This is a genomic window from Novosphingobium aquae (assembly GCF_037572715.1).
GTDB lineage: Bacteria > Pseudomonadota > Alphaproteobacteria > Sphingomonadales > Sphingomonadaceae > Novosphingobium > Novosphingobium aquae.
This window is the reverse complement of the sequence record NZ_JBBHJY010000001.1, coordinates 273600-385810: the sequence shown is the minus strand read 5'-3', so window position 1 is coordinate 385810 and position 112211 is coordinate 273600. Positions and strand designations below refer to the sequence as shown.

General features: G+C 63.7%; 117 protein-coding genes, 4 tRNA genes and 1 other RNA gene (2 of these 122 cut by a window edge). 72 read left to right on the top strand and 50 right to left on the bottom strand.

From position 1 onward, the window contains the following. The 8 genes from rseP to rpsB form a co-directional block, all read right to left on the bottom strand. A protein-coding gene (rseP, locus tag WG900_RS02110) for an RIP metalloprotease RseP (protein WP_339964317.1) crosses the window boundary here: on the bottom strand, positions 1 to 694 show its 5' portion. The gene continues 689 nt to the left of window position 1, outside the view; the window shows 694 of its 1383 coding nt (coding positions 1-694); it begins with the start codon at positions 692 to 694; its stop codon lies off the left edge, out of view. 1 nt (position 695) lies between these two features. Further along, entirely contained in the window at positions 696 to 1850 is a 1155-nt protein-coding gene (locus WG900_RS02105; RefSeq protein ID WP_339964316.1) for a 1-deoxy-D-xylulose-5-phosphate reductoisomerase, read from the bottom strand. Continuing rightward, positions 1850 to 2551 (bottom strand): phosphatidate cytidylyltransferase, encoded by a 702-nt coding sequence (locus WG900_RS02100; protein ID WP_339964314.1) that lies wholly within the window; start codon positions 2549 to 2551, stop codon positions 1850 to 1852. Before WG900_RS02100 ends, WG900_RS02105 begins: the two co-directional genes overlap by 1 nt. Then, positions 2538 to 3212, bottom strand: a complete 675-nt coding sequence (gene uppS / locus WG900_RS02095; RefSeq protein ID WP_339964313.1) for a polyprenyl diphosphate synthase — start codon at positions 3210 to 3212, stop codon at positions 2538 to 2540. The genes WG900_RS02100 and uppS overlap by 14 nt, the downstream gene beginning before the upstream one ends. Before the next feature lie 37 nt (positions 3213 to 3249). Next, positions 3250 to 3807 carry a ribosome recycling factor gene (gene frr, locus WG900_RS02090; protein ID WP_339964312.1) on the bottom strand — a complete coding sequence of 186 codons (558 nt, stop codon included), beginning with the start codon at positions 3805 to 3807 and terminating at the stop codon, positions 3250 to 3252. 4 nt (positions 3808 to 3811) lie between these two features. Further along, the gene (gene pyrH, locus WG900_RS02085) at positions 3812 to 4531 is read right to left on the bottom strand and encodes a UMP kinase (RefSeq protein WP_339964311.1); all 720 of its coding nucleotides are present in this window, start codon (positions 4529 to 4531) and stop codon (positions 3812 to 3814) included. A 124-nt stretch (positions 4532 to 4655) separates the two neighbouring features. Further along, positions 4656 to 5579 (bottom strand): translation elongation factor Ts, encoded by a 924-nt coding sequence (gene tsf, locus WG900_RS02080; protein WP_339964309.1) that lies wholly within the window; start codon positions 5577 to 5579, stop codon positions 4656 to 4658. A 104-nt stretch (positions 5580 to 5683) separates the two neighbouring features. After that, the gene (gene rpsB / locus WG900_RS02075; RefSeq protein ID WP_339964307.1) at positions 5684 to 6502 is read right to left on the bottom strand and encodes a 30S ribosomal protein S2; all 819 of its coding nucleotides are present in this window, start codon (positions 6500 to 6502) and stop codon (positions 5684 to 5686) included. A 377-nt stretch (positions 6503 to 6879) separates the two neighbouring features. Here rpsB and WG900_RS02070 point away from each other — a divergent pair, with 377 nt between their 5' ends. Together WG900_RS02070 and WG900_RS02065 are read left to right on the top strand one after the other, a co-directional pair. After that, on the top strand, positions 6880 to 7155 hold the full coding sequence (locus WG900_RS02070; RefSeq protein ID WP_339964305.1) for a hypothetical protein: 276 nt from the start codon (positions 6880 to 6882) through the stop codon (positions 7153 to 7155). A 198-nt stretch (positions 7156 to 7353) separates the two neighbouring features. Beyond that, the gene (locus tag WG900_RS02065) at positions 7354 to 7614 is read left to right on the top strand and encodes a hypothetical protein (RefSeq protein ID WP_339964303.1); all 261 of its coding nucleotides are present in this window, start codon (positions 7354 to 7356) and stop codon (positions 7612 to 7614) included. Here WG900_RS02065 and WG900_RS02060 read toward each other — a convergent pair. The 3 genes from WG900_RS02060 to WG900_RS02050 form a co-directional block, all read right to left on the bottom strand. After that, the gene (locus WG900_RS02060) at positions 7562 to 8365 is read right to left on the bottom strand and encodes a CDP-alcohol phosphatidyltransferase family protein (RefSeq protein WP_339964302.1); all 804 of its coding nucleotides are present in this window, start codon (positions 8363 to 8365) and stop codon (positions 7562 to 7564) included. The genes WG900_RS02065 and WG900_RS02060 overlap by 53 nt on opposite strands. Next, the gene (locus tag WG900_RS02055; protein ID WP_339964301.1) at positions 8362 to 9108 is read right to left on the bottom strand and encodes a phosphatidylserine decarboxylase; all 747 of its coding nucleotides are present in this window, start codon (positions 9106 to 9108) and stop codon (positions 8362 to 8364) included. The genes WG900_RS02060 and WG900_RS02055 overlap by 4 nt, the downstream gene beginning before the upstream one ends. Positions 9109 to 9448: 340 nt before the next feature. Further along, positions 9449 to 11881 (bottom strand): outer membrane protein assembly factor BamB family protein, encoded by a 2433-nt coding sequence (locus WG900_RS02050; RefSeq protein WP_417596706.1) that lies wholly within the window; start codon positions 11879 to 11881, stop codon positions 9449 to 9451. A gap of 1120 nt (positions 11882 to 13001) precedes the next feature. On the opposite strand from WG900_RS02050, the gene WG900_RS02045 reads away from it, so the two are divergent. After that, complete coding sequence (locus WG900_RS02045; protein WP_339964299.1) at positions 13002 to 15914, top strand: class I SAM-dependent DNA methyltransferase; 2913 nt, start codon at positions 13002 to 13004, stop codon at positions 15912 to 15914. A 74-nt stretch (positions 15915 to 15988) separates the two neighbouring features. Here WG900_RS02045 and WG900_RS02040 read toward each other — a convergent pair whose 3' ends face one another. From WG900_RS02040 to WG900_RS02030, 3 genes are all read right to left on the bottom strand, one after another. Further along, positions 15989 to 16819 (bottom strand): DNA adenine methylase, encoded by an 831-nt coding sequence (locus WG900_RS02040; RefSeq protein WP_339964298.1) that lies wholly within the window; start codon positions 16817 to 16819, stop codon positions 15989 to 15991. 153 nt (positions 16820 to 16972) lie between these two features. Then, positions 16973 to 18016: a phage portal protein gene (locus WG900_RS02035; RefSeq protein WP_339964297.1), complete on the bottom strand. Its 1044-nt coding sequence runs from the start codon at positions 18014 to 18016 to the stop codon at positions 16973 to 16975. After that, positions 18013 to 19869 carry a terminase large subunit domain-containing protein gene (locus WG900_RS02030; RefSeq protein ID WP_339964296.1) on the bottom strand — a complete coding sequence of 619 codons (1857 nt, stop codon included), beginning with the start codon at positions 19867 to 19869 and terminating at the stop codon, positions 18013 to 18015. The genes WG900_RS02035 and WG900_RS02030 overlap by 4 nt, the downstream gene beginning before the upstream one ends. 155 nt (positions 19870 to 20024) lie before the next feature. Between WG900_RS02030 and WG900_RS02025 the strand changes: the two genes are divergently transcribed. From WG900_RS02025 to WG900_RS01895, 27 genes are all read left to right on the top strand, one after another. After that, on the top strand, positions 20025 to 20849 hold the full coding sequence (locus WG900_RS02025; protein WP_339964295.1) for a GPO family capsid scaffolding protein: 825 nt from the start codon (positions 20025 to 20027) through the stop codon (positions 20847 to 20849). Positions 20850 to 20897: 48 nt separating this feature from the next. Further along, complete coding sequence (locus WG900_RS02020) at positions 20898 to 22028, top strand: phage major capsid protein, P2 family (protein WP_339964294.1); 1131 nt, start codon at positions 20898 to 20900, stop codon at positions 22026 to 22028. A 170-nt stretch (positions 22029 to 22198) separates the two neighbouring features. Beyond that, entirely contained in the window at positions 22199 to 22984 is a 786-nt protein-coding gene (gene gpM / locus WG900_RS02015) for a phage terminase small subunit (protein ID WP_339964293.1), read from the top strand. 124 nt (positions 22985 to 23108) lie between these two features. Then, a complete protein-coding gene (locus WG900_RS02010) occupies positions 23109 to 23588 on the top strand; it encodes a head completion/stabilization protein (RefSeq protein WP_339964292.1) in 480 nt (159 codons plus the stop codon). Then, the gene (locus tag WG900_RS02005) at positions 23585 to 23794 is read left to right on the top strand and encodes a tail protein X (RefSeq protein WP_339964291.1); all 210 of its coding nucleotides are present in this window, start codon (positions 23585 to 23587) and stop codon (positions 23792 to 23794) included. The genes WG900_RS02010 and WG900_RS02005 overlap by 4 nt, the downstream gene beginning before the upstream one ends. A gap of 2 nt (positions 23795 to 23796) precedes the next feature. After that, a complete protein-coding gene (locus WG900_RS02000) occupies positions 23797 to 23994 on the top strand; it encodes a hypothetical protein (protein WP_339964290.1) in 198 nt (65 codons plus the stop codon). 157 nt (positions 23995 to 24151) lie between these two features. Further along, positions 24152 to 24694, top strand: a complete 543-nt coding sequence (locus WG900_RS01995) for a TIGR02594 family protein (RefSeq protein WP_339964289.1) — start codon at positions 24152 to 24154, stop codon at positions 24692 to 24694. Between the two features lie 10 nt (positions 24695 to 24704). Next, positions 24705 to 24890: a hypothetical protein gene (locus WG900_RS01990; protein WP_339964288.1), complete on the top strand. Its 186-nt coding sequence runs from the start codon at positions 24705 to 24707 to the stop codon at positions 24888 to 24890. Beyond that, complete coding sequence (locus WG900_RS01985) at positions 24887 to 25459, top strand: hypothetical protein (protein WP_339964287.1); 573 nt, start codon at positions 24887 to 24889, stop codon at positions 25457 to 25459. Before WG900_RS01990 ends, WG900_RS01985 begins: the two co-directional genes overlap by 4 nt. After that, positions 25443 to 25955: a phage tail protein gene (locus WG900_RS01980; protein ID WP_339964286.1), complete on the top strand. Its 513-nt coding sequence runs from the start codon at positions 25443 to 25445 to the stop codon at positions 25953 to 25955. The genes WG900_RS01985 and WG900_RS01980 overlap by 17 nt, the downstream gene beginning before the upstream one ends. Further along, positions 25955 to 26410 (top strand): phage virion morphogenesis protein, encoded by a 456-nt coding sequence (locus tag WG900_RS01975; protein ID WP_339964285.1) that lies wholly within the window; start codon positions 25955 to 25957, stop codon positions 26408 to 26410. Before WG900_RS01980 ends, WG900_RS01975 begins: the two co-directional genes overlap by 1 nt. 60 nt (positions 26411 to 26470) lie before the next feature. Continuing rightward, entirely contained in the window at positions 26471 to 27172 is a 702-nt protein-coding gene (locus WG900_RS01970; protein WP_339964284.1) for a hypothetical protein, read from the top strand. 78 nt (positions 27173 to 27250) lie between these two features. Next, positions 27251 to 28159 (top strand): baseplate assembly protein, encoded by a 909-nt coding sequence (locus tag WG900_RS01965; protein ID WP_339964283.1) that lies wholly within the window; start codon positions 27251 to 27253, stop codon positions 28157 to 28159. Further along, a complete protein-coding gene (locus tag WG900_RS01960; RefSeq protein ID WP_339964281.1) occupies positions 28152 to 28685 on the top strand; it encodes a phage tail protein I in 534 nt (177 codons plus the stop codon). Before WG900_RS01965 ends, WG900_RS01960 begins: the two co-directional genes overlap by 8 nt. After that, positions 28685 to 30736: a phage tail-collar fiber domain-containing protein gene (locus tag WG900_RS01955; protein WP_339964280.1), complete on the top strand. Its 2052-nt coding sequence runs from the start codon at positions 28685 to 28687 to the stop codon at positions 30734 to 30736. The genes WG900_RS01960 and WG900_RS01955 overlap by 1 nt, the downstream gene beginning before the upstream one ends. 2 nt (positions 30737 to 30738) lie before the next feature. Continuing rightward, positions 30739 to 31317, top strand: coding sequence for a DUF4376 domain-containing protein (locus tag WG900_RS01950; protein WP_339964278.1), 579 nt, complete (start codon positions 30739 to 30741; stop codon positions 31315 to 31317). Continuing rightward, complete coding sequence (locus WG900_RS01945) at positions 31314 to 31718, top strand: DUF1353 domain-containing protein (protein ID WP_339964277.1); 405 nt, start codon at positions 31314 to 31316, stop codon at positions 31716 to 31718. Before WG900_RS01950 ends, WG900_RS01945 begins: the two co-directional genes overlap by 4 nt. Positions 31719 to 31778: 60 nt before the next feature. After that, positions 31779 to 32330 (top strand): phage baseplate assembly protein V, encoded by a 552-nt coding sequence (locus tag WG900_RS01940; protein WP_339964276.1) that lies wholly within the window; start codon positions 31779 to 31781, stop codon positions 32328 to 32330. Continuing rightward, on the top strand, positions 32327 to 32704 hold the full coding sequence (locus WG900_RS01935; RefSeq protein ID WP_339964274.1) for a GPW/gp25 family protein: 378 nt from the start codon (positions 32327 to 32329) through the stop codon (positions 32702 to 32704). Before WG900_RS01940 ends, WG900_RS01935 begins: the two co-directional genes overlap by 4 nt. Before the next feature lie 24 nt (positions 32705 to 32728). Continuing rightward, positions 32729 to 33853, top strand: a complete 1125-nt coding sequence (locus WG900_RS01930) for a phage tail sheath subtilisin-like domain-containing protein (protein ID WP_339964272.1) — start codon at positions 32729 to 32731, stop codon at positions 33851 to 33853. Between the two features lie 54 nt (positions 33854 to 33907). Next, complete coding sequence (locus WG900_RS01925) at positions 33908 to 34414, top strand: phage major tail tube protein (protein WP_339964271.1); 507 nt, start codon at positions 33908 to 33910, stop codon at positions 34412 to 34414. Positions 34415 to 34503: 89 nt separating this feature from the next. Next, complete coding sequence (locus WG900_RS01920) at positions 34504 to 34908, top strand: phage tail assembly protein (protein WP_339964270.1); 405 nt, start codon at positions 34504 to 34506, stop codon at positions 34906 to 34908. Beyond that, on the top strand, positions 34905 to 35039 hold the full coding sequence (locus WG900_RS01915) for a GpE family phage tail protein (RefSeq protein WP_339965305.1): 135 nt from the start codon (positions 34905 to 34907) through the stop codon (positions 35037 to 35039). The genes WG900_RS01920 and WG900_RS01915 overlap by 4 nt, the downstream gene beginning before the upstream one ends. A gap of 2 nt (positions 35040 to 35041) precedes the next feature. After that, positions 35042 to 38839 carry a phage tail tape measure protein gene (locus WG900_RS01910; RefSeq protein WP_339964269.1) on the top strand — a complete coding sequence of 1266 codons (3798 nt, stop codon included), beginning with the start codon at positions 35042 to 35044 and terminating at the stop codon, positions 38837 to 38839. After that, positions 38832 to 39218, top strand: a complete 387-nt coding sequence (locus tag WG900_RS01905) for a phage tail protein (protein WP_339964268.1) — start codon at positions 38832 to 38834, stop codon at positions 39216 to 39218. Before WG900_RS01910 ends, WG900_RS01905 begins: the two co-directional genes overlap by 8 nt. Then, entirely contained in the window at positions 39215 to 40216 is a 1002-nt protein-coding gene (locus WG900_RS01900; protein WP_339964267.1) for a contractile injection system protein, VgrG/Pvc8 family, read from the top strand. The genes WG900_RS01905 and WG900_RS01900 overlap by 4 nt, the downstream gene beginning before the upstream one ends. A 79-nt stretch (positions 40217 to 40295) precedes the next feature. Continuing rightward, a complete protein-coding gene (locus WG900_RS01895; RefSeq protein ID WP_339964265.1) occupies positions 40296 to 41105 on the top strand; it encodes an IS1595 family transposase in 810 nt (269 codons plus the stop codon). 22 nt (positions 41106 to 41127) lie between these two features. Here the strand turns inward: WG900_RS01895 and WG900_RS01890 are convergent, their stop codons facing one another. From WG900_RS01890 to WG900_RS01860, 7 genes are all read right to left on the bottom strand, one after another. Then, positions 41128 to 41298 (bottom strand): hypothetical protein, encoded by a 171-nt coding sequence (locus WG900_RS01890; RefSeq protein ID WP_339964264.1) that lies wholly within the window; start codon positions 41296 to 41298, stop codon positions 41128 to 41130. Then, complete coding sequence (locus tag WG900_RS01885; protein WP_339964263.1) at positions 41295 to 41714, bottom strand: hypothetical protein; 420 nt, start codon at positions 41712 to 41714, stop codon at positions 41295 to 41297. The genes WG900_RS01890 and WG900_RS01885 overlap by 4 nt, the downstream gene beginning before the upstream one ends. Further along, the gene (locus WG900_RS01880) at positions 41707 to 42003 is read right to left on the bottom strand and encodes a hypothetical protein (protein WP_339964262.1); all 297 of its coding nucleotides are present in this window, start codon (positions 42001 to 42003) and stop codon (positions 41707 to 41709) included. The genes WG900_RS01885 and WG900_RS01880 overlap by 8 nt, the downstream gene beginning before the upstream one ends. 130 nt (positions 42004 to 42133) lie before the next feature. Next, a complete protein-coding gene (locus tag WG900_RS01875; RefSeq protein ID WP_339964261.1) occupies positions 42134 to 42613 on the bottom strand; it encodes a hypothetical protein in 480 nt (159 codons plus the stop codon). After that, positions 42613 to 42954, bottom strand: a complete 342-nt coding sequence (locus tag WG900_RS01870; RefSeq protein ID WP_339964260.1) for a TM2 domain-containing protein — start codon at positions 42952 to 42954, stop codon at positions 42613 to 42615. The genes WG900_RS01875 and WG900_RS01870 overlap by 1 nt, the downstream gene beginning before the upstream one ends. Before the next feature lie 11 nt (positions 42955 to 42965). Next, complete coding sequence (locus WG900_RS01865; RefSeq protein ID WP_339964258.1) at positions 42966 to 43343, bottom strand: HIRAN domain-containing protein; 378 nt, start codon at positions 43341 to 43343, stop codon at positions 42966 to 42968. A 29-nt stretch (positions 43344 to 43372) separates the two neighbouring features. Then, entirely contained in the window at positions 43373 to 44137 is a 765-nt protein-coding gene (locus tag WG900_RS01860) for an XRE family transcriptional regulator (protein WP_339964257.1), read from the bottom strand. On the opposite strand from WG900_RS01860, the gene WG900_RS01855 reads away from it, so the two are divergent. The 15 genes from WG900_RS01855 to WG900_RS01785 all read left to right on the top strand — a co-directional run bounded on the left by WG900_RS01855 (position 44136) and on the right by WG900_RS01785 (position 52265). After that, positions 44136 to 44411: a transcriptional regulator gene (locus WG900_RS01855; protein ID WP_339964256.1), complete on the top strand. Its 276-nt coding sequence runs from the start codon at positions 44136 to 44138 to the stop codon at positions 44409 to 44411. The genes WG900_RS01860 and WG900_RS01855 overlap by 2 nt on opposite strands. A 166-nt stretch (positions 44412 to 44577) precedes the next feature. Continuing rightward, a complete protein-coding gene (locus WG900_RS01850; protein ID WP_339964255.1) occupies positions 44578 to 45027 on the top strand; it encodes a hypothetical protein in 450 nt (149 codons plus the stop codon). Between the two features lie 3 nt (positions 45028 to 45030). Next, complete coding sequence (locus tag WG900_RS01845) at positions 45031 to 45429, top strand: Ogr/Delta-like zinc finger protein (RefSeq protein ID WP_339964254.1); 399 nt, start codon at positions 45031 to 45033, stop codon at positions 45427 to 45429. A 94-nt stretch (positions 45430 to 45523) separates the two neighbouring features. Beyond that, entirely contained in the window at positions 45524 to 48235 is a 2712-nt protein-coding gene (locus tag WG900_RS01840; RefSeq protein WP_339964253.1) for a toprim domain-containing protein, read from the top strand. 13 nt (positions 48236 to 48248) lie between these two features. Then, complete coding sequence (locus WG900_RS01835; protein WP_339964252.1) at positions 48249 to 48464, top strand: hypothetical protein; 216 nt, start codon at positions 48249 to 48251, stop codon at positions 48462 to 48464. 27 nt (positions 48465 to 48491) lie between these two features. Continuing rightward, positions 48492 to 48701, top strand: a complete 210-nt coding sequence (locus WG900_RS01830) for a hypothetical protein (protein WP_339964251.1) — start codon at positions 48492 to 48494, stop codon at positions 48699 to 48701. Beyond that, positions 48698 to 49144, top strand: coding sequence for a hypothetical protein (locus WG900_RS01825; RefSeq protein WP_339964250.1), 447 nt, complete (start codon positions 48698 to 48700; stop codon positions 49142 to 49144). Before WG900_RS01830 ends, WG900_RS01825 begins: the two co-directional genes overlap by 4 nt. After that, positions 49141 to 49284: a hypothetical protein gene (locus WG900_RS01820; RefSeq protein WP_339964249.1), complete on the top strand. Its 144-nt coding sequence runs from the start codon at positions 49141 to 49143 to the stop codon at positions 49282 to 49284. The genes WG900_RS01825 and WG900_RS01820 overlap by 4 nt, the downstream gene beginning before the upstream one ends. Beyond that, on the top strand, positions 49284 to 49526 hold the full coding sequence (locus tag WG900_RS01815) for a hypothetical protein (RefSeq protein WP_339964248.1): 243 nt from the start codon (positions 49284 to 49286) through the stop codon (positions 49524 to 49526). Before WG900_RS01820 ends, WG900_RS01815 begins: the two co-directional genes overlap by 1 nt. After that, positions 49523 to 49789 carry a hypothetical protein gene (locus WG900_RS01810; RefSeq protein WP_339964247.1) on the top strand — a complete coding sequence of 89 codons (267 nt, stop codon included), beginning with the start codon at positions 49523 to 49525 and terminating at the stop codon, positions 49787 to 49789. Before WG900_RS01815 ends, WG900_RS01810 begins: the two co-directional genes overlap by 4 nt. Next, the gene (locus tag WG900_RS01805) at positions 49786 to 50052 is read left to right on the top strand and encodes an acyl carrier protein (RefSeq protein WP_339964246.1); all 267 of its coding nucleotides are present in this window, start codon (positions 49786 to 49788) and stop codon (positions 50050 to 50052) included. The genes WG900_RS01810 and WG900_RS01805 overlap by 4 nt, the downstream gene beginning before the upstream one ends. After that, positions 50049 to 50234 carry a hypothetical protein gene (locus WG900_RS01800; protein ID WP_339964244.1) on the top strand — a complete coding sequence of 62 codons (186 nt, stop codon included), beginning with the start codon at positions 50049 to 50051 and terminating at the stop codon, positions 50232 to 50234. The genes WG900_RS01805 and WG900_RS01800 overlap by 4 nt, the downstream gene beginning before the upstream one ends. After that, the gene (locus tag WG900_RS01795; RefSeq protein WP_339964242.1) at positions 50234 to 50977 is read left to right on the top strand and encodes a hypothetical protein; all 744 of its coding nucleotides are present in this window, start codon (positions 50234 to 50236) and stop codon (positions 50975 to 50977) included. The genes WG900_RS01800 and WG900_RS01795 overlap by 1 nt, the downstream gene beginning before the upstream one ends. After that, entirely contained in the window at positions 50977 to 51171 is a 195-nt protein-coding gene (locus tag WG900_RS01790; RefSeq protein WP_339964240.1) for a hypothetical protein, read from the top strand. Before WG900_RS01795 ends, WG900_RS01790 begins: the two co-directional genes overlap by 1 nt. Positions 51172 to 51344: 173 nt before the next feature. Next, entirely contained in the window at positions 51345 to 52265 is a 921-nt protein-coding gene (locus WG900_RS01785; RefSeq protein ID WP_339964239.1) for a tyrosine-type recombinase/integrase, read from the top strand. Positions 52266 to 52297: 32 nt separating this feature from the next. On the opposite strand, the gene WG900_RS01780 is transcribed toward WG900_RS01785, so the two are convergent. After that, positions 52298 to 52383, bottom strand: a tRNA-Tyr gene (locus WG900_RS01780). Between the two features lie 118 nt (positions 52384 to 52501). Here WG900_RS01780 and WG900_RS01775 point away from each other — a divergent pair. Both WG900_RS01775 and WG900_RS01770 read left to right on the top strand, forming a co-directional pair. Beyond that, entirely contained in the window at positions 52502 to 53350 is an 849-nt protein-coding gene (locus tag WG900_RS01775; protein ID WP_339964238.1) for a TrmH family RNA methyltransferase, read from the top strand. 31 nt (positions 53351 to 53381) lie between these two features. Continuing rightward, positions 53382 to 54323: a hypothetical protein gene (locus tag WG900_RS01770; protein ID WP_339965303.1), complete on the top strand. Its 942-nt coding sequence runs from the start codon at positions 53382 to 53384 to the stop codon at positions 54321 to 54323. Between the two features lie 155 nt (positions 54324 to 54478). Here WG900_RS01770 and WG900_RS01765 read toward each other — a convergent pair whose 3' ends face one another. The 9 genes from WG900_RS01765 to sciP all read right to left on the bottom strand — a co-directional run bounded on the left by WG900_RS01765 (position 54479) and on the right by sciP (position 63503). Next, complete coding sequence (locus WG900_RS01765; protein WP_264416353.1) at positions 54479 to 54751, bottom strand: HU family DNA-binding protein; 273 nt, start codon at positions 54749 to 54751, stop codon at positions 54479 to 54481. Positions 54752 to 55006: 255 nt separating this feature from the next. Further along, positions 55007 to 57400 (bottom strand): endopeptidase La, encoded by a 2394-nt coding sequence (lon, locus tag WG900_RS01760; RefSeq protein WP_417596689.1) that lies wholly within the window; start codon positions 57398 to 57400, stop codon positions 55007 to 55009. 111 nt (positions 57401 to 57511) lie between these two features. Continuing rightward, entirely contained in the window at positions 57512 to 57679 is a 168-nt protein-coding gene (locus tag WG900_RS01755) for a hypothetical protein (protein ID WP_339964235.1), read from the bottom strand. A gap of 213 nt (positions 57680 to 57892) precedes the next feature. Then, positions 57893 to 58234 carry a YbaB/EbfC family nucleoid-associated protein gene (locus WG900_RS01750; protein ID WP_339964233.1) on the bottom strand — a complete coding sequence of 114 codons (342 nt, stop codon included), beginning with the start codon at positions 58232 to 58234 and terminating at the stop codon, positions 57893 to 57895. Then, positions 58231 to 60036: a DNA polymerase III subunit gamma/tau gene (locus WG900_RS01745; RefSeq protein ID WP_339964232.1), complete on the bottom strand. Its 1806-nt coding sequence runs from the start codon at positions 60034 to 60036 to the stop codon at positions 58231 to 58233. Before WG900_RS01745 ends, WG900_RS01750 begins: the two co-directional genes overlap by 4 nt. 52 nt (positions 60037 to 60088) lie before the next feature. After that, an RNA gene (gene ffs / locus WG900_RS01740) (signal recognition particle sRNA small type) lies at positions 60089 to 60183 on the bottom strand. 45 nt (positions 60184 to 60228) lie between these two features. After that, positions 60229 to 60507: an ETC complex I subunit gene (locus WG900_RS01735; protein WP_339964231.1), complete on the bottom strand. Its 279-nt coding sequence runs from the start codon at positions 60505 to 60507 to the stop codon at positions 60229 to 60231. Positions 60508 to 60538: 31 nt separating this feature from the next. Beyond that, entirely contained in the window at positions 60539 to 63040 is a 2502-nt protein-coding gene (gene hrpB, locus WG900_RS01730; RefSeq protein WP_339964229.1) for an ATP-dependent helicase HrpB, read from the bottom strand. Between the two features lie 130 nt (positions 63041 to 63170). Next, positions 63171 to 63503 carry a CtrA inhibitor SciP gene (sciP, locus tag WG900_RS01725; RefSeq protein ID WP_339964228.1) on the bottom strand — a complete coding sequence of 111 codons (333 nt, stop codon included), beginning with the start codon at positions 63501 to 63503 and terminating at the stop codon, positions 63171 to 63173. A gap of 221 nt (positions 63504 to 63724) precedes the next feature. Between sciP and WG900_RS01720 the strand changes: the two genes are divergently transcribed. Then, positions 63725 to 64312: a hypothetical protein gene (locus tag WG900_RS01720; RefSeq protein WP_339964227.1), complete on the top strand. Its 588-nt coding sequence runs from the start codon at positions 63725 to 63727 to the stop codon at positions 64310 to 64312. A 3-nt stretch (positions 64313 to 64315) separates the two neighbouring features. Here the strand turns inward: WG900_RS01720 and WG900_RS01715 are convergent, their stop codons facing one another. Continuing rightward, positions 64316 to 65332 carry a polyprenyl synthetase family protein gene (locus WG900_RS01715; protein WP_339964226.1) on the bottom strand — a complete coding sequence of 339 codons (1017 nt, stop codon included), beginning with the start codon at positions 65330 to 65332 and terminating at the stop codon, positions 64316 to 64318. An 85-nt stretch (positions 65333 to 65417) separates the two neighbouring features. Here WG900_RS01715 and WG900_RS01710 point away from each other — a divergent pair, with 85 nt between their 5' ends. Beyond that, positions 65418 to 65726: a chorismate mutase gene (locus WG900_RS01710; protein WP_339964225.1), complete on the top strand. Its 309-nt coding sequence runs from the start codon at positions 65418 to 65420 to the stop codon at positions 65724 to 65726. Here the strand turns inward: WG900_RS01710 and WG900_RS01705 are convergent. From WG900_RS01705 to WG900_RS01685, 5 genes are all read right to left on the bottom strand, one after another. Beyond that, the gene (locus WG900_RS01705; RefSeq protein WP_339964223.1) at positions 65723 to 67075 is read right to left on the bottom strand and encodes a sensor histidine kinase; all 1353 of its coding nucleotides are present in this window, start codon (positions 67073 to 67075) and stop codon (positions 65723 to 65725) included. The two genes, WG900_RS01710 and WG900_RS01705, sit on opposite strands and share 4 nt — an antisense overlap. A 61-nt stretch (positions 67076 to 67136) precedes the next feature. Further along, the gene (locus WG900_RS01700; RefSeq protein WP_339964222.1) at positions 67137 to 67814 is read right to left on the bottom strand and encodes a response regulator transcription factor; all 678 of its coding nucleotides are present in this window, start codon (positions 67812 to 67814) and stop codon (positions 67137 to 67139) included. A 70-nt stretch (positions 67815 to 67884) separates the two neighbouring features. Further along, entirely contained in the window at positions 67885 to 68178 is a 294-nt protein-coding gene (locus tag WG900_RS01695; protein WP_339964221.1) for a PepSY domain-containing protein, read from the bottom strand. Between the two features lie 58 nt (positions 68179 to 68236). Then, on the bottom strand, positions 68237 to 68941 hold the full coding sequence (locus tag WG900_RS01690; protein WP_339964220.1) for an SIMPL domain-containing protein: 705 nt from the start codon (positions 68939 to 68941) through the stop codon (positions 68237 to 68239). Between the two features lie 60 nt (positions 68942 to 69001). After that, positions 69002 to 69844: an aminotransferase class IV gene (locus WG900_RS01685; protein ID WP_339964219.1), complete on the bottom strand. Its 843-nt coding sequence runs from the start codon at positions 69842 to 69844 to the stop codon at positions 69002 to 69004. 105 nt (positions 69845 to 69949) lie between these two features. Here WG900_RS01685 and WG900_RS01680 point away from each other — a divergent pair, with 105 nt between their 5' ends. Continuing rightward, positions 69950 to 71734 (top strand): ABC-F family ATP-binding cassette domain-containing protein, encoded by a 1785-nt coding sequence (locus WG900_RS01680; protein WP_339964218.1) that lies wholly within the window; start codon positions 69950 to 69952, stop codon positions 71732 to 71734. A 151-nt stretch (positions 71735 to 71885) separates the two neighbouring features. Here the strand turns inward: WG900_RS01680 and WG900_RS01675 are convergent, their stop codons facing one another. Next, positions 71886 to 74258, bottom strand: a complete 2373-nt coding sequence (locus tag WG900_RS01675; RefSeq protein ID WP_339964217.1) for a DUF885 family protein — start codon at positions 74256 to 74258, stop codon at positions 71886 to 71888. Positions 74259 to 74353: 95 nt separating this feature from the next. Between WG900_RS01675 and WG900_RS01670 the strand changes: the two genes are divergently transcribed. After that, on the top strand, positions 74354 to 74926 hold the full coding sequence (locus WG900_RS01670) for a helix-turn-helix domain-containing protein (protein ID WP_339964216.1): 573 nt from the start codon (positions 74354 to 74356) through the stop codon (positions 74924 to 74926). Next, on the top strand, positions 74923 to 76116 hold the full coding sequence (locus WG900_RS01665; protein WP_339964215.1) for a glycosyltransferase: 1194 nt from the start codon (positions 74923 to 74925) through the stop codon (positions 76114 to 76116). The genes WG900_RS01670 and WG900_RS01665 overlap by 4 nt, the downstream gene beginning before the upstream one ends. Here WG900_RS01665 and secF read toward each other — a convergent pair. The 3 genes from secF to yajC are packed head-to-tail and all read right to left on the bottom strand — an operon-like array spanning position 76113 to position 79051. Beyond that, complete coding sequence (gene secF / locus WG900_RS01660; protein ID WP_339964214.1) at positions 76113 to 77090, bottom strand: protein translocase subunit SecF; 978 nt, start codon at positions 77088 to 77090, stop codon at positions 76113 to 76115. The two genes, WG900_RS01665 and secF, sit on opposite strands and share 4 nt — an antisense overlap. Before the next feature lie 12 nt (positions 77091 to 77102). After that, on the bottom strand, positions 77103 to 78704 hold the full coding sequence (gene secD / locus WG900_RS01655) for a protein translocase subunit SecD (protein ID WP_339964213.1): 1602 nt from the start codon (positions 78702 to 78704) through the stop codon (positions 77103 to 77105). 17 nt (positions 78705 to 78721) lie between these two features. Further along, on the bottom strand, positions 78722 to 79051 hold the full coding sequence (gene yajC / locus WG900_RS01650) for a preprotein translocase subunit YajC (protein WP_339964212.1): 330 nt from the start codon (positions 79049 to 79051) through the stop codon (positions 78722 to 78724). Between the two features lie 278 nt (positions 79052 to 79329). On the opposite strand from yajC, the gene WG900_RS01645 reads away from it, so the two are divergent. Further along, positions 79330 to 79406: transfer RNA gene (locus WG900_RS01645), tRNA-Pro, on the top strand. Between the two features lie 23 nt (positions 79407 to 79429). Here WG900_RS01645 and WG900_RS01640 read toward each other — a convergent pair. Continuing rightward, positions 79430 to 81151 (bottom strand): hypothetical protein, encoded by a 1722-nt coding sequence (locus WG900_RS01640; protein WP_339964210.1) that lies wholly within the window; start codon positions 81149 to 81151, stop codon positions 79430 to 79432. 87 nt (positions 81152 to 81238) lie between these two features. Between WG900_RS01640 and WG900_RS01635 the strand changes: the two genes are divergently transcribed. The 4 genes from WG900_RS01635 (at position 81239) to accC (ending at position 83999) form a co-directional block, all read left to right on the top strand. Beyond that, on the top strand, positions 81239 to 81652 hold the full coding sequence (locus WG900_RS01635; RefSeq protein WP_339964209.1) for a holin family protein: 414 nt from the start codon (positions 81239 to 81241) through the stop codon (positions 81650 to 81652). A 74-nt stretch (positions 81653 to 81726) separates the two neighbouring features. After that, positions 81727 to 82032, top strand: a complete 306-nt coding sequence (locus tag WG900_RS01630; RefSeq protein WP_339964207.1) for a hypothetical protein — start codon at positions 81727 to 81729, stop codon at positions 82030 to 82032. Between the two features lie 117 nt (positions 82033 to 82149). Next, positions 82150 to 82635: an acetyl-CoA carboxylase biotin carboxyl carrier protein gene (gene accB, locus WG900_RS01625; protein WP_339964205.1), complete on the top strand. Its 486-nt coding sequence runs from the start codon at positions 82150 to 82152 to the stop codon at positions 82633 to 82635. 14 nt (positions 82636 to 82649) lie between these two features. After that, positions 82650 to 83999, top strand: coding sequence for an acetyl-CoA carboxylase biotin carboxylase subunit (gene accC, locus WG900_RS01620; protein ID WP_339964203.1), 1350 nt, complete (start codon positions 82650 to 82652; stop codon positions 83997 to 83999). Between the two features lie 140 nt (positions 84000 to 84139). On the opposite strand, the gene WG900_RS01615 is transcribed toward accC, so the two are convergent. Next, entirely contained in the window at positions 84140 to 85528 is a 1389-nt protein-coding gene (locus WG900_RS01615) for an MFS transporter (protein ID WP_339964201.1), read from the bottom strand. Here WG900_RS01615 and WG900_RS01610 point away from each other — a divergent pair. Further along, positions 85495 to 85980, top strand: coding sequence for a PilZ domain-containing protein (locus WG900_RS01610; RefSeq protein ID WP_339964200.1), 486 nt, complete (start codon positions 85495 to 85497; stop codon positions 85978 to 85980). The genes WG900_RS01615 and WG900_RS01610 overlap by 34 nt on opposite strands. Positions 85981 to 86002: 22 nt before the next feature. Here WG900_RS01610 and WG900_RS01605 read toward each other — a convergent pair whose 3' ends face one another. Next, on the bottom strand, positions 86003 to 86467 hold the full coding sequence (locus tag WG900_RS01605; protein ID WP_310530629.1) for an Lrp/AsnC family transcriptional regulator: 465 nt from the start codon (positions 86465 to 86467) through the stop codon (positions 86003 to 86005). 226 nt (positions 86468 to 86693) lie between these two features. On the opposite strand from WG900_RS01605, the gene WG900_RS01600 reads away from it, so the two are divergent. The 4 genes from WG900_RS01600 (at position 86694) to WG900_RS01585 (ending at position 89628) form a co-directional block, all read left to right on the top strand. Beyond that, positions 86694 to 88346 carry a histidine kinase dimerization/phospho-acceptor domain-containing protein gene (locus WG900_RS01600; RefSeq protein ID WP_339964197.1) on the top strand — a complete coding sequence of 551 codons (1653 nt, stop codon included), beginning with the start codon at positions 86694 to 86696 and terminating at the stop codon, positions 88344 to 88346. Between the two features lie 63 nt (positions 88347 to 88409). Beyond that, positions 88410 to 89414: a polysaccharide deacetylase family protein gene (locus tag WG900_RS01595; RefSeq protein ID WP_417596680.1), complete on the top strand. Its 1005-nt coding sequence runs from the start codon at positions 88410 to 88412 to the stop codon at positions 89412 to 89414. A 36-nt stretch (positions 89415 to 89450) separates the two neighbouring features. After that, positions 89451 to 89527, top strand: a tRNA-Ile gene (locus tag WG900_RS01590). Positions 89528 to 89551: 24 nt separating this feature from the next. Then, positions 89552 to 89628, top strand: a tRNA-Pro gene (locus WG900_RS01585). Between the two features lie 55 nt (positions 89629 to 89683). Here WG900_RS01585 and WG900_RS01580 read toward each other — a convergent pair. The 3 genes from WG900_RS01580 to WG900_RS01570 form a co-directional block, all read right to left on the bottom strand. Then, entirely contained in the window at positions 89684 to 91039 is a 1356-nt protein-coding gene (locus WG900_RS01580) for a Ppx/GppA phosphatase family protein (RefSeq protein WP_339965301.1), read from the bottom strand. Positions 91040 to 91155: 116 nt separating this feature from the next. Further along, positions 91156 to 93306 (bottom strand): RNA degradosome polyphosphate kinase, encoded by a 2151-nt coding sequence (locus tag WG900_RS01575; RefSeq protein WP_339965299.1) that lies wholly within the window; start codon positions 93304 to 93306, stop codon positions 91156 to 91158. Between the two features lie 105 nt (positions 93307 to 93411). Continuing rightward, the gene (locus WG900_RS01570; RefSeq protein WP_339964195.1) at positions 93412 to 94755 is read right to left on the bottom strand and encodes a M28 family peptidase; all 1344 of its coding nucleotides are present in this window, start codon (positions 94753 to 94755) and stop codon (positions 93412 to 93414) included. Positions 94756 to 94888: 133 nt separating this feature from the next. Here WG900_RS01570 and WG900_RS01565 point away from each other — a divergent pair, with 133 nt between their 5' ends. The 8 genes from WG900_RS01565 to WG900_RS01530 all read left to right on the top strand — a co-directional run bounded on the left by WG900_RS01565 (position 94889) and on the right by WG900_RS01530 (position 106376). Continuing rightward, complete coding sequence (locus tag WG900_RS01565; RefSeq protein WP_339964194.1) at positions 94889 to 96337, top strand: DUF1800 domain-containing protein; 1449 nt, start codon at positions 94889 to 94891, stop codon at positions 96335 to 96337. 4 nt (positions 96338 to 96341) lie between these two features. Beyond that, entirely contained in the window at positions 96342 to 97490 is a 1149-nt protein-coding gene (locus tag WG900_RS01560; RefSeq protein WP_339964193.1) for a DUF1501 domain-containing protein, read from the top strand. A 38-nt stretch (positions 97491 to 97528) separates the two neighbouring features. Next, positions 97529 to 98569: a hypothetical protein gene (locus WG900_RS01555; RefSeq protein WP_339964192.1), complete on the top strand. Its 1041-nt coding sequence runs from the start codon at positions 97529 to 97531 to the stop codon at positions 98567 to 98569. Between the two features lie 41 nt (positions 98570 to 98610). Next, positions 98611 to 100284 (top strand): energy-dependent translational throttle protein EttA, encoded by a 1674-nt coding sequence (ettA, locus tag WG900_RS01550; RefSeq protein ID WP_339964191.1) that lies wholly within the window; start codon positions 98611 to 98613, stop codon positions 100282 to 100284. Positions 100285 to 100939: 655 nt separating this feature from the next. Beyond that, positions 100940 to 101989 carry an RcnB family protein gene (locus WG900_RS01545; protein ID WP_339964190.1) on the top strand — a complete coding sequence of 350 codons (1050 nt, stop codon included), beginning with the start codon at positions 100940 to 100942 and terminating at the stop codon, positions 101987 to 101989. A gap of 150 nt (positions 101990 to 102139) precedes the next feature. Further along, positions 102140 to 102826, top strand: coding sequence for a prolyl hydroxylase family protein (locus WG900_RS01540; protein WP_339964188.1), 687 nt, complete (start codon positions 102140 to 102142; stop codon positions 102824 to 102826). Next, positions 102817 to 104643, top strand: a complete 1827-nt coding sequence (locus tag WG900_RS01535) for a DUF885 domain-containing protein (RefSeq protein ID WP_339964187.1) — start codon at positions 102817 to 102819, stop codon at positions 104641 to 104643. The genes WG900_RS01540 and WG900_RS01535 overlap by 10 nt, the downstream gene beginning before the upstream one ends. Before the next feature lie 89 nt (positions 104644 to 104732). After that, complete coding sequence (locus tag WG900_RS01530; RefSeq protein ID WP_339964185.1) at positions 104733 to 106376, top strand: hypothetical protein; 1644 nt, start codon at positions 104733 to 104735, stop codon at positions 106374 to 106376. Positions 106377 to 106389: 13 nt separating this feature from the next. Here WG900_RS01530 and WG900_RS01525 read toward each other — a convergent pair whose 3' ends face one another. Then, the gene (locus tag WG900_RS01525) at positions 106390 to 107985 is read right to left on the bottom strand and encodes a lysine--tRNA ligase (RefSeq protein ID WP_339964183.1); all 1596 of its coding nucleotides are present in this window, start codon (positions 107983 to 107985) and stop codon (positions 106390 to 106392) included. A 136-nt stretch (positions 107986 to 108121) separates the two neighbouring features. Between WG900_RS01525 and WG900_RS01520 the strand changes: the two genes are divergently transcribed. Both WG900_RS01520 and WG900_RS01515 read left to right on the top strand, forming a co-directional pair. Further along, a complete protein-coding gene (locus WG900_RS01520; RefSeq protein WP_339964181.1) occupies positions 108122 to 110833 on the top strand; it encodes an ATP-dependent DNA helicase in 2712 nt (903 codons plus the stop codon). Between the two features lie 24 nt (positions 110834 to 110857). After that, entirely contained in the window at positions 110858 to 111406 is a 549-nt protein-coding gene (locus WG900_RS01515) for a SixA phosphatase family protein (protein WP_339964179.1), read from the top strand. Positions 111407 to 111586: 180 nt separating this feature from the next. Here WG900_RS01515 and WG900_RS01510 read toward each other — a convergent pair whose 3' ends face one another. Together WG900_RS01510 and WG900_RS01505 are read right to left on the bottom strand one after the other, a co-directional pair. Then, on the bottom strand, positions 111587 to 111982 hold the full coding sequence (locus WG900_RS01510) for a MerR family transcriptional regulator (protein ID WP_339964178.1): 396 nt from the start codon (positions 111980 to 111982) through the stop codon (positions 111587 to 111589). After that, a protein-coding gene (locus WG900_RS01505; protein ID WP_310534706.1) for an integration host factor subunit alpha crosses the window boundary here: on the bottom strand, positions 111982 to 112211 show its 3' portion. The gene runs 64 nt beyond the window's last position; the window shows 230 of its 294 coding nt (coding positions 65-294); the start codon falls outside the window, past its right edge; its stop codon occupies positions 111982 to 111984. Before WG900_RS01505 ends, WG900_RS01510 begins: the two co-directional genes overlap by 1 nt.

The window sequence follows — 112211 nt, the reverse complement described above, 5'->3', positions numbered from 1 at the left end:
TGGCAAAATCGAGTCCCAGGTCGGCGATGCGACCTTCGTTGCCGAATTGGTCCTTAACGGTCTGCGAGGCGAGCTTGACGGGAACCGTCAGCGTGCGGCCTTCGCGCTCGATACCCAGTTCAACCGTCCGCCCAGGATAGGGCAGCACGTGTTCGGCAATTTCCGTGGCCGATACGATTTCATTGCCATCGACCGACACGATGCGGTCGCGCAGCTGAACGCCGGCATTTCGCGCGTCGGACTTCGCCGCAAAGCCCGTCACTTCGGGCACCTCGACTGCCTTGCCCTGGATCGCATTGAAGGCGAAGAATATGGCAAAGGCGACGATCAGGTTGGCCACCGGCCCGGCCAGCACGATCAGCGAGCGCTTCCAGATCGGCTGCGTGGCAAAGGCGTGATCGCGCTCCTCAACCGACATATGCGCGATCTTGTCGTCATCGGCCTGGCTGACCGCATTTCCGTCGCCGGCAAACTGGACATAGCCGCCCAGCGGCACGGCGGCGATCCGCCAATGGGTGCCGCGCTTGTCAGTGCGGCCCCAGATTTCCTTGCCGAAGCCGATCGAAAAAACATCGCTCTTCACGCCCAGCCAGCGGGCTACGAGGTAGTGCCCAAGCTCGTGCAGGACGACCAACGGACCGATGAGGAGCAGGAAACCAAGGATGGCCTGCAGAAAAGTGGGTAATCCGAACAAGTCAGGCAGGCTCCAGCAGCTGCGTGGCGAGCGCCCGCGCCTCGGCATCTACGGCAATCACATCCGCAAGGGAAGCAGGCGCAGGTGGGGCGAAGCGGTCCATCAGCTTCTCCACCTCTACGGCGATGCGGGTGAACGGCAGCTTACCGGAAAGGAAAGCGGCCACGGCCACTTCATTCGCGGCGTTAAACACGGCCGGCATGGCCCCGCCCGCCTCTGCCGTCTGCCGGGCGAGCCGGGTGGCGGGAAACCGGACCTCGTCGGGCGCGCGGAAGGTCAGTTCGCCAATCGCAGCAAGGTCGAGCGGCTCGCAGGGCGTGTCCATCCGCGACGGCCAGGCAAGGCATGAGGCAATCGGCACGCGCATATCGGATGGACCCAGCTGCGCCAGCGTCGAGCCATCGCGGTATTCAACCATCGAATGGATGATCGACTGCGGATGGACGATGATCCGCATCCTATCCAGCCCGACCGGGAACAGGTGATGCGCCTCGATCAGCTCGAGGCCCTTGTTGAACATGGTCGCGCTGTCGACGCTGATCTTCGCGCCCATGTCCCAGTTGGGGTGCTTGACCGCCTGCGCCGGCGTGGCGGTGGACAATTGTTCAAGCGTCCAGTCGCGGAACGGCCCACCGCTCGCGGTCAGCGTGATGACGCGCACTTGCGCCGGATCGTTACCGGCAAGGCACTGGAAGATCGCATTGTGCTCGCTGTCCATCGGCAGCAGCGTGGTGCCGTGGCGTGCAACGGCGCTCATCATCACGTCGCCAGCGGAAACGAGCGCTTCCTTGTTGGCGAGCGCGACCGTGCGTCCCTGTTCAATCGCGGCCATAGTCGGGGCAAGCCCTGCGCAGCCGACGATCGCAGCAACGGTCATATCCGCCGGGCGGCTGACAGCCTCAATTAAGGCCCCTGCCCCACCCGCCGCTTCAATGCCACTGTCAGACAGGGCGTCGCGTAGTTCGGGCAGGCAGCTCTCATCGGCGACAACTGCGATCTTTGCGCCAAATTCCAGCGCCAGCCGCGCCAGTTCTGCCGCCTGGCAATTGGCGGTCAGCGCAACGACCTGCCACTTCTCCCGATCACGCCGGATGAGATCGAGCGTCGATGCGCCGATCGAGCCAGTCGCCCCGAGGATGGAGATCGTGCGAGTCATCAATTGAGCCCGAGAAGTCCGGCACCAGCAACAAGGATGCCGCCGACGAAAACGACCGCCAGCAGGCCATCCACCCGGTCGAACAGGCCGCCGTGGCCGGGGATCAATTTGCCCGAATCCTTTACCCCGGCGCGGCGTTTCATCCAGCTTTCGAAGAAGTCACCGGCTTGGGCGACCACGGCAGTGAAGCAGCCAAAGAATACAGCCTCGCTCCACGCAGGCTGAGGGCCAGCCCCTGAGGCCTCGTACTGGAAGGCCATCAGCCCGGCAAAAGCCAAGGTCGCGCCGACCATGCCACCCAGCAGGCCGGCCCATGTCTTGGAAGGGCTGATCGACGGCGCAATCTTTGGTCCGCCAATCGTGCGCCCAGCGAAATAGGCGCCGACATCGGTGGCGATAACGGCAAGGATGACCGAAACCGAGGCGATCATCGGAAAGAACTCGCTGCGCAGGAACAGCAGCATGGCCGTGGCAAAGCCAATATAGACGATGCCGCTGATGTTCCACAGCGTCTGCTGCATCGGCGTGGCAGCAAAACCCCTCACCAACCCGCGCCATTCCCACAGTACGCCGCTGGCGATAGCGCCAACGAACAGAGCCCAGAGCCAGCCGCCGAGCCACAGCGCCAAGCCGGCAACGGTGACCATGACCACGGCCGAGGCGGTACGGACCGGAAGGTCGCTATTTTTACCGTCCGCCATAACGCCGCTCCCTGTCAGCAAATTTCTCCAGCGCATCGGCGAGATGCGCCGGCGTGAAATCGGGCCACAGCGTGTCCACGAACATCATTTCGGCATAGGCCGCCTGCCACAGCAGGAAGTTCGACAGGCGCACTTCGCCAGACGTGCGGATCAGCAGGTCGAGTGGCGGCATTCCGGACGTATCAAGCTCAACCTCAATCGCCTCGGGCGTGATCGCGCCTTTAGCGGCCGCCTTGGTCGCCGCGCGGGCAATTTCGTCCTGCGCGCCATAGTTCAGCGCAACGGCGAGCGTGGTGCCAGTGTTTTCCGCCGTGCGCGCCAGCGCTTTCTCAATTAGTTCGACAACATCCGCAGGAAATGCCTTGTAATCGCCGATGATTTTCAGCCGGACATTGTTCGCGCCGAATTCATCGAGGTCGGCGATGATGAAGGCCTTCATCAGCCCCATCAAAGCGCCGATCTCGTCCTCGGACCTTTTCCAGTTCTCGGTCGAAAAGGCATAAAGCGTCAGCGCCTCGAGACCGAGGTCCTTCGCGGCGCGTACGATCTTACGCACGGCCTCGACGCCCTTCTTGTGGCCCATGGCGCGCGGCAACATGCGCTTTTTCGCCCAGCGCCCGTTGCCGTCCATGATGATCGCGACGTGTTTCGCGGCGGTCATTGCGCCGATCCCTGCCCAGCTCCAGCCAGCCGGCGGATCACTTGCCGAGGATTTCCTTTTCCTTCGCCGCAGCGGCCTCGTCGGCTGCCTTGATCGCTTCGTCGGTAATCTTCTGGACTTCGGTTTCCGAACGCTTGCGATCGTCTTCCGAGATTTCCTTCTTGGCTTCGTCCGCCTTCAGGTTTTCCATGCCATCACGGCGCACGTTGCGGATCGCGATGCGGGCCTTTTCGGCATATTGCCCGGCAAGCTTGGCCAGTTCCTTGCGGCGATCCTCGGTCAGGTCGGGTATCGGCAGGCGCAGCGTGTTGCCGTCATTGATCGGGTTAAGACCGAGCCCGGCCGAACGGATCGCCTTCTCAACGGGAGTGACGTTCGACTTGTCCCACACCTGCACTGTCAGCATGCGCGGCTCGGGCGCCGAGACCGAAGCCACCTGGTTGAGCGGCATCTGGCTGCCATAGACGTCGACCGTGATCGGATCGAGCAGCGTGGTGTTGGCGCGGCCCGTGCGCAGGCCGGCGAGATCGTGCTTGAGCGATTCCACCGCACCGGTCATGCGGCGTTCGAGGTCTGCCTTGTCATATTTAGCCATGGAATCAGCCCTTTCTTACGATGGTTTGCGTGCCTTCACCGGCGAGAACCTTGGCAAGGTTGCCCTTCTCGCGGATCGAAAAGACGACGATGGGAATGCTATTGTCACGGCACAGCGCAACGGCGCTGGCATCCATGACCTTGAGATTATGTGCCAGAACCGTGTCGTAATCGACTGAATCATAACGAATTGCGTCGGGATTCGTCTTTGGATCGCTGTCATAAATGCCGTCGACCGAAGTGCCCTTGAACAGGGCGTCGCACTGCATTTCCGCCGCACGCAGGGCCGCGCCGCTGTCCGTGGTGAAATAGGGAGCACCAACGCCGGCTGCGAAGATCACCACACGGCCCTTTTCAAGGTGGCGTTCGGCGCGGCGGCGGATCACCGGTTCGCAGACCTTGTCCATCTCGATCGCGGACTGCACGCGGGTCTGCACACCGATCTGTTCCAGTGCGTTCTGCATGGCGAGCGCGTTCATCACCGTTGCCAGCATGCCCATGTAGTCAGCCTGAGCCCGGTCCATGCCCTTGGCAGCGCCAGCCATGCCGCGAAAGATGTTGCCGCCGCCGATGACGAGGCAGATCTCCAGCCCGGTTTCCTTGGCCGCCTTCACTTCCTTCGCCAGTTCGGCGACGAATTCAGGATCGATGCCGAACTGCTGGTTGCCCATCAGCACCTCACCCGAAAGCTTCAGCAGGACGCGCTTATATTTGCCATTGGCCATGCGATGGTGATTCCGGTTCCGAACGAGTGGGGCGGCGTTACCGCCTAGGCAGGGGAAGGTAAATAGCAACGGGGCCCGGAGCACAACGCCCCGAGCCCCGTCAAATTGCCGATAGGCAGTGTAATTAAAGGCCAGCCGCCGCCGCGACTTCCGCGGCGAAATCGCTGACTTCCTTTTCGATGCCTTCGCCGAGCTGGAAGCGGACATAGTCCTTCAGCACGATCTTGGTGCCAGCAGCCTTGCCGGCAGCTTCGACAACCTGGGCAACCGGGGTCTTGTTGTCCATCACAAAGACCTGGCTGAGCAGGGCGTTTTCCTTGGCATACTTGGAAACTGCGCCATCGACCATCTTGGCCTGCACTTCAGCGGGCTTGCCCGATTCAGCGGCCTTTTCGGCAGCGATCTTGCGTTCGCGGGCGATCAGTTCAGGATCAAGGTCGTCTGCGTTCAGCGCCAGCGGGAAAGCCGCGGCGATGTGCATGGCGATCTGCTTGCCAAGCGGCTCGAGAACGTCGGCACCGGCTTCCGATTCGAGCGCAACGAGCACGCCGATCTTGCCGAGCAGCGGCGCCGCAGCATTGTGCATATAGGGCACGACAACGCCGTTCGAAACCGAAACGGTCTTCATGCGGCGCACCTGCTGGTTTTCACCGATGGTGGCAACGTTGTTGGTCAGCGTGTCGGATACCGTGCCGCCGCCCGGATAGGCAGCAGACTTGAGCGCTTCGACGTCGTCCGATGCAGCGCCGAGCGCGACTTCGGTGGTCTTGCGCACGAAGTCCTGGAACTGTTCGTTCTTGGCAACGAAGTCGGTTTCCGAGTTCACTTCAACGGCAACGCCCTTGGTGCCCGAAACGGCGACGCCGACAAGGCCCTCGGCCGCGGTGCGGCTGGACTTCTTGGCAACGGCGGCAAGGCCCTTGGCGCGCAGCAGGTCAACTGCGGCTTCCATGTCACCCGACGTATCGTCGAGTGCCTTCTTGCAATCCATCATGCCGGCGCCAGTGCGCTCGCGCAGGTTCTTCACGTCAGTGGCGGTATAGGCCATGTGACTAGTCCTCTTGAAATTGGAACGCGGCGGCCGGGCCCTTAAGCCCGGCGCGCTACAATTTGATGTCTAAACCGATCGCCCTTTGATCAGACTTCGGGCGATCAGGCGTCGGCTGCGGGTGCTTCCACAGCCGCTGCTTCCTCAGCCACGGCTTCGTCAGCCGGAACCGAAACCACGGCTTCTTCAACCGGAGCCACTTCCAGCGCGCCGATGTCGACGCCCGAATCGACAACCGCTTCGCGGTTGCCCTTCTTGGCAGCGGCAGCAACGGCTTCGCAGTAGAGGCGGATTGCGCGGCTGGCGTCGTCGTTCGCCGGGATCGGGAACGCAATGCCATCGGGCGAGACGTTCGAATCGAGGATGGCGACGACCGGGATACCCAGAACGTTGGCTTCCTTGATGGCGAGCTCTTCCTTGTTGGCGTCGATCACGAACATGACGTCCGGAATGCCGCCCATGTCGCGGATGCCGCCGAGCGAAAGCTCAAGCTTGTCGCGCAGACGGGTCATCTGCAGGACTTCCTTCTTGGTGAAGCCCGAGGTGTCGCCCGAAAGCTGCTCTTCCATCGACTTCAGGCGCTTGATCGAGCCCGAGATGGTCTTCCAGTTGGTGAGCATGCCGCCCAGCCAACGGTGGTTGACGAAGTGCTGACCCGAAGCGCGTGCGGCCTGGGCGATCGGCTCCTGCGCCTGGCGCTTGGTGCCGACGAACAGGACCTTGCCGCCTGCGCGGACAGTGCCATCGATGAAGTCGAGCGCGCGGGCCATGAGCGGCACGGTCTGCGACAGGTCGAGAATGTGAACACCGTTGCGGGCGCCGAAGATGTACGGCTTCATCCGCGGGTTCCAGCGGTGGGTCTGGTGGCCGAAGTGTGCGCCGGCCTCAATCAATTGCTGCATGGAGACGACAGGTGCCGCCATAGGGAATTCCTTTCCGGTTCAACCTCCAGGATGCTGGAACCTGGCGGAAGTCCGAAGACCTGTCCCGCCACGGCACCGGTATGTGTGCATCCCGTGTGGATTTGTCTCAACGCCCCCGGCACCGTGCCGGAATCGTGCGACGCCGGGCCCCTAGACCGGTTTGCCGCAGAAATCCACCCTCAATTCACCGCGATGCGTGAACGGCCTGACGTTAAACCGCCCTGAAAAGAAGGTAACCCGGGAACTCCCGGATTTCTTGGGGTTTGATTAGGCATACGATGGCCAGCGACTCGCCGACGAGGCGGGAAAACTGGAGGCAAATTGGAACTGATATAGCGGGGGCTGAAATAGCGGGGGCGCAATGCGAGGACGCAATAATGACTGTGCTGCCCACCCTGATCGCCCTGTGCCTGATCGTCACCTGCACCCTGTTCATTGCCGTCACGGTGCAACGCGCCCTTACCTGCACCGCCATCTTGCGCCGTGACCTGCGAGCAGGTGGCCCATTCCATGTGATCCGTTATTCGATCAGCGAGCCCGGATGGCCGCTGCCCTCGCCGCTGCCCAATCTGCGCAAGGGTGCAGAGCGTGCGCCGCGCCCGGTAACCAAGCGTAACGCCCCACCTCAACACGACAGCGCCGAAGCAGCGTGACTTTAAAATGATACGTAAAGCCTGAGCAGCTGCCATCGCGAGCGGCTACGCACTTTTCCCTTGACGATTAGAACAAATCATGAACATATGATCACAACACACGGAAAACCGCCGATCTCGAAACTCTGAATTGAAGGTTATCCACACGGTTTCAACAGTCTCGTCACAGGGTGACACACAGGCAAGAGGGGAAGTCAAATGACCATGCAACTGATGATCACCGCGCTGTTTTCGATCGCTGAAATCTTTGCACTGGGCGTCATTACCGCCAGCCTGCGCAGCGTGCTGCCGCGGCTGAGCGAACTGCGTCACGCGGCAGAGCATGGCTCGCCGCAGCATGTCATCAACTGGCGGGTGATAACGATCGACGTGATCCGCGCACCGGCGCAGGTCAGCGTACTGCCAGTCAGGGCAAAGGCGCTGCCGGCTCGTTCGCCTGCATGGCGCGCCGCCGCTTGACGCGGGCATAGGCGAAGACGCCATAAGGCAGGGTTGCGAGGTAAATCACGCAGATCCCGATCAGGGTCCACCAAGGCTCGGTCAGCAGAGCCACTCCGGCAAGGCCGAAGACCAGCACCAGCCACAGGCGGATGCCGCGGCGCGGACGCAGTTTGCTCCAGCTGAGCGTGGCGACACTGGAAATCAGCAGGAAGGCCACGGCGACAAGCCACAGGCCAACAAATACGGGCGCACGCAGTTCTTCCCAGCCGGTGACGAACCAGACGAACATCGGCAGCATGGCCAGCCCGGCCCCGACAGGCGCAGGCACGCCGGTCAGGAAGCCGGCAGACTTGTGCGGCTGATCCTCAACATCGATGCGGGCGTTGAAACGGGCGAGCCGCAAAGCGCAGCTGATTGCGAAGACAAGGCTGGCGAACCAACCAAGGCGCGGCAGATCCTGCAGCGACCAGAGGAAAAGAATGAATGCAGGAGCGACGCCGAACGAGACATTGTCCGCTAGGCTGTCCAGCTCGGCCCCAAAACGCGACTGACCCTTGAGCAGCCGCGCCACGCGGCCGTCAATGCCGTCAAGGAAGCCGGCCAGCAAAATGGTCAAGGCCGCCTTTTCGAACTCCCCGGTGGTGGCGAAACGGATGCCGGTCAGTCCGAAGCCCAGTGCCGATACGGTAATTGCATTGGGAATCAGGGTTCGCACGGTCAGGCCCTGGGGCAAGCGCACAAGCTTGTCCCGGCCGTGCGGCGCGTTCACTGGCGGCGACCTTCGATAAGCGGCTGGTCGCCAAGCTGCGCGAGAACGGTTTCACCGGCGATGGTCTTCTGGCCGATCAGCACGACCGGTTCCGTACCTTCAGGCAGGAACACATCCACGCGGCTGCCAAAGCGGATCAGGCCGACTCGTCCGCCCGAAACCACCGGATCGCCCGGCTTGAGGAACGGAACGATACGGCGGGCGACAAGGCCAGCGATCTGCGTGAAACCGATCGCCACGCCGTCACCGCGCTCAACCAGCCAGTGCTGTCGCTCGTTCTCGTCACTGGCCTTGTCGAGGTCGGCATTGAGGAAGCGGCCGGGAATATAGGCTACGCGGCGCACCGTGCCGCTGATCGGCGAGCGGTTGATGTGAACGTCGAACACGCTCATGAAAATTGAAATCCGGGTCAGCGGTGCATCGCCCAGACCCGGCGAGGTGCCATCGCCGTTGGCCAGTTCGGCTGGCGGTGCCACCTTCTTGATCAGGGTGATCAGGCCATCTGCCGGCGCAACGATCAGATTGTCGCCCTGCGGCGTCACGCGCGGTGGATCGCGGAAGAAGGCAAGGATGCCGAGCACCAAAACGGCAAGCGGCCAGGCGATGGTTTCCCAGGCCATCAGTGCCGCACCAAGCGAGGCGGCGCCGGCGATCAGCGCGAATTTGCGCCCTTCAGGGTGAACGCTGGGCCATTGCCAAGATGCTTCGCCGCGGCCGCGATTGTCAGTCAGATTTGCAGGCATAGCAGAGCATCTAGGCGCTGGCGGCCCGCCTGCCAAGGTCTAGCCATCTATTCGCCCCGCAAAAAGGCCGCGGGGGGCATCGAGCAATCCGGCCGGGCAACAGGTGCCCGGATCACAAGCCGTCATGATTCCCCCCGCGCCAAGTCGCTGCAGCATCCCCCAAAAAGGTTTGGGAAAGGACGTTGCTGCCTGTCGGCAGGCCGGGCCGCAATGGCCGTACCATCAGCTCTTTGCTTCTGGTACCCCGCCCTCATAGCCAAGTTAAATGACGTTAAAAATCGCATAAATGCGGGGACTTCAATTTCGAACCTCAGGCCCGGACTGGGCACGGAAAACCGGCTTAACGTGTGCCCGAAACCGGGAACGTGCCAAAAGCGCCATTGGTATTATCGCCCGTCATCTGCCCATCCCGCACGGTTACGTCATAGGTTACCGCGATCGGGAACGGCAGCGAGGCGCGCCCTTCCAGTTTGGCGCGGCCATTCTCCACCTTGCCTGTCAGGTCGACTGATCCTTGCGAAGCCGTGGCCTTGCCGGTGAGCGCATTGCCATTGGCAGCGATGTCGAGAACGGCTTCCTGCGGCCCCGCGGAGGTCTGGATGACGATCTTCCACTTGCCGACGAAGTCCGCTGGCTTGGCCGCAGAGGCCGCCTGCGCCTTTGCCCGGTCGGCCAGCGCTTTGCGCTCCGCGGGCACCTGAAGGGCGCGGGTGCGCAGGAAGAAGCGGATGGTTTCGAGGTCATCGTCGCTCACTTGCGGGAACGGCGGCATGCCATTGAGCTTGAGCGCCCCGCCCTTGACCACGGCCTTGAACGTTGCCGCATCGGTGATGACCGGCGAATGGCGCAGATCCGGCGCTGCGCCGGAAGCAACCGCGTTCCAGCCATGGCAGACGAGGCAGGCATTCATGCCGAACTTCATCGCTCCCGCCTGCGCAAGCGCCGCATTTGGCTTGTAATCGGGATCTGCGGGCGGCTGCGGTTCGGTATAGGCGAACGGCGGAATGGCATCCGTGCCGCCGATTGCAAAGGTCAGCACCCGGCGCGGCAGGCGGTAATCGGTGCGCAGCGCGGCATTGCCGAGCGACTGCATGCCCGCCCCCTGCCCGCCAGCACCAGTGATCACCGTGATGTATTGCTTGCCATTCATGCGGTAGGAAATCGGCGCGCCGACAATCGGGCTTTCGGTCTGGAAAGACCAGACTTCCTTGCCGGTCATGGCGTCATAAGCCACGAACTTGCCGTCCATCCGACCCTGGAAAACTAGGCCGCCCGAGGTTGTCATCACGCCTGCTGGCCATGAACCGGGCAGATCGACCCGCCACCGTTCCTTCTGAGCGACCGGATCCCAAGCCTTGAGGTAGCTCTTGTGGCCGCCGGGCAAGTCAACTTCGGGAATCAGCGTCGTACCCATCCCACCGCCAAGTTCGCCACCGCCGGCCTGTCCCTCACCGATCATGGCGCCCATGTCCTGCACCGGAACATAGACCAGTCCGGTCTTCGGGCTGTAGGCCTGCGGCATCCAGCTATGCGCGCCGGTTGGCCCGGGCCACATCTCGAACAAGCCGGGCTTGCCGTTATAGCGGATGCCGGGGCTTTCGACCGGACGGCCGGTGGCGAAATCGATCTTTTCGGCCCAGGTCACCTTGGCGATTTTGCCCGGCTCGTTGATCAGCTTGCCAGTCTGCCGGTCGATCACATAGAAAAAGCCGTTCTTCGGCGCCTGCATCAGCACCTTGCGCGGGCTTCCATCAACCGGGATGGTCGCCAGCGTCATGTCAGTCGTTGCCGTGCAGTCCCACTGTTCGGCAGGGCAGAGCTGATAATGCCAGACATATTCGCCGGTATCGGCCTTCACTGCGACGATCGAGGAGAGGAACAGGTTGTCCCCGCCCTCAGGATTGCGCAGCTTCTGGTTATAGGGGAATCCGTTGCCGAGACCGAGGTAGATCAGCCCAAGTTCGCTGTCATAGGAAAAGGCGTTCCACGCCGTACCGCCGCCGCCGCGACGGCTGCCGTCGGGCTTTTTCCAACCGCCCGGCCACGACTTCGCCATGAGATCGTTGGCCTTGGCGCCGCCCGCGTTCGGCTCATCACCCGGAACCGAATAGAAGCGCCAGATCTGCTTGCCGGTCTTCTCGTCATAGGCCGTGACAAAGCCGCGCGCGGCGCTGATATCCGCCCCGCCAAAGCCGACAATCACTTTGCCGCCGAAGACGCGCGGGGTGCCGTTGTACTGGCGCGGCGCTCCATCTGCAGGCGCGTCCTGCACCTTCCACGCTTCCTTGCCGGTCGCCGCATCCAGCGAAACGACGAAACCGTCGGTGGTCACGAGGAAAACGTGGCCGTTCGAATAGGCAATGCCCTTGCTGCCCCAGCCCAGCCCCATCGAACTGGTCGCGCGTTCGCGCGTGCCGCCATCATATTCCCACAATAGCTTACCGGAAACGGCATCAAGCGCGCGGATGTGCGAGTGGCCGGTGGTGAGGAATACTTTCCCTTCGGCCATCAACGGTGTGCTCGCCGAGTAGCCGGATTCAAGGTCATAATGCCAGGCGAGCTTCAGATCGGCAACATTGCCGGTGTCGATCTCGTCGAGCGGGGAATAATGCGCCTCGCTGCCCGTGCGGCCCCAGCTGGGCCACTCATCCGGGTTAGCGATCATCATGTCTTCGATCGGGTTGGCCGGCTTGCTGCACCCGGAAAGGGTGGCAATGGCTAGGGCAACCGGCGCCAGCAGCGCCCCGAAACGGCCGATTTTCACGATTTTCATTCCTTCCCTCGAACCCCCGCGCGCACCTGCCGGTCGCGCTTATCGTGCGTACGGGCAGACTTATGGTTCACCATGGCGCATATCGCAAACGACGAATCGCAGCGAACATACTCCATCGCCGCGACGGAGATGGGTCATCGTGCCCCAAAAGGGCGGTGTCATGCATGCATGAATGAAAGGCGGTGGGTGGACAGGGCTGGATTGAACTGCGCTTCGCTGCGGTCGTCTCCGCACCTACAGAGCTCCGACTCCAAACCAGCTTCGGACCTGCGGCCCGATACGCTGGTTCACCTCGGTCAGCGCTAACGATGGGTCCCGGGGTGCCATTGAAGGCGGCTCGGTGGTGGACAGGGCTGGACTACTCATCTCTCAGCGATTCAAAACCTTGGCTGTGGCGAACCCGTGAATCTGTTTCACGGAGTTCTGCGCTTCTCCGAGCCAGTTGGCGAACCTTTTCCACCCCCATCGATCACCGTCGCCCTCCCCCTGACCGGCCGGGGAGATCAAAGCCGGCTGCCTAGACAGCTGCCCACCCCATTCATGCGCGCTTGCGCTCGCAAAGGACCACCGTTTTCAAGGGACAGGCATAGTGCGAAAAGCGCATTACCTTTATTACATTGGCGGATTTCTGCGGGTTTCGAGCATTACCTTTTCATTACCTCGGCATTACCATGTTATGTCTTAGTAAGATGAATTGTTCATTTTATAAAACCTATATAATTCAAAGAGGTAATGTGGGGCGCTCAAAAAGGTAATGCCGGGTAATGTCGGAGACATTACATTTTTATATCATTATTTCAGGTGGTTAAACGACATATCGCACCGATGTAATAAAGGTAATGCCATTCCGCACACTGCCCCCCCCCGCCAGCCTGTAGGCTCACGGGAAACCGCGCCTCTCGCCCACTATGTCAACCGCGCACGGTGCTGCGCTAAACGGCAGCCTTTAGCGGCATGCCGGCACACCTAGGTGCTGGGCACCTGACCGCCCGCACAGCCGGCCACCGATCTGCGCAAAATATAGGTATGAAAGCCGAGGGCGTGGCGTGGGGGACAGCGCGGCGCGCAGGGCATAGATAAACACTTCCCCCCAGAGCCTACCCACCTCTATGCTGTCGATATGACCCCGCATGAATTCGTCGCCAAATGGCGCCAGGTTGACGTTAAGGAGCGGACAGGCTCTCACAGCCACTTCCTTGATCTTTGCCGTCTTCTGGAGATCGATGAACCTACCGCCGCTGATCCCAAGGGCGAATGGTTTACCTTCGAAAAGGGCGTCAAGAAGACCGGCGGCGGGGACGGCTGGGCCGACGTATGGCGTAAGGGCTGCTTCGCGTGGGAATACAAAGGGCCGCGCAAGGACCTCGACAAGGCGTTCTCCCAGCTCCTGCAATACTCCGGTGCGCTAGATAGCCCGCCGCTGCTGATCGTGTCCGATATGGATCGCATCCGTATCCACACGAACTGGACTAACACGGTTCAGGAGGTGCACGAGTTCACCCTAGAAGACCTGCTCGACGGGCAATCGCGCGAAAAGCTGAAGCGCGCCTTTACTGACCCTGAGGATTTCAAGCCGACCAAGACCCGGCAAGCGCTGACCGAGGAGACCGCGCGCGAATTTGCCGGCCTTGCCCAGCGCCTTCGCGATCGTGGGCACGAGGCCCACCAGGTTGCCCACTTCGTCAACCAGCTGGTCTTCTGTATGTTCGCCGAAGACGTTGGCCTGCTGCCCGATAACCTGTTCACAAAGATGCTGGACCTGTGCCGCAGCGACCCGGCAAGCTTTGCCGAGCATTGCGGCACGCTTTTCGGGGCGATGTCGCAGCCGCACGGCAAGGTGGGCTTCCAGCGGATTGACTGGTTCAACGGCGGGCTGTTTCAGGACGACCATGCCCTGCCCGTCACGCGCGACGATGTGGAAGACCTTTTCCGCGCCGCCCAGCGTGACTGGTCGCAGATTGATCCTTCAATCCTTGGCACCCTGTTTGAACGCGGGCTGGACCCGGCCAAGCGCAGCCAGCTTGGCGCGCACTATACCGACCGCGAGAAGATCATGATGATCGTCCAGCCGGTTATCATCGACCCGCTCGAGGCCGAATGGGCCGAAACAAAAGCTCTGATTGAAGTCCAAATGGCAAAGGTTGAAGTGGCCCGCGCGCGGACACCTGAAAAGCAGAGTGAAGCAAAAAAGGTCTATGCGGCCGCGCGCAGGGCCGAAGAGACGGCCTATAAGGAAGCACAACGCCTCAGGAACCAATTCCTTGTGAGGCTTAAGGAGTTCCGCGTTCTCGATCCGGCATGTGGGTCGGGAAATTTCCTGTATGTTGCACTCAAGGCGCTGAAGGACATTGAGCACAAGGCAAACATTGATGCCGAAACACTAGGACTGGACAAGGCCAGCCCAGCAGTTGGCCCGGAATGCGTGCTGGGGATCGAACTGAACCCCTATGCCGCCGAACTGGCGCGGGTTTCTGTGTGGATCGGCGAAATCCAGTGGATGCGCCGCAATGGCTTTGATGCGGCGAAGAACCCGATTTTGCGGAATCTCGATACGATTGAGAACCGAGACGCTGTGCTGGACGAAGCGACCGGCGAGCGCGCGAAATGGCCCCAGGCGGACGTCGTAGTTGGGAACCCGCCGTTTCTCGGCAACAAGAAGATGATTACCGAACTGGGCGAGGACTACACAAAGGCGCTCCGCAAAGCGTGGCCGCAAGTGCCGGGTGGGGTGGATTTGGTCTGCTATTGGTTTGCTGGAGCATGGGACCGGATGTTGGCTGGAAAGTTGCGCGGCGCCGGTCTGGTTTCTACTAACTCTATCCGGGGAGGCGCTAACCGCGAAGTGCTTAAACCGATCGTAGAGCACGGCCGAATTTTCGAAGCATGGAGCGATGAGGGCTGGACAGTTGATGGTGCAGCTGTGCGGGTTTCTTTGGTTTGCTTTGATATGAAGCGCGGCGGACATGTCATTTTAAATGGTAGCGAGATCACACAAATCCCGCCGGACTTGGCAAATCATAAGTCCGGTGTCGATTTGACCTACGCGATGGGCCTCAGGTCCAATCAATCCCTATCATTTATGGGTGTAACTAAATCTGGCCCTTTCGATATTTCGGGCGACGAAGCGCGTTCATTGTTATGTCGTCGGGGGAATCCGAACGGCCGGCCAAACAGTGATGTTGTCAAGCGGTCTGCTAACGGAATTGAAGTTGTGCGCCGGCCAACAGATCGATGGATTTTGGACTTTGGTCCAAACTCGGATTTGCAAACCGCATCCCTGTATGAAGGCCCGTTCGAGCTTGCGCTTGAGCAGGTTTACCCCGCGCGCCAACAAAGCAAAACTGAGAAAAATCGAGAATGGTGGTGGCGTTATGAGCGTCCGCGACCCGAGATGTATGCAGCACTGGAGCCGATTGATCGCTACGTTGGAACCGCGATGGTCGCCAAGCATCGGATATTCATCTGGCTTCACAAACAGATTCTTCCAGAGAATTTGGTCATTGTAATCGCCCGCGATGATGACACTACCTTCGGCATCCTCCATTCGCGCTTCCACGAACTGTGGTCTCTGCGCATGGGCACCTCGCTGGAAGATCGCCCCCGCTACACACCCTCCACCACCTTCGAAACCTTTCCCTTCCCCGAGGGCCTGACCCCGAACATCCCCGCCGCCGACTATGCCGGCGATACTCGTGCGCAAGCCATCGCCGTTGCCGCCGCGCGGCTGAACGAGCTGCGCGAGAACTGGCTCAACCCGGCGGACCTTGTCGTGCGCGAGCCCGAGGTCGTCCCCGGCTATCCCGTCCGCATCCTCCCCAAGGACGAAGCGGCGGCAAAGGAACTGGCCAAGCGCACCCTCACCAACCTCTACAACGCCCGCCCCGCATGGCTGGACCACGCCCACCGCGCGCTCGATGAAGCGGTGGCCGAAGCCTACGGCTGGGGCGACGATTTCCGTGCCGGATTGTTGACCGACGACGAAATTCTCGCCCGTCTGTTCCGGCTCAACCAGGAGCGGGCCATAAACGATTGAGCGTTGTGTTTCGCGGTTGCCCACCGGACGGCACAACGCCCTCGTCACTCTACGAGCGACACTAGATTACCGGATTATCGCGCTCCCTCTGTGATGATCAGCTCGGCTGCGACCTTGGCTTTGTCTGTGCCGCCAACGGTGTAGAGCACCTCTGCCTCGTGCTGGGTGAAGCCCGCGAAAATCCTTCGCACATCCGGGTGGTCATTGAGCGACAGGATGAAGCGCCCGGCGATGCTGCGCAGCTGCTCGGCCAAGGCCTCGAACTCGCCGCGATCAAACATGCCCGGCCCATAGTCCCGCTCGCAGCCGTAGTATGGCGGATCGAGGTAGAACAGCGTCCCCGCCCTGTCATAGCGGGCGATGAACTCGCTCCACGGCAGCCGCTCGATCACCACCCCGGCCAGCCGTTCGTGCACCGCCTCGATCATCGGCGCGAGCTTGGTGATATCAAATCGCGCGGGCGCAGCAGCATTCACACCGAAGTGCCGGCCATTCACCTTCCCGCCAAAGGCCAGACGCTGGAGGTAAAGGAACCGCGCCGACCGCTGCAAATCGGTGAGGGTCGATGGATCCTGTCGCACCAGCTTCTCGAACCCGGCCCGGCTCGAAACCTGAAACCGCACCATGTCGAGGAACGCCACGTAATGGTGCTGCATCACCCGGAAAAAGGTGGAGACATCCTCCGACCAGTCATTGATCACTTCGGCAGTAGGCTTGTGATCGCGGCGAAAGAACACGCCGCCCATGCCAACGAAGACCTCGGCATAGGTCCGGTGCGGCACCTCGCCGATCATGCCGACCAGGCGCTTGGCCAGCATGCGCTTTCCACCGATGTACGGCGCAAGAGGCCGCACCGTGGCAACGGGCTCAAGCGAGAAACTGCTGTTATTGGGATTCGACAACATCGCATTTGTTCCATAAATGTTCCGGCGCCGAGTCGGCAGGCGGATTGGCCCCATGGCGGGACCGGTTGGGACAAGATGAGCGCTGTTCATCGGGGCCGGGCGTTGCCGCGCCCGGTCCCCCGCCTTACCCGGCGGGGGCTGGGTCTCGGTCGATCAGGCCGCGCCCGCGCCCAGCATCGGCACATAGGGCCGGTACTGAACCACGGGCAGGCCGGCATGCTGGTTGATCTGCAACATGCGCGACTGGATCGGCTCGATTTCGTTTTGGAAGAAGACATCGTTGGCACTGCGGATGTCGCCGAAGCCGCCGTTGTTCTGGGGGATGATGCCCAGCAGCTGGGGCGGCGTCCGGTGCGCGGCAAGGAGGTCATCGCGGGTCACGTTCTTGATCCCGGCGAATTCGTCTTTCGCCGCCACTTCGGCGATCGGCATGATCTGCACCCCGTCCTTCTTGCCGTTCGGGGCATGGATGAACAGGTTCTTGAAGTTCCCCACGCCTTTGGCTGCAGCCAGCTTGTCGCGGATCGCCTTGGCATCGGTTTCGTTGATCGAGCCTTCGGAAAGGTAGAAAACGAAGCCGGCGTGCGCGCCGTTGATGTAATAGCGGCGGCGGAAAAGGGTGGCGCTCTCGTTCAGCAGGCCTGAATTCAGCGCCGCCAGCCATGCGGGCACGCCGTAAATCTCCTGCTCGACGTCCGGTTCCATCACGTGGCACATCGTCCCGGCTGCGAATTCGTGCTGCCCGGTGATCGATCCGCCAAACACGTCCGGCCGCACCCAGAAATAGCGGCCTGCCGTCACCCCCACGCGCGTGTGCAGTGCCGGACTGTGGCGATAGCGCAGCACCCGCCCGCCCATGTTCGGTACCGCTTCGGCAAAGAAATTACCCATCTGCATGAAGTCCAGCGCCAGCCGGTCATGAGTATCGGCATCCAGCCACCGCGAAGGCACGAAATGGCGGCGTAGCAGGTTCAATTTGAACCGGATTGCGCTGGCATGGTGCGCACTCATCCGGAAAGACTTGGCCAGGCCGACGAAGGAAACCGGCGGCTCGTACCAGTCGGCATTGCGCCAGATCCCTTCGAAGTATCCCCAGGCCGAACGGCCATCGATCACGCTGACGTCATCGCCAAAGGCAAAGACCTCGATCGAGGATCCTGCATCGTTGCTCGCCACTGCCGGCACCGTCTCACTCATTCGAAGAACTCCACGCTGGATGTCGACTGGCCCGCCTCGCTGGCGTCCAGGGGTTCGTTGATCAGGGCGTTAAGCAGCGCCCAGGCAATATCGGCATGGCCGTGCGCGGCGGTCCGACCAGAGGCGTAAGTCACCTGCCGCCCGCCCTTGGTCAGGCCGGGCCGGATCGCCATCAGCGCGCTGGAAACGTCATGCCACCCGGCATCGTATTCGAAGCGGCCCCGGCGCATCACGTTCTGGCCCTTCATGACCAGCGCCGCCTTGGTCGAAACGCTGTAATCGATCCGGCGCGCGGCCATGAACCACTTGCAGACCAGCTCCCACACCGCCTGCCCTGCACCGCTGGTGTCGATGCCGATGTCCGCGACGTTGTATTTGGTGGTCTGCCGCTTGATCGCATCGGCCTGCGCCTCGAAGTCCATGCCTTTCAGGCCGATCTTCTCGAGCAGGCGGAACTTGCCGCCCACCTTTTCCGGTGGGGCGACGATCGCCAGCGCCGCACCGTCACGCCCGCCCTTGTCCGGATCGTAACCGATCCACACCGGCTTGCTGCCGAACGGGCGCTGCTCGGCCGGCTTGAAATCTTTCCAGCGATAGAAGCTGTCGACCCGGCAGGGATTGAGCATGGCAAACGGAAAGCAGCTCGCCGTGTCGTCGATTTCCTCGCACTCGAACAGGTTGCGGAATTCGTCCTCGCTGTACTGCTGGCGCAGCTCGGCTTCGTCGAGAAACTTGCCCATACCGCCGGCGATCGCCTGCTGGATGGTGACCATGTGCTGCCAGCTGCCGTCCGGCATATACCGGCCCTTCGCCAGGGCGGCGGCAGAAACGTCGAAATCGCGCTGGTCTTCGCGCTTGCGGCCTTCGTTCCACTCATCACCATTCCAGAACGGGAAGGCTTCATGCGTGACCGTGCTGGCCGATGAGAAATAGGTGCGCTTGTAGATCGTGTGCGTGGCCATGGCGCTGGCCACCCGCTTCAGGTCGCGGAACCCCGGGATCCAGAAGAATTCGTCGCAATAGAAATCGCCATGCTCGCCCTGCGCGGTGGCCTTGCTGGTCGAAAGGAAGTGTAGCTCGATCGGCTCGTGGCCCTCGCCCATGTCGATCAGCATGGGGGCATCCTGAAGCCCGCCGACAAGGTTTACGCCGGTGATCTTGCGCACCCAGGCAACGATGTAGCGGCGGAAGATCAGCGCCTGCCGCTTCGATGCCGAAAGGAAGATCTGGTTGCGCGGCTCGCCGGCAAGGCTGCTCTCCCGGCCCTTCATCATCGCTTCGCGGGCGAAGTACCAGGTGGCACCGATCTGGCGCGATTTCTTGATCTTGCGCTGGCGGTCCTCGCGGTGTTCCCACCACAGCTTCTGGTGATCGAACAGGTTGTCGTGGAAGTCCTTTTCCAGCGCCTCCCACTGTTCCTCGGTCAAGAAATTCCGGCGCTTTTCCTTCACCGTCGCAGCGCGTTTTTCCTTGGCCTCATCGGAATTCCGGTTGCGCAGATTGGGGTTCAGATCGCTCTCCGATCCACCTCCGCGATAGCGTTCCACCCGCGCCGTCTTCTCCAGCTGCCGGCCCAGCAGATCGATTTCCTTGAAGTCCTTGCCGGTCTTGTCGTCCTTGGCGATCAGCATGCACAGCCGCGCCTCGATAGCATCGTTGACCTTCACGTGGCTGGGCGCCGCATCCCATTTTCCGCGGTTCTTCCAGCTGGCCACGGTGTTCGGGCTCAGCCCCAGCTCCTCGGCAATCTGGGTGACAGACCATCCCCGCCAGTACAGCGAGCGCGCCGCGCGCCGTGCCTCGAACGGCACGGGCGGCGAAACTGCGCTGCTGTTGACGGTGGGCGTGGCCATGGCCTGCGAATGTCACAGACCCCGGCCTCCCGGATGGCCCCTGCTCCGTTGCCGCGCCGGTTACGGTGCGCGCGCCTTGTCAGAGGCCGGTCTGATGGGGCGTTTCGGGCACAACAGCCCATCCGGTTTTGCCCGGTCCTGTCCTGGAGATCACGATGAAGACCAAGCCCTTCCTGCTCGCCACCGCCGGCACCACTGTCGATGGCCGCTCGATCGATGACAAGATGCTGCAGGAAATGGCCTCCAGCTACAACCCGAAGACCTATGGTGCCCGGCTCAATATCGAGCACATCCGTGGGATCTCCGGCGACAAGCCGTTCCGCGCCTATGGCGACGTGCTCGAACTCTCCACCGCTGAAGTCGAGGTTGATTTCAACGGCAAGAAGGAAAAGCGCCTCGGTCTGTACGGTGTCTTCGATGTCACCGATGATGCGAAGAAGCTGAATGAGGCCAAGCAGAAGGTCTATCCCTCGATCGAGATCGAGGCAAACTTCGCGGGCAAGGGCTACGCCTACCTCATGGGCTGCGCGCTGACTGACAGCCCCGCCTCGGTCGCCACCGATCGCCTGGCCTTCAACCGCGTCCTGCCCGGCACCATCGCCCTCACCGGCAGCGAAGCGGCAGAGCTGGAGCCGGAGGCCGAAGAACCAACGGTCGAAGCCGCCGCCACCGAAGTGAAGGGCTTCTTCTCGAAGCTCACCGAACTGCTCACTGGCGTGACGCCCAAGGTCGAAACCCCGCCAGCCCACCCGGCGGGCAATACCGATCTGGCCGCTTTCGCAGTCGAATTCGGCAAGGTCGGCGATGTCCTCGCCAAGGCGCTTGAAGACCAGTCCGCCGCCTTCACCGCTCAGCTCGGCAAGGTCACTGCCGATTTCAAGGCGCTGAACGACAAGGTCGAAGCCACCACCAACCCCAATCACCACAGCCGTCCGCCGGCCGATGGCCAGACCGGCCAGAACACACGCGCGGAATTCTGACCCCAGCCTTTAGCCGCGCGCCGTCCAACATCGCCAAGGATCAAACCCATGCATCCCAAGACAAGCCTGCTCTTCACCACCTATCTGAGCACCATCGCGCAGCTCAACGGGGTGGCGAACACCACCCGAACCTTCGCGGTCGCGCCGGTGATCGAACAGAAGCTCGAAGAGAAGCTCAAGGAATCGATCGAGTTCCTTGGCCAGATCAGCATCCAGAACGTCACCCAGCAGAGCGGGCAGACCCTCGGCATTGAATCGTCGCGTCCCATTGCGAGCCGCACGAACACTTCGGGCAATGTCCGCCGCCACCCGACCGATCCGACCGACAACGGCGAGACCAACTCCTACAATTGCCTCCAGACCAATTTCGACTGGTCGCGCCGCTACGACAAGCTCGATGCATGGCGGCACAAGCCGGACTTCGAGCGCCTGGTCGCCATGGCGATCCTCAAGCAGCAGGGCCGTGACATGATTATGGCGGGCTTCAACGGCGTCGAACGCGCGGCAGAAACGGACATCGAAGACAACCCGATGCTCGAAGACCTTGCCGAAGGCTGGCTGTTCAAGATCCGAGATACTGCCCCGGCGCAGGTGATGAACGACGGCGGCCTCACGGTGAAGACCAACGGTACTAATAACGCCGCGCTCAAGGCAATCTACGTCAAGGCCGGCGTCGAACTGTTCGATGGCGCTGCCGCCCACGATGCCGTCGGCGGTTCGGCCCATGCCGTGGCCGATTACTCCTCGCTCGATGCCCTCGTGCTCGATGCCAAGCGGCTCCTGCCCGAATGGCACCGCAACCGCACCGATCTGGTGGTCATCGTCGGTGCCGATCTGGTCGATGACAAGATCTTCTCGATTGCCCAGACCACCGGCACCACCGCCACCGAAGTCGAGGCCACCGATCGCATCCTGCGTTCGACCAAGACCCTTGGCGGTCTGCCCGCGGTGCAGGTGTCGTTCTTCCCGGCCAATGGCCTGCTGATCACCACGCTCAAGAACCTGGCGATCTACCTGCAGGAAGGCACCCGCCGCCGCCGTCTGGTCGATGAACCGGAATACGATCGCGTGGCCAACTACGAATCCGTGAACATGGATTACGTGGTCGAGGATTACGAACTGGTGACCCTGGTCGAAAACATCGTCATCGGCGGCGCGCCTGCCCGCGTAGCACCATAACCCCCGAGAGGCTTTGACGGCGGGACCTGCCATCCGGGGCGGCACCGCAAGAGCCAGATGCAGAGCCGAGCGGCCGGGGATCAGGGTGAGGACATACCTCATCCCCCCGGCCAGAGTCGGCCCCCGCCGCCGGATAGAGCGGGGTTCACTTCACAGAGGAAACCGCACCCATGGCATTCAGCCCCGCCCTCGCCCACCGCCAGCGCGTACTCGCCAGCCAGTCGACCCGTGCCATGCTGGCTGAACATGCCGCCCGCGCCGGTGCCGCGCCGCCGATGCCGTCAGAAGGCCCGGTCGCCAGCGAATACCAGTCGCTGCTCGCACGTCTCCATGAAGACCTCCGCCGTCTCCACGACATCCAGTCGACCGATGCCAAGGTCGCGCTCAAGCGCGATCTGATCAAGGGTTACATGCCGTGGATCGAAGGTGTCCTCACCTCCACGATCGAAGGCGCTGCACCGCAGGACGAAATCGTCGTCACCTGCTTCATCTGGTCGCTCGACATTCGCGAATGGACGCTGGGCCTTGATCTGTTCAACCACATCAACACCCACGGCCTGCAGCTGCCCGAACGCTTCCACCGTAGCCCGCGCGGCGTGCTGCTCAGTGAAATGTCCGATGCTGCCCTGGCCGATCCCGGCTCGGTCCCGCACGATACCCTGCTCGCCATCCGCCCCGGTCCCGACCCGGTGCCTGATGTGAAGGATGAAACCATGGCCCGCGTCCAGCGCGCCATCGGTGAAAGCTGGTCGCTTCAAGCAGATAGCTTCGATCCTTCGACCGAAAGCGCAGCTGCCGGCGGCAAGGCCATGCTGGTCGATGCCGCGCTCGCTGCCCTGCGTGAGGCTATCCGCCTCGATCCGAAAGTTGGCGTGAAAAAGCAGATCGAACAGCTTGAACGCGAAGCAAAAAAGCTGGTGCCTGAAGATCAGCAGAAACCAGCTGTAACCGAATAAGGCTCGCCCCACGGCGCTCGGGGGGGCGGCAAGATGAAGGCGGTTCAGCCCCGTCCCACCTTCATCGAACCTCACCCCCCCGTAAAAATTCAGGGGCAAGAAAGGCAGATCAGGACCGGACGAAATGACAGACCTGATCTCCACCCCTCCCGCTCCCGCTTCCCCGGATGACAGCACGGTCACCACCGGCGCGTGGTGGCCCGATATCGACGTCAACGCCGTCCGCGCCCAGATCCGGCTGGGCGGCACCACCATTCCGCACGATCGTCTTGTTGCCGCCATCGCCTTTGCGGTTGTCGAAGTGACGCAGGAACTCAGCCCATGGCAGACCGTGCAGGCCGATGCCGGCAAGGCCAGCCTCGCCGCCGTCGCCCCGGACCGCGTGGTGAACGGCGATCCCGAACTGGTTGTCCTGTTCCTGCGCGCAGTCACCATGAATGCCGCCGCCGAACTGGCCGATCGCCATCTGGATCTGACTGCCACCGCCACCGGCACCGATCGCGCCGAGGCCCGCGCCGACATGGCCGATGATTTCCGCTGCTCCGCCGTCCGCGCCATCCGCGCGATCACCGGCGGCACCGGCACCATGGTCGACCTGGTATGAATACGGCCACCACCCGCGATGGCGACACTGTCGATCAGGTGCTGTGGCGCAACCTTGGCCGCACTGCCGCGCTCACCGAAGCCACACTGGAATTGAACCCCGGCCTTGCCGCGCGCGGGGCTGTCCTGCCCGCCGGCGTCGTCATCACCCTGCCCGCCGTAACCACCGCCGCGCCGGTTCGCGAAACCGTGAAGCTCTGGAGCTGACCTTGGAAGCCTCAATCCTCTCGCAGATCATCACCGGTTTCGGCCCGGCAGGTGCTTTCGTCGGCTACCTGATCTGGCAGCAGATGCGCCGCGACAAGATCGATACCGAGCGCGTCCAGACCGATGTCAAACTGGCCACGGCGCTCGAGCGCCTCACCGCCACGATCGAGCAGAACCGCACGCGCCGGGGTGACCAGTGATGTGCGCGCGTTCCGAAAGCAGCAAACGGCTGGATGCCGTTGTCGCCAGCTTGAGCGCTGCCGTGGATCGTCTGCAGGCCGAACCCGGCAGCGGGGGTTTTTCCCCACGCCGGGAAAAACCTCCGCTGCCCGTAAGCCCGAAAAAGGAAGCCGCCGCATGATCGACGTCCCCCAAACTTATCGCTGGCTGCTCGCCATCACCCTGCCGCGCACCATCGAATGCGCGCTCGCTCTGCTGGGTGTGCAGGAAGTCGTCGGCAAGGGCAGCAACCGCACCATCATCGGCTGGCGCGATGAACTCAACGCCGCCGGCGTCCCGATCACCGGCTATGCCGATGACGATATCCCGTGGTGCGGCCTGTTCGCCGCGATCGTCTGTCACCGCGCTGGCAAGCCCGTGGTCAAGGCCCCGCTCTGGGCGCGCAACTGGGCCAGCTTCGGCAGCAAGGCCGACAAGGCCTCGCTCGGCGATGTGCTGGTCTTCGTGCGCAACGGCGGAGGCCATGTCGGTTTCTACGTGGGCGAGGATGCCACCTGCTACCATGTGCTGGGCGGCAACCAGTCTAACCGCGTCTCGATCACCCGCATCGAAAAGGCGCGCTGCATTGCCGCGCGCCGCCCGCCCTACACCAATCAGCCCGCCAGCGTCCTGCCCTTCCGGCTCGCGGCCACGGGCACCGTCTCGTCCAACGAAGCCTAGGAGAACTGCCGTGTCCGGATTCAAGACCTATGCCATGTGCGCCCTCGCCATTGCCATTGCCGCTGCCGAGCTCGCCGGGTGGGATGTCGTCCCCAACATCGATGCCACCAACGCCATGAATGCCATCTGGGCCGCGATCACCGCCGCATTCCTGCGCAGCGGTTCCAAGGCCGACGCGGCGAGCGTCCTGAAATGAACAAATGGCTGGCGGGCGGCGCGGCAGTCCTGCTGATCGGCTTTGCGCTGTGGCTGGGCATCACCCGCTTCGGCGATGCCCGCTATGCGGAAGGCCGCGCCTCACTCGCCAGCCAGGTTGCTGCCGCCAGTGCCGAGGCGGAGCGCCGCGCCGCCGACGAATTCGAACTCGGCTTTGCGCGCGGGCAGGAAGCCAGTCTCGGCTTCATCCAGTGGCGCGAAGGCCCGCTGCGCACCATCCGAGAGGAAACCACCCGTGAAATCGTCCGTTATGGCCAAAGCCCTGCCGGCGCTGCTGTCTGTTTTGATGCTGATGGCCTGCGCACCGTCAATCAAGGTGTCGCCGCCGCCGCCAGCACAGCGTTTCCCGCCGATCCCGGCGCAGGCGCTGCTCCCCTGCCGCGCGCCGGTGCCGATCCAGCCCTCGCCGGATGGCACGGCGGGCCGGGCGGCAGTCAGCGCAGCACTGGTGGAAAACGCACTGGCCCTCGCCGAATGCGAGATGATCCGCCAGCTGCTGGTCAAGGCGTGGCCGAAGACCGGGAACTGATCCATGCTCAAACCCGATAGCCTGCGCGCCCGCCTGACAGAGGCATTCCCCGATGCCTTCGCCCGCGATGCCACCAACCTCTCCATGTGGGTCGACCAGGGCCACGTGCGCTGTCACGCCGGGCCGGATAACCTGAACTTCACGGTCGAATACAAGCTCTGCGTTTCGATCACCGGATGGACCCTGCCCTCGATCATGATCTGGGTCACGCTGATCGACTGGCTCCGCGCCCAGCAGCCCGATCTGCTCAGCCCCGCCAACAGCGCCGCCGCCATCCCTTTCGAGGTTGACCTGGTCAGCGCCGATGAAGTCGATCTCGGCTTCGACCTCGCCCTTACTGAGCCGGTGCGCGTCACCCGGCGCGAGGATGGCGGGTTCGATATGCGCGTGGCGGCAGAGCCCGATCCCCTGTTCCCCGATGCCGCGCCGCTGCTGCCCTCCGGCCCGCTGCTGAAATCAATCTGGGCACCGGGCCTCAATCCGGTGCAGATCGTGCCCGACGAACCCGAAGCCTGATGCCCGCTGCCCCCGGCCTCGAAGCGATTGAGCCCTTCCTACGCGAGATCATGGACGCGGTGGAGCCGCGCGAACGCAAGAACCTGGTCGATAAGCTGATGCGCTTCGCCCGCCGCGCCAATGCCCAGCGCATCGCCGCCAACGCCACTCCCGAAGGCGGCAAGATGGCCGCGCGGAAGACCGGCCGGGCAAAACGCGGCAAGATGTTCCGCCGCATCGGCAAGGCTTCCAGCCTGAAGATCCGCACCACGCCCGATATGGGCGAACTCCGCTTCTCCAATCCGCTGGTCGAAAGTACGGCTGCCGTCCACCACCACGGGCTGGAAGGCTTCGTCGGCAAGACGCCCTCGGGCCGCGTCATCCGCACCAAGTATCAGGCCCGCGAATTGCTCGGCTTCGGCAAGGAGCAGGAGCTGTTTGTCGATGAAGTGCTGAAGCACCTTGCCGGCGATTGAGCATCAACTGGACCGATGGGTGTCGCTGGCCTAAACTCCGAGCAGGAACGGGGCAGGCTCATGGAAATTGAAGATCAACGGTCACGGCAGATGGCCAAGCGACTGACGAGGTTCGGCCTCTATGGGACTTTAGTTTACATTGTCGTTTTGGTGGGATTCGCTGGCGCAGCTTGGGATCCGCTTTGGGACATGCAACCTTATGAGTTCGCAGCTGTCATGGGAGGCATTTTCAGCCCTCTTGCATTTTTGTGGCTGGTTTTAGGCTATTTCCAACAGGGATCCGAACTCCGGTTGCAGATCAAAGAGCTTCAGAAGACCGTTAGGCATCATGGCCAATTGGTGGACATCGCGAAAAAGGACGTCGCCCTTCAGGCGAATATTGCTCAGAGTCATGAGGACCGAGAAGCGCTTAAATCAGCCGCTCGTTTTTCCGTCTCAAGTGGAGTGTTCGTCGATAATGCGGACGGTCGCGTGTTCGTTTTGGAGTTGGTCAATCGCGGTCAACCAGCCCACTTTCTAACCCTCAAGACTTTTACAAACATGAGCACGCATCACAACTTCATCGACCATGAACGGGATGCGACTATGATAATACCTGAGGGCAATCTTAAAAATGGAGAAGATAACTACGTAATTGCAGAATTTACTAATCTTCTCAGCGATCGCTTCAATCAGATGATTATCCTCATGCCCATCGGCAGCTCAGATGGTCGACCTTCGTTTCATGCAACTATTGGACCTGTAACTCGGCAGCGCGCCTAAAGCACCTCACCCCGTAACCACCACGGCAACGGCGCGCCGGGCTGGCTTCGCGCGCGGGGGTGACCATTTGCTGTCGCCATGCCCGGCACCTCCGCCATTTCGACGCTGGATCTTTCCCAGCTTCCCGCGCCCGATGTTGTCGAAGCGCTCGACTTCGAGACCATCTTTGCCGCGATGCTGGCCGATCTGCGCGCCCGCGATGCCACCTTCGATGCGCTGGTGGAAAGCGATCCGGCTTACAAGATCCTCGAAGTCGCCGCTTACCGCGAACTGCTGATCCGCGCCCGGGTCAACGATGCCGCCCGCGCGGTGATGCTCGCCTTCGCCACCGGCACCGATCTCGATCACATCGGCGCAACGCGCGGCGTTGTCCGCCTGACGCTGGATCCCGGCGATGTCGAGGCCCTGCCCCCTGTGCTGCCGACTTACGAAAGCGATGCCAATTTCCGCCAGCGGATCCAGCTCGCACCCGAAGGCTACACAACCGCCGGCAGCGAAGGCAGCTACATCTTCCACGGCCTTGGCGCATCGGCGCTGGTCAAGGATATCCAGGCTGTTAGCCCCGATCCGGGTGAGGTGACCGTTTACGTCCTGTCGCGCGAAGGCGACGGCTCGGCGGACGGTGACCTGATCGACGTGGTCACCGCCGCGCTTTCCGCCGAAACCGTCCGCCCGCTCACCGATAACGTCACGGTGCTCACCGCCGATGTCACCACCTATTCCATCGTCGCCGAACTGGTGATGTACCCCGGCCCCGATGCCGAAGTTGTGCGCGCCGCCGCTGAAGCTGCCGCCGCTGCCTATGCCGCCGCAGTGCACCGCATCGGCTATGACGTTACCCTGTCCGGACTCTATGCCGCACTGCACCAACCCGGTGTCCAGAAGGTCAACCTGACCGCGCCCGTTGCCGATATCGTCGCCACCGATGGTGAGGCCAGCTTTGCCGACGCGATCACCGTGACGCTGGCCGGCGCTACCGATGTCTGATCTCCTCCCTCCAAACGCCACGCCGCAGGAGCGCGCCCTGTCGCTGGCGCTCGAAGGCGATATTGCCGTTCCGATCGACCGGCTGTGGAACCCGGAAACTTGTCCGGCATCCGCCCTGCCGTGGCTGGCCTGGGCGTTCTCGGTCGATGAATGGGACGCCAGCTGGACCGAGGAACGCAAGCGCGCCGTCCTCGCCGCAAGCCGGGCCGTGCATGAGCAGAAAGGCACGATCGGTGCGCTGAAGGCAGCGCTTGAACCGCTCGGGCTGGAAATCTCGATCACCGAATGGTGGCAGGAAGATCCGCCGGCAGATCCCTACACCTTCCGAGGCCTGATCACCGTCGATCAGGAGCCGATCCCCAGCGAAGCCGCCTTCGATCAGGTGGTCTCGATCGCCAATGGCGCAAAGAACCTGCGCAGCCACATCACCGGCGTCGACATCCTCGCCAAGAGCTACGCGGACGAATTCATCGGCGCTGCCGTCTGGAGCGGGGAAGTCGTCACCATCACAGCGGAGCCCGCATAATGCCGTTCATGATGAAGCTCACCGTTTCCGGTGCAACGAAGATCGCTGCGGCACAGGCTGGCGGTGCCGCCGTCACGCTCACCGAATTCGCGGTGGGCGACGGCGATGGTGCGGCGGTGGCAGCGCCGACCGGGGCTGAAACCGAACTGGTGAACGAATGCTGGCGCGGCGATATCAGCTCGCTCGCGGTCAAGCCCGGCGCGCCCACTGTCGTCATTGCCGAAGCCGTACTGCCCTCCGATGTCGGGGGCTGGATGGTCCACGAGCTGGGCATCTTCGATGATGATGGCGATCTCTTCGCTTACGGAAATTTCCCGGCGACCTTCAAGCCGCTCGCCGTCGATGGCTCAACCCGCGAAATGATCGTCAATGCCGAACTGCGTGTGAGCAGCGCGGCAAACGTGACGCTGGTGATCGATCCGTCGCTGGTACTGGCCACGCGCGCATGGTGCCTTTCCACCTTCCTGCGCATCGATCAGAACCTTGCCGATGTCGCCGATGCCGCCACCGCCCGCAACAATCTGGGCGCCGCTCCCATCGATTCCCCGGCCTTCACCGGCAACCCGATCGCCCCGACGCCCGCCCCGGGCGACAATGATACCTCGATTGCCACCACGGCCTTCGTCGCCGCTGCGCTCGCCGCCCTGGTCGATAGCTCGCCCGCGGCGCTCGACACGCTTAATGAGCTGGCAGCCGCGCTGGGCGACGATGCGAACTTCGCCGCCACGGTAACGGCTGCACTGGCGCTTAAGTCCCCGCTGGCCAGCCCGGCTTTCACCGGGAACCCCACAGCGCCGACGCCCGCACCGGGTGACAATGATACCTCGATTGCAACGACCGCATTTGTCAGGGCGATAACCGACGCCCTGATTGCCCCTCCCATCGGCAGCGTGTTGGCGATCTCCGGCGCGCCCGGATCGAACTGGATCAAGTGCGACGGTGCCAGCTATCTGCAAAGCGCGTACCCCGCGCTCTATGCAAAACTGGGCCTGCTGCCGCGCCTGACATGGACCGCCCGGACAAATCCCGGGGCCAGCGTCAACATGCTCCGCTACGTCAACGGAAACTGGGTCACCCTGGGCTCTGGAGCGAGCGCCGGCAGCTACTATTCGAGCAACAGCGGCGCCACCTGGTCAGCGGCTACGGTCAACCAGACCGGCGTCACGCGCGATATGTGCTGGACCGGCACGAAATATGTCAGCGTCGGCGATGGCAATACCGTGACCAATTCCGTTGCCCTGGGAACCGCCTTCACCGCCCGTACCTCGGTATTCACGGCAGGGGTGCGGATAAACAGCGTGGCCAGCGACGGCGCCGGCAAGGTTGTCGCAATCGGCTATTACAGCAGCCAGATTCGCGCCCAGCTTTCCACGAACAACGGTGACACCTGGGCGCTGTGCACCCTGCCGACGCCCGGAAACTGGTACGCTGGCAACATCGTCTACGCTGCCGGCAGATGGGTCTTTGCCTGTTACGATCCGACCGCAAGTCTCAGTTACATCTACACCTCGACCGATGGCGTGACATGGACGCTTGCTGCCTCGGCCCTCAAGGGGGACTATCCCTTCGTCGCCTTGTGCGACGGCGCATTTTATGCGGTCTGCAACCATGCGCTTGGCTATGGTGACATCGCCAAGTCCACGAACGGAACCACCTGGACCGTTGTTCAGCCGGCCTCCTATCCGCTGGGCACGGGGAACGGTGCGGCGGGCATCGGCATAAGCTCGCCCGATACCATCAGGGCAGCTGTACTGCCGTCCGGCATCGTAACCATGGCAGCGATGTCGAATCATCCGACACCGCTGACCTATCTCCACTCGGACATGCGGCTGATGATGCAGCTGCGCGGGCCAAATGAGGCGGGCAGCAACACGCTCAACGGATCCAGCATCGCTTACGGCGGCGGCGTGATCATGATCGTCAATCCGACATACAGCGTCTGCCACACGACGCCGGTCTACGATTATACCACCGGCACCGAATTCATCGTGCCGGATATTGGCCCGCTCCCCGGCACCAGCAACTCTCCACACTACGTTAGGGCATCCTGAACATGAGCGATCCATCTGACGCACCCGTCCATCCGCTCGAAATCTTCGAACTCGGGCCGGACAATTACTGGACTGGCACCTCCCGCCTGATCGAGGTCGATGGCGGCTGCCCGCAGGGCTGGACAAGAACACAGCCACCACCGCTGGAAGACGGGCAATTCGCGATCTACGATGCGCCGCAATGGCTGATCACATCAGAGGCATGGTCCGCCCCGGCTCCCTCTCTGGACGATTTGAAAACCGCCCAACTCAAAGCGCTGGCCGACATTCGCTGGAAACATGAAGTGGGCGGAACGATGGTCGGCGGCGCACCGGTCCCGACCGATCGCGAAAGCCAGGCCAAGCTCACTTCAGCTTATGTTCTCGCCGCCGCCAATCCGGCATTCTCGCTGCGCTGGAAGATCGCTCTGGGCCTGTTTGTCACCTTCGACGCCGCGACGATCATCAACATCGGCGATGCCGTAGGTGCCTATGTCCGGGCCTGCTTCGACCGGGAGGATGAACTCACCACTGAAATCCTCACTGCCCCCGATGCCGAAGCCCTTGCCGAAATCGATCTGGAAGACGGCTGGCCGGAATGAGCAGCTTCACCGCCCAGCTCATCCTGGTTGCGGAGCCGGAAGAACGGGGCGGACGCGGCGTGTTTCGCGTGCACCAGGCTTTCACATATGAGGTGGGACATCTCGGCTCGGGCGATGTCGTCACCGTGCCGGCCGGCTTCCGCACGGACCTTTGCTCGATCCCTGCCATCGCCCGTCCGTTCGTGCCGATCGCCGGACGGATGGCGAAACCCGGCCTGATCCATGACTGGCTGCTTGAGATTGGCGATCCCCGCGCCCATGACATCTTCGACGAAGCGCTCGGCGTCGCAGGAGTGCCGCGCTTCACCCGCACCGCCATGGTGCTGGCTGTTTGCCTTTGGGCCCGCTGGCGTGAATTCCGCAAACTGCGCCCTGATCCTGCGCCACTCTCCGCACCGTAACCGCCCCGGCAACGGAGCCGCGCGCTCGCATCCGCGCGCAGGTTCGGCATGGCATGCGTCATGGCTGTTTCCGATCCGGACGTTGTGGGCGATGTGGCGCAGGTTCTGCGCCTCGGTCGCTGCGCGTCGGTTGATCTCGCAGCCCGCACCTGCACGGTGGCCTACGGCGATCCGGACGGGGAAGACGTCATCAGCGCCGATATCCCGTGGGGCGGCTTCCGTGCCGGCCGTATGCGAGTCTGGTCGCCGCCGACCGAGGGCGAGCAGGGCATGCTCTTCGCGCCGGGCGGTGATATTGCCCAGGCCGTCTTTGTCCCCGGCATGTACTCCACTGCCTTTCCTGCTCCCGGCGATGCCGCACGCCATTTCTTCACCTTCGATGACGGTGCCGAATTCGGTTACGATCCCGATGCCAGCGAAGCGGATGTCACCCTTCCCGCTGGCGGCAAGCTGACCATCGTGGCCGATGGCGGAGTGACGATCACCGGCGACGTCGAAGTCACCGGCACGATCACCGCCAGCACCGATGTGATCGCAGACGGAATCAGCCTCAAGAACCACACCCATCCCGGCGTCCAGGCCGGCGCGGCCCATACGGGAGCGCCAGAATGAACGGCATGGACCGCACCACCGGCAAGGCGCTCAGCGGCAATGCCCACCTCGCGCAGTCGATCGGCGATATCCTCTCCACGCCGATCGGCAGCCGGGTGATGCGCCGCGATTACGGATCGTTCCTTGCGGACCTGATCGACCAGCCCCTCAACGCTGCGACGCGCGTCCTGATCTACGCCGCCAGCGCGCTCGCCATTCGCCGCTGGGAGCCGCGCCTACGCATCCTGCGCGTGGCGCTGGACATGCAGGACGGTGCCACGGGCACCGCCGCCATAACCATCGACGGGGAACGCGCCGACCTTCCCCAGCCCAACAGCCGCGTCACCCTGTCCATTCCCATCCGCAACGGCGGCGTTTCGCCCGCCGCTGCCTGATTTCAAGCCCAAGGAGTCCTTCCAATGCACGGCATCAAGGTCAACGAACTCACCACCGGAACCCGCGCGCTCAAGGCGGCGTCGACGTCGATCATCGGCCTTGTCGCCACCGCCGGCGCCGCAGTTGGCGCGCCCACCGTGGCGCTCGACGCAGCTTTCCCGGTTGGCGCGCTCACGCTCATCACCAACATCCGCGCCGCCATCGAAACGGCAGGAACCACCGGCACGCTCAAGGCAGCGCTCGAGGCCATTGCCGATCAGGGCAGCCCTGTCGTCGTGGTCAGCCGCGTCGCGGTCGATGTCGATCCGGAAGATCAGGCCGTCCTGGTCGAGGCCGGTGTTGAAGCCCTGCTCGGCGCGCAGTCGCAACTCGGCGTCACTCCTCGCATCCTCGGTGCCCCGGCGCTCGATGTGCAGGCCGTCGCAACCGCGCTTGCCGCCACCGCCCGCAAGCTGCGCGGCATGGCCTATGCAGCCGCGATCGGTGCCGATGTCGCCGCCGCGACCGACTACCGCGAGAACTTCGGCGCCCGCGAACTGATGCTGCTCTGGCCCGCCACCGATGCCGCATTCGCTGGCGATGCTGTTGCCCGCGCTCTCGGCCTGCGCTCGCGCATCGATACCGACATGGGCTGGCACAAGACCCTGTCCAACGTCGCGGTCGATGGCATCACCGGCCTCGATGTCCCGATCTTCTTCGACATCAACAGCGACGATAACGACGCTGCCCTGCTCAATGCCGGCGATGTGACCACGATCATCCGGCAGGACGGCTTCCGCTTCTGGGGCAACCGCACCTGCAGTGATGAGCCGCTGTTCGCTTTCGAAAGCGCGGTCCGCACCGCACAGGTGCTGCAGGATGAAATGGCCAGCGGCCTGCTCTGGGCAATCGACAAGCCGCTGACTGCCGTGCTGATCCGCGACATCATCGAAACGATCAACGCCAACTTCCGCCGCCTCATCGGTCAGGGTCGCCTGATCGGCGCGAAGGCCTGGTACGATTCCGCGCTCAACACCGAAGCCGATCTGGCAGCGGGCAAGCTGGTCATCGATTACGATTTCACCCCCTGCTCGCCGCTGGAAAGCCTCTCGCTCAACCAGCGCATCACCGATCGCTACTACGCCAGCTTCGCCGATCTGGTGGGCTGATCGCCAGCCCGGTCCCAACCCGTCCTGCCCTGATTTCACGAAAGGCCCGCTGCCATGTTCCCTCGCAAGCTCAAGGATTTCCGCCTCTTCAACGATGCCAACAGCTATCTCGGCATCGCCAAGGAACTCACCCTGCCCAAGATCGCCCACTCCATGGAGGATTGGCGCGGTGCAGGCATGCTCGGTCCGGTCAAGATCGACAACGGTCTGGAGGCCATCGAATTCGAATGGTCGCTCGGTGGCCACGATTCGATCGTTGTCCGGCAGGCCGGGCTGGTCACCCACGATGGAGCCATGCTCCGCTTCATCGGTGCCTATCAGTCCGACGCCGATGGCGCGGTCTCCACGATCGAGGCCGTGGTTCGCGGCCGTCATCAGGAAATCGACTTCGGCAAGGCCAAGACCGGCGACGATACCGAACTGAAGATCAAGACGGTCTGCAGCTATTACACCCTCACCGCCGATGGCGAGGAGCTGTTCGCCATCGATCTGGTCGGCGGTGTCTACCGTGCTGGCGGCATCGACCGCTGGGCCGACATCCGCGCCGCCCTCGGCAGCTAGCGCTGTTCTCAACTTCGTCTGGCCGGGTTTACGCGGTTCCCGGCCAGGCGGAGACCAGAACAACCGCGCGCCCTGAGGAAAAACCGCAAATGAAATCCGCAACCGATTCTGCCGAAGCGCCCGCCGATCTGGCCGCTCCTGCTTCAGCACCCAGCCCTGCGCCAACCGGCCCGAAGCTGGAAGAAATCCCGCTCGAAACCCCGATCCAGCGTGGCAGCACCACGATCAGCACCGTCCACCTGCGCAAGCCGGGTGCCGGTGAAATGCGCGGCCTGCAGCTGCAGGCGCTGCAACAGGGTGACGTCAACAACATCCTCGCCCTGCTGCCCCGCATCACCGTGCCACCGCTCAGCCAGCAGGAATGCGAAAAGCTCGAACCGGTTGATCTCGGAGCGATGACCGGCACGATCCAGAGTTTTTTTATGTCGCAGATGGACCGGGCTCTGCTGGCCAAGGTCATGGGCGCAATCGATTCGGAGACGTCGACCAGCTGATCGCCACCATCGCCTTCATATTCCACTGGCCGCTGTCGGAAATCTCCGCACTGTCATTCGAGGAGCTGGCGATCTGGCACGAACTGGCGGTCGATCGATGGAACAAGGCCTACGCGGCTGAGGAAGACTGACGATGGACCGCAAGCTCGCCCTGACAATCCAGTTCGCTGCGATGGACAAGCTGTCCGGCACAATGCGCAAGATCGTGGGCCTGGGTGACAGTGGCACCCAGGCCCTCGCCAAGATGAAGCGCGAGGCGCGTGAACTCGACGGCACGCTCAAGGATGTTCGCAGTCGCCTCGCGGCCGGTTCTATGCAGGGTGGTCTGCTCATGGCCGAACGCGAACTGGTCAAGGCGATCGAAGCTAACAACCGCGCGATCGAGCAACGCCAGCGCCTGATCGCCATTGATAACCGCGTGGGCAAGATGCACGCGAAAGCCGACTCCTATAAGTCGGCAGGGCAGGAAAACATGGTTGCGGGCGCTGGCATGGCCGCGCCAATCATCCTCGCCGGTAAAGCCGCAATGGATTTCTCCTCCGGCATGGTCGACATCCAGCAGAAGGCGGCAATGACCAACGCCGAAACGGCGAAGATGGCTGCCGGGATCATCGCCGCTGCCCGTGCCACGAACCAGATGCCAGAGGATATGCGCGCCTCTGTTGATGTCCTGTCCGGCTTCGGCATGGATCCACGGCAGGCGGCACAGCTCGCCCAGCCGATCGGTCGCCTCGGCACCGCCTTCAAGGTCGATCTCGCCGATGGCGCTGCGGCTGCCTACGCCAACGTCAACAATCTCAAGCTGTCGCTTGCCGATACTGGCAAGGCCTTCGATATTATGGCCGCTGGTGGGCTCGCCGGTGCTTTCGAAGTCAAGGACATGGCCAAACAGTTCCCGGCGCTCACGGCCCGGATGCAGGCGCTGGGCCAGACTGGCGTTCCCGCTGTGGCGGACCTGACTGCCGCACTGCAGGTGGCAATGAACACCGCTGGCAATGCCGATGAGGCCGGCAACAACATCCAGAACCTGTTGGCCAAGATCAACGCGCCATCGGTGATCAAGGCCTTCCAGAAAAACTTCGAAGTCGATCTCCCCGCCGCGATGAAGAAGTTTCAGGCGCAGGGCATGACGTCGATGGAGGCCTTTGCCATGGTCGCCAACAAGGCCACCGGCGGCGACACCAAGAAGCTGGCCTTCCTGGTTGAAGATCAACAGGCGCAGATGGCTCTGCTCGCGCTGATCCAGAACATGGACAAGTACCGGCAGATCCGGAGCGACATCTCCAATGCCGGCGGCACTGTCGATCGCGCCTTCAGTCAGCGCCAGATGAACGATGCCAGCGTTGCCTGGTCTAGTTTCAAGGGTCAGCTGCAGGGCACCGCCATCGTGCTCGGCACCAACGTCCTGCCCGCTGCCACCCAGTTCCTCGGAACCATCAATGGCATGATCGGCGGCTTCGGCGCGTGGGCGCAGGCAAACCCCCGCCTCGCCAGCGGCCTCATGACCTTTGTCGCAACGCTGGCCATGGCCCGCATCGGCTTTGGCGCCTTGCAATTCGCTTTCGGAGCGATCCTCGGGCCAATGGCCACGGCATGGGGCTGGTTCCAGAAGTATCGTGCCCTTGGCTCGATCGCCTCGGCGTTTCCGAAACTGGCGCAGGGCTTCGGGATGGTGCGTACTGCCTCAATCTTCATGGCGCAGGGCGTGATGCGCGCCGGGGCAATGATGCTGGCCAATCCGATGGTACTGGCAGTGGTCGCCATCGGTGCCGTGCTGGTCGGGGCGGGCCACCTGATCTATCGCAACTGGGACAAGATCAACGCTGCCTTCAGCGCCGGGGTCGCCTGGGTGGGTGAAAAATGGCAGGCGTTCAAGGGCGCGATTTCGAATGGCTGGTCTTCGGTCAAGGGAGCCGTTTCCAGCGGCATCTCCGCCGTATCGGATCGCTTCAAGAGCCTGCCCCCGTGGGCGCAGTGGGCGCTCGCCGCGCTCAATCCGGTGACGATGGTGGCCATGGTCGCCACCCACTGGAATCAGGTGAAAGGTGCCGTCGCCGCTGGAGGTGCCAAGATCGCGGCGGGATGGGCAGCCGTCAAAGGCGCCTTCGCCATCGGCCTCGGCTGGATCCAGCAAGGCTGGGCACTGATCCGAAGCGGGTTCAGCGCGGGGATTGCCTGGCTGGGCGCACTGCCGGGGCAGATGGTGACGATCGGCGCGCAGATCATCCAGGGACTGGTGAACGGTATCCGCGCCGCGCCCGGTGCGGTCTGGGCAGCGCTCAAGTCCATTGTCCTCGCCGGCATCACCAACATCAGGGCCTTCCTCGGCATCAAATCGCCATCCCGGCTGTTCATGGGCATCGGCGGGTTCATGACTGACGGGCTTGCCATCGGTATCGACAAGGGCAGTCGCAAGCCGCTGGGCGCAATGGCCCGGCTGGCAGCAGGAACGGCGGCTGCCTTTACCCTGCCCGCTGTGCCCGCGCTTGCCGCACCGGCCCTGCCCAACCTCGCTCCGCTGCCCCTGTCGATCGCTGCGCCCGATGCACCGCGCCTGCCAGCCATGCCCGCCCTGCGCGCCGGGATGACCATCGCACCGCCGCCCGTGCCGCGACTGCCGACCATGCCGGGCTTCTCACAGGTGCCGGTGTCAATCGCTGCGCCCGATGCTCCGCGCATGCCCGCCCTGCCTGCCCTGCACTCCGGGATGACCATCTCCCCGCCGGCAGCGCCGCGACTGCCGACTATGCCCGGCTTCTCACCGGTGCCGGTGTCAATCGCTGCGCCCGATGCACCACGCATGCCCACCCTGCCTGCGATTCGCACCGGGATGACCATCGCCCCGCCGGCACCGCCGCGACTACCGACCATGCCGGGCTTCTCGCCAGTGCCAGTGTCAATCGCTGCGCCCGATGCACCGCGCATGCCCGCCCTGCCTGCCCTGCGCTCCGGGATGACCATCGCCCCGCCGGCAGCGCCGCGACTGCCGACCATGCCGGGCTTCTCCCCGGTGCCGGTGTCAATCACTGCGCCCGATGCACCACGCATGCCCACACTGCCTGCGATTCGCACCGGGATGACCATCGCCCCGCCAGCACCGCCGCGACTGCCGACCATGCCGGGCTTCTCGCCAGTGCCGGTGTCAATCGCTGCGCCCGATGCTCCGCGCATGCCGGCCATGCCTGCCCTCCGCGCCGGCATGACCATCGCACCGCCGCCAGCGCCCCGCCTGCCGACCATGCCCGGCTTCTCACCGGTGCCGGTGTCAATCGCTGCACCCGATGCTCCGCGCCTGCCCGCCCTGCCCGCCCTCCGCGCCGGGATGACCATCGCACCGCCGCCAGCGCCCCGCTTGCCGACCATGCCCGGCTTCTCACCGGTGCCGGTGTCAATCGCTGCACCCGATGCTCCGCGCCTGCCCGCCCTGCCCGCCCTCCGCGCCGGGATGACCATCGCCCCACCAGCAGCGCCGCGCATGCCGGCATTTGCCGCACAGCGCATCTCCGCCGGGATTGATATGGCCGAGCCGCCATCGCTGCCCGGGCTGGCGGCAAAGCTGGGTCGGCTCAAACTCCCGGTTGATCTGGGCGACATTGCCGCGCCGCAACTCGGGCCGATTTCGCTCACCGTCACCCCGCGCTTTGCGGGAATGCCAGCCCTGCCGGATCCTTTGGCCTCTGCGAACCCGGTTCCCGAGAAGCGCACCCCGATGGCGCTGCCGCGCACCGCCGGGCGGCTCCGCTCGGCCTCAGGTCCGGCGAACGCCCCTGCATCCGGTGCTAACCAGCAGCAGGCCGCGCCAGCCAGTCCGGTGACGATCAACATTTACCAGCAGCCTGGCGAGGATGGCGAAGCGCTCGCGCGCCGCATCTCTGCCATGCTCCGGCAGCAGCAGGGCAACCAGCGCCGGGGAGCGTACCGCGATGAATGAGCCAGTCCTCACCATCGGCATGTTCGTCTTTGGCCTGCCGCGCATGGTCTACGATGATCTTGCCCGCCGCGCTGCCTGGCGCTGGGGCGAAAGCGAACGCTTCGGCGCCCGTGCCGCCGCGCAGTACCTCGGCCCCGGCGAAGAGACGATCTCCATTTCCGGCGTGCTGGTGCCCGAGATCGCCGGTGCTTTCAGCGATATCGAGAGCCTCCGTGAAATGGCTACCAGCGGCGAAGTATGGCCGGTGGTGCTCGGCAACGGGCAGGTGCTGGGTGATTTCCGCATCACCGCGATCGATGATCGCTGGCGCAACATCGTTGAAGGTGGCCTGCCGCGCGCGGTGGATTTCAGCGTGGAACTCAAGCGGGTCGACGCATGAAACACAACGTCCCTGATTTCAGCCTGGTGGTGGACGGGATCGATTACGCCTCCACCATCGTCCCCCGCCTGATCTCGCTCACCCTTTCGGAAAAGCTGGAAGACGGTGCCGATGAGCTGGAGATCACGCTGTCCAACCACGATGGCCAGCTCGCCCCGATCAAGCGCGGGGTTTTCGCCACTTTCAGGCTCGGATGGAAGAGCGGCCCAGATGTCACCCCGGGACTGGTCGACAAGGGCAAGTTCAAGATCGATCAGATCGTCAAGTCCGGCCCGCCCGATGTTCTGAAGATCACCGCCCGCTCCGCCGATCTCACCGGTGCCATGCGCAAGCGCAAGGACAAGGGCTGGAAGGGCAAGACCTTGCAGGACATCATCGGCGATGTTGCCAGCGCCAACGGGCTTGAGGCAAAGGTTCACGCCGATCTCGCCGGGATCCAGATCCCTTCCGCCGAACAGGCCACAAAAAGCGACATCGCCTTCGTCCGGGATCTCGGCCGGCGCTATGATGCCGTCGCCACGGTCAAGGATGGCAAGCTGCTGTTCATGCCGATCGGCAGCGATACCAACGCCGCCGGCCAGTCACTCGGCGCAATCACCCTCACCCGCAAAAGCAATGTCAGCTACAGCTTCACCATCGCCGATCGCGAAGACCACGATGGTGCCGAAGCCCAGTGGCATGACAAGGGAGAGGCACGGAAACGGACGGTCAAGCACGGCGAGGCGAAGAACCCGAAACGCATCAAGCGCAACTTCGCCAGCGAGGCCGAAGCAAAGGACGCCACCAAGGCCGAAGCCAAACGGGCCGCGCGCGGGCAGTTCACCTTCAGCTACGAGCTGGGCCTCGGCGATGCCACGATCGAGCCCAACCGCAAGGCGGTGTTGCAGGACTTCGACACCGAGATCGATGGCATCACCTGGCTGGTCAAGGAAGTGACGCACAAGCTCGAAGGGAGCGGCGGCTTCGGCACATCGATCGAGCTTGAGAGCACGAAGTAGAAGCGTCTTCTTACCTCCCTAAAAATCGCGGCATGTATCCCCTTTGCATACGTAGAACTAACCGTGTATATGATGGTGCGTGGCACAGAAACCCCTCACCACGACGCAGTTCTTTCGCCAGTTTCCTGACGACGAAACCTGCCTCAATCATCTGTTCAATGTGCGCTTCGGACAAGGCTTCGCTTGCCCGTCATGCGAGCGCCCTTCGAACTGGTATCGGATCAAGGCAGAGCGCGCCTACTCCTGCCAGTGGTGCGGCCATCACCTACACCCGACTGTAGGGACGCCGTTCGAGCAGACTCGGACGCCGCTGCAATTCTGGTTCTTTGCGATCCACCTGTTCACCACCACGCGGCACGGTGTCAGCGCCAAGGAATTGCAGCGCCAGCTTGGGGTGACCTACAAGACGGCATGGCGCATGGCCGGTTTGATCCGCCAGCACATGGCCGATGTTGACGGCGACGATATGATCGGCGGCGCTGGCACCCATGTTGAAATCGACGAAACACTGATTGGCGGAGTGAAGCGCGGCAAACACAATCGCGGATCGGCTGCAAAGACGGTCCTGATCGGCGCTATGGAGCGCGGCGGCGAAGTGGTGACGCAGGTTGTCCCGAACCAGCGCAAGGCGACCCTACAGCCCTTCGTGGAGAACAACATGGCGACCGGCGGCGTCGTCCACACCGACGAACTGAACAGCTATCGCGGCCTTGCTGTGGCGGGCTATCGTCATGCGACTGTCAACCACGGCGCGGAAGAGTATGCCTATTACGACTGGCGGCTTGCGGCGACGGTTTCGATCAATGCTATCGAAGGCTTCTGGCGGCACCTAAAATGCTCAATCCAAGGCACTCACACCAGCGTCAGCCCGAAGTATCTTGTCCGCTAGGCCAAGGAATTCGAATATCGCTTCAATCGTCGGGAGCGTCCGGAGTCCATGCTTCCAGAACTGCTTTCGACTTTCCGGCCATCGACTTCAAAGTCGCGTTGAACGCGGCTTCATCGCCGGGGGCGTCGGCTTCATGATCCTTGGCGAACTGATCCAGTTCGCCAAGCTCGCGGGCATGTCGGAGCGTACTCATTTATCCGCAGTCTGCTTAATCAAAATGTCGAGTTTCTGATCCATAACTAGCAGCTTGGCGTCCTGCGAGGCATCCGTTTCTGCTTGCTTTTCAGCCTGCCCCCTCAACAATCCAGACGCACCTACGCCACCGTCAAAACGGTCGCCACCAAATGCTAGCGCCGCAAGCAGGAGTCCGATGCCAGTTGCTACCGCGCCCCACACTGTCCCCTTCGTGGGCAGCTTGTCCAACCTTCCGTTGACGCGGGTTTCCACTGCCTCATCACGGGCGTCTACATAATCTTTCAAGGGTACCATAGGGTCCATTGGTGCTCCTCCTCGGCCACCGCCGAAGGTGGTGTTAACATAGGTCTCGCCGCCAGAATTTCCAGCAAAATCTGTATATACGACGTTTCCATCAACAATGGGCTCAGCCATCCTCACGCGCCTGCATATCGGCAAGTACGCGATTAAGGAGTTCCATTATAGCTTTGAACCCAGAATGGTCCATCGCTAGGTTCACTACATGACGTGCCTTGATGCTCTCAGCGGTGCTTGCTGCGGCGTTGGTGTCGAGGACGTTTTCAATGAACGACAGCCGAACAGAATTGGCAGCAACCGCCACCCCTTTGATCCCATCTACGATCATGGTTTCAACGTCTAGTGGCGTTGTGATGCACGGTACCTCGTTGCCCACCAAATCGACCTCTTCTCCGTCATTAGTCATTTATATCCGCCCACTTGATTCGATGCAGAACCCTGCCTTGCACTGATTTGCGAGTCAAATCCGTATGCCAAGGGGATAGACGCCAAAGCGACATTGTGAAGGCTCTGCGGTTCATAATGACGTGCCCCCTCTACTCGGCCACATCGACCAGCGAGCAGAAACTCGAAGCCTTGTTGCGGCGCTCACTGTCGCTGCAATACGCCTGCGAAGCACCGGTCCCGGGTGCCAGCTGGACCATATCGGCTGCATTGAGGATGGCGCCAGGTTCGATTGACGCCTGCGCGCTCTTGAAAGCTGCAATCGGAAAGCGGAGCGCGCCGAATTTTCGGTGGTTTTCGGATGCGGTGTCGACGAAAATGAGGGACTGGACGTACTCGACCTGCGGGCCGGATTTGACCTTGCCACTGGCAATGTCCGCTTGCAGCGCGGTCTCCAGCTTCGCGATTTCCTCGACGATGCCAGGGTGCGTGAAGGCCCCCGCCTTTATCTCGATTTCCGTCCAGACGTTGACGCCGCTGTCGGCTTGAATCTCCGTAAACCGCGCCGAAGTTGGAGCACCAGTTCCGCATGCCGCCATCAATAAAACAGTGCTTAAGATCAGTCTCTTCATTACATCGCCTCAAAGGCCAGGCGCTGCCGCATCGCATCAACCTTGCCGCTGATGATCCCCGGAATCAGGAACAGGTCGATGAAAGCCCACGGGCCGGAAATGATGAGCCCGAAGAAAGTCAGGCTGAGGATCAGCATGACAATGCCGGTGCCCGTCGCGCCGAGGTAAAACCGGTGCGCACCAAGCGGCCCCAAGAACAGGCACAGCAGGTATGCAACCCCGGTACTGGGCTTGTCGTTTGCGACGCGCTGCTCAATCAACATCCTCTGCGTATCAGACAGCCGGCCCGGCGATGGGCTTGGCGCTTGGTCCGGCGCTTGTTCACTGGCTGAAATGCTCATTATTTGCCCCTTCATTCCTCAGGCCAGGCATCGTCCGGCCACCAGTCCCGTTCTGACGTTTCAAGACCTGGCAATTCCCCTGTGACAACTGGCTCTTCGCCATCGAAGGCAATCCGGATCCATGCGCCAAAGTTCGTCGGCGCCTGAAACACCGCGCGCCATTCCCTGCCTGACTGGATCAGCGCGCCAATCCGTCCGCAGCGCTCGGCGGTGAGGTATCCGATCTGCTGGCCACGCGCCGAGAAAACCGCAACCGCTCGCGGATCGTGCGGGTTCTTCGGCTCCGGACGCAGGTCGACCCGCTCGCCGGGATCACAAAGCATCGTTTCGAATTGGCGGCTGCTGCCATTGGCATTGAGGAAGCGCCCTCCCACCACGGCAAGTGACATAGCGGGCAGCCGCGTTCGCACTGTCGCGCTCAAAGTCGCCGCACCACCGCGATGACGCGGCCGATTATGTGGAGTTCGCCATCCGTTGCCACCTGGGGCCGGACCAACGGATTGTCGCTGTGGATCTGCACCGTGCCATCTGGCATCGGGAGCAGGCGTTTGACGATCCCGATTTCACCAAAGGCCGCTGCCCATATCCCGTCGCCCATAAGCGGCTTGGTCTGGGACTTGTCGATCAGGATGACCTCACCGCTGCGAATTGTCGGCTCCATCGAATCCCCGTCGCCGATCGTCCAGACCAGATGTTCGGGGGCAGCCTTGGTGAAATTCTTCAGCCATGCCCGCGAGAACTGCCGGGGCTCCGCGTTCACATGCTCGTCGAGATATGTTCCGCCCATGCCGAAGCGAAGGTCGATCTCGTCGATCTCGACAAGGTCCGGATTGGGAGGCGGCTCCGGTTCGGCACCGCGGAAGGCTAGGCGGCTCTCCCCCGGCGTTGGACCGTCCTCGATATCGCTTTCGCCCATCAGATATTCAGGGGAAGTGCCCAGTTCCCGCGCGATTTTGTGAATGTGCTTCGAGCCTTGTGCCGGCTCCTTCGTCAGCTTCCAGATCGACGCCTGGCTTATGCCGACCCGGCGCGCGAGCTCGCTTTGCGAAATACCGCGCAGCAGCAAGAGTGCCTCTAATCGGTCGCCCCGGAACATGGGGGCGACCTTACAACCATGGTAATAATCCGCTCTAAACTTTTTCCTGTTGACTGCTCTAAAACTTTGGTTGTAATCAACAGCCATGAGTTTAGTCCTTACCCCTTACGAAGCCCTCGAAGCCGCCGTGAAAGCGATGGGTTCGCAGCAAGCCCTGGCCGACCTTTGCAAAGTTTCGCAAACGGCCGTCTGGAAATGGCTGCAAAGCTCAAAGCGCCTTCCGGCGGAGCATGTCCTGCTCGTTGAGGGTGCAACTAGCGTTTCCCGCCACTGGTTGCGCCCTGACATTTACCCGATGGGCCTCCCCGCCACCGGTGACCGCTTCTACGGCATCGATCGCCGCGTGGCAGGCCTTCGGTGATGGTCGCCGCTCCCTCTCTCCCGACGCGTGCGGTTAGGCCCCTCGCGCGTTCAACTGGCCGGACGGGCTTCCGACACACAGCCCGTCCGGCCTCTTTTTCCGGGCTATCGCAGCGCACCGGAAATGTCTCTTTCCAAACATTCGCAGTTTCGAAGCGGGGCGCAGCATGACCAAGCGCCGCGAACCCCTGACCTATCACCGCGCCCTCACCCGCGTTGCCGCCCTGATCGGGTGGGACCGCTGCGGTGCGATCTGTGGCGTAACCGAGCGCGCCGTGCGTTATTGGTCGGACCCCGATGCGGAGACCGAAATCCGCCTGATCGACGCCGAACGGCTCGACAAGGCCTACCTCGCCGCCGGCGGCGATCACGCGCCGTTCCACCGCCTCTATGCCCTGCGCCTCGATATCGCCGCTGCCCGTGAAGGACAGGTCTCGCAGCTTGCCGCGCTGGTCGCCAGCAGCGCCCGCGAAACCGGCGAGGCGATTGCCGCACTGGTCTCGGTCTCTGGCCACGATGACGATCCTGCCCTGCTCCGCGCCGCCACCGCCGAGACCGAGGAAGCCATCGAAATCCTCACACAGGCACTCGCCGCGCTGACTGACAGGGGGAACTGATCGATGTCGGGGGAAGGGTTAATCGCCAACCGCAATGGGGTCACCACCCGCTTGCGCCGAGGCACCATCGTCTGCCCAGTCTGCAACCATGACGCCGGGATACGCGACAGCGATCAGGAGACCGAGCTGGTCAAGAACCTGTGGTGCATGTGCCTCAACATCGGCTGCGGCCACACCTTCAAGATGCAGCTGTCGTTCACTTACACGATCAGCCCATCGGCAATCAGCCGGCCGGATCTGATGCTGCCCCAGGCACCGCCCGAATTCGTCCGCCACATCTACCCGGCAGGACCGCCAGCACCGCTGCCTGACCCGAACCAGCTGATCCTTTTCGATGAAGCCCAGCCCCTGCCCGGCAAGATGAACGAACCGCCTGACACCTGCGCTGCTGCTGCAGCCTGACTGCCCAAGAGCCTGCCCGAACAAGACCGGACCGATCCCTGCCGCCTCACGCGATGCGGCAGCCGGATCGTCGCAACCTGAAGACTGGAAAAACGTGGAAGCCGGATTCGCCACCAAGATCGCCGAGGCGCTGCAGAAGAAGTTCAACTTCAAAAAGCGCACCGGCAAGTACTGGCAGCAGGGCACCTGCCCCGGCTGCGGCAAGCATACGCTGTGGTGCCATTCCGAAAACCCGCGCGTCCTGAAATGCGACCGGCAGGACAACTGCGGCTATGACGACACGGTCAAATCCGTCCTGCCCGAACTGTTCGAGGACTGGACCAAGCGCGCCCCGGCGACCGAGCAAGATCCCAACGCCACCGCCGATGCCTACCTCCGGTATGAGCGCGGCCTCGATCTTACCGGCCTGCGCGGGGCCTTCAGCCAGGAATGGTTTCAGGACCGTAAGCGCAACATCGGCAGCGCCACGGTGCGCTTCGAACTGCCCGGCGGATCGTGGTGGGAACGCATCATCGATCGCCCGGGCAGGTTCGACAAGAAAGCCAACTTCAAATTCGGCGCCAGCTATGCCGGCTATTGCTGGATGCACCCGGCGGACAGCTACGAGAAGCTCGCCGAGATCGACGAAATCTGGGTGCAGGAAGGTATCTTCGATGCCTGTATGACCCGCCAGTGCTTTCCCGCCGGCGATGCCAAGGCCAAGATCGCGCTGCGCACCGCCGTTTCGGCGATGTCGACCAACAACTACCCCGAACACTTCCTCGCCGAGCTCGCTCAGGCCTGCCTGCTCAAGAGCCGCAAGGACCGCCCACGCCTGGTCTTCGCCTACGATGTCGGCCCTGCCGGGATCAAGGCATGCCGCGACCATGTGAAGCGGGCGCGCAAGGAAGGCTGGAACGCCACCGCCGCGCAGGTCCGCCCGGACGGCGAAGGCAACAAGCTCGACTGGAACGACCTCGGCCTGCGCCACATCGGCTGGAAGGACGAACCCGAAAAGGCCCCGTTCTCCGAACAGTCGCTCGACCTCTACCTGTTCAACGGCGCGGTCACAATTGCCGAGACCGCAAGGGCCAAGGCCCTGCTGATCGCCGACAAGACCAAGCTGCGCAGCTTCGAGCTCCGGTTCGGCAACAAGATCTACTGGGCCAAACAGGTCTACGACAAGGAAGCCGAAAGCAGCGACCTCGCGATCGAGGAAATCTGCAACTGCGACTTCCGGATCCTCTACCGCGAACGCGACGAAGCGGCCGACGAATCGAACTATTTCATCCGCGTCGATTTCCCCAACGCCCAGCCCACCGCCAAGGCGCGCTTCACTGCCGCCTGCTGCTCTGCCAGCGGCGAATTCAAGAAGCGTCTCTTCGCCTTCTCCGGCATGTGGAGCGGATCGCAGGAGCAGCTTGACCGGCTGATGCGCGGGCAGACCCGCACCCTCAAGACCGTCGAGCCCGTCCACGCCACCGGATATTCCGCCGCGCACAATGCCTGGGTGCTGGGCGACATCGCCGTGTCCGATGGCCGGGTCATCCCGATCAACAAGGAAAGCTACTTCGAGATCGGCCGCACTTCGGTGAAGCTGCGCACTACGGAACGGCTGCTCGGCGGAATTGTCTATGATCCCGATGCTTTCGCCGCGAGCCTCGCGCGTGGACCGGACGGCGAAGCCACATGGTTGCAGGATATCTGGACCGCATGGGGTCCGCGCGGCTTCGTCACCCTCGCCTTCTGGACCGCCAGCCTTTTTGCCCAGCAGATCCGCGCAAAGCACAAGTCGCTCGGCTTCCTCGAGATCACCGGCCCGCCGGGATCCGGCAAGTCCACCCTGATCGAGTTCCTCTGGCGGCTGTGCGGACGCGATGGCTACGAAGGCTTCGACCCATCGCAGGGCACCGCCACCGGCGCTGCGCGCAACTTTGCAAAGGTCGCCAACCTGCCCATCGTGCTGATGGAATCGAAGCGTGAAAACCAGAAGGGCAATGGCCGGCAATTCGATTATTCCGAACTGCTGACCCTCTACAACGGTCGCAGCCCCCGCGCGATCGGCGTGAAGAACAGCGGCACCGAAACCCACGAACCGCCCTTCCTCGGCTCAATCCTCCTCATGCAGAACGAACGCATCGACGCCATCGATGCCGTGCTCGAACGCCTGATGTCGTTCCCCATCGACAAAGCCGGATGGAACGAAGCCACCCGCGCCGCCGCGCTCCGGATTGAAAGCTGGCCGATCGAGCAATGCTCCGGTTTCATCGTTCACGCTGCCCGCAACGAAAAGGCATGGCTGGAAAGCTTCTTCCGCCAGTTTCCCCGCCACGAAGAGGCCATGCCGAAGCGGGTCAAGGATCTGCACAACTCGCGCGCCATCAAGTGCCACAGCCAGCTTGCCGCCGCGCTCGACGCTCTCAAGACCCTGCTGCCGGTGCGCGATGAATGGATCGCCGAGACCCGCAAGCTGATCGATTGGATGGCGCTCGATCGCCAGCAGTCCTCCGGCGCGGACCATCCGCTGGTGCGCCGCTTCTGGGAACAGGTCGAATACCTCGACAGCCTTGAAACTGACGAAGCGGAGCGCCCGCTCAACCAGCACCGCAAGGCAGAAAACGGCCTGATCGCGATCAACATGTCGCACTTCGAGGATCGCGCCCGCTCGCGCGGCCTGTCGATGATCGACATGCCCCAGCTGCACAAGCTGCTGCCCCATTCGAAAACCTACAAGTTCGTCGCCGCCAAGCCGGTGAACTGCGCGGACGGCAAGAAGCGCCACTGCTGGGTCTTCGAAAGTCCTGTCACTTCCAAACCCGTGATCTGAAGGAGGACCATCCGTGCCCCGCATCCTCACCCATGCCCGCTCGCAGACGATCCACCCGGCAGACTGTCCCTGCTGGGATTGCAGCGACGATCCGATCCTCAACCGCCGCCGTGCCCGGCAGCCCTGCACTCGCGTCTGGCTGGCCAAGGCACGCGTCGATGCGGTGCTGCTGACGCTGATCGCGGTCACCGGCCTCGCCGCCGTGATCTCCCAGTTTTGCCCCCGCTGACCAACCCCCGCGCTGAAAGGACCACCGATGAACAAGCCCGCCCAGACCACCGTCTTCGAATGCTCGAGCTGCGGTGCCAGCCACAACACCAGCAACCCGGTGATGCCCATCGGCTGGAGCAGCGCCAGCGGCATGGCCTGGTGCAACGATTGTACGGCGGCCGGCATTCCAGCGCGCGAGCTGGCTGCCGCCCGCCCTCTCCGGCGCCAGCGCCAGCGCCCGGCGATGGCAGCGTGACCGGCTCCGTGACCATTGCCAACACGGCAGAGCGCGTCACTGCCGAGCATCTGCGCGACCAGTGCGCCACCGCGCTCGAACGCCGCCGCGAATCCTACCCCGCCATGATCGCCAGCGGCTCGATCGATGAAGCCACCGCCGCCCGCGATATCGAAGGCTGGCAGATGCTCTTCCTCGAATGGACGTGGAACTGCCTGCCGCGCGGCGATGGCCAGCGGGCCATGCCCTACGCCCTCGGCATCTCCGACGCGGCGCGCGCGATCACCTGCGATGCCGTGGACCTCTCGCTCCGACGCATTCGCAGCGAGCTCTCCCGGCTTGGCGGCGGCGGTGCCCAGCGGCCCGAACTTCTCCGCCAGGAAGACGTCATCCGCACCCTGCGCCTGCACCTCGATGCGGCCCCGAATTCACAGAACAGATCGACGGAAAGGAAAGCAGCATGATTGCTCTCGGACCCAAGGATATCGCCAATGCCATCGGCACAGCCGTGCTGGTCGGCGGCATGATGCACCTCTTCGAACGGTGTCTCTCCGGCTACCTCCAGTGCCGCGCGCTGGGCTGCCTGCCCACGGGGCTGTTCTGATGGCCCGGCGCGCCACCGGTCGACGCATGGCGAGGAACGAAGCCTATCGCGAGCGGCGGGCGGAACTGGACGCCATCCGGCGCACCCGCCGCCTAACCCCGGACGAACAGGCCGAGGCCGATATCCTCGCAAACCGCGAATACCACCGCCAGTGGCGCGCCGTGAATTGCCCGCGCGTTCGCAAGCCCGGCCCACCCCGCCTTCCGCACAACCAGCGGATCGAAACGGCAGCGCGGTCATGACTGCCCCGCTCGATCTCATCGCCGCCGAACGCGCCCGTCAGGTCGAAAAGTTCGGCCACAGCCCCGAGGCGGACCGCGCCCTGCCGATCCGGCACCTGCCGCTGGAGGCGCAACGCTACCTCACCCAGGCGATCGAGGATCTGCATTTCCGGCGGGAAGGCTGGGAACAACACGCGATCCGCAAGCTCGCCCAAGCCGGTGCCCTGATCTGCGCCGCCATCGACCGCATCGAAGCCGAACAGCAACCGGGAGACCCGATTTGACCCCGTCCCAAGATATCATCGTCCAGGTCATCGGGCGCGCCCAGCAATGCGGCTGCCCCAAGGCAGGAGCGATCGAGCCTCACTCCGTTCTTGCCGGCGATCTCGGCTGGACACCCATCGACCTGCACTTCCTCGCCTTCGATCTGGAAGAAGGCTTCGGCATCGAATTCGCGACTGATGAGGAACTGTCCTGGCGCACCGTCGCCGACATCTGCCGAGCCATCGAAGCGCGGCTGAACCCGAAAACGGCGGTGGCGGCATGAAGCTCTCCCCTGTCTTTTCGCCCGAAGCGCACCAAGCCTACCGCGCTCTGCTCGACTGCAAGGTCATCCGGACCCAATTCGATCACCCTGGCTTCATCGAACTATTCGAAGCCAACATCGCTGATTGCACCCCCGCTCCTTGCGATGGTGATGAAGCCCTCGACTGGGTTTTGATCCAGTGATGGCCCGGCCTCTTCGCGTCCTGATCGGCTGCGAGCGCTCCGGCGTCGTCCGCCGGGCCTTCGAGGCGCTCGGCCATGATGCATGGTCCTGCGATATCGAACCGGCGGATGATGGCAGCAACCGGCATATCCGCGGCGATCTTCTGCAGCACCTTGACGATGGCTGGGATCTGCTCGCCGTGATGCACCCGCCCTGCACAGTGCTGTGCAATTCGGGCGCAAAATGGCTCTACATTGGCGGCAGAAAGGTCAATGGCCCCGATCCCCAGCGCTGGCGCGATCTGGGTGAGGCTGCCACCTTCTACCGCGCCGTCCGCGATCAGGGCGATATCCCCTGCCGCGCGATCGAAAACCCCGTCATGCACCGGCATGCGATCAAGGCCACCGGTCGCGGCAAAGCGCAATTCGTCCAGCCATGGTGGTTCGGCGATCCCTTTTTCAAGGCCACCGGCCTCGAACTGGTCGGCCTGCCGCCGCTCATGGCGACCAACCGACTGACACCGCCAAAGCCCGGCACCCCGGAGCACAAGGCATGGAGCGCGGTCCACCGCGAACCACCCGGCCCCGACCGCGCCCGCAAGCGCTCCCAAACCTACCCCGGCCTCGCCGCCGCAATCGCTCGCCAGTTCGGTGAAGCCGCGCAGGAAAGGATTTACGCATGGCCGCGCCGCCTGAACCTGCGTCCGTTCAAGAAACCAAACCCCACTCTCGAACGTCTCCTCGATCGTGAACTCCCCTTGTGATGCCCACCCGCGACCTTTCTCAACGCCCGCGCGCCCGGCTCCGCCAGTCAGAGGTCGACCGGATGCTGCGCGGCGCGGGCAAGGCTGGGTTCGAGGAAGTGCGCCTGACTATTGACGAGGCAGGCCGGATCGACGTTTTGTTCCGCCGCACCGCCACCGATTCGCCCATCGACGAAGACGTGCAACTCGATTGAGCAAACCCATGTCGCGCAGATGGTTGCCCCGAAACGTCACCCCCTACACCGATCGCCACGGCAAGGAGCGGTATCGATTCCGTAAGTCTGGCCTCCCGACTTATCATTTCAAGGCTCAGCCCGGCACCGAAGAATTCCGCGCCGAGCTCGCAGCCGCACTTGCCGCCGAGCCAGTGAACCCGCGCGCCGTCCAGACCAAGGCGCTGCCGTTCACCTATGACGCGCTGGTCGCCAGCTTCTACCGCACTCCCCGCTGGCAGGCGATGTCGCCTAGCAGCCAGAAAACCTATCGCGGCATCATCGAACGCTTCCGCGCGTCGAACGGAACGAAGGACGTGCGCGGAATAAAAACCGCCGCGATCGAGTCGAAGCTTGCCGCCATGGCCAGCACCCCGGCTGCCGCGAACAATCTCCGCAAAGTCCTTGCCCGTCTGCACCGCCATGCGATCAAGCTTGGCTGGCGCACTGACAACCCTGTCACCGCCACGGACGGCTTCCGCACTGGCGATGGCCACCACGCCTGGACCGAGGATGAGATCGCGCTGTACGAGGCGCGCTGGCCACTGGGCACGCGCGAGAGGCTGGCAATGGCACTCCTTCTCTACACTGCCTTGCGCCGCAGCGACATGATCCGCCTTAGCCGTCAACACCGCGTCGTGGTGAATGGCCAGCCGGTGTTCTTGATCGGACAGGTGAAGAAGGCCAGCACCAGCGGCGGCAAGCCTATCTCGATCCCGGTGATACCGCAGCTGCTCGAAGCGATAGACGCGGTAGAAACCACCGGCATCGGCACTTACCTGGTCACCGAACGCGGCACGCCTTACAAAACCGGCGACAGCTTCGGTAACTGGTTCCGCCGAAAGTCGCGGAAAGCAGGCCTGACCAACTGTTCCCCGCACGGCCTACGCAAAGCCATGGCTCGCCGCTTGGTAGAATCAGGTGCCACCCAAGACGAAGGCCGCGCGCTCACCGACCAGAGCCGGGAAATCTTCGCCCACTACTCAAAAAGCGCCGACCAGGCCCGCCTGTCGAACACCGCCGCGGGCAAGCTAGTGGCGAACCTTTCTGAAGTTCGCCAAATTAAGGACGACTAAACCGGCTTGTTTCAACGCCCTACGAAGGGCGGTGGTGGACAGGGCTGGATTCGAACCAGCGTACGCTCTCGCGGGCAGATTTACAGTCTGCTGCCATTAACCACTCGGCCACCTGTCCACACCAGAGCCTGCCGGTGACGGGTTTCCCCGTAATGTTGCCCCCGCAAGCGAGGGCTATCCGGCCGAGAGGCGCGCCAATGCCCAAGCAAGGCTTGCCTGTCAATGGGGCGACGGGCATGAGCCGCAAGGAATCTCACTGTCACGGAACATTTGGCGACATCATGAACAAGCAGGACGAAGGCCGAAAGAAAAAGGGAGCGCTTCGCGGCCGCGCTGGTCGGATGCAGGGCGGGCGCGGCAGCGGCAGGGCGAGCGCCGGGGCCGTAAGGCTCTGGGGCCGCCACGCGGTGGAAGCTGCGCTCAAGAACCCGGAGCGCAATCACCGCAAGCTGTGGGCAACCCGCGAAGGCGTCGCCTCGCTCGATGGTGAATTGCCTGCCGACTTCCCGGTGGAATGGGCGCAGCCGCTCGATCTGGCGCGGCTGGTCGCGCGCGACGCGCCGCATCAGGGTCTGGTCCTTGAATGCGACGCCCTGCCCGACGTGTACCTAGACGAAGTGCTTCACGGCGATCCATCCCGGCCGCTGGTCGTGCTCGATCAGGTCACCGACCCGCACAATGTCGGCGCAATCCTGCGCTCTGCCGCCGCGTTCAACGCCTGCGCCATCCTGACGCAGGACCGTCACGCTCCGCCAGAATCGGGCGTCGTCGCCAAGAGCGCGTCGGGCGCACTGGAAGTGGTGCCGTGGATCCGCGTAGTGAACCTGGCCCGCGCGCTGGAGGAAGTGGCCGAGGCGGGATACTGGCGCATCGGGCTTGCCGGCGAGGCGGAATCCACGCTGGCTGAAGCCCTGCCCGCCGGCCCGGTCGCACTGGTGCTTGGCGCGGAAGGCGAAGGCATGCGCCACAACGTGCAACAGCACTGCGACGCCATTGCAAGGCTGCCAATCAGCGAAGCAATGGAAAGCCTCAACGTATCGAACGCCAGCGCCATCGCACTCTACGCTGTCGCCACGCGCAGCTAACCTTTTCCTACAGGGGGATCTCAAAGTGACCATGATGAAACGCATTGGTGCAGCGGGGATCGTCGCCGCGCTTGCCCTTACGCTGTCGGCCTGCCTACTGACGCCGGGCAAATTCGTCTCGGCGCTTGACCTTCGCAAGGACGGGCAGTTCACCTTTGCCTACAAGGGCGAATTGTCGCTCTACGGCATCACGCAGTTGGCGGCGATGGACAAGGGCAACGATACCTTCAAACCGTCTGCCTGCTTCGATTATGATGCCCCGGAAGATGCGGCTGCTGACGCCGCCGCCGCCGCAGTAGAAGCTGCAGCTGACAAGCCGGGTGATGAGGCCAAGGCCACTAACGACGATACCTTTGCCGACCCCAAGGAGCGCCCCTGCACCAAGGAAGAACTTGCAGACCAGAAGGTCGCCTGGGAGCAGAACCGCAAGGAAACTGCCGAAAAGAAGAAGAAGGACCTCGAGGAGATGAAGGCCGCGCTGGGCGGGCTGGATCCCACGGATCCCAAGTCAATCGAGGAATTCGCTGCCCGCCTGCGCCGCCAGGCCGGCTGGAAGCTGGTTGCATACAAGGGCAACGGCTTGTTCGATGTCGACTATGCCATCGCCGGCAAGGCCGACCACGATTTCATTTTTCCCATCATCGAGAAGTTCCCGACCACTAACACCTTCGTACAGGTCCTGCGCCGCAGCGACGGGACGGTGCGGATCGACGCCCCGGGCTTCAACGCCAACTCCTCAGGCAATCCGATGGGACAGGCGATGGGCATGGGCATGCTGGGCGCGATGAGCAAGGGCGACATGCCCAAGCCGCCCGAAATGGACGGAGTGTTCACCGTGACCACCAACGGCCAGGTGCTTGCCAACAATACGGACGAAGGCCCGCAGGCTGATCCGGCCGGCCAGAAGCTGTCGTGGAACGTGAATGTACGATCAACCTCAGCACCGACGGCGCTGATCAAGCTCGCTAACTGAGCGCGACCGCCCGGACGGCGTCCGGGCACAGCCAGTCAAGCGACGGGGGCAAACAAAAAGGCCGTGACGGGAATACCGTCACGGCCTTTTCTATATCGTATTCAAATCGTCTCAGACGGCCCGAGGCGATGGGGCCACCCGAAACAGGAGGGTGATCAGTTCACCGCATCCTTGAGGCCCTTGCCGGCCTTGAACTTCGGCTGCGACGAAGCCTTGATCGACATCGGTTCGCCGGTGCGCGGGTTGCGGCCGGTCGAAGCCTTGCGCTTGGCAACCGAGAAGGTGCCGAAGCCGACGAGACGGACTTCATCGCCCTTCTTCAGCGCGCCCGAAATGGCGTCGAACACGCCTTCAACTGCCTTGGTGGCATCGCTACGGGTCAGGCCGCTGGCATCAGCAACTGCGCCGATCAGATCGTTCTTGTTCATTACGGGAATCCCCTACCTCTGGTTAATCTGGTGCTTCTCGGAACTCGCCTCGAAGTGCGGCGGAATTGAGCGATCTTTGGCGCCCCTGTCAAAGCGAAAGAGGCCACTTGAGACGCCATTATCCACGAAAAAACGCCAAATTTGCGCCATTACGGGGCTTGCCAAGCGCGACTTGGCGAGAATCGCCAAATTTGCGCCCGAATCGCCGCATTGCAGCAAGAATCAGCAGCTTGCGGCGATTCTGTCTCCAGACGCTTAATGTGCGGTCAGCGACGACCCCGAATGGCCCGCAACCGGCTGGCTGGCGAGGTCGTCCTGCTCGGTCCATTCGACCGGCACGAGCTTCTCGGTCAGCGCGATGGCAAGCACCTCGTCAACGTGGGAGACCGGGATGATTTCCAGCCCCTCCTTGATGTTGGCGGGAAGCTCGACAAGGTCCTTGCGGTTCTCTTCCGGGATCAGCACGATCTTGATGCCGCCGCGCAGTGCCGCCAGCAGCTTTTCCTTGAGACCGCCGATCGCCAGCACGCGCCCGCGCAGGGTAACCTCGCCGGTCATGGCGATGTCCTTGCGCACCGGAATGCCGGTCAGCGTGGAAACCATGGCGGTGACCATGCCGATGCCGGCCGATGGACCGTCCTTGGGCACGGCGCCTTCCGGCAAGTGGATGTGCAGGTCCTTGCGGTTGAAGATCGAGGGGCGGATGCCATAGGCCGGCGCCCGCGCCTTCACGAAGCTGAAGGCCATCTGCACGCCTTCGCTCATCACTTCGCCCAACTTGCCGGTGGTCCGGACCGCGCCCTTGCCGGGAACGGTGACACTTTCGATGGTCAGCAGTTCGCCGCCCACTTCTGTCCAGGCAAGACCGGTGACAGCACCCACCTGGTGCTCTTCCTCGCCAACGCCAAAGCGGTACTTCCGCACGCCGGCGAAATCGGCGAGGTTTTCCGGCGTAATCGTCACTGACGTGACCTTACCCTCAAGTATCTGCCGCAGGCTCTTGCGCGCCAGCCGCGCGATCTCACGCTCCAGCGTGCGAACGCCCGCCTCGCGCGTGTAATAGCGGATCAGGTCGCGCAGGCCTTCGGTGGTCAGGGTGAACTCGCCCTTGGTCAGCCCGTGCGCCTCAACCTGCTTTTCAACGAGGTGGCGCTCGGCGATCTCGACCTTCTCGTCCTCGGTATAGCCTTCGAGCCGGATGATCTCCATGCGGTCGAGCAGCGGCTGCGGCAGGTTCAGGCTGTTCGCCGTGCAGACGAACATCACGTCCGACAGGTCGAAATCAACCTCAAGATAGTGGTCCTGGAACTTGGCGTTCTGTTCGGGATCGAGCACTTCGAGCAGCGCCGATGCCGGATCGCCGCGATAGTCCTGACCCAGCTTGTCAATCTCGTCGAGCAGGAACAGCGGGTTGCTGGCTCCGGCCTTCTTGAGGTTGGTGACGATCTTGCCCGGCAGCGATCCGATATAGGTGCGGCGGTGGCCGCGAATCTCGGCCTCGTCGCGCACGCCGCCCAGCGACTGGCGGATGAATTCGCGCCCTGTCGCCTTGGCAATCGACTTGCCGAGGCTTGTCTTGCCCACGCCCGGAGGGCCGACGAGGCACAGGATCGGTCCTTTCAGCTTGTTTGTGCGCGCCTGCACCGCGAGATACTCGACGATGCGGTCCTTGACCTTTTCCAGTGCATAGTGATCGGCATCGAGCACGGCCTGCGCCTTGCCAATGTCCCGCTTCAGCTTCGACTTCTTGCCCCAGGGCAGGCCGAGCAGCACGTCGAGGTAATTGCGCACGACAGTCGCTTCTGCGCTCATCGGCTGCATCGACTTGAGCTTCTTGAGCTCGGCCTGCGCCTTGGCGCGGGCTTCCTTCGACAGCTTGAGCGTGTCGATCTTTGCCTGCAGTTCGGCAATCTCGTTGGTTTCTTCGCCGTCACCGCCGCCCAGTTCGTTCTGGATCGCCTTGAGCTGTTCGTTGAGGTAATATTCGCGCTGGGTCTTTTCCATCTGGCGCTTCACGCGGCCGCGGATCTTGCGCTCCACCTGCAGCACGCCCAGCTCCCCTTCCATGATGGCGAGCACCATTTCCAGCCGCTTGACCGGATCTTCCTCGGACAGCAGTGCTTGCTTGTCAGCCACCTTGGCGCCGATCTGGGCGGCGACGCCGTCGGCCAGCAGCGCCGGGTCGGTGATTTCGGCAAAATTGGTGCCGGCATCGGCCGACAGCTTCTTGTTGAGCTTGGCATATTCGCCGAACTGATCGACGACCGAGCGCATCATCGCGGTCGCTTCGGTGCTGGCCACCGGCTCGGCGACGATCTTCTTGACCTGAGCGATCATCAGGTCGCCATCTTCACCGATCCGCTCAAGGTGGGCGCGCTGCTGGCCTTCGACCAGCACCCGGACGGTGCCATCGGGCAGCTTGAGCAATTGCAGCACCGTGGCGATCACGCCGAGGTCATAGAGGTCCTCTTCCGCCGGATCGTCGCAGCCGGGATCAAGCTGGGCGACAAGGAAGATGTCCTTGTTGCCAGACATCGCCGCTTCCAGCGCGGCGACAGACTTTTCGCGGCCAACGAACAGCGGCACGACCATGCCGGGGAACACGACGATATCGCGCAGGGGAAGCAGGGGGAGAAGTGTCATTTTCATATCCATATCTATGCGGCACCAGTCGTGAACCGGGCCTTTGTTGCCAGATATGGGATCGCCCTGCCTTCAGCGCAATGCCGCAGCGGACTTGGCTTGTGGAAGTTCGGAATCTCAGGCCAGCGGCGGTGCAAGTGTCCATGCCAGACCAAGAAGACCCGTCGCAAATAGCACGCCGCCGCCGCATTGGGCCGCCAGCGCGAGCTGCTTGTCCTTGGGCTGAGGCATGAGGCCGAGCACAAATAGTCCGCCCATCATGGCGAGGAAGCAAATACCAGTCATTGAACACACTCCGGTGGGAGCCATGTCAATGCGCCGACTTAGTGAAGGCTGGGTAAATCTGCGGGGTTTCTAATTGTAAACTTTAATTATTTTCCATTGTACGCGGCCTTTTGCGTGGGCCCACACGGTCGCTGAAAATTCGTGACACAGCGACCTTGGCCGCGGATGCTGCCAAGACCAGCCAGGAATCCTCAACGGAAATGCGATCTTAGGTCAGCCCATACCCGGCAGCTTGAAGCCCGGCGGCAGGCCCATGCCGCCCTGAATGCGCTCCATCTCCGCACCGCTGGCGGCATCCGCCTTGACCCGCGCATCGTTGAACGCGGCAGCGATCAGGTCTTCGAGCATCTGCTTCTCGCTGGCCGCCATCAGGCTGTCATCAATGGCAACGCCGATGATGCGGCCCTTGGCGGTGCAGCGAATCTTGACCAGCCCGCCGCCCGACACACCCTCAACCTCGATGGTATCGAGCTTGGTCTGGGCTTCGGTCATCTGCTTCTGGATGGTCTCGGCGGCAGCCTGCGCGGCCTTGAGCATCTCTTCCATCGACTTCATGCGTAACGGCTCCGGTTTGCATAGCCCTTGTCCTGGGGCTTTTCATCTTCGACAAATTCGGCCCCGGGGAATGCCTGGAGCACGGCTTCGACCAGCGGCGAGGCGCGCATGGCCTTGTCTTCCGCTTCGCGCACGGCCTGCGCCAATTCGCGCAGCGACGGCATGGCATCACCTTCGCCCCGGGTGACTTCCCAGCGCTCGCCAGTGGCGCGCAGCAGGCCGTCACGCAATTCGGGGGTGGGATCGCCCGGATAGCCCTCGGCCAGCGCATAGGTCAGCGAAAGTGGCGCGATGGCGATGATCCGCACCCAGTCGCGCATGATCTGCGAAATGCGCAGCTGGCCGCTGTGTTCGACGCGGTCACACAGGGCGCTCCAGTCGACCGAAGCCGGAGGTACTGCAGGCGCAGTAGTGGTGGGCACGACAGAATTGGCCGGAGCCGGCGAGGATAGGGCAGCCCCGCCCTTCGCGATCGCTTCCTCAAGGTGGCGCGCCAGTGTGCCGGGATCGGGCAAATCGGAGGCGTGCATCACGCGCAGCAGCGCCATTTGGGCCGAAGCCAGCGGATCGGGCGCTTGCCGCACCTCGTCATGGCCTTTGAGCAGCAATTGCCACAAGCGGTGCAATTGTCCCGCCGAAAGCGCCCGCGCCCATTCGTCAATCGCAGCGCGTTCTTCGGGCGACACCCCGTCCGCGCCGCTGCGACCGACTTGCGCGACGGTAATCCGGTGGACGAGGTCCATTTGCGAACGCATCAGCGCCAATGGTTCCACCCCGAAGGCAAACTGCGCGTCGATCAGATCGAGAAGCCCGTTCGAATCGCCTGACAGGAGCGCGGACAGCAAGCGGCGCTGCGCGGATTTGTCGGCGAGGCCGAGCATATCCTGCACCTGATCGGGCGTCACTCGGCCAGAACCGCCCATATCGGCATGGGCGATCGCCTGATCGAGGATCGACAAGCCATCGCGCACTGAACCTTCGGCAGCGGCGGCGATCATCGAAAGTGCCTCCGAATCGGCGGCGACTCCTTCTGCCTGACAGACCCGGCCGAAGTGTTCGGTGAGCAGCGGCGCGGAAATGCGGCGCAGGTCGAAGCGCTGGCAGCGGCTGAGCACGGTGACTGGCAGCTTGTCGACTTCGGTGGTTGCGAAGAGGAACTTCACATGCGCCGGTGGTTCCTCAAGTGTCTTGAGCAAAGCATTGAATGCATTGCGCGACAGCATGTGAACTTCGTCGATGATGTAGATCTTGTAGCGCGCCGAGACGGCGGCATAGCGCACCGCCTCGATGATCTCGCGGACATCATCCACGCCGGTATGGCTGGCGGCGTCCATCTCGATCACGTCGATGTGGCGGCCCTCTGCAATGGCAATGCAAGGCTCACACACGCCGCATGGATCGATGGTGGGACCGCCCTGCCCGTCCGGCCCAATGCAGTTGAGCGCCTTGGCGATCAGGCGGGCGGTGGAAGTCTTGCCCACCCCGCGCACGCCGGTCATCAGGAAGGCATGGGCGAGCCGGTCGCGCCGGATCGCATTGGCCAGCGTCTGCACCATCGCGTCCTGCCCGATCAGCTCGGCAAATGTCTGCGGACGATACTTGCGCGCGAGCACGCGATAGGGCTGCGCGGGGCTGGTGGCAGGCGCATTGGTCGCTGGAGCAGTTGCTACCTCAACCGGCGGCGGAGCAACCGGTTCTGGCGCACCGAACATCGATTCCTGACCGGCAGCCTCAAGCTCGGCAGCGCTGGGCGCGGCTTCGCCTTCAGGTTCGTCGCCAAAGATGTCGGGGGAATCATTCATCGCCACCTGATTAGGCGTTCGCACGCCGTTTGTCAGCACAACCCTGTGGAGAGAAAAAGGAGCCGGCCGACCCGCCGCAACCCGTTGTGGCTGCTTCCTTCCGGACCTGACCAGGTTGGCGGACGCAAGCGTCCGACCGACTCCCGGCGGCGCATATGGCGGCGCCGGTGCGGTTTGGCAAGTGCGCTGTGGTCAGCGGAAATTGTCGGCGTAGGCCTGCAGCTTGAGCCGGCGCGGCGGCGTGGCGTGGACAGTGGCGGCGATGCCGTGCGTGGCAGCATAGGCCTGCGCCTCTGCCTGCGAGCCGAACTTCAGAGTCACCTGCCCCTGCGTATCGCCGGAACCGGCCCAGCCCATCAGCGGGTCAGGCTTTTTCGCCTCGGCCGGATCGAAATCGAGGATCCACTGGTCAAGCAGAGCCTTGCCGGACTGCATGGCGTTCTTCGGGCGCTGATAGATACGTGCTGGCATGACGCTGCCCTGCTTCGAATCGGCGCGGGAATCAAGTGCGGTTAAACGCGTTCTTAGTCTTGAGGCTCGCCTTTTCGGTCCACGGCTCGTCCGGCCAGCGGTGCTTGGGGTAGCGGCCCTTCATGTCCTTCACCACATCGCGCCACGATCCGCGCCAGAAGCCGGGAAGATCGCGCGTGGTCTGAAGGGGCTTGCCGCCCGGATCGGTGAGCTTGAGCAGCAGCGGCTGCGGGGGGCGACCGAATGTGGGATGCCGTTCCAGCCCGAACAGCGCCTGCACCCGCAACTCAACCGAAGGCCCACCGGGATCGTCGTAATCGATGGTGTGGCTGGTTCCCGCAGGACTCGTGAACTGCGCCGGGGCGAGCTGGTCAATGGCCTGCCTGGCAGCATAGTCCAGCCGCGCGCGGAGCGCTTCGTGAAGCTTGCCCGCTTCGAGTTGGTCCAGCCGCCGCGTCAGCAGCGGGCCCAGCCAGTCATCGAGATCGGCGAGCAAGGCCGCTTTGGACAAGACCTCCACCCCGGCAAAGCGCGCGCGGCGCAGCAGGCTGTCGCTGGCGCGGCCCAGCGGGACGAGGTCAAGGCCTTCCTTGCGAATCTTTTCGACCATGAAGGCCCGGATCGCCGCCGGATCGGGACTGGGATCAGGCCCGGTCGCCATTGTGATCGCACTCAGACGCTGTTCGAGCAGGGCCTCGACGCGGCTGTCCGCCTCCACCCATTTCAGAGTTGTGCCGCGTTCGATGCGGTGGCCCAGCCAGCGCTGCACTTCCGCCTCGGTCAGCGGCACGGCGCCGGTGATCCGCGCGCCTTTGGCGTCGCCCTGCGCCTCCCCCACGGCGAGCCATTCGGCGCGAATCAGCGAGCTTGCCGGATCGAGCCGCAGCCCACGCCCGCCAGCTGCCAGCCAGTTCTCACCCGATGCGTCACGGCGGCGAGCGATCATGTCAGGGAAGCCCTCGGCAAGGATCGCGCCGAGCGGGGGGAATTCTCCCGTCGTCCCGGGCTTGACCCGGGACCGCTGGCCGCCGGGCGCTCCGTCGCCAGATTGCGTCGACGAGGCCAGCGGTCCCGGCGTTCGCCGGGACGACGAGGCCCACCGCGCCGCCAGCTTCCGCGATGCTTCCACACGCGGTGATCGATCGCGTTGGAAGCGCTCAAGGCGGGCCGAGAGGTCGTCCCCTCGCCCGCCAAGCCCGCGTTCCTGAAGCAGCAAGGCCAGCTCCGCCGCATCCTTTTCGGCCCCCAAAGCCGCCGCAGCGAGCAGCATATGCGCCAGCCGCGGCTCGAGCGGCAGCGTGGCCATCGCCCGGCCATGATCAGTAATCCGGCCCTCTCCGTCCAACGCGCCGAGACTCTCCAGCAGGGCATGCGCCGCCGCCATTGCCGGAGCCGGCGGCACATCGAGCCAGGCCATGTCCGCCACCTCGCCGGAACCCCATTGCGCCAGTGTCAGCGCCAACGGCGCGAGATCCGAAACCAGCACTTCGGGCGGATCGTAAGGCGGACGACCCGCGTGGGCCGCCTCTTCCCACAGTCGGTAAGCCACCCCCGGCCCCTGCCGCGCCGCGCGGCCTGCGCGCTGGGCGGCGGCGGCCTGCGAGGCGCGGTGGGTGACCAGCCGCGTTACGCCGGCGGCCTTGTCGAACTCCGCGCGGCGCGACAGTCCGGCATCGACCACCACCGATACGCCGTCCAGCGTCAGCGAAGTCTCGGCAATGGCCGTCGCCAGCACGATCCGCCGCCGTCCCTCAGTGTCGCGTTTGATCGCGGCGCGCTGGGCGGCCGGTTCGCACTGCCGGTGGAGCGGCAGGACCAGCGCCCCCGGCAATCGCTCGGCCAGCCGCTCGCGGGTGCGCTCGATCTCGCCCACGCCGGGAAGGAAGGCGAGGATGTCGCCACTTTCCTCGCGCCATGCCGTCTGGATCGCCGAGGCCATGGCATCCTCGATGCGCAATTCGGGCCGCGCACCAAGCCAGCGGATCGCCAGCGGATACGCCTTACCTTCGCTCTCCACCACCGGCGCATCACCCAGCAGCCGGGCAAAGCGCGCGCCGTCAATCGTGGCGGACATGATCACCAGCCGCAGGTCCTCACGCAGGACCGACTGGCATTCCGCCGCCAGCGCCAGGCCAAGATCGGAATCGAGATGGCGCTCATGCGCTTCGTCGAACAGCACGGCGGCCACCCCGGAAAGCTCGGGGTCTCTCAGTATCGTCGAAACGAAGATCGCCTCGGTCATCACCAGCACGCGGGTGCGCGCCGACCGCTTGCTGTCAAGGCGGGTGAGATAGCCGATCGTTTCACCGGGTTTCTCGCCCAGCAGTTCGGCCATGCGTTCAGCTGCGGCGCGAGCGGCGACGCGGCGGGGTGACAGCATGATGATAGCGCCGGTGCACCACGGCTCGCGCAACAAGGCTGGCGCGACCGCCGTCGTCTTGCCGGCACCCGGCGGGGCGATCAGCACAGCGCTGCTCCCGGCGTTCAGCGCGGCAAGCAGGTCGGGCAGGACGGCTTGGATCGGCAGGCTCACCCACCCGCCTTAGAGCGTCCTGCGCCGGTGTAAAAGCAATCGGGAACGCCCAAGACGGGACAGGCCGAACCGGACAGGCCGCGCGGAGACCAATCTACGCAGCCTGTCCAGCCGGGTTTGCCCCCAGGAGTTAGTGCGTCACCAACCGCAGCTTGGTACCGGCAGGCTTGCCCTTGGCCCGGCGATGTTCGGCGCGGTCCTTTTGCAGCCAGGCGATGCGCAGACCGGCGACACCGGCACGGTCCATCGCGCGCTGCCAGCCGGCGAATTCCTCGATGCTGAGGTCGTACCGCTGGATCACCTCGTCGATAGACATCAGCCCGCTTTCCACGGCGGCCACGATCTGTGCCTTGCGATGCGCCACCCACCGCGTCGTATTGGCCGGCGGCAGCGTCTCACGCGTGAGGATCTGGTTGTTGGGCCCTATAATTTGGGCGGGACGGGAGTTGCTGTATTCAATCATCTGCTCGGACTTTCGACTAGGTCTATGGGTCCCCCTGAGCACGATCGAATCTGCCGAAACGCGGTTAAATTGGACTTAAAATGCCGCTCCGTCCGTCGCTCGAAAAGCACGGGTTCCGGCGAGTTGCGGGTGTTTGGCGATAGGTTGAATCTCGCCGCTAGGGCCAAGCAGCCAGAAGTGGTATTGACGCTGGCAGAGGTCGCATGCCGATGGAGGATGCGATGAACTCTGCCCGACACTCCCTTGTCGTCATCATGGCCGCCGCGATTACGCTCGGCAGCTGTTCCAAGCGTGACGAAACCCCGGCCGCCCCGCCTGCCGCGTCAAGCAAAGCCGCCACGCCCGGCGATCCCATTGCCAGCGCCGAAAGCGCGGCGCCCAAGTCGATTTCTGCCGCTGCCACCGTGATCAGCATGGGTGAGGACGGCAAGATGAGCGAACTGCGCAAGGGCACCAACGGCTGGACCTGCATGCCCGACAACCCGACGACCCCCGGTCCCGATCCGATGTGCATGGACGGAAACGCGCTGGCTTGGGCAAATGCCTGGATGGGTCACAAACCGCCGCCGACCGATGCACCGGGGGTGATGTATATGCTTTCCGGGGGCACCGATGCCAGCAACACCGATCCCTATGCAACCAAACCCAGCGAGGGCAGCGACTGGATCAAAACTGGCCCGCATCTGATGATCGTCGGATCAGCCGCGATCCTGAAAGGGCATCCGGCCGGCCAGCAGCCTGATACCACCGCGCCTTATGTCATGTGGCAGGGCACGCCTTATGCCCACCTGATGGTGCCGGTGGGATAAGGATCAGAACCGCCGCGAAACCGCGAACTCGGCGGCTTCGGCCATGGCGCTGCGGGCCGGGCCAGCAGGGAAGCCGGCGATGGCGTCGATAGCACGCTGGGCGAAGTGGCGGGCGCGGTCGCGGGTGGCGGAGACGGTGTCGTACTTAGCGATGAGGCGCACGGCCTCGGCCAGATCGTCGTCCGAATTGCGGAAGCCGGCGATGGCGTCCTGCCAGAACTGGCGCTCCTCGGCATTGCCGCGAGCATAGGCAAGGATGACCGGCAGGGTCATCTTGCCCTCACGGAAGTCGTCGCCCTTGCCCTTGCCCATCTCCAGGCTTTCGGAATCGTAGTCAATGGCATCGTCGACCAGCTGGAAAGCAACACCCAGGTTGCGGCCATAGGCATCGAGTGCGAGTTCGTCGGCCTCGGGCCGTTCGGCAACCACGGCAGCGATGCGGGTTGCGGCAGCGAACAGGGCAGCGGTCTTGGCGCCGATGATCTGGAGGTAATGCTCCTCGCTGGTCTCGATCCGGCGGGCGGCGGTGAGCTGGTCAACCTCGCCCTCGGCAATCACCGAGCTGGCCTTCGACAAGATCTTGAGCACCTTGAGGCTGCCGTCCTCGACCATCAGTTCAAAGGCCCGGGTGAACAGGAAATCGCCGACCAGCACGGTCGCCGGATTGCCGAACACGATGTTCGCGGTATCGCGCCCGCGGCGCATGTCCGAGCCATCGACCACGTCGTCATGCAGCAGCGTGGCGGTGTGGATGAACTCGACCGAGGCGGCCAGCAGGTGGTGGCGCGAGCCGTGATATTCGCACAATTCCGCGCCTGCGACGGTGAGCATCGGGCGCATCCGCTTGCCGCCGCCGGCGATCAGGTGGCCGGCCAGAGCGGGGATAAGCGGGATTTCGCTTTGCATCCGGTCAAGGATGATCGCGTTCACCGCATTCATGCCCGACGCAGTCAGCGCGAGCAGGGGCGCGAGCGACGGCTCGGCAGTGCGGGGGCGCAGGGGAACGATGTCGGCGCTCATGACCGGCCCTTGCGACCATGCGCGCGCCAAGGCAAGTGCAAAGCGCGGCTTTGCGGTTCGCTTTTTCTCATGCTAGCGGGCGGGCATGACCGAGAATTCGCCCGCCGCCGCACCCGATCCAGTCCTGGCCGGATATCGCGCTTCGATCGACAACATCGACGCGGCGCTGATTCACATTCTGGCCGAACGGTTCCGCATCACCAAGGCGGTTGGTGCCTACAAGGCGCAGAACGCCCTCCCCGCCAGTGATCCCGGCCGCGAGGAACGCCAGATCGCGCGCCTTCGCGCGCTGGCCGGAGAGGCGGAGCTCGATCCGGAATTTTCAGAAAAGTTTCTGCGCTTCATCATCGATGAAGTGATCCGCCACCACGAACAGGCGAAAACGGGAAGCTAAGCCCGCGCCCTCGGCAGCCTAAGCTTCACCAACAATCCGCCGAGGTCCTCGCTCTCCGCAAGTTCTACCGACCCACCGTAGATTTCCGCCACGTCACGCACGATGGCGAGGCCGAGGCCTGTACCCGGCTTGCCCGTGTCCAGCCGGGCGCCGCGGTCGAAGATGCGGATGCGTTCCTCGTCCGGAATGCCCATGCCGTCATCTTCGATCCAGATTTCGCAAGGACCGGATTTCGGGTCGGGATCGATGGTCACAAAGACCGAGCCACCGCCGTATTTTGCCGCGTTCTCGATCAGGTTGCCGAGGATCTCGTCAAGGTCCTGCCGCTCGATCGCCACTTCCGCGGCGCGGTTGCCGTCGAGGTCGAAGCGGGTCTTTTCATAAAGCCGGGTCACGGCGCGCAGCACCGCCTCGACGCTTTCACCCACCGAGGCGCGCGAATGGCCGACGGCGCGGCGCCCGACAGCACGGGCGCGGGCGAGGTGGTGATCGACCTGCCGGCGCATCACCGCAGCCTCGCGAATGACAGTGTCCGACAAGTCCGGCGCCTTGGCCGTCGCGGCGTTCATCACTACGGTGAGCGGTGTCTTGAGCGCGTGCGCGAGGTTGCCGGCATGGGTCCGCGCTTCCTCCGCCTGCTTTTCGGTATGCGCGAGCAGGGCATTCAGTTCCTCAACCAGCGGCTGAACTTCCAGCGGCAGCGGCTCGGTTACGCGGTTGGTGCCGGTGGTTCGCAGACGCTTGATCGCCAGCCGCACGCGGCGCAGCGGACCAAGGCCGTACCAGGTCTGCAGCCCAGCCATGAGGAACAGGCCCAGGCCCAAGACGAGGAAACTCCACCACAGGATCGCGCGGATCTCGGCGATCTGATCGTCCACCACCGCGCGGCTCTGCGCCACGACAAACCACCACTTGGTCTTGCTGCCTGGCAGATAGATCGAGCGTTCCATCACCCGAAGCGGTTCGGTGGCGAACTGGTTGGAATTGTAGGCGTGCGGCTGGTTATCGGTATGCGCGGCGTGGACTTGCAGCGTGCGGTCCCACAGCGAGCGCGACGGAAAATCCTCATGCCCCTTGCCGGTGATCTGCCAGTACAGCCCCGAATTCGGCTCAAGGAAACGCTGATCGCCCAGCGGCCGGTTGAAATAGATTTCGCCGTACTGATCGATCTCGGCCGAGGCGACCATCGCGTTGAGCATGTAAGACAGCTGATCGTCAAAATTGCGCTGGACGAGACCGTTCAGCGTCCGGTCGAGCGCAAAACCGCCCAGCGACAGCAGGATGACGATCCACCCCGCCGCGATGAACATCATGCGACGGGACAGGCTTCCCGTGTGCGGAGAGGTCATGCCGGTGGGTTCGGCGCGCGCAGGGTCCCGCGTTACAGGCTCAGACCCCGGCAAAAGTCACTCACCCCCGGCCCGGACCGGCCGGATCGTCAAGGCTGTAACCCAGCCCGCGGATCGTGGTGATCACGTCGGCGCCCAGCTTCTTGCGGATGCGTGTGACGAAGACTTCGATCGTGTTGGAATCGCGGTCAAAATCCTGATCGTAGATATGCTCGATCAGCTCGGTGCGGCTGACGACCTTACCCTTGTGGTGGAGCAGATAGGACAGCAGCTTGTATTCCTGCGCGGTCAGCTTCACCGGCTCACCATCAAGCGTGACGCGGCCCGAACGGGTATCCAGCCGCACGCCGCCAGCGGTCAGTTCGCTGCTGGTATTGCCTGATGCGCGGCGAATCAACGCGCGCAGGCGGGCGATCAGCTCTTCGGTCTGGAACGGCTTGGCAAGGTAATCGTCAGCCCCGGCATCGAGTCCGGCGACCTTGTCGGACCAGGAATCACGCGCGGTCAGCACCAGCACCGGGAACTTGCGGCCTTCCTTGCGCCACATGCCCAGCACGGTCAGTCCGTCTATTTCGGGCAGGCCAAGATCGAGCACGACGGCATCGTATTCCTCGGTCGAACCGAGGAAATGGCCGTCCTCGCCATCGGTCGAAAGATCGACGGCATAGCCGGTCTGTTCCAGCGTGGTCTTGAGCTGTTTGCCGAGAGTAGGTTCGTCCTCGACGATCAGGATGCGCATCGCGTTATTCCCGCCTTTCCGGTTGTGGGCCGAGAGTATTTTCGTGCAATGCGGGATAAGAAAATTCGCGTCAATGCCGCGAACGAATCTCTCCCGAGCGGGCATCGACATCGACGAAGGAAACGCGGCTGTCGCGGATGAACTTCAGCCGATAGACCATCGCCACCGGATCGTATTCTGGGCCAAGATACTGCGCGCCGCGCATGGACGGCAGGACGCGGCCTTCGATCTCGCGGAGCGACAGGACATTGCCCGCGCGCATTTCCTTGCGGACCAACCCCTGCTCCTCGCCGGGTTTGGCGTGAGCCGTCGGCGCGGTCAGGACCGCCAGTGAGGCCAGGGCGAGAAGAGTGCTACGAACCATGGCGCTTCATTACGCAGCGGGTTTTGAACATCAAGTGAATGCCGCGTGCAGGCTGCACTCAGCGGGTCATCTCGTACTTGACGGTCAGCGTGGCAGAGGTGCCCACGACGCCGGGCTCAATCGGGGTCGTCTTCAATGCGGAAACCGCCTCGCGCGCATCTGCATAATACATTGGTCGGGCAGCATAGGTTTCCGACACTTCGAGCAGGCGGACATCACGGTAGCCTGCCAGCGAGGCAAGGCTGCGCGCCCGTGCCTGCGCGCTGTTGAAGGCAGCCTTGCGCGCATCGTCGCGGACGCCCTTGTCGTTCTCCAGCATGAAGGACGGTCCGTTCACGTTGTTCGCGCCTGCCGCGATCAAGGCATCAAGCGCCGATCCGATGCGGCCGATGTTGCGAAGCTTCACGTTCACCTGGTTGGTCACGTCATAACCAAGGAACACCGGTGCCTGGCCATCGTTGCGGTACTGGTACTGCGGGTTGATGCTGAAATTGCTGGTCTGAATGTCCTCGCGCGCCACGCCGATCTGGCGCAGGCGGGCAATGGTCGCGTCCATCTTTTCGGCGTTCTGGCGTGCCGCCGCATCGGCCTGCATGGCCCGCGTGGTGACGCCGGCGGTCACGGTTGCCATGTCTGGCTTGGCGTTGGCTGTCTCGGTGACCGTCAGTTCAACCACCGGCCCCTGCGAAACGATCTGGATTTCCGCAGCCTGAGCCGGGAGCGCCGCCACCATGGCGGCGGAAAGCAGAGCAAAATTCTTCATGGGGAGGTCCTCGAGCATGAGTATCACCGGCAGGAACGGGCAGGCACCAGCGAAGTTCCCTCAGGCGTTCACCAGCCGCTCGACGTAAGCCTCGCGGATCGCAGCGGTTATCGCGCCAAGGCGGCCATCGGCGATTGGACGGCCATCCACCTCGACAACCGGCAGGATGAGCGCGCTCGCAGCAGAGGAGAAAGCCTCGCGGGCGCCGAACAGCTCAGCCTCGGTGAACGGTCGTTCCTCAACCTCGATCCCCATGCCGCGAGCAATTTCCAGCACGCAGATGCGGGTGACGCCGGGCAACACGCCGTATGTCACAGGATGCGAGACCAGCACCCCGCGCGCGTCAATGATGTGCGCGTTCGAACTGGTGCCTTCGGTAATGTGTCCGTTCTCTACGAGCCACGCATCGTCCAGCCCAACTGCCCTCGCCTCTTCCTTCATCAGGACGGCATAGAGCAGCTGCGTCGTCTTGGCCGAGCGGAGCTGCCAGCGCGCTTCAGGCTTCAACGCGATCCGCATCCCGCGCGATACCAGCGGATGGTCGATCACCGCGCCCGACTGCGTAAAAACAATCCGCGTGGGCGGTGGCGGCGGCTGGGTAGAGAGGAAATCGCGGTCGCCCGAGGTTCCGCCCGTGACTTGCAGGTAAACGCGCCCCTCGGTCACACCATTGCGCGTCACAGCTTCGGCAAAGACTGCCGGCCAGTCGGTGTCGTCAGCGATCATCGCGGTGCCAAGCGATCCGCCCAGCCGCGCAATGTGATAGGCCACGTTGCACAGCCGTCCATCGATCACGGGGACGACTTCATAGACGCTCTGCGAAAAGAGCAGCCCGCGATCGAAGACCGAAACCTTGGCCTCGCCTTCGTCGAACCACTCGCCATTGATCCATACCTTGCGCATGGGCATCCCATCCGCTGCCATGCCGCCCCTGTCAACGCGCGGCTTGTCCCCCCGATTAACGCGCAGCTTGTCAATGCGGGCCCAAGCCCATAGGGCGCGCCCATCATGGCAGCACCGATCCTCTCCTACGAAGGCCTGAGCCTGCATCAAGGCTCCGGCTGGCTGTTCAGCGACCTTGACCTCACCATCGGCGATCGCGACCGGCTGGCGCTGATCGGGCGCAACGGTGCGGGCAAGACCACCCTGCTCAAGCTGATCGCCGGCAAGATCGAGGCGGACAAGGGCACACGCTCGCAGCGTCCCGGGCTCAACATTGTCATGCTGGAACAGGACCCGTTTTTTACGGGGTTCGACACGCTGATGGACTTTGCGCTGTCAGGTCCAGACGCCCCGCCCCGGCATGAGGTGGAATCGATCGCGGGCCAGCTTGGCATCGACATGGACCGCCCGGCGGAGAGCGCCAGCGGAGGTGAGCGACGCCGTGCCGCCCTCGCCCGCGCTTTGGCTCAGGACCCCCACCTGCTGCTTCTGGATGAACCGACCAACCACCTCGATCTGGCAGCAATCGACTGGCTGGAGTCCTGGCTCAACCGCTTCAAGGGCGCCTTCGTGGTGATCAGCCACGACCGCACCTTCCTCACCCGCCTCACCCGGTCGACCTGGTGGATCGAGCGCACGATCCTGCGGCGCAAGGACGTCGGTTTCGGCGGCTACGAGGCTTGGGAAGACGAGGTCTTTGCCGAAGAGGCCCGCGTTGCCGCCAAGATGGACGCGCAGCTCAAGATCGAGGCGCACTGGCTGGCGCGCGGCGTAACCGCGCGGCGCAAACGCAACCAGGGCCGCCTCGCCAAGCTCTACGAAATGCGCGCCCAGCGGGCGGCGATGCTTTCGCCGCAAGGTATCGCCAAGATGCAGCTGGCCAGCGACGGCGTGAAGACCAAATCGGTAATCACCGCCGACAAGGTCAGCAAATGGTTCGGCGACCGCCCGATCATCAAGGATTTCAGCCTGCGCATCCAGCGCGGGGACCGCATCGGCATTGTCGGATCGAACGGCGCGGGCAAGACCACGCTGCTCAAGCTTTTGACCGGCGAACTCGAGCCTGACGAAGGCAAGATCACCCTCGCCAAGACGCTGTCGGGCGTGATGATCGACCAACAGCGCAGCCTGCTATCACCGGAAAAGAAACTGCGCGACGTGCTGGCCGAAGGCGGCGACTGGGTCGACGTGCGCGGCGTGCGCAAGCATGTGCAGGGCTACCTCAAGGACTTCCTGTTCGATCCCGACCTCGTCGACGCCCGCGTCGGCACCCTATCGGGCGGCGAACGTTCGCGCCTGCTGCTGGCGCGCGAATTTGCCCGGTTTTCGAACCTGCTGGTGCTCGACGAGCCGACCAACGACCTCGACCTCGAAACGCTCGACCTGCTGCAGGAAGTGATCGCCGATTACGACGGCACCGTGCTGATCGTCAGCCACGACCGCGACTTCCTTGACCGCACGGTCACGGTGACACTCGGCCTCGATGGCTCGGGCAAGGTCGATATCGTCGCTGGCGGTTATGCCGACTGGCAGAAGCAGCGTCAGAAGCCCACGGCTGCGCCCGTGAAGGCCGCCAAGTCGGCAGAACCCGCCCCCGCCGCCGCTCCGTCCAAGCCGCAAAAGGCCAAGCTGACCTACAAGGACCAGCGCGATTACGAACTGCTGCCAGCGCGTGTCGAGGAACTGTCCGCGCAGATCGCCCGCGATGAAGCCCTGCTAGCCGACCCGGCGCTCTACACTCGCGATCCGGCCAGATTCGCCGCGCTGACCAAGGCCATAGACACCGCCCGCGCCGAAAAGGACGCGGCGGAGGAACGCTGGCTCGAACTGGCGGAACTGGTCGAGGGCTGAGTACCCCTCCACCACCGACTGCGTCGGCGGTCCCCCTCCCGATTTGCTCTTCGTGAAAATGGAGAGGATCTTGAGCCCTTTCGATCCTCTCCATTTTTGCGCAGCACAAATGGGGAGGTGGCAGCGCGAAGCGTTGACGGAGGGGTCCTTTTTACCCCTTCAGCCGCGCCGCAATTCGTTCATTCACCCGCTGTTCGAGCAGTGACAGCGGCATGATGCCTTCGCGCAGAACGTCGTGGAACCACGGCAGGGTGAACTTGTCACCCAGCGCCGCCTGCGCCCGCGCGCGCAGTTCCAGCCACTTGTTGTGGCCGATCTTGTACGAGCACGCCTGCCCGCCAGAGGTGCAATAGCGCTCCACCTCACGCAGCCCGCGCCCGCGCGCGAAGCCGGTCGTGGCGACGAGATAGTCCGCCGCCTTCTCGCGGCTCCAGCGCTTGTGGTGAAGCCCGGTATCGACCACCAGCCGCGCCGCGCGGAAGAGGAAGCTCTGCAGGTATCCGGCGCTCTCGATGCCCGAATAGGCGCCCAGTTCGTCCGCAAGCTGTTCGGAATACAGCGCCCAGCCTTCGCCGTAGGCTGAGATGAATACGTTGCGCAGATAGTCCGGCAATGCCCCCGCCGCATTGACGTAGGACAGCTGCAAGTGATGGCCCGGCAGGCCTTCGTGATAGGTCAGCGAGGGCAGCTGGTACTTGGGCCAGTCCGCCGTGTCCTTGAGATTGATCCAGTAGATCGCCGGGCGCGAGCCATCCATCGGCGCGCGGTAGTAATAACCGTTGGAGGCACCGTCCTGGATTTCCGCCGGCACGCGCCGGATCTCGAGCGGCTTGCGCGGCACATCGTTGAACGCCTGCGGCAACCGCGCCCACATCGCCTCGACCCCGGCGTTGAGCCCGTCGATCAGCTCCTTCCGCCCGGCATCGGTGTTCGGGTAAACCTGATCGGCCCGCGCATTGAGCGCCGTCAGCCGGTCGCCGACCGATCCTGTCGTCAGCCCCGCGCCCCTGAGGATCACCTCCAGCCGTGCAGTCAGATCGGCGACCTGCTCCAGCCCGATGGCGTGGACTTCATCCGGTGTCATGTTGGTCGTCGTCGCACTGGCCAGCGCTTCGGCATAGAGTTCTGCGCCGCGCGGGAGCCGCCAGAAGCCATCACCAGCAGGCGTCGTCTTGCGCAGCCGTTCGACCAGCGCGATCTGCCGGTCGAGCGCCGGGTAGACGCTCTTTTCGACAATCGCGGCGGCATCGGCAGACCAGTTGCCGGCTATGCCCTTGGCCTTTGCCCGGTCGGCCAGCGAGCGGGTCAAGGTATTGGCCTCTGCCGCCGGCTGGCGCAGCTTGCGCATCTGACCCAGCGCCAGATCGAGCGACCAGCCCGGTGCGACATAGCCGCGCGCCGCTTCCGACGTTTGCAGCGCCGTATCGTTGTCCAGCGCGGTCGCAAAGGCGGCGAGGCGGCTCAGGTAGGCCTTACCGTCCACCGCAGATTCCACCGGATGCACGCTGCCGAGGAAATCGGGAATGCTGAAATAGGCGCCGCCGTTCTGCGCGATCACATAGGGCCGCTGCACCGATCGTAGCCCGAACTTCTGCGGCACCACCGCCCGCTCATTAAGATACAGCGCATTGGCGAGATGAAGTTTGCCCTGCTCCGAAAGTCCGGCGCTGTTGAAGCTGCGCAGCGAGGCCAGCCCTGCGCGATCACGCGCGTCAGAACGGGCGCGCCCCGCCTTGCTGTTATCATCGAGCCGGCTGCGCAGGGTAGCACGCGCCCCTTTGTCGAGCGCGAGCTGAGTCGCGGTGGTCGGGCTGTTATCGACGTTGGAATTGAACAGCTTGTCGAGCAGCGCCTTGAGCCGCGCATCGGCATTACTAGGCTTGGCCGCCGCCAGTGCGCTCGATGCGCTGGCCAACAGGATTGTCGATGCACTCGCACCAGCGAGGAAATGGCGGCGTTCCATGGGTTGACCTTTCGCGCGGGAATGTTCTGCGCGGTGTGATGGCATACCCGTGGGCCGGTCTCCAAGCTGTTCGTCGAACCCGGTGCGCCTTTTGGCGATGCGATAAAAGTCCGCGACCCGCTCCAGCGCGATCTTAAGCACCAGCTTGCCGTTGCGCACCGGCCAGTCGAGCGCCTTTTCGGCGATCGGCAGCGTTTCCCCGGCGCAGACCACGCGCCACAGCACGTCTTCCAGCCCCGGGCCCGCCGCCACAAATGCGCCGTCGAAGCGCTGCTTGGCGGCGATCTGGCGCTCATTCAGCGTCAGGCCACTGTCCTGCCCGCCCTTGATGCGCACGGCATCCCAGCGCATGGTCAGCCCCTGCGAAAGCCGCGCGCGCTCCCAGTCGGCGCGCAGCAATTCGCCCGCCGCAAACAGCCCGTCGCTGAGGTGGCCGCGCGAATGCAGCCATGTCAGCGGGCTTTCGGCAAGGTTCACCGTTACGCTGCGCCCGCCCCGGCGCGGTGCCTTGGGCGACGGGCCTTCGCTGGTCAGTTCACGTTCGACAAGGCTGCGTTGCATGATCGGTTCTCCTCAGAGTCGCTGAGGGGAACGCTTGCCAAATGCGATTGGTGGTAGGAAAGAGGAAAACCAATCTGGTTATAGTGCGAGCCGCCATGATCAACCGCATCCGTGACATTCGCCGCGAAAAGGGCCTGACCCTCGCCGAAGTGGCTGAGCGTTGCCGTCCCGCGACCACGGCACAGACCATCGGCCGGCTCGAAACCGGGATGCGGCAATTATCGCTGACCTGGATGAACCGCATTGCCGCTGCACTGGGCGTCGATCCCGAATTGCTGGTGCGTGCCGAGCAATCCGCACAGCCGCAAGTCATCGCCCGGCTTGGCGAACAGGGCGCCGAAGCACTGCACGCACCGCGCGATGCGATCCTGCCGACCGCGCTGGGCGCGGAGGGTCTGCTCATGGCCATGGCGGTAGAGGCATCCTGCGGCGAATACCGCAGCGGTGACCAGATCTGGTTCCGACAGGTGGACGAGGCGAACTGGCCGCGCTGTATCAACCGCGACGTGCTGGTGCCGCGCCCCGGCGGCCGCTTTGCCTTTGGCCGGATGATTGACCGCGACGGGCGGCGCATTGCCCTGTTCCCCCCGGGCGCCGGCCAGCGGCAAGTCGTTGTCGATAACGCAGCTTGGCTGGCGGCGGCGGAAATGCTGGTACGCAAACTGTGACCTGCCGCGTCCTGTCGATCTCGACGCTGTTTCCCAGTGCCGCCCGTCCCGGTTTCGGTCTGTTCGTGGCGCGGCAGTTTGAAGCCCTTGCGGCGCGGGGGGACGTGGAACTTGAGCTGATTTGCCCGATTGCCCGGCCGCTCTGGCCGCTGTCGCTGCTGCGCGCACCTTCGCTGGAGCATTTTGCCCAGCCGACGGACAAGACCGCCGCGTTTCCGGTCCATTACGTTCCCTTCAACAACGTTCCGGCAATTAGTACGCGCTGGAACCCGGCGCTGATCGCCCGCGCCGTACTGCCTTTGGCGCGCCGTCTCCATGCCGATCGGCCTTTCGATCTGGTCGATGCGCAGTTCTTTTTTCCCGAAGGCCCCGCCGCTGCGCGGATCGCCGAAGAACTCGGCCTGCCACTGTCGATCACGGCGCGCGGTTCCGATGTCCACTTGTGGGGCCAGGACCGCGCCGCGCGTCCGCAGATCCTTGCCGCCGCACAGCAAGCCGCCGGAATGCGCGCCGTTTCCGCAGCGCTGCGGGCCGACATGATCGCGCTCGGCATGCCAAGTGACCGCATCGAGGTGCATTACACCGGGCTGGACCACAGCTGGTTCAAGCCCGTCCCGCGCGGCGAGGCCAGAGAGGCAATCGCGGCAGATGCCGGGCTGGGCATCAGCGCAGGAGGGCCGCTTTTCGTTGCGGTGGGCAACCTGATACCGCTGAAAGGTCAGGCGCTCGCCATCGAGGCCTTGTTAGGCCTGCCCAAAGCGCGTCTGGTGATTGCCGGCCATGGCCCAGAAAGCGCAGCCCTTGCAATGAAGGCGGCGGAACTGGGCGTTGGCAACCGGGTGATCTTCGCCGGGTCCGTCGCGCCGGACAAGCTGGCCCTGCTGCTGTCCGCCGCCGACGCCATGGTCCTGCCGTCAGAACGCGAAGGGCTGGCCAATGCCTGGGTCGAGGCGCTCGCTTGCGGCACTCCAATCGTCATCCCCGATGTCGGCGGCGCGCGCGAAGTGGTTTGCGATCCCTCGGCCGGACGGCTGGCAGCGCGAAATCCCGCGGCCATCGCCGGAGCCCTGGCCGAACTGCTGGCCCATCCCCCAACGCAGGCAGCAGTCGCGGCCAACGCCGCGCGGTTCAGCTGGGAGGCAAATGCCGCCCAGATCGCCGCGCATTACCGGCGGATTGCTGCGGGTTAACCCTGCTCGCGGGCCAGTCGTTCCTGCTTGTCCAGCGCGGTTTCCTGCTGAACAAAGCTGGTCGGCGTGACCTTCAGCCAGATCAGGATCGGCGCAGCCATATAGATCGAGCTGTAGGTGCCGACGAAGATACCCAGCGTGATCGCGGCGGTGAAGCCGAAGATCACGTTCGGCCCCAGAAGTAGCAGCGCCAGCAGCGTGATCAGCACCGAAAGCGAAGTCACGATCGTGCGTGACAGCGTTTCGTTGACAGACAGGTCGAGCAGTTCCGGAATCGGCATCTTGCGATACTTTTTCAGGTTCTCACGAATGCGGTCATAGACCACGATCGTATCGTTCAGCGAATAGCCGATCAGCGTCAGCAGGGCGGCGACGATGTTAAGATCGAACTCCATCTGAGTCAGCGCGAACAGGCCCAGCGTCAGCGTCACGTCGTGGGCGAGCGCGAACAAGGCGCCCACACCGAACTGCCATTCGAAGCGGAACCAGATATAGGCCGCCACCGCCAGCGCAGCAAGGCCGAGTGCCTGGAATGCGATCCAGCCGAGCTCCTTTGACACCTTGCCAGATACCGAATCGACACCGTCGATCCGCGCATCGGGGTGCGCAGCCTTGATGGCCGCAGTGATCTTCTTCGACATGGCATCGGCGAGCGCCGGGTCCGCTTCCGAACCTTCGGGCAGCTTCATCCGGATCGACACTTCGTTCGGCTTGCCGAATTCCTGGATCGTCGGTTCTCCGTAGCCGAGCTTGGCCACCTCTTCACGCAGCGAATCTACCGGTGCGGCGGCTGACTGGGTGAAGGTGGTGCGGATCATCTGCCCGCCGATGAAATCGACGCCCATGTTCAGGCCCTTGGTGAAGACCAGGAACAGGCTTGCCGCCATCAGCAGCATGGAGATGACGTAGAACGGCACCCGCCAGCGCAGGAAGTGGATGTTGGTGTTGTCGGGAACGAGCTTGAGGAGTTTCATCTTGGCCGTTCCTTACAGATTCAGGTCCGCGGGCCGCGCTTTGCGAACCCAGCCAGCGACCCACATGCGGGTCAGCGTGACGGCGGTGAACACCGAGGTGACGATGCCGATCAGCAGCACGATGGCGAAGCCGCGAATCGGGCCCGTGCCGAAATAGGCCATCAGCACGGCGGCAATCACATTGGTCATATTGGCGTCGAAAATCGCGCGACTGGCTTCCTTGTAGCCGGTTTCGATGGCCTGGATGACTCGCCTGCCCCTCGCCCGTTCTTCACGGATGCGTTCATTGATCAGCACGTTGGCGTCGACCGCCGCACCAATGGTGAGCACGAAGCCGGCGATACCGGGCAGCGTCAGCGTGGTGTTGGCAACGGCCATCACCCCAAGGATCATCAGCGTATTCACGATGAGGCCGACGCAGGCATAGATGCCGAAGCGGCCGTAAGTGGCGATCATGAAGGCCATCAGCGCAGCCGTGCCGACCATGAAAGCGATCAGGCCCTTGCGGATCGATTCGGCGCCAAGGTCAGGCCCGACGGTGCGTTCCTCAACCACCTTGAGGTCGACCGGCAGAGCGCCCGAACGCAGGTTGATTGCCAGCTGGTTCGCGCCTTCTACGGTGAACCCGCCGGAAATCTGCGCTGAGCCACCAAGGATCGGCTCATTGATGTTCGGGGCGGACAGCACCTTGCCATCGAGAATGATGGCGAATGGCTTGTTGACGTTCTCGCTGGTCAGCTTGGCGAACTTGGCGCCGCCTTGCTGGTCGAACGTGATCGATACGACCGCTTCGTTGGTCTGCTGGTCATTCGACTGGACCGCGTTGGTCAGCTGATCACCCTTAATGCCGCCGTAACGCTTCACCGCGATGCCGGGCGAACCGAACTTGGAAGGATCCGCATAAGGCACGAACTGGCTGCCCGGAGGGGCAATGCCCTTGGCAAGATCGTCACCCAGCGCGGTCTGATCGACCAGCTTGAATTCGAGCTTGGCGGTCTGGCCGAGTTGGCTTTTCAGCGCGGCAGGATCCTTTAGGCCCGGAACCTGCACGACAATGCGATCCGCGCCCTGACGGATGATCGTCGGTTCGCGCGTACCCAGCGCGTCGATGCGCTTGCGAACGACTTCGACAGCCGTGTCCATGGCCTGACCGATGGCCGTATCGATGCCGCTCTTGGTCGGGGTCAGGACGATGCGGTTGCCTTCGACCACCTGGAAGTCCCATTCGCGCGTCCCGGCAGCATTGCTGTTAAGCAGCGGCTCGATCTGGGCGCGCGCCTTGTCGACTTGCGATGCTTCTGCGAGCAGGAAATTCACATTGCCGTCACGGGTGGAAATGTCCCCGATACGGATCTGCGGATCGGCGCGGCGGAGGCGGTTCTGGACGTCCTCCTCCATGTTGTCGAGCCGCTGGCGGCGGACCTGATCGGCATCCGCCTCAAGCAGGATGTGGCTACCGCCGGCAAGGTCGAGACCGAGATTGATCTTCGGGCTTGGCAGCGCCTTGGGCCAATCGAGGTTCGCCAGATTGGCCATCGACGGCAGGGCCGCGGCGATCAGGATCGCTGTCAGACCCCAATAGAAGATCTGTTTCCAGCGCGAAAATTCGAGCATCTTTCAGGTACCGCCGATCAATCGTTTGCTGCGCCGGGGGGCGGCACGATATCGGCGATGGTCGAGCGGACCGCCTTGACCTTGACGCCCTGGCCAAGTTCGAGCTCAACGTAATTGTCATCGACTTTCAGCACCTTGCCAATGAAACCGCCACCAGTGACGACCTGATCGCCCTTCTTGATGCTCGCGATCTTTTCGCGCAGCGCCTTCTGTGCGCGCATCTGCGGACGCAGGATCAGGAACCAGAAGATCAGGAACATGAACACCAGCGGCAGGAAGCTGGTCCAGGCGGGAGGGCTGGAAGCTGCCGCGCCGGCAGCCAGGAGCGAAAGGGTTGCGCTGCTCATTGGAGGAGATTTCTTTCTTTTCAGACGGTCCTGCTGCCCCGCGAAGCCATGCATCGCACCCGTGACACCACCGGACCCTTGGTGGCGCGCGGGTTAGCAGCAAAGATGGTAAAGGGCAACGCGCGCCGCAAGCCCCCCACATGCAAGAAACGCGTGCAGGAAAAAGGCAGCCGTGTGCCTCTTGCATCGCCGCCAGTATCAGCCTTGCATCCGCCGGGCACCATGCCTATAGGCGCGCTCTCCGCAGCGGACGCCTTGTCCGCTTGTCTGGAACCGGTCGGGACGTAGCGCAGCCTGGTAGCGCATCACACTGGGGGTGTGGGGGTCGGAGGTTCGAATCCTCTCGTCCCGACCAATTTTCCAAATTGTAGAGAATCTCTATAGTCCGAATACCTTGAACCCGGCGTCGAGCAGGCCTTCAAGGCCTTTGCTGCCGCCAGCACCATTCCGGCCCGACAATGGCGCCTCCTCAATGATCAGCAGCCCCCCGCCAGCCTGCACCTTGTCCTTGAACAGCGACTCGCGTCCGAACAGATAAGGCCAGAACGTCTCGGTCCGCGCCACCGAGTAGGCGAGGTCGGCGCTGAAGCCGACCAGTTGGTCCTGCCCAAAAATCCGCCCCTTCTGCGCCGGCTCCAGCCGCACGCCGCGCGTTCCCTTGACGATCAGCCGGCAGGGTCCGTGAAATGCGAGGAAACGAAGTTGCAGCGTCAGCCAGGCGCCCAGCGAAAACAGTCGCCAGTGGCTGGTGATCCGCATCGGCGCGCCGAACGGCTGGACCACGGCGACTAACGCGCGCGGGTGGAGGACGCAGGCGGCGCCTGAAGGCAGCTCGATCTCGGCCAGTTCGGCAAAGGGATCGCGCACGGCAGAAACGGTCGTCGCCTCGCCCTCGCCGCGCACCCGGGTAAGGAAAAACAGCCCGCTGGCGAAGCTCGACAAGGGATGCCGAAAATCGAGCAGCCAGCACGTCGCCTTGTCTGCCGTTTGCGAGCTGGTCTGGAGGTAGTCCTGCCGAATCAGCAGCTCCTCAGCCGCGCCGATTACCACCGGCAGCGATATGCGCGAGGCGCTGGAACGGGCCACCGGAGCAACCTTCATGTCGGGCAGGTCGATGCGGATTGTCGCGCGGCGCTCGGAAGCGGGGGCAACGACGTAATAGAGGAACGCACGGATCAGCCAGGGGGTGACGATGATGCCGAGAAGGACGAGCAGCGCAGTGCGGAGGTATTCCGCCAACTGCGATTGGCCCGGGGGCTCATCCTGTTTCCGGATCGCTTCCAAATCGCCGGTTGCCGCGTCGATCTGGGTATTTATCGCGAGTTGCCCCTTGCGCACTGCCTCCCGTGCGTCCGCCAATGCCCGCACCGCCGCGTCGCGCTCCTTGATCGCGGCGTAGCAGGCATCCTGCGCCGAAGCGGCCTCGCGCTTGAGCCTTGCTTCCTCGCCAAACAGGCGGCGGAACCCCCGGAAAAGCGCATTGCCCTGGGTGCCGAACGCATCCAGCCGTTGCTGCGCTTCGGTCGCCGCCTGGCAGCGCTGGTTGGCAATTGCAGACATCTGTCCAAGCCGCGCCTCGGCATTTCTAAGCTCCGCCCAGACACCGCCCGGGTCGTTGGCCAGATCTATCGTGGCTGAATAGAATTCGATCTCGCGCTTGAGCCGTTCGATGTTGAGCCGGCGGATCGCTTCGCCTCGCAGCGCCGGCACATCCCCGGTCGCCGCCCAGCGCGTCTCTTCAAGCGATGAAGGTTCGGCTGCCTCGAGCGCCTGGAGACGCCGTTGTGCCTCTGCTTTCTGCCCGACCAGCACTCCGACGCCGGCTACGGCTGAGCGCGCGGCCAATTCCTGCAATTCTGCAGCCGCCTGCCTTGTTCGCGCATCGACTTCGGCAATGGCGGCACCGGCCTCGGCCGCGCGATTGCGATAGGTACTATCGGTGAGCGAGCCCCCGCCCCTGTCAACCCACCACGCATGCAGCATCAGCGCGCCTACGATGAGCGCGAGCAGCAGCAATTGCCGCCCAAACCAGCTAAATATCGCCTTCAACGCTGCGATTGCACACCTCGCTTCCGGCTTCGCGCCGAACCTGCCGACCATTGTTGCAGCTTCGGTGCCCGCGTCAACAGGACCGATTTTCCTGCATGAACCGATTTGGTTATCTACCGGCTTTTTGGAGAACCAAACATGGCACTACTCGATTCGCTGCTTGGCCCGATCACCTATATCATCGACAAGATAATTCCCGATCCGAAGGCACGCGATGCAGCCAAGCTTGAGCTGATCAAGCGGCAGGGCACGCAGGACATGGAAATGCTGCAGACGCGGCTTTCCGCCATCGTTGCCGAGGCCATTTCGCACGATCCGTGGACCAGCCGTGCGCGCCCCAGCTTCCTCTATGAGATGTATGTGATGATCCTATGGGCGCTGCCGATGGGACTGATCGCGGCCTTCCGGCCCGAAGCGGTAACCTCGATCGCGCAGGGTATGAACGCCTATCTCGGCGGACTGCCGGAGCCGCTCTACGCCCTCTTCGGCACAGGGTATCTGGGATATACGGCGGCCCGCCAGTGGGGCAAGATCTCCGGCGTGGACCGCTGAACTGTATCGTTAGGAAAGGGTAAACCATCCCTGCGCTAAGGCACTGGCCACAAGCCTCCATTTTGCAGGAAACGATGCGCACACGCCCGTCTCTTCTCATTCGCTCGGCCCTGATGGGCTGCGCTCTCGTCCTTCTCTCCGGCTGCGGTTCCAAACGCGCCGGGGAGTTGGAAGAAAAGCTCGCCCGGGCCGAACAGGCCGCCGCACGGGCCGAAGCCGCCCAGAAGGCGGCAGAGGCAGCTGCCAAAAAGGCTTCGGCGTACAGCGGCACGACGATGACGCAGGATCCGCCTTCCGATGCCGAGGAGGATGTCGACCGGGCACAGCAAGATCCCGACTCGGCTCTTAACGACAACGCGGCCGCGGCGCCCGAAGGCTAATCCCCCGACATCAGCACTTTGGCGGGAAATTCACCCGCAAAAGGTGCATTGACCCTTGCCAGCCGCATCGCAGGAGCGATAGGGCGGTTGCAGTCACAAATCTGCAGGGGTCCCTTCATGGGCGAGGAAAAGGGCGCGGTTAAGCGCCAGAACGGCATGAACATCGATACCGCATTGGTCCGCGAACTGGCGGAAATGCTGGCAGATACCGGCCTCACCGAAATCGAGGTCGAGGACGGCGATCGCAAGATCAAGGTTTCGCGCGCCGCCACGGCGGCCAGCGCATTTGTCGCCGCGCCGGCACCTGCCGCCGCTCCGGCACCGGTTCCCGCCGCCCCCGCCGTTGAGGCCGCACCGGCTGCTGCCCTGGTCGACGCGCTGAAAAGCCCGATGGTCGGCACCGCCTATCTCACGCCTGAGCCCGGCGCGCCGAACTTCGTTTCGGTCGGCAGCCAGGTGAAGGTCGGCGATACACTGCTGATCATCGAGGCCATGAAGGTGATGAACCCGATTACTGCGACCAAGGCCGGCACCGTATCCGCGATCCTGATCGAAAGCGGCCAGCCGGTCGAATACGATCAGCCGCTGCTCGTGATCTCGTAAGGCACCGACGCAAGATGCCCATCACCCGCCTGCTAATCGCCAACCGCGGCGAAATCGCGCTGCGCATCCACCGCGCCGCGCATGAAATGGGGATCGAAACGGTGGCGGTGCACTCCACCGCCGATGCCGATGCCATGCACGTGCGGCTGGCCGACCATGCCGTCTGCATCGGGCCGCCGGCCGCGCGCGACAGCTACCTCAATGTCGCGGCGATCATCTCCGCTGCCGAGGTGACTCACGCCGATGCGATCCATCCCGGCTATGGCTTCCTTTCGGAAAACGCCCAATTCGCCGAGATCGTCGAGACGCACGGCATCACCTGGGTCGGGCCAAAGCCCGAACATATCCGCACCATGGGTGACAAGATCGAGGCCAAGCGCACCGCCGGCGCGCTCGGCCTGCCGCTGGTCCCGGGCTCCGACGGCGCGGTCAGCGACATTACCGAGGCCAAGGCGATTGCCGAAGCCGCCGGCTATCCGGTGATCATCAAGGCGGCATCTGGCGGCGGCGGCCGCGGCATGAAAGTGTGCAACGGCCCCGACGAACTGGAAACGCTGATCCAGCAGGCCGGTAGCGAAGCCAAGGCCGCGTTCGGCGATGCCACCGTCTATATCGAGAAATACCTCGGCAATCCGCGCCACATCGAATTCCAGGTGTTCGGCGACGGCGAAGGCAATGCCATCCATCTGGGTGAGCGTGACTGTTCGCTGCAACGCCGCCACCAGAAGGTGCTGGAAGAAGCGCCCTCGCCCGTCATCAGCCCGGCAGAGCGCGAACGCATGGGCGGCATCGTCGCCAAGGCCATGGCCGACATGCACTATCGCGGCGCGGGCACGATCGAGTTCCTCTGGGAAAACGGCGAGTTCTATTTCATCGAAATGAACACCCGCCTGCAGGTCGAACACCCGGTGACCGAGGCGATCACCGGCCTTGATCTGGTCCGCGAACAGATCCGCATCGCCGATGGCAAGCCACTGTCAGTTAAACAGGAAGACATCGAGTTTTCCGGCCACGCCATCGAATGCCGCGTCAACGCCGAAGACCCGTGGAACTTCACGCCCTCACCCGGGCTGGTGGACATGTACCACGCGGCGGGCGGTATGAACGTGCGCGTCGATTCCGGACTCTACGCCGGATACCGCATTCCGCCCTATTATGACTCGATGATCGCCAAGCTGATCGTCAAGGGCCGCACCCGCGAAGGCTGCATTATGCGCCTGAAGCGCGCGCTGGAGGAAATGGTGATTGGCGGGGTAAAGACCTCGATCCCGCTGCATCAGGCGCTGATGAAGGAGCCGGACTTCATCGACGGCGCCTATACGATCAAGTGGCTGGAAGAGTGGCTGGCGCGGCGGGATGGGTAACACCCAGTCGCTCTCGTTTGCCGTCATCCCGGCGAAAGCCGGCACCCGGCTCAAATAAAATACCGCCGCAAAGCGTCGACTTTCTTGTCGCGCTGCGTCCCGGCCTACGCCGGGATGACGACTTTTCGTACGCCTCGTGCCTAAGCCGCGGTACCGGCCTTCTTCATCCGCACCATCCGCATCAGCACCACTGTCGCGACGATCGCCAGCACGTGCATCACCGGGAAGGCCCATAGGCCGAAGGTATAACCCCCGGTCGCGTCCTTCGCCATGCCGAAGCCGATCGGCAACAGCCAGACGCCGAGGTTGGCGACCGAGCTGATTGCCGCTGCGCCGATGGCCATGCGGCGGTCTTTCAGCACGTCGGCCCAGAGCGCAACCTGCGCGGTAGAGTGCGCGCCGCGGCCGATCTGGCTAAGGATCAGCCCCGCTGCGACCATCCATGCCGAGGGTGCTGCTGCAATCATCAGGTAGCCGATCACGTCGAAGCCGAGCGCAACATAGAGCACGGTGTACCGCTCCCCCCGGTGGTCGGTAATCCATCCGCCGATCAGCATGAAGGCCGCCGCCGTCAGCCCTCCAGCGCTGATCAGCCAGCCAACATGGCCGATGTCCCAACCGGTGCGCTCCATCAGGATGGCCGGGGCAGAGAGGATGAAGGTCGTGCCTGCCGCCAGCGTCAGCAGGTAGATCGCGGTGAGCAACAGAACGCGCTTGTCCGCCAGCACGGCAAGCATACCGCCAGCGGAGTGGTCCTCATGCTTTTGTGGGTGTTCGGCCACGGCAACGCGCAGGCTTTCACGCTCGCCCTCGCTCAGCCATTTCACCTCGTCCGGGCGGTCGGGCAGAAACGCCAGCACGGCGAGGCCGATCAGCACCGGCGGAATGCCCTCGATCAGGAACATCCACTGCCAGCCGCGCAGGTCATAGAGCCCGTCCATCGCCAACAGAGGCTTTGAAATGAAGCCCATGACGAAGACCGCGAGCGGGTTCGCCACATAGAACAGCCCCATCGCCTTGCCGCGCTGCTTCGTCGGGAACCAGGTCGACAGGTAATACATCACCCCGGGGAAGAACCCGGCTTCCGACAGGCCGAGCAGGAATCGCACTGTGTAGAACTGCGTCGGCGTCTTCACGAACATCATGGAAATGGCCAGCAGCCCCCACATGATCATGATCCGCGCCAGCCACCGCCGCGCACCGAAGCGCATGAGCAGCACGTTCGAGGGGATCTCAACCATCGCATAGGCAAGGTAGAACAGCCCCGCGCCAAGGCCATAAACCGTGGCGGAGAAGCCAAGGTCGATGTTCATCTGCGTCGAGGCGAAGGACACGTTGACCCGGTCGATATAGGCGAACAGGTAGCCCACGCTGAGCAGCGGAATGATGCGCCAGCCGGCCTTGCTGATCGCCGATTGCAGTTCGCTGCCGCCCTTTGCCGTCACCCGGTATTCCCCCTCAGCCGGCGTGCCGCCTTGCACGTCGCAGCCCGACCATGCCGACATCGCGCCGCACTTGCCAGCCTGCAATCGGAAATTTCGGTAACAACCTATCAACCATGCATGTTGACGCGAAAAACCGATTGTCGCTCTATTCTGGCGACATGGACATAGCTCCGCCCCACTCTGGCCATTCAGGTCACAGCGATGACGACCGCGTCGGACGGCGGCGGTCTGCGCGCAAGTACTTGCAGGCGCAGGTGCAATTCGGGCGGAACGGGCGCCGGATGCGAGTTCGTCTGATCGACCTGTCGCGCCACGGCGCGCGGCTCAGCCTGATTCAGCCGCTCAATATGAAAGACACCTTCTGGATTGCCCTGCCCGGCCTCGCCCCGATTTCGGCGCGGGTATCGTGGGCCGACGGCTTCATCATCGGCTGCGAATTTGACAACCCGCTGCACGAAGCGACGTTCGACAACCTGATGGAAGGCCGCAAGGTCGAACCCGTGATCGACCGGCGCATGTTGAAGCGGCAGATCTGACCTCTGCCGCCAGGGCCTGCCGTTATTCCAGCGGTACGCCCGGCACGTGCTTGGCAGTGCGGATGGTCAGCGATGTCTTGACGCTGGCCACGTTCGGCGCCGGGGTCAGCTTGCTGGTCAGCAATTCCTGAAAGCTTTGCAGGTCGCGGCTGACGATCTTGAGAATGAAATCAATCTCACCATTGAGCATATGGCATTCGCGCACTTCGGGCAGCGCCCGCATCGCATCCTCAAACTGGCGGAGCGAATCTTCCGCCTGGCTCTTCAGACTGACCATGGCGAAAACGGTGATCGCGAAACCCAGCTTCGATGCATCGAGGTCGGCATGATAGCCGCGGATCACGCCTTCGTCTTCCAGCGCGCGCACGCGGCGCAGGCATGGCGGCGCGGTGAGGCCGACGCGGTTGGCCAGCTCCACGTTGGTGATGCGTCCTTCGTCCTGCAATTCGGCAAGCAGCCGCCGGTCGATCTGGTCGAGATTAGCCATTGCCCTGCCTTCTGATATGCCCCCGGCGTATTACAGCCGACTCTGAGTCGGAAATTAACCTGCCGTTTGGAGCAACGATTGGCAATATTATTGTTTAGTTAAGCAATTGTCCCGGTTTGTGACGCAGTTGTCCACAGCGCTTTTTCCCGCGCGCAATCCTGCTAGCACGTATTAACAAGTATGTAGCCCCTCCATCAGCCGGGGCCTGGAAGTGCTTCTGAACGCCATGCAGATCGATGATCGTCTCCACACAGTCTTGCGCACCCGCGCGGGCGGGGAGACGAGCGCGCGCACCCAGTTCCGCCAACTGGTCGATCTGCTGGGCACTCTGCCCAGCGATGCGCGCGGAGAAGTGATCGATGCGGCCTGGGTGAAACTGGCCGAACTGTCGCAAGCGATCCCCGCCGCGGACCGTGCCTCCGCCGTGGCCGAAGCCGGCCTGCGCCTGCGCTCGCCCCGGCTGGTCGCCGAACTGGCCCGCGCCGAACCCCAGATTGCCGATGCTGCACTCAGCGCCGCGCAGCTTGGCGAGGACGAATGGCTTGACCTGATTCCCGCGCTGCCGGCACAGGTGCGGCCGCTGCTGCGCCAGCGCGACGACCTTGGCACGCGGGTCGAAGGCCTGCTCGACCGGCTCGGTATTGCCCGCCATGCCCTGCCTCCCGCTGGCCGCGCCAGTCGCCACCCGGCGAATGACACGCAGCCTGCTCGCAAGGCCAAAGTCGAAAGCGGCACGCCCGAAAGCGAAGAAGGCATCGGCGCGATCGTCCGCCGGATCGAGGCCTATCGTGCTCGCCACACGGCCCGCGATAGCGAACCGGTTGAAGCCGGGCCAAGCCAGCCGCTCGCCGCCGTTGCCTTCACTTGCGATGAAAGCGGCCGGATCGACTGGGCCGAAGCCGGTGCCGCGCCCGCCGTGATCGGGCTCGCGCTGTTTTCGCGCGATCGTTCAGCCGCCGCGCAAGGATTTCCGGCGATCACGGCTAGGTTCGCCAGGCGCGTGCCAATCAGCGGCGAAACGCTCCATATAGAGGGCAGCACTGCTATCGCCGGGGAATGGCGCGTCGACGCTCAGGCCCGCTTTGACCAGCGCGGCCGCTTCACTGGCTATGAAGGGCGCCTCCGCCGTCCCTGCCCGCCCGAAATGGCGCCTGAAAGCGCCCAAGGCAGCGAGGCGGATCGCCTGCGCCAGCTGATCCACGAGCTGCGTACGCCGATCAACGCGATTCAGGGATTCGCCGAGGTCATCCAGCAGCAGCTGTTCGGCCCCACCCCGCACGAATACCGCGCCCATGCCGCAGCCATCGCCGGCGATGCTGCGCGGATGCTCGCCGGCTTTGACGATCTTGAGCGGCTGGCCAAGCTGGCCACCGGGGCGATGTCGCTGGAACCGGGCGCTTGCGATCTGGGTGAAGTCGCGCAGTCGCTCACCGATCATCTGGCCCCGCACATGGCGGCGCGCGATTCGGCTTTCGTCAGCCATGCGCCCGCCCCCGCCCTGCCGCTTGGCATGGCGCGCGAAGAAGCGGAGCGGCTGCTGTGGCGACTGCTCGCCACCTTGGCATCGAGCGCCGCGCCAAGCGAGCGCATGGCCCTGTCGCTAACCGCATCCGGCGGCACCGCCAGCCTGACTCTGGCCCTGCCTCGCGCACTTGCCGACCAGTCCGACATTTTCCACGCCGCCGCACCCAATTCCTCGACCCCGCTCAGCGCCGGCATGTTCGGCGCGGGTTTCGCTCTGCGCCTCGCCGCGAACGAGGCCAAGGCGGGCGGTGGCAAGCTTGAACGGCAGGGCGACAGCCTGCGGCTGGAACTGCCGCTGACCACAAGTGACTTGACCGCGCCGGCAGATACCGAAAGTAAAGGATTGCCGGGTTAAGCTTTGGGACGGGGCGCGCAGATGCAGAACGTGATCGCGTTCTAGCGGGGAAGGTTCAGGGGCTTGGCCGACAGGCGAATTACGGACAGGCCGGATGCCGAAGACATGGTGCAGTTCGCGCCGGGCTTCGGGCAACGGTTCATTGTCACGGTCGACACCGAAGAAGAGTTCGACTGGCGGCGCCCGCTTGACCGCACCAGCCACGGCCTCAAGCACGTGCCGCTGCTCGCCAAGTTTCAGGAGTTCTGCGAGGGACAAGCCGTCGCCCCGGTCTATCTCGTCGACTATCCCATCGCCACCTGCCCCCGCGCCGCCGAAGTCCTGCGCGAACCACTGGCCTCTGGCCGCGCCGAAGTGGGCGTGCAGCTCCACCCTTGGGTCAGCCCGCCGTTTGACGAAGACCTGAGCGAATTCAATTCGTTCTCTGGCAACCTGCCCGCCACGCTTGAGCGCGAGAAGTTCGCCCGGCTGTACGAGGCGATCACCGCCAACCTTGGCGCCGCACCGCTCAGCTACCGCGCGGGCCGCTATGGCGTGGGGCCGAACACGCACCGCGTGCTCAAGGAATTCGGCGTGCCGATCGATACTTCGGCGCGCAGCCTGTTCGATTACAGCGCCACCGGTGGCGCCAATTTCCGCGATCTGCCGCTGAAGCCGTGGTGGATCGACGAGGAACGCTCGCTGATGGAACTGCCGCTGACCACGGTGTTCTGGGGCCCGCTGCGGGGAGCTGGCAGCTGGCTCTACCCCCGCCTGTGGCGCGCACCGCGCATCCGCGGGGCCATGTCGCGCTTCGGCCTGCTCGAGCGCATCCCGATGACGCCCGAGGGCGTATCGATCGGCGAAGCGATCCGCGGCGCGGACATAGCCCTGGACCTGGGCCTGCCGGTAATCGTGCTTTCGTTCCATAGCCCTTCGCTTGGAACCGGCTATACGCCTTACGTGCGCAGCGAGGATGATCTCGATGCGCTCTATGACTGGTGGCGGCGCATTTTCGCCCACCTGGCCAGCCGCAATGTGCGCCCGACCAGCAACCGCGAAATCATGGACGCAGCAGCGCTTGCCTAATCCCCGCCAGCCGTCTAACGCGCGGCACCTGCGGTTGGGCCTGTAGCTCAGTTGGTTAGAGCTGGCCGCTCATAACGGCTAGGTCGCGGGTTCGAGTCCTGCCGGGCCCACCACCGCAGGAAAGAAATACCCCAGGTCGGGGAGTGGCGCAGTCTGGTAGCGCGCTTGCTTTGGGAGCAAGATGTCGCAGGTTCGAATCCTGTCTCCCCGACCAATTTCCCCAAATTCGAGTGACTGAGTGCGCTCTACAGAATTCACGGCGCGCGGCGTCAGGATTCCACCGTTGCGATAACCAACTCGAAATGATCGGCCAATTGCTTCAGGTCGCGCAGGACGGGCTCGGTTGCCAGGGGCGCGGCACGCTCGGTGAGCCTGAGCGACAGCTTCCCTTCCGCAGGCACAAGCGCCGAGGCTTCGACCAGTTCTGGCGCAAGGCTGGTGAGTCGGATGCAGAGCCGGACAGCGAGGCCCCAGCCAATCGCCTCTGCCAACTTGACCACCGGGGCGATCTCCGCGACCGCCGCCGGCAAAGCGCGGTTGCTGGCGGCGACCAGACAGGCTGCGAGCATGGCCCTTTGCGGACCATCGATGCCGATCCAGCGCTTGTGCAACGCCCAGTCGAGCACCGTGCAGGCGCGCAGATTGGGCTCGATCTTTCGTGCGGCGAGGGATAGCGCGACCGATGCCCGCAGCAGGGGGCTTGTCCCCGCGTCTGCCGTCAGCGGGGCGATCCAGTCAAGGACACGGTCGACCAATTGGCAATCAACCCCCATCGACTCCACGAACGCATCAACGCCTTCCGTGAGCGGGTCCAGCTGCCTGACTTTCGCCGTGAAGCCATCGACCAGCAGACCTTCGCGCAGACCCCAGGCGGAAAAGATGATGCGCGACGACTTGGTAGACCGGATCAGCGCAGCCAGCAGCGCGGCGGCTGCGGCCACGCCGGCCAGCCGCGACAGCGAAACACCGGGGACGGCGGGTGGAGTGGCTGAACGGCACAGCCTGCGGCAGGCGAGCAGCGTGTCCCTTGGGCTGGCTTCGAAGCCATGTGGATCATCGAACGGCGATCCGGCCTGGAACATCATGTAGCGCGCAATGGCGCGGAACGTGCCGCCGACGAGGTAGATCGGTTCGTCCGCCTTCACCTGCCATCCGGAATCGGCGATGGTCTTGGACACACGCTTGGAAAATTTCGACTGCCCACCTTCGAGCAGGGCCGGCAAGCGCAGCGTGCCGAGCGGCAGGGTGACGGCGCGTTTGCAGCTGCCGTTCTTGATCCGCACCAGTTCGAGGCTGCCCCCGCCGAGATCAGCGACAACGCCCTGCGCGCCGGGGAATGCGCCGATAACCCCGCTGGCGCTCAGCCGCGCCTCTTCCTCGCCAGAGATCTGGCGCGGGTTCAGCCCGAGGTCGGCGACTTGCTGAAGGAATCGCGCCCCATTGCCGGCATCGCGCGTCGCCGCCGTGGCAACCGTGATGACACGGCAGTTGCCTTGCGCCGAAAGCAGGACGACAAACCGCCTGAGTGCGGCGAGCGCGGTCTTCATCGACGACTGAGACAGCACGCCCTTTTCCGCGAGGTCTTTGCCAAGTCGCGCGGTCACCCGTTCATTATGCAAAACCACTGGCGCGCGGGGCGGCCCACCGAAAACCACGAGGCGAACGGTGTTCGATCCGATGTCGATTACTGCTTGTCGTTCGACCAAACTCTGGACCTCTCACCATGCGCTAGGCGGCACCTTCAGTCGGTTTCGCGCCGAAGCGCAAGCTTGGGGACTTTTCGTCCACTCTCAAGCGCCGCCCCGCGCCCGGAAAGCGAGGGATTGGTCATGAAGTAGCGATGCAGGTTGAACGGTTTTTCGACCTTGCCGACGCGCTGATACTGGCCGTCGCTGTCCAGCAACCAGCTCTGTTCGGTATCGAGCAGGTTGGCCAGCATGACTTGGCCCAGCACCTGATCGTGGATCGTGCGGTTGCGGATTGGCACCAGCAGTTCGACCCGGCGATCGAGATTGCGGGTCATACCGTCGGCGGACGAGATGAACACCTTGGCCCGCGCATTGGGCAGCCGCGCACCGCAGGCAAAGGCCCAGATGCGGCTGTGTTCAAGAAAGCGGCCAATGATCGATTTCACATCGATATTGTCCGACAGTCCCGGAACCCCCGGCTTCAGGCAGCAGATCCCGCGCACCACGAGGTCAATCTCCACCCCCGCCTGGCTTGCAGCATAGAGCCGGTCAATCAGGCCCTGATCGGTGAGCGAATTGAGCTTCGCCCAGATCGCCGCCGGCTTGCCCTTGCGGGCATTCTCGATCTCCTTGTCGATGCAGTCGTACAGCTTCTCGCGCAGGCCAATCGGCGAGATCGACAGGAGTTCAGTGCGCGGCGGTTCGACATAGCCGGTGATGAAGTTGAACAGCCGCCCGGCATCGCGGCTAGCGCGCGGATCGGCGGTAAAGAAGCTAAGGTCGGTATAGGTGCGCGCGGTCACCGGGTGATAATTGCCGGTGCCGAAGTGGCAGAACGTGCGATAGCTATCGCCCTCGCGCCGCACGACCATCGACACCTTGGCGTGGGTTTTCCAATCAACGAAGCCATAGATCACCTGAACGCCGGCGCGTTCCAGTTGGCTCGCCCACAAGAGGTTCTGTTCCTCGTCGAAGCGGGCCTTTAACTCGACCACGGCGGTCACCGACTTGCCGGCCTCGGCCGCTGTGATCAGCGCGGCGATCACCGCCGACTGCTTGCCGGCGCGATAGAGTGTCTGCTTGATGGCGACGACATCGGGGTCGGCCGCTGCCTGCCGCAGGAAATCGACCACCACCTCAAACGTTTCATAGGGGTGGTGAATGATGATGTCTTTTTCGCTGATCGCTGCGAAGCAATCTCCGTCGTGCTCGCGGATGCGCTCAGGGTAACGCGGGCTGTACGGTTCGAACTTCAAGTCGGGCCGGTCTTCCTCAACCAGCGCGGAAAGCCCGGAAATGCCCACCAGTCCCCGGGTCTTGAGCACCATCGCTTGATCCAGCTTGAGCTGATCGCGCAGCAGTTGCTCGGCGGCGGGGTCAATATCGCCCTGCAATTGCAGCAGGATGACCGAGCCGCGCCGGCGGCGCTGGATGGCCGAGCGGAAATGGCGGACGAGGTCCTCGGCGTCTTCCTCAACCTCGAGATCGCTGTCACGCAGCACGCGGAATACGCCGTGCCCCAGAATGCGATAGCCGGGAAAGATCAGAGCGGCATTGCGGACGATCAGTTCCTCGATGCTGATGTAGACCGTACCTTCGCCGGGGATGCGGACAAAGCGCGGCAGGGCCGACGGGATCAGGATCATCTCCATCACCGGCGAACCATCATCGCGGCGGACCAGCGGGAACAGGATGCACATGCCCTGGCTGGATACGAAGGGAAACGGGTGCGCCGGATCGATGACCTGCGGAGTGATCACCGGCAGGACATGTTCAAGGAAATAGTCGCGAAGCCACCGAGCATGAACCGCGCCAAGCCGCTTGCCATCAGCCAGTTCGATGCCTTTCCCGGCGAGCAGTTCGCGCAATTCGCGCCAGACATCCTGCTGGGCCAGTTCAAGCTCGGTCACCGCCTCGCGGACCGCGGCAAGCTGCTGCGAGGGCGTGAATCCGTCGATCGACACTTCTTCGATCTTGCGGCGCACCTGCCCCGCCAGACCGGCAACGCGCACCGCCATGAATTCGTCGAGATTGCTGCCGGAGATGGAAAGGAAGCGCAGCCGCTCAAGCAGAGGATAGTCAGGATTGCAGGCCTCGGACAGCACCCGCTGGTTGAACGAGAGCCAGCTCAGCTCACGATTGAAATAGCGCTCGCTCGCCGAAAAGCCTACGCCTTTCCGCTGGGCACTATCGATAACCTCCATCTTCACGCCCGCCCCGACTGACATTCCATCCTTTCCGTTGGTCGCGCTTTGTTACAGACTGGTGACAATCACACGGCAAATCCGGGCATGGTCCGGGGATTGCCCTTATTCGCCGATAATCTGTCCGGCCTCGTTCGCGACGACTTTCAGCACCGCCGTCCAGGCATCGACGTTCTGCTGGAGCTGCACCGGATCGACCTTGTCCAGCGTGTCGTCAGGCGTGTGGTGCAAGTCGAAATAGCGGGTGCCGTCCTGACTGAGGTCGATCACCGCTAGCTTCTGCGCCTCGATAATCGCGCCTACGTCTGCGCCGCCATCGGCCTTGTCCGCGCTTGGCACAATGCCCATCGGGTTCAGCGCGGCCTTGACCTTGTCCGCCACCGATTTTGCAACGCGGTTGAACTTCACGTTCCACACCCGGTCCGCGCCGAAATCGCTTTCCATGGCGAGCGCGTGCGGATCATTGGCGTGGGCCTTGCCATAGGCATCGCCGCCGAACACGCCGATCTCCTCAGACCCGGCCCAGAGCACGCGGATGGTACGCAGCGGCTTGCCGCCGGCCTGTGCCTTCAGCGCCGCAGCCGTAACAATCGCGCAACCCGCGCCGTCATCGATCACCCCCATACCGATGTCCCAGCTGTCGAGGTGGCAGGCGACGATAATTTTGGGCAGAGTCGGATCGCGCCCCGGAAGGTCGGCGATGACATTGCCCGAAGGCAAGTTGGGCGTGGTGCGGCCGGTCAGGGTAAGGGCCAGCTTAATCGGCTTGCCGGTCATGGCGATCAGCGCGACCATATCGGCATCAGGGTTGGCAATGGCACCCGCCGGAATTGCCGTGGTGCCAGTGGGCCAGCTTGTCGCGCCGGTGTGCGGATTGCGGTGGTTGTCAGTGCCGATCGAACGGATGACAATGCCGATCGCGCCCTTCTGTGCGGCGATCGCCGGCCCTTGGCGGCGGACATTGCCATAAGGACCATAACCAGAGCCGTCCTGATTTGCGCGCATGGCGTGATCGACAAAGGCGATCTTGCCGGTGAGCGATCCCGCCGGTGCGGCCTTCAGCGCATCGAGCGTGGCGAAATAGACAAGGTCGCCCGAAATCCCGGCCTCGGACGTCGTCCCACTGTAACCTAGCGCGGTAACCGCCAGCTTGTGCGGATAAGGCGCGGTCAGCACGGCGCTTTCATTGCCGCGCACATAGCTGGTGACTGTGAACGGCTCGATTGTGACGTTCGAAAATCCCAGCGCCTTCAGCCGCGCCGTGGCCCAGTCACGGGCGCGGGCCTCGGCCGGAGATCCGGCCATGCGCGGGCTGACTTCCATGGTCAGGTCGGTCAGAATCGACAGGGCCGATTCCTTGTCACGCTGATTTTCCTGGGCCTGAGCGGTGGAGAGAGAAAGGGCGATGGCGGCGGCGCAGGTGGCGACGCGAACAGAAATAATGGTCATGACACCACTTGCTAACGGCCCTTTGGCGGCGCGGCAAGGTTGGTATCATTTGCGACAATTTGCGTCATGACACCCATTCAGTGCAGGATCAGGTTAGCGATGCGAAAGTCGGCAGGATAGGGAGCCAATATCAATGGGCGATGTTGAAATTGCCTTGAACCGCTTCGGGCTCGGCTGGAAAGCCGGCGAGGCCCCGCCAGCGAACCCGCGGCGCTGGCTTGTCGATCAGATCGCCCGCTATGATCCTGCCCCGGCCGGGATAGCCGCCCTGCCTCGCACGCCCGAACAGATCGGCAAGCTCGCCGCCTTGCAGACCGCCCGGACCGAGAGGCGGCAGGACCGCGCGGAGGCGGCGAACGAGCCAGCCCCAAAGGCGATGACGCAGCCGGCCATGGAATCGCGGGCGACACCCAGCTCCCAGCCTCGTCCCGAAGCGCAATTGCTCAAGCCCTTGCGCGATAGCTACGTTCAGGCGGCAGGCGCGCGGATGGCTCAGGCTGTTGCCACTGACACGCCGTTCATGGAGCGGCTGGTGGCCTTCTGGTCGAACCATTTCGCCGTATCGATCGACAAGGGCACGGTCATCGGACTGGCCGGCACGTTCGAAAACGAAGCGATCCGGCCTAACGTCAATAGCAAGTTTTCCGACCTGCTGTTCGCCGCCGTGCGCCATCCGGCCATGCTGCTGTTCCTCGATCAGGCGCAGTCGATCGGGCCCAATTCGCTGCTTGGCCAGCGCGCGCAGCGCCGGGGTGCGGAGCGTAAGCCCGGCATCAACGAGAACCTCGCCCGCGAAATCATGGAACTGCATACGCTCGGCGTGCACAGTGGCTACACGCAGGCAGACGTCACCGAATTCGCCAAAGCGCTGACCGGGACGACCGTGACCGGCCTCGGTCGCCTCGCCCGCCTGCTGCCCTACGATTCCGGCCGCGCCGCCTTTGTCGAGCAATTGCACGAGCCCGGCGCGCGCACGGTGATGGGCAAAAAATACGCGCAGGCGGGCGAAGCACAGGGCCGCGCCATCCTCAACGATCTGGCGGCTCACCCGGCCACCGCACGCCACGTCGCAACTAAGCTCGCCCGGCATTTCGCAGCGGACCATCCGCCCCCCGCGCTGGTCGCGCGGCTGGAGCAGGTCTACCTCAAGACTGGCGGTGATTTGCCTTCGCTATACCGCGCGCTGGTCGAAAGCCCCGAGCCGTGGAGCAATCCCGGCGCGAAATTCCGCCAGCCGTGGGAATGGCTCGTCGCGGTGCAGCGGGCCACCGGGCTGGTCATCCCGGCGCAGGGAGGGCAGTTCAGCCTCAACCAGCTGGGCCAGCCGACGTGGCGCCCCGGCTCGCCCGCCGGGTGGGACGATCTGGCGGCAAGCTGGGCGGCGCCCGATGCGCTGCTGCGGCGGGTGGAGCTGGCGAACCGCTATTCCCGCAACCTCGCCACCATCGATTCCCGGACGCTGGCGCCCCGGCTTTTCCCCGAAAGCCTGAGCGAGGGGACGCGCACCGCCGTGGCCCGTGCCGATTCCGGCCAGCAGGCGCTCGCTTTGCTGTTGGTCTCTCCTGAAATGCTGCGGAGGTAATCCGATGACGCTCTCCCTCAATCGCCGCAATATGCTCGGTGCTCTTGGCGCGGCGACGCTGCTGCCCACCCGGCTGGCCTATGCCGCTGCTGCCCAAGGGGAGCGGCGCTTCGTGTTCATCATCCAGCGCGGCGCGGCGGACGGACTGGCAACCCTCGCCCCGCTTGGCGATCCGGCCTTCGAGAGCGCTCGCGGTGCCCTCGCGGCGGACTTTGCCGGCGCGGACAAGCTCGACACGACCTTTGCCCTGCACCCAGCGCTGGCAGGCATGGGCGCGCTCTACTCGCAGAAGCAGGCGCTGTTCGTCCACGGCGTGGGCATTCCCTATCGCGACCGATCACACTTCGATGCACAGAACGTGCTCGAGACTGGCGGGACCAAGCCTTACCAAACCAAGGACGGCTGGATGAACCGGCTGCTCGCGCTGCTTCCCGGCGGTACCCGCGCCTTGGCGGTCAGCCCGACCGTCCCCGCCGCATTGCGTGGCCCCCGCGACGTGACAAGCTACGCCAATTCGCGGCTGCCCGATCCCGATGCCGAACTGATGAGCCGCGTTTCGCAGATGTATGCTGGCGACAAGCAGCTCCACGCGCTGTGGGAAAGCTCGATGCAGGCAAAGGCGATGGCCGCCGGCAATGATGACAGCGGGCAGGACCCGGTCGCCACCGGCAAACTGGTGGCGAGCTTGCTCTCCGGCCCCAGTGGCGCGCGTGTCGCCATGATCGAGACTGGCGGCTGGGACACACACTTTCAGCAGAAGGGACGGATCGAGCGCCAGCTCAAGGGCCTCGACGCGATGATCGGCGCGCTGAAAACCGGCCTCGGCCCGGCGTGGAACGAGACGCTGGTACTGGTCGCCACCGAGTTCGGCCGCACCGTTGCGCCCAATGGCACCGGCGGCACCGACCATGGCACCGGATCGCTCGCCATGCTGCTCGGCGGCACGGTCAGCGGCGGCAAGGTGGTGAGCGACTGGCCGGGCCTCGCGCAGGGACAACTGTTCGAGGGCCGCGACCTCAAACCCACGCTGGCACTCGACGCGGCGATTGCGGGGGCGGTCGGAGCGCATTTCGGGCTCGATCCGGCGCTGGTGCTGGCGACCTGTTTCCCCGGCGGGGGCAGCAAGCCGATCGGTGGATTGATCCGGGCCTGAACCTTGCGCCGTGCTGGGTGCGCTGGCACTAGCCGGCAATGCTGCGCGCGCTCACCCCGCTTCAGGCCCGCTTGCTCGCCGTGTTGTTCGCGGCGTTCTGCCTGTGGTGCGGCGTGCAGAGCATGGCCCCCGCCCCCGATGTGGCAGTGACCAGCGCCAGCTATACCGACATCCAGCTTTATCAGGACATCGCCGAGAAGGTCCGCACCGGCACGCCCTATCACCAGGCCGCCCGCGATTTGCAGACCGCGCATGATTACCCGACCCAGCCCTTCGTCACGGTGCGCCTGCCGACCCTCGCCCACATGGCCGCCGCGCTTGGCTGGAAGGCACTGCAAGGAATCCTCGTCGGTGTGTTGCTGCTCGCCGTTATCCGCTGGTACCGCATTGCTGCCAAGCAAAGCCCGGGCGAGGCGCTGGGCGCGGCAGTTCTGACGCTTGCCGGCGGCGCGATGGTCACCCAGCCCGGACTGATCGCCATGCATGACTTCTGGGCCGGGGTCCTAACCTGCGCCGCGATGACCTTTCGCGGCACGAAGCGCTGGCCCTTCGCAATCCTGCTCGCCGGAGCCGCACTGATAATCCGCGAATTGGCACTGCCCTTTGCACTGCTCGCGCTGGTCTTCGCTTTGTGGGAGCGGCGGCGCGGCGAGGCGATCGGCTGGGCCGTGCTGATCGCACTGTTCGGCGTCGTCATGCTGCTTCACGCGCAGGCAGTTCATGCGGTGGTCCTACCGACGGACAAGCAATCCGCCCCATGGACCGGACTGCTCGGCATCACCGGCGTGCTACGCGGCCTGACCGACACCAGTGTTCTGGGCATGTTGCCCCCGCCACTCGCCTATGGCCTGATTCCGTTAGCGCTGCTGGGGTGGACCGCCGCGCCGCGCGGGTTTGCGACTTTCGGACTGCTTTATTGCCTGGGCATCGCTGCGATGATCGCGCTGTTTTCTCGGCCTGACAATTTCTACTGGGCCTGCCTGCTCCAGCCGCACTGGTTCATCGGCTTCGCCTTCCTGCCGCGCGCGCTGCGCGCCTTGGCACATGCCATGCTTGCGAGGCGGCCCGCCGCCCTGTAGAGGCGCGGCAAATCCTGCAATCCAAGACCAGAGGTACACCCGTGGCCGCTCAATATGCCTATGTCATGAAGGACATGACCAAGACCTTCCCCGGCGCGCAAAAGCCGGTGCTGAGCAATATCAGCCTGCAATTCTATCAGGGCGCAAAGATCGGCATCGTCGGCCCCAACGGCGCGGGCAAGTCGACCCTGATGAAGATCATGGGCGGGATCGACAAGGACTACACGGGCGAAGCATGGCCGGGTGAGAACATCACCGTTGGCTATCTCCCGCAGGAGCCTGAGCTCGACAAGACCAAGACCGTGCTGGAAAACGTCAAGGACGGCGCCCGCGAAATTGCCGACATGGTTGACCGCTTCAACCAGATCGGCATGGAAATGGGCGAGGACGGCGCCGATTTCGACGCCCTGGGCGCCGAAATGAGCGAGCTTCAGGACAAGATCGATGCAGTCGATGGCTGGACGCTCGACAACCAGCTTGAGGTCGCGATGGAAGCCCTGCGCTGCCCCCCCGGCGACTGGTCGGTCGAGAACCTGTCGGGCGGTGAAAAGCGCCGCATCGCGCTCACCCGCCTTCTGATCCAGAAGCCGGGCATCCTGCTGCTCGACGAACCGACCAACCACCTCGATGCCGAAAGCGTCGAATGGCTGGAAAACCACCTCAAGGACTATGCCGGCGCGGTGCTGATGATCACCCACGATCGCTACTTCCTTGATAATGTGGTCGGCTGGATCCTCGAGCTCGATCGCGGAAAATACTTCCCTTACGAGGGCAACTATTCGACCTACCTCGAAAAGAAGGCCAAGCGCCTCGAGCAGGAAGACCGCGAGGAAAGCGGCAAGTCCAAGGCGATCCAGCGCGAACTCGAATGGATTCGCCAGACCCCGGCGGCGCGCCAGGTCAAGTCCAAGGCGCGTATCCGCAAGTTCGAGGAACTGCAGAACGCGCAGGACAATCGCCCGGTCAGCAAGGCGCAGATCGTCATTCAGGTTCCCGAGCGCCTTGGCAGCAAGGTGATCGAAGTGAACAACATCTCGAAGGCTTACGGCGACAAGCTCCTGTTCGAGGACCTGTCCTTTACCTTGCCGCCGGGCGGCATCGTCGGCGTGATCGGGCCGAACGGCGCGGGTAAATCCACGCTGTTCAAGATCATCACCGGCAAGGAAGTGCCCGACACCGGCACGATCGAGATCGGCTCGACCGTACACCTCGGCTTCGTCGACCAGAGCCGCGACCACCTCGACCCGAAGAAGAACGTCTGGGAGGAAATCTCCGACGGGCTCGATTACATGACGGTCAACAAGCAGGAAACCAGCACCCGCGCCTATGTCGGCGCGTTCAACTTCAAGGGTGCGGACCAGCAGAAGAACGTTGGCAAGCTCTCGGGCGGTGAACGCAACCGCGTCCACATGGCCAAGATGCTGAAAGCCGGCGGCAACGTGCTGCTGCTTGACGAACCGACCAACGATCTCGACGTTGAAACGCTGGCCGCTCTGGAAGACGCGATCGAGAACTTCGCAGGCTGCGCCGTGGTCATCAGCCACGACCGCTTCTTCCTCGATCGCCTCGCCACCCACATCCTCGCCTTCGAAGGCAACAGCCACGTCGAATGGTTCGAAGGCAACTTTGCGGCTTATGAAGAAGACAAGCGCCGCCGTCTGGGTGACGCAGCGGATCGTCCGACGCGGTTGGCTTACAAGAAGCTGACGCGCTGAGGAATAACGGGGCCGGGTCTGGCGGATACGCTGACCCGGCCCATCGCTCGCTTATGGGCGCATTCGAATCCGGTGTGCTATCCTCGCGCCCAAGGTCGCCTCCATCCGCAACGTCATCCTGAACTTGTTTCAGGATCCATTCCTCCGCGCGCTCGGAGCATGCGGAGGCGCGTAATGGTTGCCCCAAGCGCCTTTCGATGGTTCCGGCTGCAACGGCGCGATGGATCCTGAAACAAGTTCAGGATGACGTGGGTTAGCCAAGTGGAAGTTAACGGCCGCCCTACGCAGTTCCCCTTGGAAACGACTCGCCAAGCCGGCGGTTCCACCCGGCTTTCCTACATCGCCCGGATTTGAGACAAGCATACCACGCTCTTTCTCACTGTCGGCCTTGGAATCACACTTGCTCCCGAAAAACGGCGATGTGTCACCCAAATCCCAATTAATTCTTTGATTTTCAACGTAACAATCAGGGTGACACATTTGCCCGATCTGTCACCTCTGTCACCTTTTTCCCCAGCAGACCTTCATAAAACTCCGCCCAAACCTGAACGGGAAGCTGACAGTCCCATTCAGCCTGTCGAAAGTAGGGAACCGTTAACCCCTCAACAGTGGACGCCGCGAAGGGTCGCGGTGCTTTTTGATCTGGAGATCGGCCATGGCCGTGAAGCATTTCCTTAAATCGAGTGGTTGGGCCGCGCTTGCGGTTGCAGCTGCCGTGGCTTCGCTCCCGGCTTCGGCCGAAGCGCAAGAACGCGGCTGGGGTCGTCGCAGCGGTGAAGCCGCCGGCAATGTCGGTGGCAGTGCTGCCGAAAACGGCGGTCGCCAGTGGGGCGGCGGCATTCGTGGCGGCGGTGACGGCGGTGGCCGGGCCCAGCGCCAGCAATCAGCTCCGCAGGCACAGGCGCAAGTCCAGGTGCAGGCACCGGTAGCGGCACCTGCCCCGCAGCAACGCAGCTGGAACGGCGGCGGGCGGACCGGCGGCGAAGCAACCAGCACGCCCAACTGGCGTGGCCGCTGGCAGGCACAGGCCCAGCAGGCTCCGCAGGCTCAGGCCAATTCGCAGGCTGACGCACAGACGCGCGGCAGCTGGAATGGCGGCGCTACGCAGGGTCGTCGCGGCTGGAATGGCGGCGGACAGGCCACCACTCAGCCCGCTCCGCGTGCGGAAAGCCAGTGGAACGGCGGCAATTCGCGCCGTGACGGTGACCGCTATGGCACTGCTCGCACAGAGCAGCGTCCGGCCCAAACCACCCGTCAGACTGACGGTCGCAACTGGCGCGATGGCAACCGTGATGGGCGCACCGACACGTGGCGTGGCGATCGCCGCGGTGACACCTATCGCAGCAACAATTCGTGGCGTGACAACAACCGGTGGGGTGCGAACACCAACAACCGGCGCTGGGACCGCGATTGGCGCAGCAACAACCGGTATGACTGGTATTCATACCGTAATACCAACCGCAACGTCTTCCGCATCGGCTATTACAACGCGCCGTACCGGGGCTATTCTTATCGCCGCCTGTCGGTCGGTTTCTTCATGGACAGCCTGTTCTTCGGGTCGAACTACTGGATAAACGATCCGTGGCAGTACCGCCTGCCCAACGCCTATGGTCCCTATCGCTGGGTCCGCTACTACGATGACGCCCTGCTGGTCGACATCTATACCGGCGAAGTGGTCGACACGATCTACGATGTCTTCTGGTAAGCCAGTCTCCGGTTAAGTCCTCCGGTTGAGTGGACCGGAAAAGGAGGGCCTTCGTTCGCAGATGAACGGAGGCCCTTCGTCCGTTTGTTCTTGCCCTTCGCGCAGGCCGCGATAGGCAGTCTTTGAAATCAATAGCATGACGAATGGGCGATGGATCCCGCACTCGAACCTTACAACAATGCTCCCAACCCGGACAAGCAGGCGCTGAAGCGAGTCGGGCAGATCGTCCGCCGGCGGTTGGCGGCCGATCCCGGCGCACAGAAATTTCCAGTCGAAGGCGCGGAAATCTATGGGATCAGCGATTTCCTCGGGCCGGAGGAATGCGACCGCTTCATCAAGATCGTCGATGACAATGCGCGGCCTTCCACGCTGTACGAACACGGCCAGGGCAGCGAATTTCGCACCAGCTATTCGGGCGATGTCGATCGCGGTGATCCGTTTGTGAAGATGATAGAGCGGCGGATCGATGATTGCCTGGGCATGACCCCGGCTTTTGGCGAGGCGGTACAGGGCCAGCGCTACACGGCGGGGCAGGAATTTCGCGCTCATAACGACTGGTTCTGGACAAAGGCCAAGTATTGGGACGGCGAGGTTGTCCGCGGCGGGCAGCGCAGCTGGACAGCGATGATCTATCTCAACGACGTGGAGGAAGGCGGCACGACTGACTTCGTCCGCCTTGGCCTGTCGATCCCGCCGCAGCGTGGGGTCATGCTGGTCTGGAACAACGCGCTGCCCGATGGCACGCCGAACATCGATACACTGCACGCCGGAATGCCGGTGATCAGGGGGGTAAAGTACGTGATTACCAAGTGGTACCGGACGCGCCGATGGGCGTGAAACTCGCGGCGGCGCTTTCGCTGACTTCTACCCTCATCGCCGTGCCGGCGGCGGCTCAGGACGTGCCCCAGCTCGCCGCAGCCCCGGTGGCGACCGCCAGCCTGCCTGACCGCAGCGATGACCAGAAGCTGATGCTGCTGTTCGCGCAGGATGCCAAGCGCGATCGTGCCAACTCCCCGCTCCAGGCGATCTATCGCGGCGAACAGGCCGACCCGGCGCTGATCGGCCAGATATTCACCGACGCGCTTGACCGCCGCCGCCTCGCCGCGGCGAAGCAGAGCCTGGCCGCGCTGAGCCGGATCAACCGCAGCAGCCTCAGCCCGGAACGGCAGATTTCGTACGACATCTTCCTCGGCGATACGCGCACGTCGATCGATTTCCTCCAACCGGAAACCCGCGCCCTGACCGCCGTCCGCCCGCTGACCCATTTCGGCGGGCTGCATGTCGAATTTCCCTCGCTGATTGCCGGCAACCTGCCGTTCAAGACCGAGGCGGACTACCGCAGCGCGCTGGCCATCGAGAAAGTCGTGCCCAAGGTGCTCGACACGGCGGTGTTGCGCTTTGGCGAAGGGCTGGCCAGCGGCGTGGTCGATTCCAAGCTGACCACGACCAACATGATCGCGCAGATTGATGCGATTCTGGCGCAAAAGCCCGAAGAATCGCCCTTCTACGCACCGATCCGAGACATGCCGAAGTCGATTCCCGAAGCGGCTCGCGGCAAGTTGTCGGCTGATTATCTCGCCGTGATCCGCAGCGAAATCTATCCTGCCTACCAGCGCCTGCGGACCTTCCTGGCCGAGCAATACCTGCCTGCCGCGCGCGTCCAGCCGGGTGTCTCGGCGATGAAGGGCGGGCCTGCGCTCTATCGCAAGATGATCAAGCTCCACACCTCGCTGGCGCTCGATCCCGAGGAAGTGCACCAGCTTGGCCTCGGCGAAGTCGCCCGCATTCAGCGCGACATGGAAAGCGTTAAATCGCAGCTCGGCTACAGTGGCAGCCTTCGCCAGTTCTTCGACGTGCTGCGCACCGATCCGCGCTATCACCCCAAGACCCGCGACGATCTGGCGCGCGGATTTGCCGCCATCGCCAAGACGGTCGAGACTCAAATTCCGCTCTATTTCAATAAGGTTCCCAAGACCCGGCTCGAGATTGAGGCCTACCCGGCCTACCGCGAAAAGTACGAGGCGGGCGGTTCCTACAACCAGGGTTCGGCGGATGGTACGCGGCCCGGCGTGTTCTTCTACAACGCCTATGATCTGCCCAGCCGCTTCCTCACCGGAATGGCGACGCTCTACCTGCACGAAGGCGCGCCGGGGCATCATTTTCAGATCAGCCTGGCGCAGGAGAATACCGCGCTTCCCGATTTCCAGCGCTTTGGCGGCAATACGGCCTTTGTCGAAGGCTGGGCGCTTTATGCCGAAACGCTGGGCTATTCGATGGGGCTCTACAAGGACCCGATGCAGCACTGGGGCACGCTTGACGATGAAATGCTGCGCGCCATGCGGCTCGTGGTCGATTCGGGCCTGCACGCCAAGGGGTGGAGCCGCGAGCAGGCGATCGACTACATGCTTGCCAATTCGGGAATGGGCCGCACCGATGCCACGGCAGAGGTGGAACGCTACATCGCCTGGCCGGGGCAAGCGCTCGCCTACAAGGTGGGTGCGTTGACCATACAACGCCTGCGCAAGAAGGCCGAAGTCGCACTTGGGCCAAAATTCGACCTTCGCGCCTTCCATGAACAGGTTCTCGGCTCGGGCGCGCTGCCGCTGCCGGTGCTGGAAGCGAAGATCGACCGCTGGATCGCGGCGGGCGGCTGACGCATCTCGTCGCAGAAATCCGGTTTCGCTAACCGGGGGGTAACCAATCGCTCCTAGTTTGCCTTTCACGGGTACGTGGAGAATGACGAGTGGATTCCATCACTATCGACGGGCAGCACGAAGATGCCTTCCGCCAGTCGATCGAGGACATGCTGCGACGCGGCCTGGCCGACGATGCGGCGTTGCACCTGCGTTCGCTCCTGCAACCCTTCACCGGTGAAGTCGCGCCGTTTCCTGCGCGCTTCATGGCGGTATCCCACGAAGATATCGAGATTTCCGGCTGGGAAGCGCTTGATGAAGGACTAAAGAAGTTCGACCGCGCCGAACAGCCAGTGACGGCCGTGTGCCTGTCCTTCGGCGATCCCGAAGGCCGCGCGCCGAAGCCCGATGGCGCCGGCCTGATGAGCCTGCCTGTCGAAACCGCCTATTTCTCGGACGAGGCCTTTCCCTTCTCCGAATCGGACCGCAACGACCTGCTTGACGGCTATTCCTCGTTCGGCTGCCAGTGGGCGGGCGATTGCGAGGGCGTCGATCATGCCATCGCCTTTCGCGGAGTCGACGACCTTTACGGCGCGCTGGCCCAGCTGGAGCAGCATCTGCTTTCCAGCGACACCCCTGATCCCGACGAGATCCGCGCCGGCACGATAGCCTCGTGCTATCTCTCGGTCCTGTTCCACAAGGCGCTGCGTGACAGTTTCGCCAAGCGCCGTCTGGGCCGCCCGCTCTGCGTGTTGACCGCGAACAACGGGGTCTATCCCTCGTTCGACGCCCCCGTGCTGAGCTGTGACGAATATCTGGCTGGCGGCGAAGTCGTAGCCATCGCCGCCGCCGCTCCGCCGCCGCTGGTCGCCGAGGACAGTCTGGCCCCGGCGCATGTGGCGATTGATGACGAAGAGACTGCCGAAGAGGCCAGCCTGCTCTCCATCGGTATCAAGCGCGCGGCGAAGAAGCCGGTACTCGCACTGGCCGAAGGTGAAGATGGCGCCAGCATGGACGAGATGATTGCCAGCGCCGCGCTGGGTGTCGCTCCGCCGCCGCCGCCAAGCCAGCCGGCACTGGGCGACGATCCGTTCGATTACCGCCCGTATCTTGAGCCGCAGCGGCCAGCAGTCGAGGACGTGTTCGAAGACCCGGCGAGCTTCGTCGAAATTGCAGCCGAAGCCGAAGAGGAACTTCCCGAGCCTGTAGCCAAACCTATGGCGGCTGAGGAGATTCCCGCCGATGCCGACGAGCCGGAAGTGACTGAAGCCGTGGACAGCGCCCCGGTCGAGCCTGCCCAGCCGGTGGTGGATGTCGCTCCGGTCGTGGACACCGCTCCGGCCGAGCCGGATGCTCCAGCTCCGGTTACATCAGACGACACGTCGCCAACCCCGACCGCGCAGGCGACCATCGAGGAACTCATCAAGCCGCGGCCTGCCGCTCTGACGCCTGAACAGATCAAGGAAGGCTACAAGCCGTGGGCGGTGACGCCCGACAATGAACGGCAGATGGGCGATACAGTCTGGCCCGAACGCGAGGAAAATCCCGCCGTCCGCGCCGAGGATATTGCGCCGTTCGAACCTGATCTGCCGCCGCCGCCGCTACCGCCACGCGAATTTGCTCCGCAGGCCGGCCACAGTCTGCGCGCGCGGATGATCAGCAGCGGCGAGGCTCCTGCCCCGATGCCGGAAGAGCGTCCGTCGGTCTGGAGCAAGCTCGTCGACCGGCTGTTCGCCCTGTTCCAGCGCCGCTGAGCGGCGCGAAAACTCAGTTGGCGAGGGCCTCGGCGATCAGCAGCCGCGTGTTCGCGACCCCGTAAAGCGCGATGAAGCTGCCCATGCGCGGCCCCTGGCTCGATCCGAGCAGGGTTTCGTAAAGGCACTTGAACCAGTCGCGCAGGCCTTCGAACCCGTATTCCGAGTTCTTGCCGATCTCGTAAACCATGTTCTGCAGCTCTTCCGCGCTGGCGTGGTCACCAGCCGCAGCCAATGCGGCATCAAGCGCCGCCAAGGCTGCTGTCTCGCCGCCCTCGGGCTTGCGCCGGGCAAGCGTCGGCGCGACGAAATCGCGGTTATAGGCCAGCGCCGAAGTGACCAGCACGTCGACCTGCGGATGGGCATCGGGCCGCGCGTCCGCGACATAGTTGGCAAGGTACGACCAGACCTGTTCGCGCGTCGCGTTCGGCCCCAGCACGCCGACCAGATTGAGCAGCAGGCCATAAGTCACCGGCAGGCTATCGCCCGCGCCGCCGCCGTCACCATTGGCGCGCAGCAGGTGCCACACCGGATTGCCGAGTTGCTGTTCGATAGGCTGATCGGCCAGCTTTTCGCGGAACTGCCAGTATTCATCGACCGCGCGCGGCACCACGCCGACGTGGAGCGACTTCGCGCTCTTCGGATCGCGGAACAGGTAAAAACCCAGGCTTTCCTCGCTGCCATAGGTCAGCCACTGATCGATGGTCAGGCCGTTGCCTTTCGACTTGGAAATCTTCTCGCCATTCTCGTCGAGGAACAGCTCATAGATCAGGCCTTCAGGCGGACGTCCGCCCAGCGCGCGGGCAATCTTGCCGCTTTCGCGCACAGAGTCGGTGAGGTCCTTGCCGCACATTTCGTAATCGACGCCCAGCGCGACCCAGCGCATCGCCCAGTCGACCTTCCACTGCAGCTTTGCTTGTCCGCCGAAGATGCAATGATCGACCATGTCGCCATGATCCTCGAACCGGATGATCCCGGCTTCGGCATCGACGACCTCGACCGGAACCTGCAGCACCTGGTGCGTGCGCGGGCTTACCGGCAGGATCGGCGAATAGGTCTTGCGCCGTTCCTCGCGCAGGGTCGGCAGCATGATGTCCATGATCGCGCCGAAATTGCGCAAGACCCCGCGCAGCGCCTCATCGAAGGCACCCGAGTTGTAGCGATCGGCAGCCGAAACGAATTCATAGTCGAATTCGAAGCGATCGAGGAAATCGCGCAGCATCGCGTTGTTGTGGTGCGCGAAGCTTTCGTACTTGTTGAACGGATCGGGAATCCGGCTGAGCGGGTGGCCAAGATAAGCGGTGAGCAGCCCCTGATTAGGCATGTTATCAGGCACCTTGCGCAGGCCGTCCATATCGTCACTGAACGCCACCAGCCGCGTCGGCGCGCCGCCAGTCAGCGTTTCATAGGCCCGGCGCACCAGCGTGGTGCGCAGCACTTCCTGAAAGGTGCCGATGTGCGGCAGGCCCGAAGGGCCATAGCCGGTCTCGAACAGAACCGCCGCGCCGCCCGGTTTGCCTTCCGGGAACCGCTTGATCAGCTTGCGGGCTTCCTCAAAGGGCCAGGCCTTGGAAACCTTGGCGGCGGACAGGAGTGCATCTTCGGTCATGGGCACGGCCTTTCGCGGACCCACGCGGTTTTCGCAAGTGCGAAGTCTGATCGCGCGCCAGCCCTGCGGCGCCGACTGGGTGCAAAACGTCGCAGATGGCTTGCCCTCTGTTCCATTTCCGTTCTAATCCGGGGCCATGCGTCCCCTGCCCCTTCCCGCGATCCACGCCAGCCATTCCGGCTGCTGGCTGCGCGATGGTGCGGGAACCACGCGCGGCGCGGCGAAGGGTGAGGCGATCATGGCGGCGGCAGATACGCCGCTGATCATGCTCAACGCGCCGCTGGTCGCGAGCCGCTTGGGCTATCCCGACCTGTCGGGGCTCGACCTGCTGGAACTGTTCGCTTTCATCCACCCCGCGCAGTTCATCGTGCCCACGCCCAAGGGCATCGCTCATGCGCTTGGGCTGGCTGAACCGGCGAGCGACGACGGGGTGCCCGCCCTGCTCCAGCTTGCCGCCGGAACGCTGCTCGCGCGGTGCGAAGAACCTGCGTGGAAAGAGCGTGACGGCGCGTGGTCCGCGCTGCAGTCGCTCACCCGCCTGCGCTGGCCATGGGCCCCGCTGCTCGCCCCGCGCATTGCCAAGCCCGAACGGGCCGAGCGTGGACTGTTCGGCAAGCTGCCCGAATGGGAGGAAGCGCCCGAGCGGCCACAACCGGCGCAAGTTTCGCTGGGGCCTGAAGAAGTCGCCGCGCGGCTGGCAGCGCTGACTGGCAGCGGAGCCGAAGTGCGCGCCGGTCAGCAGGCCTATGCCGCCGAAGCTGCGCGCACCTTTGCGCCGCGCCAGAAGGAGAACCGGCCGCACGTCCTGCTCGCACAGGCGGGGACCGGGATCGGCAAGACGCTGGGGTATCTCTCGCCCGCTTCGGTCTGGACCGAGAAGTCCGGGGGCACGGTCTGGGTCTCGACCTATACCAAGGCCCTGCAACGTCAGCTCCGCCGCGAAAGCGCGCGCGCCTGGCCCGGCCAGCGCGCCGATGGCAGCCAGCCGGTGGTCGTGCGCAAGGGGCGTGAGAATTACCTGTGCCTGCTCAACCTTGAGGACGCGCTGCAAGGCGGATTCAACGGACGCGCGGCGATCATGGCGCAACTGGTGGCGCGCTGGGCGGCCTATAGCCTGGACGGCGACATGATCGGCGGCGACTTGCCCGGCTGGCTCGGCACGCTGTTCCGCCAGCGGGGCATTGCCGCGCTGACCGACCGGCGCGGCGAATGCGTCTATGCCGGGTGCCCGCATTACCGGAAGTGCTTCATTGAACGCTCGGCACGGGCTTCGGCGCAGGCCGATCTGGTGATCGCCAACCACGCGTTGGTCATGGTCAACGCCGCGCGCGGACGTGACCATGCGCAGCGGCCCACGCGGCTGGTCTTTGACGAAGGCCATCACGTGTTCGAGGCCGCCGATTCCACCTTTGCCGCCGCGCTGACCGGGAGCGAGCTGATCGAACTGCGCCGCTGGGTGATCGGCCCGGAGCGCGGATCGAAGGGCCGCCGCCGGGGCCTCGCTGCGCGGCTCGCCGATCTCGCCAGCTATGACGAGGCCGGGGGCAAGGCCATCGCCGCCGCCCGCCACGCTGCTGAGGCCCTGCCCGGTGACGGCTGGCTGCAACGGCTGAATGACGGCATGCCCTCCGGCCCGCTTGAGGACCTCCTGCAGGCCGTGCGCACCGTTACCTATGCCCGCGACGAAAGCGGCGGCCAGGAAGCCGGCTATGGGCTGGAGACCGAGGCGGCGCAGCTTGACGGCCCGTTCAATGAACTCGCCGGTGCCGCCCAGTCCGCGCTGGCAGAAATTCGCAGCCCGCTGATCCGACTCGGCGTCCGGCTCGAAGCGATCCTTGCCGAACCGCCCGACTGGCTCGACGGATCAGGCCGTGCGCGGGTCGAAGGCGCGCGCGCCTCGCTGGCCTGGCGGGTCGATCTGATCACCGCATGGGAAGCCCTGCTCGAACGATTGGGCGGGCCGGCGGACCCTGAATTCGTTGACTGGTTGGCGGTCGAACGCGGCGATGCCCGCGAGTTCGATGTCGGCATCCACCGCCGCTACCTCGATCCGATGAAGCCTTTCGCAAGGGTAGTGCTCGAACCTTCGCACGGGGTCATGGTCACTTCGGCGACGCTGCGCGACGGGGATGACTGGCAGGCGGCGATTGCCCGATCCGGCGCGCACCATGTCGATGTCCAGCCGCACCTGTCGCTCAGCGAAAGCCCGTTCAACTACGCCGATCAGGCCGAAGTGATCATCGTCACCGACGTGCCCAAGGGCGACATTTCTGCGCTCGCCGGGGCCTTTTCGCGGCTGATCGAGGCTTCGGGTGGTGGCGCGCTCGGCCTGTTCACCGCGATCCGCCGGCTGCGCGCGGTGCATGGCCGGATAGCCGACCGCCTCGCGCGCGCTGGACTGCCGCTTTACGCCCAGCACGTTGATCCGATCGACACCGGCACCTTGGTTGACATCTTCCGCGACGATCCCCGTTCCAGCCTGCTCGGCACCGATGCGCTGCGCGACGGGGTCGACGTGCCCGGCCATTCGCTGCGGCTGGTGATCATGGAGCAAGTGCCGTGGCCCAAGCCCTCGATCCTCCACCGAGCCCGCCGCGCTGCCAATGGCGGCTCCGCCCATGACGACCGCATCATCCGCGCCCGGCTGGCACAGGCCTTTGGCCGATTGATCCGCAGCCGTCAGGACCACGGTACTTTCGTGGTCCTCTCCGCAGCCTTCCCCAGCCGCTTGCTCTCCGCCTTCCCGCCGGGCACCCCGATCACGCGGCTGACCCTCGACGAGGCCTTGCACCGGGTGGCGGCGCGTGCTTCAGGCGTGGCTGTCCACACCGAAACCGCGAGCGAGTAAACGTCCGCCGATGAAGCTGCCGTCATGAAACTTCTGGGCCTGTTCCGCCACGCCAAGTCCGATTGGCACGACGCCAAGGCGCGCGATTTCGACCGCGGGCTTAACGCGCGCGGCCGCAAGGGTGCGGCGCTGATGGGCCGCCACATCGTCGAGCACGGCGTGAAGTGGGAACAGATCATCGCTTCCCCCGCCGTGCGCGTGGCCGAAACGATTGAGCTGGCGGCCAAGGCTGCGGGCCGCGAAGTGCCGGTAATCTGGGATCGGCGCATCTACCTGGCCAGCTCGGTGATACTCACCGAAGTGCTGCACGACCTGCCTGACAGCGTGAACAAGGCCATGATGGTCGGCCATAATCCGGGGCTTGAGGACCTGATTTTCGACCTCGTCCCCGATGACGGCACCTGCCCGCTGCGCGCCAAGGTGGAGGACAAGTTTCCCACCGCCGCCTATGCCGTACTCGAATGCGATATCGATAGCTGGGCCGACCTGCATGATGGCTGCGCGAAGCTGGTCTACCTGATGCGCCCGCGCGATCTAGACCCGGAACTGGGACCTGAGCCGGCGGACTGGTGAGCTAGTCTTAGCCACCTTTAACCCAACCCCCTCGCTCCGTCATCCCCGCGCAGGCGGGGATCCATGTGCCCTCGCCTGTGCAAACCGCCGTCGATTGCACTGGCAGCCGTCGATGGATTCCCGCCTGCGCGGGGATAACGGACAAGTGTTGCGGTGAAACTCGGTACTGCTGGCGACCGATCAGGCGGCCAGCGCGGCAGCGAGTCGGTTGCGGATTTCCATCAGCGCGGCGACAGGAATGCCGCTGCCTGATGAAACCGGTGCCAATGCCACCTGCGCGGCAGCGGGTGCCCGTTCAGGCCCCGGCCCTTTGCCCGAAAGCACAGCCTTCGCGCCTTTCAGCGTGTAGCCTTCCTTGTGAACGAGGCGATCGATCGATTCGACCATCGCCACGTCCTCAGACCGGTAATAGCGCCGTCCGCCGCTGCGTTTGAGCGGCTTCAGCATCGGGAACTGTTCTTCCCAATAGCGCAGGACATGCTGACGAATGCCGATCGCCTTGGCGACCTCGCCAATCGTGCGCAGCGCGTCGGGCGCCTTGCGGGCGTCGAACTGGAGGGCCCCCTCTTCCGACATCAGCCGGTTACGCGCTCCTTAAGGAGCTGGCTGGCGCGGAAGGTCATGACCCGCCGCGGGGTGATCGGCACTTCGACGCCGGTCTTGGGATTGCGGCCGATCCGCTGCGCCTTGTCGCGCAGAAGGAAGGTCCCGAAGCCCGAGATCTTGACGTTTTCGCCATTGGCCAAGGCATCGCTCATATGACCGAGGATGGATTCCACCAGCCCGAGCGATTCCGCTCGGGAAA

Coding starts and splice junctions, on each gene's coding strand:
- WG900_RS02105 (WP_339964316.1), bottom strand. CDS start 1,850: ATGACTCGCACGATCTCCATCCTCGGGGCGACTGGCTCGATCGGCGCA.
- WG900_RS02100 (WP_339964314.1), bottom strand. CDS start 2,551: ATGGCGGACGGTAAAAATAGCGACCTTCCGGTCCGTACCGCCTCGGCC.
- uppS (WP_339964313.1), bottom strand. CDS start 3,212: ATGACCGCCGCGAAACACGTCGCGATCATCATGGACGGCAACGGGCGC.
- frr (WP_339964312.1), bottom strand. CDS start 3,807: ATGGCTAAATATGACAAGGCAGACCTCGAACGCCGCATGACCGGTGCG.
- pyrH (WP_339964311.1), bottom strand. CDS start 4,531: ATGGCCAATGGCAAATATAAGCGCGTCCTGCTGAAGCTTTCGGGTGAG.
- tsf (WP_339964309.1), bottom strand. CDS start 5,579: ATGGCCTATACCGCCACTGACGTGAAGAACCTGCGCGAGCGCACTGGC.
- rpsB (WP_339964307.1), bottom strand. CDS start 6,502: ATGGCGGCACCTGTCGTCTCCATGCAGCAATTGATTGAGGCCGGCGCA.
- WG900_RS02070 (WP_339964305.1), top strand. CDS start 6,880: ATGACTGTGCTGCCCACCCTGATCGCCCTGTGCCTGATCGTCACCTGC.
- WG900_RS02065 (WP_339964303.1), top strand. CDS start 7,354: ATGACCATGCAACTGATGATCACCGCGCTGTTTTCGATCGCTGAAATC.
- WG900_RS02055 (WP_339964301.1), bottom strand. CDS start 9,108: ATGCCTGCAAATCTGACTGACAATCGCGGCCGCGGCGAAGCATCTTGG.
- WG900_RS02050 (WP_417596706.1), bottom strand. CDS start 11,881: ATGAAAATCGTGAAAATCGGCCGTTTCGGGGCGCTGCTGGCGCCGGTT.
- WG900_RS02045 (WP_339964299.1), top strand. CDS start 13,002: ATGACCCCGCATGAATTCGTCGCCAAATGGCGCCAGGTTGACGTTAAG.
- WG900_RS02040 (WP_339964298.1), bottom strand. CDS start 16,819: ATGTTGTCGAATCCCAATAACAGCAGTTTCTCGCTTGAGCCCGTTGCC.
- WG900_RS02035 (WP_339964297.1), bottom strand. CDS start 18,016: ATGAGTGAGACGGTGCCGGCAGTGGCGAGCAACGATGCAGGATCCTCG.
- WG900_RS02030 (WP_339964296.1), bottom strand. CDS start 19,869: ATGGCCACGCCCACCGTCAACAGCAGCGCAGTTTCGCCGCCCGTGCCG.
- WG900_RS02025 (WP_339964295.1), top strand. CDS start 20,025: ATGAAGACCAAGCCCTTCCTGCTCGCCACCGCCGGCACCACTGTCGAT.
- WG900_RS02020 (WP_339964294.1), top strand. CDS start 20,898: ATGCATCCCAAGACAAGCCTGCTCTTCACCACCTATCTGAGCACCATC.
- gpM (WP_339964293.1), top strand. CDS start 22,199: ATGGCATTCAGCCCCGCCCTCGCCCACCGCCAGCGCGTACTCGCCAGC.
- WG900_RS02010 (WP_339964292.1), top strand. CDS start 23,109: ATGACAGACCTGATCTCCACCCCTCCCGCTCCCGCTTCCCCGGATGAC.
- WG900_RS02005 (WP_339964291.1), top strand. CDS start 23,585: ATGAATACGGCCACCACCCGCGATGGCGACACTGTCGATCAGGTGCTG.
- WG900_RS01995 (WP_339964289.1), top strand. CDS start 24,152: ATGATCGACGTCCCCCAAACTTATCGCTGGCTGCTCGCCATCACCCTG.
- WG900_RS01985 (WP_339964287.1), top strand. CDS start 24,887: ATGAACAAATGGCTGGCGGGCGGCGCGGCAGTCCTGCTGATCGGCTTT.
- WG900_RS01980 (WP_339964286.1), top strand. CDS start 25,443: ATGCTCAAACCCGATAGCCTGCGCGCCCGCCTGACAGAGGCATTCCCC.
- WG900_RS01975 (WP_339964285.1), top strand. CDS start 25,955: ATGCCCGCTGCCCCCGGCCTCGAAGCGATTGAGCCCTTCCTACGCGAG.
- WG900_RS01970 (WP_339964284.1), top strand. CDS start 26,471: ATGGAAATTGAAGATCAACGGTCACGGCAGATGGCCAAGCGACTGACG.
- WG900_RS01965 (WP_339964283.1), top strand. CDS start 27,251: ATGCCCGGCACCTCCGCCATTTCGACGCTGGATCTTTCCCAGCTTCCC.
- WG900_RS01960 (WP_339964281.1), top strand. CDS start 28,152: ATGTCTGATCTCCTCCCTCCAAACGCCACGCCGCAGGAGCGCGCCCTG.
- WG900_RS01955 (WP_339964280.1), top strand. CDS start 28,685: ATGCCGTTCATGATGAAGCTCACCGTTTCCGGTGCAACGAAGATCGCT.
- WG900_RS01950 (WP_339964278.1), top strand. CDS start 30,739: ATGAGCGATCCATCTGACGCACCCGTCCATCCGCTCGAAATCTTCGAA.
- WG900_RS01945 (WP_339964277.1), top strand. CDS start 31,314: ATGAGCAGCTTCACCGCCCAGCTCATCCTGGTTGCGGAGCCGGAAGAA.
- WG900_RS01940 (WP_339964276.1), top strand. CDS start 31,779: ATGGCTGTTTCCGATCCGGACGTTGTGGGCGATGTGGCGCAGGTTCTG.
- WG900_RS01935 (WP_339964274.1), top strand. CDS start 32,327: ATGAACGGCATGGACCGCACCACCGGCAAGGCGCTCAGCGGCAATGCC.
- WG900_RS01930 (WP_339964272.1), top strand. CDS start 32,729: ATGCACGGCATCAAGGTCAACGAACTCACCACCGGAACCCGCGCGCTC.
- WG900_RS01925 (WP_339964271.1), top strand. CDS start 33,908: ATGTTCCCTCGCAAGCTCAAGGATTTCCGCCTCTTCAACGATGCCAAC.
- WG900_RS01920 (WP_339964270.1), top strand. CDS start 34,504: ATGAAATCCGCAACCGATTCTGCCGAAGCGCCCGCCGATCTGGCCGCT.
- WG900_RS01910 (WP_339964269.1), top strand. CDS start 35,042: ATGGACCGCAAGCTCGCCCTGACAATCCAGTTCGCTGCGATGGACAAG.
- WG900_RS01905 (WP_339964268.1), top strand. CDS start 38,832: ATGAATGAGCCAGTCCTCACCATCGGCATGTTCGTCTTTGGCCTGCCG.
- WG900_RS01900 (WP_339964267.1), top strand. CDS start 39,215: ATGAAACACAACGTCCCTGATTTCAGCCTGGTGGTGGACGGGATCGAT.
- WG900_RS01890 (WP_339964264.1), bottom strand. CDS start 41,298: ATGAGTACGCTCCGACATGCCCGCGAGCTTGGCGAACTGGATCAGTTC.
- WG900_RS01885 (WP_339964263.1), bottom strand. CDS start 41,714: ATGGCTGAGCCCATTGTTGATGGAAACGTCGTATATACAGATTTTGCT.
- WG900_RS01880 (WP_339964262.1), bottom strand. CDS start 42,003: ATGACTAATGACGGAGAAGAGGTCGATTTGGTGGGCAACGAGGTACCG.
- WG900_RS01875 (WP_339964261.1), bottom strand. CDS start 42,613: ATGAAGAGACTGATCTTAAGCACTGTTTTATTGATGGCGGCATGCGGA.
- WG900_RS01870 (WP_339964260.1), bottom strand. CDS start 42,954: ATGAGCATTTCAGCCAGTGAACAAGCGCCGGACCAAGCGCCAAGCCCA.
- WG900_RS01865 (WP_339964258.1), bottom strand. CDS start 43,343: ATGTCACTTGCCGTGGTGGGAGGGCGCTTCCTCAATGCCAATGGCAGC.
- WG900_RS01855 (WP_339964256.1), top strand. CDS start 44,136: ATGAGTTTAGTCCTTACCCCTTACGAAGCCCTCGAAGCCGCCGTGAAA.
- WG900_RS01860 (WP_339964257.1), bottom strand. CDS start 44,137: ATGGCTGTTGATTACAACCAAAGTTTTAGAGCAGTCAACAGGAAAAAG.
- WG900_RS01850 (WP_339964255.1), top strand. CDS start 44,578: ATGACCAAGCGCCGCGAACCCCTGACCTATCACCGCGCCCTCACCCGC.
- WG900_RS01845 (WP_339964254.1), top strand. CDS start 45,031: ATGTCGGGGGAAGGGTTAATCGCCAACCGCAATGGGGTCACCACCCGC.
- WG900_RS01830 (WP_339964251.1), top strand. CDS start 48,492: ATGAACAAGCCCGCCCAGACCACCGTCTTCGAATGCTCGAGCTGCGGT.
- WG900_RS01820 (WP_339964249.1), top strand. CDS start 49,141: ATGATTGCTCTCGGACCCAAGGATATCGCCAATGCCATCGGCACAGCC.
- WG900_RS01815 (WP_339964248.1), top strand. CDS start 49,284: ATGGCCCGGCGCGCCACCGGTCGACGCATGGCGAGGAACGAAGCCTAT.
- WG900_RS01810 (WP_339964247.1), top strand. CDS start 49,523: ATGACTGCCCCGCTCGATCTCATCGCCGCCGAACGCGCCCGTCAGGTC.
- WG900_RS01800 (WP_339964244.1), top strand. CDS start 50,049: ATGAAGCTCTCCCCTGTCTTTTCGCCCGAAGCGCACCAAGCCTACCGC.
- WG900_RS01795 (WP_339964242.1), top strand. CDS start 50,234: ATGGCCCGGCCTCTTCGCGTCCTGATCGGCTGCGAGCGCTCCGGCGTC.
- WG900_RS01790 (WP_339964240.1), top strand. CDS start 50,977: ATGCCCACCCGCGACCTTTCTCAACGCCCGCGCGCCCGGCTCCGCCAG.
- WG900_RS01775 (WP_339964238.1), top strand. CDS start 52,502: ATGAGCCGCAAGGAATCTCACTGTCACGGAACATTTGGCGACATCATG.
- WG900_RS01770 (WP_339965303.1), top strand. CDS start 53,382: ATGATGAAACGCATTGGTGCAGCGGGGATCGTCGCCGCGCTTGCCCTT.
- WG900_RS01765 (WP_264416353.1), bottom strand. CDS start 54,751: ATGAACAAGAACGATCTGATCGGCGCAGTTGCTGATGCCAGCGGCCTG.
- lon (WP_417596689.1), bottom strand. CDS start 57,400: ATGAAAATGACACTTCTCCCCCTGCTTCCCCTGCGCGATATCGTCGTG.
- WG900_RS01755 (WP_339964235.1), bottom strand. CDS start 57,679: ATGACTGGTATTTGCTTCCTCGCCATGATGGGCGGACTATTTGTGCTC.
- WG900_RS01750 (WP_339964233.1), bottom strand. CDS start 58,234: ATGAAGTCGATGGAAGAGATGCTCAAGGCCGCGCAGGCTGCCGCCGAG.
- WG900_RS01745 (WP_339964232.1), bottom strand. CDS start 60,036: ATGAATGATTCCCCCGACATCTTTGGCGACGAACCTGAAGGCGAAGCC.
- WG900_RS01735 (WP_339964231.1), bottom strand. CDS start 60,507: ATGCCAGCACGTATCTATCAGCGCCCGAAGAACGCCATGCAGTCCGGC.
- sciP (WP_339964228.1), bottom strand. CDS start 63,503: ATGATTGAATACAGCAACTCCCGTCCCGCCCAAATTATAGGGCCCAAC.
- WG900_RS01720 (WP_339964227.1), top strand. CDS start 63,725: ATGAACTCTGCCCGACACTCCCTTGTCGTCATCATGGCCGCCGCGATT.
- WG900_RS01715 (WP_339964226.1), bottom strand. CDS start 65,332: ATGAGCGCCGACATCGTTCCCCTGCGCCCCCGCACTGCCGAGCCGTCG.
- WG900_RS01710 (WP_339964225.1), top strand. CDS start 65,418: ATGACCGAGAATTCGCCCGCCGCCGCACCCGATCCAGTCCTGGCCGGA.
- WG900_RS01705 (WP_339964223.1), bottom strand. CDS start 67,075: ATGACCTCTCCGCACACGGGAAGCCTGTCCCGTCGCATGATGTTCATC.
- WG900_RS01700 (WP_339964222.1), bottom strand. CDS start 67,814: ATGCGCATCCTGATCGTCGAGGACGAACCTACTCTCGGCAAACAGCTC.
- WG900_RS01695 (WP_339964221.1), bottom strand. CDS start 68,178: ATGGTTCGTAGCACTCTTCTCGCCCTGGCCTCACTGGCGGTCCTGACC.
- WG900_RS01690 (WP_339964220.1), bottom strand. CDS start 68,941: ATGAAGAATTTTGCTCTGCTTTCCGCCGCCATGGTGGCGGCGCTCCCG.
- WG900_RS01685 (WP_339964219.1), bottom strand. CDS start 69,844: ATGCGCAAGGTATGGATCAATGGCGAGTGGTTCGACGAAGGCGAGGCC.
- WG900_RS01680 (WP_339964218.1), top strand. CDS start 69,950: ATGGCAGCACCGATCCTCTCCTACGAAGGCCTGAGCCTGCATCAAGGC.
- WG900_RS01675 (WP_339964217.1), bottom strand. CDS start 74,258: ATGCAACGCAGCCTTGTCGAACGTGAACTGACCAGCGAAGGCCCGTCG.
- WG900_RS01670 (WP_339964216.1), top strand. CDS start 74,354: ATGATCAACCGCATCCGTGACATTCGCCGCGAAAAGGGCCTGACCCTC.
- secF (WP_339964214.1), bottom strand. CDS start 77,090: ATGAAACTCCTCAAGCTCGTTCCCGACAACACCAACATCCACTTCCTG.
- secD (WP_339964213.1), bottom strand. CDS start 78,704: ATGCTCGAATTTTCGCGCTGGAAACAGATCTTCTATTGGGGTCTGACA.
- yajC (WP_339964212.1), bottom strand. CDS start 79,051: ATGAGCAGCGCAACCCTTTCGCTCCTGGCTGCCGGCGCGGCAGCTTCC.
- WG900_RS01640 (WP_339964210.1), bottom strand. CDS start 81,151: ATGGTCGGCAGGTTCGGCGCGAAGCCGGAAGCGAGGTGTGCAATCGCA.
- WG900_RS01635 (WP_339964209.1), top strand. CDS start 81,239: ATGGCACTACTCGATTCGCTGCTTGGCCCGATCACCTATATCATCGAC.
- WG900_RS01630 (WP_339964207.1), top strand. CDS start 81,727: ATGCGCACACGCCCGTCTCTTCTCATTCGCTCGGCCCTGATGGGCTGC.
- accB (WP_339964205.1), top strand. CDS start 82,150: ATGGGCGAGGAAAAGGGCGCGGTTAAGCGCCAGAACGGCATGAACATC.
- accC (WP_339964203.1), top strand. CDS start 82,650: ATGCCCATCACCCGCCTGCTAATCGCCAACCGCGGCGAAATCGCGCTG.
- WG900_RS01610 (WP_339964200.1), top strand. CDS start 85,495: ATGCCGACATCGCGCCGCACTTGCCAGCCTGCAATCGGAAATTTCGGT.
- WG900_RS01605 (WP_310530629.1), bottom strand. CDS start 86,467: ATGGCTAATCTCGACCAGATCGACCGGCGGCTGCTTGCCGAATTGCAG.
- WG900_RS01600 (WP_339964197.1), top strand. CDS start 86,694: ATGCAGATCGATGATCGTCTCCACACAGTCTTGCGCACCCGCGCGGGC.
- WG900_RS01575 (WP_339965299.1), bottom strand. CDS start 93,306: ATGGAGGTTATCGATAGTGCCCAGCGGAAAGGCGTAGGCTTTTCGGCG.
- WG900_RS01570 (WP_339964195.1), bottom strand. CDS start 94,755: ATGACCATTATTTCTGTTCGCGTCGCCACCTGCGCCGCCGCCATCGCC.
- WG900_RS01565 (WP_339964194.1), top strand. CDS start 94,889: ATGGGCGATGTTGAAATTGCCTTGAACCGCTTCGGGCTCGGCTGGAAA.
- WG900_RS01560 (WP_339964193.1), top strand. CDS start 96,342: ATGACGCTCTCCCTCAATCGCCGCAATATGCTCGGTGCTCTTGGCGCG.
- WG900_RS01555 (WP_339964192.1), top strand. CDS start 97,529: ATGCTGCGCGCGCTCACCCCGCTTCAGGCCCGCTTGCTCGCCGTGTTG.
- WG900_RS01545 (WP_339964190.1), top strand. CDS start 100,940: ATGGCCGTGAAGCATTTCCTTAAATCGAGTGGTTGGGCCGCGCTTGCG.
- WG900_RS01540 (WP_339964188.1), top strand. CDS start 102,140: ATGGATCCCGCACTCGAACCTTACAACAATGCTCCCAACCCGGACAAG.
- WG900_RS01535 (WP_339964187.1), top strand. CDS start 102,817: ATGGGCGTGAAACTCGCGGCGGCGCTTTCGCTGACTTCTACCCTCATC.
- WG900_RS01525 (WP_339964183.1), bottom strand. CDS start 107,985: ATGACCGAAGATGCACTCCTGTCCGCCGCCAAGGTTTCCAAGGCCTGG.
- WG900_RS01520 (WP_339964181.1), top strand. CDS start 108,122: ATGCGTCCCCTGCCCCTTCCCGCGATCCACGCCAGCCATTCCGGCTGC.
- WG900_RS01515 (WP_339964179.1), top strand. CDS start 110,858: ATGAAACTTCTGGGCCTGTTCCGCCACGCCAAGTCCGATTGGCACGAC.
- WG900_RS01510 (WP_339964178.1), bottom strand. CDS start 111,982: ATGTCGGAAGAGGGGGCCCTCCAGTTCGACGCCCGCAAGGCGCCCGAC.